The sequence below is a fragment of the Planotetraspora kaengkrachanensis genome, assembly GCF_016862895.1.
In the GTDB taxonomy this organism is placed as follows: Bacteria; Actinomycetota; Actinomycetes; order Streptosporangiales; family Streptosporangiaceae; genus Planotetraspora; species Planotetraspora kaengkrachanensis.
The window spans coordinates 112,269-226,683 of record NZ_BONV01000003.1; the positions used below are offsets into that span (position 1 = coordinate 112,269).

Consider the following 114,415-nt stretch of genomic DNA (forward strand, 5'->3'; position numbering starts at 1 on the left):
CACGCCGATGTGGCCGGTGAAACGCCGTCGGGTCCCGGCGTCGAGTTCCTCGTCGAGATAGGCGGTGACCAGGTCCACGAACTCCTCGCAGTTCATCGTGGTCATCGCGTCGGCTCCTTGCCGGACTGGGCCGTCAGGTAACGGTCCAGCGTGCCGCGCAGCGACGCCCTGGCACGGTGCAGCAGCACCCGCTGGTTCGCCGCGGTGATCTCAAGGATCGCGCAGACCTCGTCGCTGCTGTACCCCTGCATGTCACGCAGTGTTATCACGACCCGCTGCCGGGCGGGCAGCGAACCGAGCGCACGCTCGATGTGCTGGTGGACCTCGAGGGCGAGAATCTCACCCTCGGGGGACGGCCACGCGACCGGGGTCTGCGGCAGCGCGACGGAATCGTCGGCGCCGCGCGAACCCCCGAGGGGACCGCCGGGATCGACGGCGGGATCGAAGTCCTCCTTGGCCGTGGCGAGGCTGGTCATGGGCACCGTGCGGGCGTCGTTGACGCCCCGGGTCTTGGCCCTGTTGATCACGATGCGGTACACCCAGGTGCGCAGGGCGGAGCGGGCCTCGAACTTGTCGATGCCGCGCAACACCCCCACCCACGCGTCCTGGACGACGTCCTCCGCGGCGTACTCGTCCGCGACGTACGCCCGGGCGACCTGCAACATCCCCGGTGACCACGCCGTGAGCAACGCGGCGAACATGTCCTCGTCGCCGCAGCGCAGGGCCTCCACGACGACGTCGTCTGCCGGAAGGACGGGGCCAGGTGACTGCGAGTCGGCCTCGGGCATGCTCCGCACTCTAATCGCCCCTCCTGACATTCCGACCGGCCGCGAATCCTCCCGTCCGATCTAAGGAGTCGTTTCCGAACAACCGATATCCGATGGTGAAACAGTCGGCGATGTCCGTAACGCTTGACCGTCCTCCCGAGACCAAGGGTGCATGCATCGGGGATCAGGGGACGAGGCGCCGCCCTACGCGGCGAGTTGGAGCGCCGACGACGCCATCGAATACATCGCGACGACCTGCCTGACGCCGGGCGTGCCGGGAACGGTCGGGGTCGAGCTGGAGTGGTTCGTCCACGACGCGCGTGATCCGTACGCGCGGGTGGATCCGGCCCGTGTCACGGCAGCGCTGCCCGCCGAGGGCGAACTGGCGGGCGCCCTGTCGCGCGAGCCCGGCGGCCAGGTGGAGCTCAGCTCCGCCCCCGCGCCCTCTCTCCGCGGGGCCGTCGCCACCGCCGCGGCCGACATGGCGGGCCTGCGCGCCCGCCTGGGCGCCGCCGGTCTGCGCCTGTCCGGAGGCGGCGCCGATCCGTACCGCCCGCCGGTGCGGGTGCGGGACGCCCCCCGTTACGTCGCGATGGAGAGCTACTTCGACCGCGCGGGCCCGCACGGCAGGACCATGATGTGCGGAACGGCGTCCGTCCAGGTGTGCCTCGACGCGGGGCTGCCGGGAGCCGGGCCCGCGGGGATGGCACGGCGGTGGCGGCTGGCGCACGCCATCGGGCCGGTTCTGGTCGGGGCCTTCGCCAGTTCACCGTGTCACGCGGGCCGGCCGACCGGATGGAAGTCGACGCGGCAGGCCGTGTGGGCGCGGCTCGACCCGCGCAGGACGTCGCCCCCCGCCGGCTCCGACCCGGCCGAGGCGTGGGCGCGATACGCGCTGGACGCGCCCGTGATGTGCGTCCGCGGACCGGCCCCGTGGCAGGTGCCCCTCGGCCTCACCCTGCGCGACTGGCTGGCGGGCGCGGGGCCCCGCCCGGTCACCCGCGAGGACGTCGACTATCACCTCACCACCCTGTTCCCGCCGGTGCGGCCGCACGGCTGGCTCGAACTGCGGATGGTCGACGCACAGCACGGCGACGACGGCTGGCTCGTCCCCCTCGCCGTGGCCACCGCGCTCGTCGAGGATCCCGCGGCCGCCGACCTGGCCCTGGCCGCGACGGAGTGCTGGGACCCCTTCGAACCCGGTCCCTGGCGGCGCGCGGCCGCGCTGGGGCTGTCCGATCCCACGATCGCCGCGGCCGCGGCGACCTGTTTCGCGGCGGCGCTGGACGCGCTGGACCGGATGAACGCCCCCGCCGCCGTCCGCACGGCTGTCGAGCGCTTCACCGACGCCTACGTCAGCCGGGGCAGATGCCCTGCCGACGACCCCGAACGCCTTTCTCACCACACCCCCCGCTCCGAGATCCGCGAACCGATCCGAACGGAGGCCGGGACATGACCGGCGAAGACATCCGCAGCCGCACCTACGACCTGCTCACCGCCGCCCGCGAGCGCAGCCTCGCACTCACCGACTGCGTCGGCGACGACGACCTGACCAAGCAGCACTCGCGGCTGATGTCCCCCCTCGTGTGGGACCTCGCGCACGTGGGCAGCCAGGAGGAGCTGTGGCTGCTGCGCGCCGTGGGCGGCCAGGAGCCCATGCGCCCCGAGATCGACTCGCTCTATGACGCGTTCGAGCACCCTCGGGCCGAGCGTCCGCGCCTTCCCCTGCTCTCACCCGGGGAGTCGCGCCGGTACATCGCGACCGTCCGGGAGCGGGTGACCGACCTGCTCGAACGCTCCCCGGTCGAGGGGAACCCGCTGGTCGAGCACGGCTTCGCGTTCGGGATGATCGCCCAGCACGAGCAGCAGCACGACGAGACCATGCTGGCCACCCACCAGTTGCGCGAGGGCACGCCGGTGTTGTCGGCCCCGCCGCCCGCGGCGAGTTCGGGACGGTGGCCGAAGGAGGTGCTCGTCCCCGCCGGTCCGTTCACCATGGGCACCTCGACGGAGCCCTGGGCCCTCGACAACGAACGGCCCGCGCACCAGGTGCACGTGCCCGCTTACTGGATCGACACCGTGCCCGTCGGCAACGCCGACTACCTGGCGTTCATGGAGGCGGGCGGATACGAACGGCGGGAGCTCTGGTCGGCGGCGGGCTGGGCGCACAGGCAGGACGCCGGGCTGACCGGGCCCAGGTTCTGGTGGCGTGAGGGCGGCACGTGGCTGCGGCGGCGGTTCGGGCACGTCGAGCCGGTTCCGCCGCACGAGCCGGTCGTGCACGTCTGCTGGTACGAGGCCGAGGCGTACGCCTCCTGGGCCGGCAGGCGGCTGCCCACCGAGGCCGAGTGGGAGAAGGCGGCCAGGCACGACCCGGCGGCCGGCCGCTCCCGCCGCTACCCGTGGGGGGACGAGGAGCCCGGCGCCGAGCACGCCAACCTCGGCCAGCGCCACCTGCAGGCCGCCCCCCTCGGCGCCTACCCCGCCGGGGCCTCCGCGTACGGCGTCCGCCAGCTGATCGGGGACGTCTGGGAGTGGACCTCCAGCGACTTCCGCGGGTACCCGGGATTCGCCGCGTTCCCCTACCGGGAGTACTCCGAGGTGTTCTTCGGCGAGGAGTACAAGGTGTTGCGCGGCGGCTCGTTCGCCACCGACCCGGTCGCCTGCCGGGGCACGTTCCGCAACTGGGACTACCCGATCAGGCGGCAGATCTTCTCGGGATTCCGCACGGCACGCGACGCGGCTCCCGGCGAGGGCGTCTGATGTGCCGTCACCTGGCTTACCTGGGCGAACCCGTCACCCTGCGCGAGGTGCTCATCGACCCGCCGTTCGGCCTGCACCGGCAGGCCTGGGCACCGCGGCGGCAGCGGTACGGCACGGTCAACGCCGACGGGTTCGGCGCGGGCTGGTACGCCGACGGAGACCCGGTGCCCGCCCGGTACCGTCATGCGGGTCCGATGTGGGCGGACGACTCCTTCGCCGACGTGGCGCGGGTCACCCGCACGCGGGCGCTGCTCGCCGCGGTCCGCTCGGCGACCGAGGGGACCGCCCCGGACGTCTCCGCCGCCTGCCCCTTCCGGGACGGCCGCCACCTGTTCAGCCACAACGGCGTCGTGGCCGGCTGGCCGGGCTCGGCCGCCGGGCTGGCCGGGCTGCTGCCCGCCGCGCTGCTCCTCGACCTGCCGGCCCGCTCGGACTCCGCGCTCGTGTGGGCGCTGGTCAGACATCGGCTGGCCGGAGGGTCGACCATGGCCGGCGCGCTCGCCCGCACGGTCCGTGACGTGGCGGCGCACGCGGACGGCCGGCTGAACCTGCTGATCACCGATGGCGAGGCGATCGCCGCGACGGCCTACGGCGACACCCTCGCGTACCGGGTGGGCGAGCGCGGGGTCGTGGTGGCCTCGGAGCCGTCCGACGACGACCCGGGATGGGTCGACGTCCCCGATGCGAGCCTGCTCGTCGCCCGCGGCGGCGAGGTGTCGGTCTCCCCAATCGAAGCCGCGGACACGGAGGAAGCATGACCACGCTGACCATCGACAACCACCTGTCCGCCGGCTACCTCGACGCGGCGCTGCGCGCGGACGCGGTCGACGGCCTGACCTCCGTGCCCAAGCGGCTGCGGCCCGCGTGGTTCTACGACGCCCGCGGCAGCGAGTTGTTCGAGGAGATCACCCGGTTGCCCGAGTACTACCCGACGCGCGCGGAACGGGAGATCCTCGTGGCCCACGCGGGCGACATCGCCGCGTTCGCGGGCGCGCAGACGCTCGTCGAGCTCGGCTCGGGCTCGTCGGAGAAGACCCGGCTGCTGCTCGGGGCGATGCGGTCCGCGGGCACGCTGAGCAGGTACGTGCCGGTGGACGTGAGCGAGAGCGCGCTGATGGGCGCCGCGCACGCGCTGCGGGCCGACTACCCCGAGCTCGCCGTGCACGCCGTCATCGCCGATTTCGGCGAGCACCTCAGCGAGCTTCCCCGCGGGGGCCGCCGGATGGTGGCCTTCCTCGGCAGCACGATCGGCAATCTCGTGCCCGACGAGCGTGCGGCGTTCCTGCTCGACCTGTACGGCACGCTGTCGCCGGGCGACTCGCTCCTGCTCGGCACCGACCTGGTCAAGGATCCGGCCGTCCTCGTGGCGGCGTACGACGACGCGGCAGGCGTTACGGCGGAGTTCAACGCCAACGTCCTGCGGGTGCTCAACCGGGAACTGGGGGCCGACTTCGACCCGTCGGCCTTCGCCCACCGCGCGGTGTGGGACTCCGGCAACGAGTGGATGGAGATGCGGCTGCGCTCGCTGCGGCCCCAGTCGGTACGGCTTCCCGCCGTGGACCTGGTCGCCGAGTTCGCCGAGGGCGAGGAGATCCGTACCGAGATCTCCGCGAAGTTCCGTCCCGAGGGGGTCCGAGCCGAACTGGCCGCGAGCGGGTTCGACCTGCGCCACTGGTGGACGGACCGGGCGGGCAGGTTCGGGCTCTCGCTGTCGTTCAGGCGCTGATCGGGGCGCCGAGGTCGGCTGTGGGGGGCGATGTGGGCTATGTCACACAGGGAACATTCTGAATTGTTCCGAATTCGCCCCTCACCAGCCCGGGCGTGCGACCCCGACCCGTCCGACGCGCTCCGGGCGCGTCACCTCCCCCTGCGAGCGGCGAGTCGCGGTGTCGCGTTCCGACCGAAGGATCGGTCTATTTGTGATAAACCAGGCGCGGTACTGCCTGGCTCCCAGCCGCAGACTCCCCCGGCCCCTCCCGGCGACGGCATGGCGCGGTGAACGGGATCGATCCACCGAATGATCGGAGATTCATGAAGAGGCGCATGATCGTCGCGCTGAGCACGGTCGTACCCGTGGCGGCCGCGGCCGTGGCCTTCGTGGTGGTCGGCGGGCCGTCGTCGAGCGCGTCGCCGGCGGCCCAGCCCCCCACTCCGGGGCAGGTGAACACGCTCGTGCTGCGCGACGTGCCCTCCGGCCAGTCGGGCGGATCCGGCAAGCAGGCGGTTCAGGGCCTGCCGGCCGCGACCACCAAGCCGTTCAGCCTGCTGGGCGTGAGCTGGGACAACGCTCGCGAGGCCATCGACGGCGCGGTGGAGGTGCGCACGCGCGCCACCGCCTCCGGCACCTGGTCGTCGTGGCGTCCGGTCGAGGCCGAGAGCGACGATCTGCCCGACGCGGGCAGCAAGACCGATCGTCAGACCCGCGGCGCCACCGCGCCCCTGTGGGTGGGGCCCTCCAACGGTGTGGAGGTCCGCGTGACGGGCAAGGGCGCCACCCTGCCCCGCGGACTCCGCGTCGAACTCGTCGACCCGGGCAACGGCACGCGGAAGACCGGGGTCCGGGCCGCGGGCGGGCAGTTGGGCGATGTGACCCTCGCGGGAGCCGTCAGCACCACGGAACCCGACGCGCCGTCCGAGCCGGCATCCGAGCCGAGCCCCTCGGCCGGGGACGTCGCGCCCGTCGAGCCGGCCACGACGCCGGTCGCGACCCCGACGCCCACGCCCCCCGCTTCGCCGTCGCCGAGCGCCACCCCGAAGACGACTCCGAGCGCCACCCCGAAGGCGACCCCGACGCCGACTCCGACGGCGAAGGCGCTCGCGGCCACCTCGGCGAGCACCGCGCCCAGCCCGACCATCAAGACCCGCGCGTCGTGGGGCGCCGACGAGAAACTGGTCACGGATCCGCCCGAGTACGCGCCCACGGTCAAGGCGGTCTTCGTCCACCACACCGACGGCGTCAACACCTACAGCTGCGCCGACTCCCCCTCGATCATCCGGGGGATCATGCTGTACCACGTCAGGACGAACGGGTGGAACGACATCGGCTACAACTTCCTGGTCGACAAGTGCGGCACGATCTTCGAGGGTCGCGCGGGCGGAATCGACAAGCCCGTGATCGGCGCGCACACGCTGGGCTTCAACACCTCCAGCACCGGAATCGCCCTGCTCGGCAGCTTCAACGAGACGAGCGACCCCGCCCCGACGAAGGCCGCCCTCGACTCGATCGCCAAGCTCGCCGCGTGGAAGCTCGGCCTGGCCGGCGGTAACCCGACCGGTAAGACCCCCATGACGATCACCGCCGACAACGGGAAGTTCAAGCCGGGTACGTACAGCTTCAACACGATCTCCGGTCACCGGGACGGCTACGCCACGGCGTGCCCCGGCACGAAGCTCTACGCGGCGCTCCCCGGTATCAGGACGGCGGCCAAGGCCTGGACGACCCCGGTCACGTCGCTCAGCCTCACCGGGATCACGGGCGCCACGAAGGTGGGGTCGACCTACTACACCAAGGGAGCGGTCTCGCTCGGCTGGGCCGCCAGGAACGCCGCGTTCTGGAAGTACGAGGTCGTGGTCGACGGAAAGGTCGTCGCCTCGCCTTACCCCTGGGCGACCTCGGCGAGCGTGACCCTCGCGACCGGCTCCCACAAGGTGCAGTTGCGCGCCGTCAACATCAACGGGACGACGGCGACGTCGCCGACCTACACGGTGGTGATGGACAAGACGGCCCCCGTCTTCAGCACCGCGGCCTACCTCAACATCAGGCCGGGCACGGTCAGCACGACGAACGTGGTCCCGGTCGGCCTGCACTGGAAGGCCACGGACAACGCGCTGCTGCGGACCATGAAGATCGCCTCGCCGTCCAAGGTCACGCTGGCGACGACCGCGACGTCATGGGCGTCCTCGGTGAAGACGCAGGCCTCCACGGTGTGGTCGGTGACCGCGGGCGACGCGGTGGGCTACACGAAGACGTCGTCGGTGACCCGGACCGCCGCCGTGGCGTACGAGTCCTACTCCAGTCGCACAGGAACGTGGACCAAGTCGAACTCCACCTCCTACCTCGGCGGCAGCATCCTTTCCAGCACCGCGAAGAACGCGACCGCCAGCTACACCTTCACCGGCCGGTCGGTCGGCCTGATCGTCAGGCGGGCCTCGAACACCGGAGTCTTCTACGTCTACGTGGACGGCGTGAAGACGTCCACGGTCGACAGCAAGGGCGGGACGAGCTACCGCAACATCATCTGGACGAAGAGCTGGACCACGAGCGCCAAGCACACCATCAAGATCGTGGTGGCGGGCACCGCTGGTCGGGCCACCGTCGCCACGGACGGCATCGCCTACATCAAGTAGGCCTGCCGGGCAGGGCGGACCACCCTGCCCGGCCCATGGCGTAGATCATGCGTAGGCCCCGTACGGATGTCCGTACGGGGCCTGCTGCTTTCCGGCGGCCGGGGCCTCACCTCCGCGTGATCATGCAGAGGCGGTGGGGCGGGACGTTTCTCAGGAGACACAAGAGTCACAGATCAGGAAATTTGTAGCTTTGGCCAAGGTTGGGCCAATATGCGTGCATAAACCTGTCTGGCATGACGTTCAGGCGGCCCCGTGACGCCCCCGGAGCCGCGCTGCGGCCTGCGCCCCGGCACCGGGCGATCCTGCGCAGCGCGGTGGCGCTCGTGACGGTCACGGCACTCATCGGAGGCGGCTCGCAGTTCACCGCCTCGCGTTCCGGAGCGGTGCACGCGGCCTCCCCCTCCGCGACGATTCAGGCCGTCGTCCCCGCGACGACGCCGACGCCGAGCCCGACTCCCACACCGAGCCCGGCGCCGACCCCCGCTCCCAAGCCGGTCTTCTCGAAGTCGGCACGCAAGGACCTCACCCGTCGCGTCGGGTCGTACCTGAAAGGCCGGTCCGGCCAGGTCTCGGTGCAGATCCAGGACCTGACCACAGGGCTGTCGTACGGCTACAACGCCGACATGCGGCACGCCACCGCGAGCATCGTCAAGGTCGACATCCTGGTGACGCTCCTCCTGCGCGCCCAGCGGGAGAAGCGGGGCCTCAGCCGCGACGAGCGCGCCCTGGCCACCCGCATGATCACTCAGAGCGACAACAACGCCGCCGACGCGTTGTGGTACAAGGTCGGCGGCTCATACGGCGTCGCGGCCGCCAACAAGAAGCTCAAGTTGCGCCACACGTCGGTTGGCCCGGCGGGCTACTGGGGCGCCACCCTGACCGACGTGGCCGACCAGATCCGCCTGCTGAAGTCCCTGACGTCCAAGAAGAGTCCGCTCACCGCCAAGAACCGTGCGTACGCCCTGGGCCTGATGGGCGACGTCGTCTCGTCCCAGGACTGGGGGGTCAGCGCCGCCGCGGGCCGGAAGGACACGACGGCGCTCAAGAACGGCTGGCTGCCCCGCAAGATCGACGGGGACCTGTGGACCATCAACAGCATCGGCCGGGTCCAAGGCGACGACCATGATTACCTGATCGCCGTGCTGTCGAGCCGCACCCGCTCGATGGGAGACGGCATCGCCACCGTCGAGCACGTCGCCGAGATGGTCGGCAAGGCGCTCACCAAGGCGATCTCCGCCTCCTCCGCGCCGAAGGACGCGTGACCGGCGCGGCGCACACCTGTGCCGCCGCGCCGATCTCACGGCCTTCTACTCAGACCCCTGCTCGGGGGTGCAGGTGGGCTCCCCGGAGTCATCGAACGGCGGGAACACCGGCAGGTCACGCCTCACCGCATCGTCCGGGATGTCCACATGGATGCTGCCCGACGACAGGGGGCAGGCGCCGCCCTTGCTCGCCGACAACGTATAGGAACCGGCGGGGAAGCCGTCGAATCTGTACATGCCGTCAGGACCGGTGACCATGGACAGGCCGCCCGGCTCCATCGTCACCGTGGCGCCTTCCACGGGCATGAACGTGTCGAGGTCCAGCACCGTGCCGGACACGCTCGCCACGCCCACCACCGTGAACGAGGCCAGGACCTCCAGGGACCGATGGCCCGCTGCGTCCACGGCGACGGCGGAGACCACACTCGTGCCCGTCGAGCGGGCGTCGATCGTGACTGTGGCGGAGCCGCCGATCGCCTCGACACTCTGGTTCGAGCCGCCGCCGCTGTAATCGAACCTGACCACGTTCTCGTCGCCGCGCGCGTCGAACCGGACAGTCAGTTTCCCGCCCTTCGACACCGTGTCACCGTCGGGAAACGAGATGACCGGCTGGAGAGGCACGGCGAAGGCGGCCAGGTGGGGGTCGGACTCGGCGTAGTCGTACACGCGGACGTCGTCAACGGCCCCGCCGAGGAAACCGGTCGCGACTCCGGCGGCCTTGGCGCGCCCGATGGCCGTCGGGCCGGTGGCGCGGAAACCGCCCTCGAGGGTGGCGGTGGTCGACTGCCTGACGCCGTTCACGTAGAGCCGCAGCTCATGGGTGAACGAGTCGTAGACGCCCGCGAGGTGCGTCCACTTCCCCGCCGTCGCGGCGGCGTCGGAGGACACGACGGCCGAGACGGGGGCGTCCGTGTCGGAGCCCGCCATCCGGAAGGTCCATCGGTCGCCGGACTGGCCCAGCACGTACGCGGAGGTGACGGCGCCGTCCACGGACACCGCGGCCACTTCGCCGCCCCCGATCGCGGACGGCTTCACGCGCGCGGTGACCGTGAAGGTGTGGTCGGTGCGCACCTTGGTCATCGTGCCGGTGTCCGGGTTCGGAGCGCGCACCGGGCCGTTCGTGGCGGCGAAGGCGGAGACGCCGTCCAGTGAGAGGGCGGCGCCCACGCCGCCCCTTCCGTCGGTGTGGGTGGCGCCGCCGGAGAGGACGACCGTGTTGCCGTGCCCGGTGCGGTCGCCGGCGTCGCCGGCCTCGTCGAACGTCCACTCGGCCGCGGGGCCCGCCGGCGCCCGCACGCTGAAGGAGTAGGTGAACGGCGAGGAGAACCGGCCGGCCCGGTCCTTGGACCACACGGTCAGCCTGTTGGAACCGTCGTGCGGCGGGGCGACCGTGATCGTGGCGCCGTGGTCGTGCGCGCGAGCGGCGACGAATGTGCCACCGAGGGTTCCGGAGTCGAAGCTGTATTCGTAACCCGCGATGTCGCCGCCGCCCTCGGCCGGCGCGGTGACCTCGAAGACGCCGGGAACGCCCGCTCCGCCGTGCGGCCCGCCGGTCGGGTAGTCGCTCGAGGTGACGCCGGCCGGCGCAGGCGGCGGTGTGAGGTCGACCGTGAACTGGCACTTGACCGACCACGGCCCGAAGGCGGTGCCGTCGAAGGTCCGCGCCTGCCACACGTACGACGAGCCGTCGGTGAGCCTGCCCGCGGGGATGGCCTGCGAGACGTTCGACGGGTTGCCGGACGCCTGGGACAACACGTCGGTCTCGTTGCGGGTTCCGCCGAGGGGCCACCAGTAGAAGAACGTGGTCAGCGACTGCTTGCCGGGGGTCGGGTGCTGCTGCCTCGCCGCGAGAACCGGCGTGGCCGTCAGCACGGACGGTCGCGAGTCCCCGGTGACGCACGGCTTGCCGTGCGACATCAGGTTGGTCGGCGCCAGGGGCACGTCCGCGGCGGCCGCGGGGAGCGGAATCGCCAGCAACGACGCCGCCAGGGCGAACGCGGCGGATGCGCTCCACAGTCGAGAGCGCTCACGCCCGCTGTTTCTGCCGGTGGTCCCCGGCCGGAGGATTCTCATGTCACCTCACGAGAAGATCGGTCCAAAGCGCTCTGATCGTAAGAAGATGACCGAAACCGCGAAAGCTGACAGTCGGTAAACCATCCGACACTCCGTAACGCCCCGGTCGCGAGATCCGATAGGGATGGCCGAAATCCGGGATAACCGCTGAACCACCTGCGTGGACGCATGACTGTTCTCACGGCTTGAGACGCACACGTGGACATGTCGGGCGAGAGCGCCGAGGGTGATTGTGATGCTTGTCACACAGGGTTCGACACCGGGGCTCTCCGGGCCTGTTCCGGCGGGAGACTTCATGTCGGCGAGCCGTACCGGGCGGTCTTCGGCGGAAGAGGGCTGACGATGTCGAGAGCGATGAGCGGCCGGGAGCGCGAGGCGTTCCTCGCGGAGGTGCGGGTCTCGGTGGTGAGCGTCGTGGACGGGGACGCGCGTGGCCCCCTGACGGTGCCGATCTGGTACGGCTACGCGCCCGGGGGCGACATCGTCCTGATCACTGCGCGCGACAGCCGCAAGGCACGCCTGATCAGGCAGGCGGGACGGTTCAGCCTCTGCGTCCAGTCCACCGAGCTCCCCTACCGGTACGTGTCGGTGGAGGGCCCGGTGACCGGGATCGACGAGTCGGTCACCCGGGACGAGCGGCGCGACTTCGCCCGGCGCTATCTCGGCGATGAGGGCGCCGACCGGTACGTCGCCTCCACCGAGGAGGCGACGTACCGGATGATCAGAATTCGCATGCGCCCGGAGATCTGGCTGTCGGAGGACCAGGGCTAGCGACCAGGCCTAGCGACCAGGGCTAGAGGCCGATCCGTTCGCGCACGAAGGACGTCTTGCCGCCCTCGTCCGCTCCGTCCGCCGCGCTGAAGAGGAGGTTCCTCGCCGCGGACAGCGCGGTCCCGTCGAAGCCGAGCAACCGGACGGTCACCCGCTCCGCCTCCGGCGCGGTGAAGGAGATGGTGTTCGTCCCGTCCGCGACGGCGACGACCGCGACCGGGCGGTCGTTGGCGTAGGCGTCGACGCCGGTGAGCGCGCGGGTGGTCAGCGTGAGTGTGATCTGGGCGCCGTCGACGGCGACGTCGTCGACCTCCAGAGTCCGCGGCCTGCCCCCGCGCAGCAGCGCGACGGCCCCCTCCATCAGATCGAGGTTGCCTTCGAGCACGTCCCGCCTGGTCAGGCGGTACAGGTGGTCGGGCACGACGCCGAAGTCCTCGATGATCTGGCCCTCATGGGTGCCCACCCGAAGCGTACGCCGGATGGACAGACGGAAGTCGGCGCCACCGGGAAGCGGCCGGAGCGGGCCTTCCGGCCAGTCCCGCAGGATGGCCGAGTGGGTGCGGACCTCCGCGCCGCCGGCGCCCGTCGCCTCGTCCACCCCGAGCACCGGGCCGACCCGGTTGTCCTGGAAACCGGCCGCGAACGTGTCGGTGGCGCTGTAGCAGAGCGCGTCGGTGACGAGCACGACCGGCCCGTGGTAGAGCTGCCCCGCGGTGTTGATGAAGTCGGCGTCGTCCAGCGGCACACCGCTGGAGTACTGCGCGCCCGTCTGCACGGAGTCGGCGATCGACGCCCGCCAGGCGGCCATCTCGTCGAGCGCCTGAGTGAAGGCGGCGGTCGTCGGAGTGCAGACGAACTGGGCCGGTCCGGGGGCGATCCGGTTGGGCGTGAGCATCTGCAGCAGGTATTCGGCCGCGACGACGAACCCGCCGCCGTTGTCGCGCACGTCGACGATGAGCCCGTTCTCCGGCATGAGGGACAGGACCCGCGCCACCTCGTTGAGGAAGCCGATGATGTCGTCGACGAAGTCGCCGTCGGCGTTCAGGTCCTCGAGGTGGAAGGAGAAGATCCTCAGATGGCCGTACTCACGGCCGTCCCCTGCTCGGATGATCCTCGCCTTCAGCTCGGGCCGGGTGGTGGCGATCTCCCGGCCGGTCGCCGCGGCGCCGGAGCCCGGCGTCTCGCCCGACGCGCTGAACAATCGCTTACGCAGCCGCTGCGCGAGGCTCGTGCGCAGGTCGTAGCCCACCGCCGTCGGCACCGCCCCCGCCGCGGTCGGGCGGAGACCGAGGAACTCGCGGAGGTCCTGGATCGAATCGAAGACCCGCCACGGGATGCGGACGTCACGCGTCACGCCTGCCTGCGTCCGGTACCTGATGTCCGCCCAGTCCTCTTCGAGCAGCGCCGCGGTGACGAACGGGCGGATCGCCATGGCCTGCAGGCCGCGGGCGAGCCGGGCGGCGGCGTTGCCCCCGAACTCGCGCTCGGCGTTCCTGGCCACGGCCAGTTCGACGGGCATGCCGTTCCAGTGGGTGACCTCCACTCCCGGAACGAGCTGCGGGTCGCCGGTCAGCTTCTCGTACCGGCTCGTGACGAGGTACCGGGGCGTGTCGCCGTCCCAGCAACGTTCGACCCTGATCCCGAGGAAGGCGACCGGGCCCTGGTACGCCTCCGGAAGGACGTACTCGGTGTGCCCGTCGCGGAGCTGGTTGAAGATCTTGACGAGCTCCACGTGGAAGTCGGCGTCCGACAGTGCCGGCAGCTTGGCCCGCAGCACGCGCAGCCGCTGGCTCGGATCGATCGCGTACATCGCCCGCTTGTGCAGCAGGTGGGCGTAGAGCCCGTCGATGACGACGGCGGCCTGGTCGACGAGCAGCGCCCGGTCGGCCAGGGTGAGCGGGCTGGACTGGACGATCTCCCGCATCCGCGGCATCTCGTGAACCGCGCCGAGTGCGTGATCGTCCGCCAGGCCGAGAACGGGAATCTCTGGCATGGGCCCCCCTTTTGAGGTCTCTCACGAGGAGTCATCCCGGTGGGATCACCACCTCTTGGAGGGAGGCTAAGCCGACGTCGTCGCGAACGTCCTGAGTACGCCCCTACTCACCTTCCGCGTCGTTCCCTTTAATTGCCATGGCCTGATATATCACCTTTTCTTCTGTTTGTACGGAATAAGTGGGGGTATGGGCCGACAACTCGTGTCGATGTCGGGGGGAGAAACGACGATGAGCGGACACGAGCGTGAACAGCGTCCGGCAACGGACCCGACGCTGATCTCCCGGCGGAGGTTCTCCATGCTGGGAGCCGCGGCGATGGGCGGCGCGGCATTGGGCACAGGTGTCCTGCGCGGTGGGAACTCGGGGGCGACGCCCAGCCCGTCGCCGTCGGGTACTGAGCCGGGCACTGGGCGGCGCCAGGCGTCGCCGGTGGGGTTCGTCCTCGGGCACGAGCAGTTCCGGACGCAGGACCTCGTCCGTTTCGCCGAACTGGCCGAGCGCGCCGGGTTCGGGCACGTGTGGACGAGCGACCACTCCCAGCCCTGGCAGGACGACGAGGGCCACAGCATGTTCCCGTGGCTGACGCTGGCCCTCGTCGGCGACCGCACGTCACGGCTCACGTACGGCACGGGCGTCACCTGCCCGCTCTACCGCCACCATCCTTCGCAGGTCGCGCAGGCGTTCGCCTCTCTCGGCATCCTGACGCCCGGCAGGGTGTTCCTCGGCGTCGGCTCGGGAGAGGCGCTGAACGAACTGGCCTCGACGGGGCGGTTCGACCGCTATCCCGAGCGGCACGAGCGGCTGATCGAGGCCATCGGGCTCATCCGCAAGCTCTGGACCGGCCAGCGGGTCACCCACAAGGGCCGCTATTACCAGACCGAGCAGTTCAAGCTGTACGACGTGCCGGCCCGCCCGGTGCCGATCTACGTGGCGGCGAGCGGGCCGAAGAGCGCGTACCTGGCCGGGCGGTACGGCGACGGCTGGGTGGTGCAGACGCACGACATCACGGACAAACGCATGGTCGACGCGTTCAATGAAGGCGCCAGGGCGGCCGGCAGGAATCCCGACGCCATGCCCAAGCTCGTCGAGACCTGGGTCGTGGTGGGCGGCCAGGCGGAGGCCGACCAGGCGGCGCAGAAATGGCGCTTCACCGTGCACGGCTTCGGCGACCTGCTCTACCAGCCCAACCCGGTGACCATCCAGCGCCTGGCCGAGCAGCGCTGGCCGCTGTCGAAGGTGTACGAGTCGTGGCCGCGCGGCACGGACCCGCAGGTGCACATCAAGGCCGTCCAGCGTCTGCTCGACCTCGGTGCCACTCCGTTCATCCACTCCGGCCAGGACGACCAGGAGAAGGTGATCGACTTCTACGGCCGGGAGGTGCTCCCCCACGTCCACGGCTGACCCGGCCCCAGTGTGATCACGCGCCGAGAGGGATCCCGTACAACGCGGCGGCGGAGGTCACGTAGAGCATGTCGCCGACGGGCACCAGCGTCCGATCCCCCGCGTGCGGGCCGTCGAACGGTCGCTCCCGCCCGTCGCTCAACCGCCAGGCACGGATGTCGGCCGGCCCGGAGTCGTCGACCATGTAGACGACCCCTCTCGACATCACGGGAGCCCCCCGCAGACCATGCGCTCCGTGACGGACCGACCAGTTCTTCCTGCCGGTGCGGACGTCGAGGGCGAGGATCCCGTCCTGCGACCCGGCGCACAGGACGTCTCCGTCGACTGCGAGAACCGTCGCGCCGGGAATCAGGATCTTCGCATCGTCGCCGTCAGGTCTGAACGTCCACATCTCCCGCCCGGTGCGGGCGTCCCACCCGTGGATCCGCACGGCGTCGTCAGGCGTCTCGGCGCTCGCGACGTAGATCGCGTCCGCTTCGACGACGGGTTGCGACATCAGCCCGGCCGGGAACGCCCACGTGCTCCTACCGGAGCCGACCTCGACGCCGACCAGTTCCGACGTGCGGGAAAGCGCGGCGTCCGGATCGCCGGTAGGCGAAAGGATCGCCCGTACGACATGGACGAAACCGGCGACCTCGGTGCTGAGCCAATCGATGTTGCCCGCGGTTCCGGGCCGTCCGCCTCCGGCGTGCGGAACTAAGGTCCACTTCGCCGCGGCGACGTCGGCCGTCCACCTCACTGTGCCGTCGACGCCGTCGACGGCACGGAACCACTCGGTGTTCGGGTGCGTGACCGGGTCGTCCATGTCGGCCCGCAGTGTGCCGCCGAAGGTCTCCAGGACGACGGATCCGCTGACCGCCAGCCGATCGACGCTGGAGAGGTGGAACGCGTCAGACGAGAGCGCGCGCCGCCAGAGGACCTCGCCGGTGGCTGCGTCCAGAAGCCGGAGCACACCGTCGTCATCGTGTACCAGGACCGATCCCGGCAGAGGGCCGCCGATGAAACGGAAGGCCCCCACGGTGCCGTGGCGCCAGACGGGCTCGCCCGTCCGACGATCGAGGGCGACCACGGCGCCCTTCGTCAAGTTCGGCGTGGGGATCGCGCCGTCCGCCGGGTAGGGCGTGCCACCGACCACCACCAGGTCACCCGACAGGAGGACACCGATGCCGACCGGCACGCCCGGCTCGGCTCTCCACCGAGTGGCGCCTGTCCCCGCGTCCAGCGCGTGCACGGTTCCGCGCGCGTCGTACAGATAGAGGTGGTCGCCCGACCGCACCATCGTGCACAGGGGGCCGACCACGATCGGAACCTGCCACCCGGCTGAGGTCGGTGTCGGCGTCGGCACCGGCAGCCGGAACTCGCTTTTCGGTGACGATTCGGGCGGCGACGACCTCATCCCCGCGACGTACCAGGCGAGACCGGCCGCCCCCAGACCCACGGTGAGGCCGGACACGATGATCTCCCGGCGCGAGAGCGACCGCCGGTCGCCTGCCCCGTCCTCCGTCACGACTCGGCCAGCCGCCGGTAGTAGTCGATCATCGCGGTCACGCCGGGATGGACGACCAGGGAGGAGCCGGCCGTGAAGTTTTTGAGGCCGCTCAGGACCTGGGCCGCGCAGGCCCGTACCTCGTCGTCGACGGGCTTGGGAGAGTCACCCCGAACATAACGGGCGTAATCGGCGTCAGACAGCTCGTAGTAGTCGGTCCAGACGCCGTCTCCCCAGTACGCCTCCTTGCCTCCCTTGGACACCCCGTATACGGAGAAGCGCCACATCAGCGTCAGGCCCTCCTCCTTCTCGGGGCCCATGGTGATCGACAAAGCGTCGGCGTCGTGCGGCCGCACCGCGAAGACCTGAGGTTCGGTGTGCGCCCACGGCACCTGGAGCGTCTCGGGGAACCGGAAGTCATAGTTGAGGGTCGCCTTCACGCCTTCACCCGCGCCGCCTTCACACGTCGACGGCTCGAAGGTCGAGTGGACGACGAGCTTCACTCCGGTCAGCAACGCCGTGTCCCCGGCGGAGTTGCGAAGGGTGACCACGAGCGCGCGGCGCTCCCTGGAGTCGCCGCCGGGCACCGTTGAGCCCGCCGAGGGGGCGGTGGTCCGGCCGTCGGACTCGTACTGGGACACCGGAACGTCGACCGGTTCGCGCGACGGCGACAGATCGACCAGTTCCAGCCTCTCGTCGGCGGGAACGCCGGGAGCGCTGGGAGCGCCACGGGTGGGCTCCGCCTGCTGTGACGGCGCCGCCACCTGCAACACGCCGAAGACGACGGCGGCCACCAGTCCGGCGATCGCCGTGATGCCTCCGACGGCCTCCCAGGTGAGCCGGGGACGTTTCCGAGCCGGAGCCTTCGCCGCCTGGGCATCCGGTGGCGGGTCCCCGGAAGGCGCGGTCTCCGGGGGCGGGACGGGCTTCCCGGCCGGCCGATCGTCGCCGTCCTCCGGCTCCACGTTCCCGGACGACATCGGCACGGCCTCCAAGAACCTCGCAACCCACAGAAAAGCAAGATTTGCCAAGGGCAGATTAATGCAACGCCAAAGATCCGCAAATAGCGTAAGGAACCCGATTCGGGAACGCAGCCTCAAATGTGTCGCGATATCGCCCCGCACATCGGCCGTCCGGCCTCGCGACCGTCACAATCGGACGGGACTCGACAGTAGATCGTTGCATAATCCACTTTTATGCGGCGTCACGCCGTCCCCCCGAGCGTGGATCGCGCGCGGGCGGCATTCCGGACGCCCGCCGAGGGACCGCCGAACCTCTGTAGACACAGGCAGGCGGAGCACACAGTCTCCTCAACTTGCACGGTCCTACACAATGTTCACATATCCCTACATCTAGGCTAGGTGTAACACAGCCACCCAAACGCCACTTTTTGTTCATACAGTTACGAAATGGACTTCAACGGACCCCGCGAAGGCAACCGCCACACCTTGCTCCCGGCCTCCGGCCTCGCGCGCAAGGGCCGCTCCGCGGCGACCGGCATCGCCCGGTTGTGGAGGACACCCCCCTTCTCCAGATTCGGGCCCGTTCCCAACCCCGGCGGCGACGACTGTTCAGCGGAGGGCGCAGGTGACTCGTAGCCCATCACGACCTCCCCTCCCGAACCGGACACGCGTGCCCCGGGCCGTCGCCCGCTCGCTCGTGCCGGAACGCCGGAGGGTGACATGGTGAGCCGCGCCATCGCCTCCGGCGCGACCGGCGGCCGGAGATTCCGCTGGACCATGTACCGGCCGCAGTCGCTCCGCGCGCGCTACACGATGGCCGCGACGGCGTTGTCGTTCCTGGTCCTGACCGGTGCGGGCGCGAGCCTGGACATGGTCATCCGGCACAAACTCGAGACCGACGCCTGCGCCGAGACCAGACGCGTCGCCGGGTTGTGGAGCACGGCGATGCGCAACGGCGAGGTGCCGCACACCATCCCCGTCTTCAACCAGGTCAAGCTCGTCCAGGTCGTCGACTCCGATGACCGCGTCGTCGAGGCCAGCAAGCAGGCGGCCGCCCTGCCGCCCCTCTCGGCGGTGCGCCCGCCGCCGGACAACCCGATCCAGAAGCTGACCGAGTGCGGCCCGAACGGATGCTCGCTTCTCACGGCCATCAGGACGTCGCGGGAGCCCGACTCCACCTTCGTCTACGCCGCGCTTCCCGCACCGTCCATCCTGATGAAGCACCGTCTGGAGTTGTGGATCGCGGCCGCGGCCCTGCCGCTGCTCGTGGCGATCTCCCGGCTGACCTGGACGCTGCTCGGCAGGTCCCTGTGCCCGGTGACGCTGAGCCGCGCCAGGATGTCGCAGATCACTCCGAACGACCTGAGCCTGCGGCTGCCTCAGCCTCCCGGCCGCAACGAGATCTCGCAGCTCGTCGGCACCGCCAACGAGGTCCTCGACCGGATGGAGACGGCGGTTCAGCACCACCGTCGCTTCGCCTCCGACGCCTCCCACGAACTGCGCACTCCGATGGCCGGAATGCGTCTCCAACTGGAGGGCGCCCTCCTCGATCCGGAAAATGTTAACGCGCACGATGCCATCCGCTCGGCGCTCGTGGGCGTCGACCGCCTTCAGGCGATCGTCGACGACCTGCTGGTCATGGCCCGCATCACCGAGGAGGAACCGGCCCCGCCCGGCCCCGTCGACGTCACCGGCCTGGTCAGGGAGGCCGTCGCACGACGCAACGGCGGCGTGCCCGTGCACGTCCACCCCTCGGGCTGCGCCTACGTCAGCGGCACGATCGTCCAGCTCACGCGGGTCGTCGAGAACCTTCTCAACAACGCCCAGCGTCATGCGGAGACCCGGGTGGACGTCGCCGTCGAGACGGTGAACGGCGACGTCGTCGTCACCGTGTCCGACGACGGCGACGGCATCGCGCCCCGCGACCGTGAGCGCGTCTTCGAGCGTTTCACGCGACTGGACTCCGGCAGGCGCCGCGATCCCAGTGGCAGCGGCCTCGGGCTGGCCATCTCCCGTGAGATCGCCGAAGCCCACGGGGGAACCCTGCGCTGCGAGGACTCGCCTTTGGGCGCCAGGCTCGTCCTTCGGTTGCGGAGCCTCGACCAGAGAAGCGATCCGCTGACCGCCGCCTGATCAGCCGACGCCCTTGGCGGCCCCGAGGACGCGGCTGCCGTCCGGGTCTTCGACCATGGCCGTGCGCTCGCCCCACTCCTGGCCGGCCGGCTCGCGCAACACCGGCACACCGGCGTCGCGCAGTTCTGCCACCGCGGCGTCGCAGCCGGCCGCGTAGAACCACAGCGCCTTGGTCATGTCAGACGTGGTCAGGATCGGAAAGATCTGCGTGAACATGGCCGCCTCCTGCGATCAGGGTGGACGGCTTCGAAGCGGGCCGCACCCCATTGTCGTGGCGCGAATGCCCCGGCTCCCGAACCCGCGAATTCTCGACGACTCATGTCGGATTTCTCCACGGAACCGTGAATGGTCCAGACCAATGGAAATTCCGGCGCCCCCCGCCTGATCGAGCCCGCGGGAAACGACGTCTCATCAGGAAGAACGCTCTCCCGGGCGCACACGGGAAAAGGCACTCAGGTGAACCTCTTGTAACCCATTTGACCGCGTGATGCGATACGTGCCAAGTCAGATGCCATCCCCCACACAAAAAGGCTCATCTATGACGAAAGCCGACATTCTGCACGAGCGTTCTCTGATTGAGGACCAGATTCGCGAATACACCCTCTGCAGCCGGCTTCAGGACATCACCGAGGCGCACCCCGACGCGCCCGCGTACTCGATGCGCGCCGGAGACGCCTGGGAGACGCTGACCTTCGCCGAAGCCCGCGCGCAGGTGCTGGCGATCGCGGCCGGCTACGCGGCGCTCGGCCTCGAGCCGGGCGACACCGTGACGCTCATGATGGTCAACCGCACTGAGCACGTGCTGGCGGACCTGGGAGCCGTGCACGCGGGCGCCACCCCGATCTCCGTCTACGCCACGCTCGCTCCCGAGCAGGTGACGTACATCGCGTCGGACGCTAAGGCGAAGATCGTGGTGCTCGGCGGAGCCGACGAGCTGCGGCGCTGGGAACACGCCCTGGGCGAGCTCCCGCACCTGACCACGGTGATCGTGCTCGACGCCGAGGCGTGCCCCTCCGGCGACCGCTACCTCACGTGGGACGCCTTCGTCGCCCTCGGCGCCGAACGGCACGCGGCCGACCCGGAACTCGTCGAGAGCCGCCTGCGGGCGGTGCTGCCCGGCGACACCGCGACGGTGCTCTACACCTCGGGCACGACCGGAAACCCCAAGGGCGTGCCGCTGAGCCACCGCAACATCAGCTACGAGGTCGCCGCGATCGAGAGGACGTCCTCGCTGCCCAACCTGGGCACGCAGATCTCGTATCTCACCTACGCCCACATCGCCGAGCGGGTACTGAGCCTCTACCTGCCCCTGTTCAAGGGCTCGCACGTCCACTTCTGCCCCGACCTCACGCAGCTCAGCACGGTGCTCCGCGAGGTGCGGCCGGTGCTGTTCTTCGGCGTCCCCCGGGTGTGGGAGAAGATCATGGCGGGGCTGCTGGCCGTCCTGGACACCCAGCCGGAGGAGCAGCAGGAGCAGGCGCGGGCCGCGATGGCCGCCGGAGTGGCCTACATCGAGGCGGGCCAGAACGGCGCGACGCCCCCGCCCGAGATCGTCCAGGCCTACGAGGCGGCCGACGCCGGCCTGCTGTCGCTCGTCCGGTCGCTGATCGGCTTCGACCGGGCGGGCTGGCTGTCGTCGGGCGCCGCCCCCCTCTCCATCGAGGTGCAGCGCTTCTTCGCCGGCCTCGGCCTGAACATCCTCGAGGTCTACGGCATGACCGAGACCACCGGCGCGTGCACGGTCAACACCCCCGCGAGGTACAAGCTCGGCTCGGTCGGCCCGGCGCTCCCCGGCGTCGAGCTCAAGATCGCCGAGGACGGCGAGGTGCTGATGCGCGGCCCCATCGGGACGTCGGGTTATCTCAACCTGGCGGAGGCCACGGCCGACCTCCTCGACGAGGACGGCTGGCTGCACACCGGCGACGTGGGCACCCTCGACGAGGACGGGTTCTGCAAGATCATCGACCGCAAGAAGGAGCTGATCATCACGGCGGGCGGCGAGAACATCTCCCCCGCCAACATCGAGAACCTGCTCAAGGAGCACCCCCTGGTCGGCCAGGCCCTCGCCTTCGGCGACCGCCGTCCCTACCCGGTCGCGCTCATCACCCTGGACGGCGAGGCGGCCCCCGCCTGGGCCCGCACCCAGGGCATCGCCTTCACCGGGCTCGCCGACCTGGCCGAGCACCCGGACGTGCTCTCGGCGGTCGAGGGCATCGTGGCCAGGGCGAACGAGCGCCTGGCACGGGTGCAGCAGATCAAGAAGTGGAAGGTCCTGCCGGTCGAGTGGTCGACCCAGACCGAGGAGCTCACCCCCAAGTTCTCGCTGCGCAGGCGGATCATCCACAGCAAGTACTCCGACGCGATCGACCTGCTCTACGGCGACTGATCCCGAACGACCGGACAGTCGACCGAACAGTCGACCGAACGGGCGCCCGCCGCGGGCACGAAGCTCCCGCGGCGGGCGTCCGGCCGTTCAGACCCGAGAGATCAGGCGGACAGGGCCGCGTCGACGAGGGCCCGGGCCTCCGCCTGCACCTCTCCCAGATGGTCCCGGCCTCGGAACGACTCGGCGTAGATCTTGTAGACGTCCTCCGTGCCGGACGGACGTGCGGCGAACCAGGCGTTCTCCGTGGACACCTTGAGCCCGCCGATCGCGGCGCCGTTGCCGGGGGCCGCCGTGAGCACCTCGGTGATCGGCTCGCCCGCGAGCGTGCCCGCCGTCACCTGCTCCGCCGACAGCCTGCCGAGGACCGCCTTCTGCTCGCGGGTCGCGGGCGCGTCGACCCGGGCGTACGCCGGGTCGCCGAAGCGGGACACCAGGTTCGCGTAGTGCTCGCTCGGCGAGCGGCCGGTGACCGCGATGATCTCCGAGGCGAGCAGGGCCATGACGATGCCGTCCTTGTCGGTGGTCCACACCGAACCGTCGCGGCGCAGGAACGAGGCGCCCGCGCTCTCCTCGCCGCCGAAGCCCAGCGACCCGTCGAGCAGCCCGGACACGAACCACTTGAACCCGACCGGGACCTCGACCAGGCGCCGGCCCAGATCGGCCGCGACCCGGTCGATCATGCCGCTGCTGACCAGGGTCTTGCCGACCCCCGCCTCCGGCCGCCATCCGGGCCTGTTGCCGTACAGGTGGGAGATCGCGACGGCGAGGTAGTGGTTGGGGTTCATCAGCCCGGCGTCGGGGGTCACGATGCCGTGCCTGTCGGCGTCGGCGTCGTTGCCCGTCGAGACGGCGTAGGCGTCCCGCGCGCCGATCAGGGACGCCATCGCGTACGGCGACGAGCAGTCCATTCTGATCTTGCCGTCCCAGTCGAGCGTCATGAAGCGCCAGGTCGGATCGACCAGGGGATTCACCACGGTCAGGTCGAGCCCGTACCGCTCCGCGATCTCCCCCCAGTAGGCGACGCTGGCGCCGCCCAGCGGGTCGGCCCCGATGCGGACGCCCGCGTCCCTGACCGCCTCGAGGTCCACCACCGATCCGAGGTCGCCGACGTACGCCCCGAGGAAGTCGTAGCGGCCGGTCGTGGCCGCCGACAGCGCACGGGCGTAGGGGACGCGCCTGACCTCCTTCAGCCCGCCGGCGATCAGCGCGTTGGCCCGGTCCTGGATCCACGACGTGGCGTCGGTGTCCGCCGGGCCGCCGTTCGGCGGGTTGTACTTGAAGCCTCCGTCCGCCGGCGGGTTGTGCGACGGCGTGACCACGACCCCGTCGGCGAGCCCCGCGCCGCGCCCGCGGTTGAAGGTGAGGATCGCGTGGGACACGGCCGGCGTCGGCGTGTACCCGTCACGGCTGTCGATCAGCACCGACACCCCGTTGGCCGCGAAGACCTCGAGCGCGCTGACCCGGGCGGGCTCGGAGAGGGCATGGGTGTCGACGCCGAGGAAGAGCGGCCCGTCCACGCCCCTGCTCGCCCGGAACTCACAGATGGCCTGGCTGGTCGCGAGGATGTGGTCCTCGTTGAACGCGACGTTGAGCGCCGATCCCCGGTGCCCCGACGTCCCGAAGGCGACCCGCTGGCCGGGCTGCTCGGGATCGGGATGCAGGGCGTAGTAGGCCGTCACCAGACGGGCCACGTCAACGAGGTCGGAGGGGCGGGCGGGTTGTCCGGCGCGTGGGTCGGCCATGGGCTCTCATGCTCCTGCGGTTCGCCGTGAGACGGGGGCATCCGCCAGTCTGCCCCATCTCCTCCGGCCCTCCCCTCCGGGAGGCGCCTGTCGTTCCCGCGCTCGCGCCGTACGGCGGGACCTCGTCATCAAATCGCCCAAACGGGTCGTATCGTAACCGGTGCACGCGAGCGCCAGAAGTGCCCGCGACCTGGCCCGCGAACGCGCGGTCCACCTACGAACAGAGGGATGACGACGGTGACATCGACGCACGACGGAGCCGGCTCCGCACCCGAGGCGGCCGCCCTGCACGAGATCGTCGAAGGCGTCTTCGCCTGGGTGCAGCCCGACGGCACCTGGTGGATCAACAACGCCGGCGCGGTGAGCGGCCCCGACGGCACGATCGTCGTCGACACCTGCGCCACGGAGGTGCGCACCCGCCGGTTCCTGGCCGCCGTCGGCGCGGCCACCGGCGACGCCCCGCTGACCATGGCGGTCAACACGCACCTGCACGGCGATCACACGTACGGCAACAGCCTGCTGCCGAGCTCGACGGTGCTGATCGGGCACGAGGCCATGCGGGAGGGACTGCTGACCGACCCGATCATCGACGGCTGCCCGCCCGTCTGGCAGCCGGTGCCCGACTGGGGCGGTGTGACGAGGCGGGTCCCCTCCGTCGTCCTGCGCTCGGATCTGACGTTGTTCACCGGGTCACGACGGGTCGACCTCCTGCACCCGGGCTACAGCGCCCACACGACCGGCGACGTCGTGGCCTGGCTTCCCGAAGAGCGGGTCCTGTTCACCGGTGACCTGATCTTCCACGGCGTCACACCGCTGGTGTTCATGGGCTCGGTCGAGGGGGCGATCGCGTCGCTGGGCTGGCTGGCCGACTTCGGCGCCGACCACGTCGTCCCCGGCCACGGCCCCCTCATCGACGGCGCCGCGCTGCCCGGAGTGCTGGCCGACGTGGAGCGTTACCTCCAGCTCGTGCTGCGGACGGCGCGGACCGGGCTCGATGAGGGCCTTACGCCGCTCGAGGCGGCGCAGCGCTGCGACCTCGGGGAGTTCGCGGCCTGGCCGGACGCGGAGCGCCTCGTGCTCAACCTGCACCGCGCGTACGCCGACGCCGCCGGACGGCCGTTCGACCTCCTCGAGGCGATCGGCGACGCCGTGCGGTACAACGGCGGTCCCATGGCCAGCTCCGTATGACGGGCGCCGCCGCCCTCAGCGGCGAAGCCCCACCCCGCTGAAGCCGTCGATGCCGGGCAGCTTGGGGATCCTCGGCTCGTCCGGCTCGGGGCGCCACTCCCCGGTGGACACCAGGCCCGGCTCGGCGAGCTCGAACCCGTCGAAGAACCCCAGGATCTGCGTGCGGGTCCTGGGCGTGACGGAGCCGGTGGCGGTCCGGCGGTAGACCTCGCGCCCCTCCTCGAGCTTGCCGTCGTCGATGTCGCCGAAGGAGAGGTGGTTGATCACCAGCCCGCTTCCCGAGGGGAGCCGGTCGCACAACGTGCGCACCGCCCGCTCCGCGACGTCGTCCTCCGGGATGAAGTGCAGGACCGCGAGCAGCAGCAGCGCGACCGGCTTGTCGAAGTCGATGTGCGCGCGGACGCGCGGGTCGCTCAGGATCGCCTCGGGCTCGCGCAGGTCGCCGTCCAGGAGGATCGAACGCGGGTCGTCGGCCAGCAGGCGGCCGCCCTGGGCCAGCACGATCGGGTCGTTGTCGACGTAGACGATCCGGGAGTCCGGCGCGACCCGCAGCGCGACCTGGTGGACGTTCTCCTGCGTGGGCAGGCCTGCGCCGATGTCGAGGAACTGCCGGATCCCGTTCTCGGCGAGGAAGCGCACCGCACGGCTGAGGAAGCGGCGGTTGGCCTGGACGCCCTCCCTGATGTTGGGGGTCAGTTCGGCGAGTTTGTCGGCCGCCGCCCGGTCGGAGGGGAAGTTGTCCGTGCCGCCGAGGAGGTAGTCGTAGATCCGCGCGACGCTCGGAACCGCTGGATCGATCCCCACCGGTGCCTGCTCCATGTTCATCCGCCCCTCACCCGCGTCCGATGTTGATCACAACGTAACCAACAAATCCGGATATTTACGGGAATCCGAGATGATCACTCGGGCGGGCGGAACAGCGAGGGATCACCGGGAACCGGCGGCGGACCCCACCGGCCCCCGCCGCCCCACGGGGGGCGGATAACCCAGCTCTCTGGTGCGGGGGATCCTGGCCGTCAGCACGAACCCGCCCTCCTCGGTCGGAGCCCAGGCGAGCAGGCCTCCCATCAGGGCGACGCGTTCCTTCAGCCCCTCAAGCCCGTAGCCGGGCCCGGCGCTCTCGAAGATGATCCCGGCCGGGCGCGGCTCGTCACCGGTCTCGCCGTTGATCACGGAGACCCTGGTCACCTCGCCCCTGGTCTCGCAGACGACCCGCACCTCAGAGCTCGGCGCGTGCTTGCGTACGTTGTTGAGCCCCTCCTGGACGATCCGGTAACACGCGTGGCCGGCCTCCCGCGAAAGCGTGTCCGCGTCGAGCCGCAGATCGACCCGCAGTCCGGTCGCGACGCAATCGTCGACGAGCTGGGGGATCGCGTCGACGCCCTTGGCCGCGGCGGGGATGTCGCCACGGCGCACGACCGTCAGCAGTTCTCTCAGCTCCGACAGCGCCCGCACGCCCTTGTCCTCGATGATCCTGGCGAGCGACACGACCTCCGTGCGGTCCTCGCTGTCCCTGATGACGCCGGCGTGCAGGACCATCACCGTGACCGCGTGGGTGACGGTGTCGTGCAGCTCCCCCGCCAGGCGACGGCGCTCATCCGACGCGGCGCGCTCCTCCCTGAGCCACAACTCCGCCTGCATCGTGTGGTAGCCCCGTACCCAGGTCCCGATCATCGCGGGAAGGTAGACCAGCGCCACGGCGCGGATCGCGTCGGCCCAGAGCAGGTGCAACGGCGCCCGGGCCAGCACGCTGATCGCCAGGTAGGCGACCGCCGCCGCGGCGGCGACCCGCTCCCACCTCCGCACGGTGGCGTGCGCCGTCATCGAGTACGCCGCGAGGGTCAACGGCAGGAACTCCCCGGTGACCGCGAGGCAGATCACCGCGGCGACGAGGGGCGGCCAGGCCGTGCGGCGCCGTACCAGCATGGACAGGGCGGCGACGACGGCGGTCAGGACGGCGAACCAGCGGGGCGCGCTCACCCACGACGCGGGCGCGCCGATGCCCACGAGCGCCGGCGGGAGGCTGCAGACCAGAACCGCCATCGCCAGCGCGACGTCGACGAGAACATCCCGGTGCCGTGCGGCGAATCCCCGCCATCCGCCTCGCGTATATCTGATTCCGTCCTCCATGGCGCTCCTCCGGGGGTCCGTCGACCTCTACCCCGAGCGCGACTTTTGCGGTGTTTGAATACTTTCGTCCGGTTACCGTTACCCGGGAGAGTGGAGGTCTAACCTGCACCAAGAGGTCTTTAACCAGGCCCGCCGCCGCCTCGTCCGTGACGACCTTTGAGATCCCGTCCCATTTAAGTTGAATTATCAATAAAAGTCCGTTTATTAATGCGGGGTGCGGCAACCACCACCACACGCGACGGAGGCGATCCATGCGGACGCGGCCCGGGGTCGCTGGAGGGGGTCGCACGATGACGGGTCTCCACGCGGTGGTCACGGGCGGCGCCGGCTTCCTCGGCTCCCACCTGTGCGAGCGGCTCGTCCACCTGAACGCCTCGGTGACCTGCATGGACAACTTCCTGACCGGGTCGCCGGGCAACGTCGAGCACCTGATGGGACGGCCGGGCTTCCGTGTCATGGAGTGCGACCTCACCGGATTCGTCCACGTGCCTGGGCCGGTAGACCTGGTGCTCCACTTCGCCTCGTCCGCGTCCCCCGCCGACTACCTGCGGCATCCGATCGAGACGCTGAAGGCCGGCAGCCTCGGCACGCTTCACGCGCTGGGGCTCGCCCGGGAGAAGGACGCCCGCTTCGTCCTCGCCTCCACCAGCGAGGTGTACGGCGATCCACTGGAGCACCCGCAGCGGGAGAGCTACTGGGGCAACGTCAACCCGGTCGGGCCGCGCAGCGTTTACGACGAGGCCAAGCGCTTCGCGGAGTCGCTCACCACGGCCTACCGGGAGTCCCGCGGGGTGGACACGGCCATCGTCCGCATCTTCAACACCTACGGCCCGCGGATGCGGCCCCACGACGGCCGGGCGATCCCTACGTTCATCCGTCAGGCCCTGACCGGCGAGCCCTTCACCGTGGCAGGAGACGGCACCCAGACGCGGTCGATCTGCTACGTGGACGACACGGTGAGCGGGGTGCTCGCGCTGGCCTCGAGCGACTTCGCGGGCCCGGTGAACATCGGGAACCCCGTCGAGATGTCCGTCCTCGAACTGGCGGAGACGATCCGCCGTCTGACCAGGTCCTGCTCGCCCATCCGTTTCGTGGAAAGGCCGGTTGACGACCCCGACGTCCGGCGGCCGGACACCTCGCTGGCGGTACGGCGACTGGGCTGGCGGCCGCAGATCGATCCGGAGACAGGGCTGCTGCGGACCATCGCCTGGTTCGAGCGGGAACTGAGAGGGACCGATGCCGCGGCCGTCTCCTGATCCCTTTCTCCGGGCCGCCGACCGGCGTCACGTTGATCATAATTTGTCCTGATATTACCTCTTAATAAGAGGTATAATGAGTCTCATGTCTCCGATGAGGACTCCCGCCGCGGCGGACGAGGTGATGGCCGTCGTGCTGACGCTGCGGCGCGTCGTGCGGCGGCGCCTGCGCGCCGAACTGCCCGGCCCACTGCTTCGCGGCGCCCAGGTGGAGCTGCTGCAGCTCATCGAGACCGAGCCGGGAATCGGCGTCGCGGCGGCCGCCCGGACCCTCCATCTCGCGGGCAACTCGGTCAGCACGCTCGTCAACCAGCTCGGCGCCGCGGGGCTTCTGCGCCGCGAGATCGACCCCGCCGACCGTCGCGCGGCCAGGCTCTTCCTCACCGACGCCGCGGTCGCCCGGCTCGCCCGATGGCGCGACACCCGCAGCCGGCTCGTCGGCGACGCCTTCGCCCGGCTGAGCGACGACGAGGTGTCCACCGTCGTCGCGGCCCTGCCCGCCCTGCGGCACCTGATCACGGAACTCGCGGAGGACGTCGTATGACCCCAGCGCTGCGCTGCGTCGGGTTGCGTCAGAAGTTCGGCGACACCGTCGCCGTCGACGGGCTCGACCTGGAGGTCGAGCGCGGCGAGGTGTTCGGCCTGCTCGGGCCGAACGGCGCCGGCAAGACCACGACGATCCGGATGATCACGACGCTCCTGCCCGCGCCGCCCGGCGCGATCCAGGTGATGGGCCGCGACGTGGCACGCCAGCGGACGGCCGTGCGCCGGCTGATCGGCTACGTCCCCCAGCAGCTGTCCGCCGACGGGACCCTGACGGGCAGGGAGAACGTGGCCCTGTTCGCCCGGCTGTACGACGTGCCGCGCGCCGCCCGTGCGGCGCAGGTCGCGGCCGTGCTCGACGCGATGGACCTCACCGAGGTGGCCGACCGCCCGAGCAAGACCTACTCCGGCGGAATGGTGCGCCGGCTCGAGCTGGCCCAGGCCCTGGTCAGCGCCCCGCAGCTGCTGATCCTCGACGAGCCGACCGTCGGGCTCGACCCCGTCGCCCGCGACGGCGTGTGGGACAGGATCGCCGCGATCCGCGCGGCCACCGGGATGACCGTCCTCGTCACGACCCACGCCATGCAGGAGGCCGACGAGCACTGCGAGCGCGTCGCCCTCATGCACCGTGGCCGTATCCGCGCGCAGGGCTCCCCCGGCGAGCTGAAGGACGCCCTCGGCCCGGACGCCACCCTCGACGACGTCTTCCGGCACCACACCGGCAACGCCCTGACCGGCGACAACGAGAACGGAGGGATGCGCGATGTCCGCGCTGCCCGTCGCACCGCCCGCCGCGTCGGCTGAGACCGAGCCAGGACCGCTCGCCCTCGCCCGCACCGTCGCCTCGCGGGTCGCCACGACGTGCCTGGTCGAGCTGCAGAAGCTCCGCCACGACCGGACCGAGCTGGTCACCCGGGCCGTCCAGCCCGCGTTGTGGCTGCTCGTGTTCGGCCAGGTGTTCACCCGGATCCGGGCGATCCCGACGGGCTCGACGCCGTACCTGGACTTCCTGGCACCCGGCATCCTCGCCCAGTCCGCGCTGTTCATCGCGATCTTCTACGGCATCCAGATCATCTGGGAGCGTGACGCCGGGGTGCTGGCCAAGCTGCTGGTGACGCCGACGCCGCGGATCGCGCTGGTCGGCGCCAAGGCGTTCGCGGCCGGGGTGCGCGCGGTGGCCCAGGCCGTCGTGGTGCTCGTCCTCGCGCTGATCCTCGGCGTCCACCTCGAGACGAACCCGTTCAAGATCATCTTGCTGGTGGTCGCACTGCTTCTGGGGTCGGCGTTCTTCTGCTGCCTGTCGATCACCATCGCCGGCCTGGTGCTGTCCAGGGACCGGCTCATGGGCATCGGCCAGGCCATCACGATGCCGCTGTTCTTCGCGTCGAACGCGCTCTACCCGGTGGAACTCATGCCGGGATGGCTCCAGGTGATCAACCACATCAACCCGCTGAGCTACGAGGTCGAGGCCCTGCGCGGGCTCCTGGTCGGCACCTCCGCCCGGCTCCCGCTCGACTTCGGCGTGCTGTTCGCCTCGGCCGCCGTCATGATCGCCATCGCCTCGGCCCTGCTCCCCCGCCTAGCCCGCGGCTGACCCCCGCCCGTGATCATGCACACCTTCGGGAAAACACTGTCCCATCTGCGCATACACATGTCGTGATCATGCACAGATTCGGCGACATGGCCCCTCACCTGCTCGAACAAGCTTCGTGATCATGCGCGGGTGAGGCGTCCTCGTCCAGGCACTGCCCCCGCATCGCGTCCGCCACGGCGCACGCGGGTCGTACGCCCAACCCTGCGACCCCCGATATTGCATGATCACGCACGCCATCAATGCTGGTCAGGCCCCATCCTCACGAATCTGTGCATGATCACGCCCAGCATCGGTCCTGGCCAGCGCGCGCTTCCGCGAACCCGTGCATGATCACACCCTGGCAGGGAGCAGGGTGGATGACCCTCTGGCGGGTATTGCACCCTCAGCGGACGGGGAATCCGGGGGGCACATCATGATCGCTGTTCCTCTCGCACTTCTGGCGGCGGTGTGCAACGCCCTCGCGTCCGTACTGCAGCGCAAGGCCGCCCGATCCGCTCCCCCGAGTGAGGCGTTCCGCCTGGCGTTGATGTGGGACCTGGTCCGGCGCCCGGCGTGGCTCCTCGGCATCCTGGCCCTCATCGGCGGCTTCCTCTTCCAGGCGACCGCGCTCGGCTTCGCCGGACTGGCTCTGGTGCAACCCCTGCTCGTCGTGGAGTTGCCGATCACGATGCTCATCGCCGCGTGGCTGTTCAAGATCCAGCTGGGCCGGCAGTCGTGGCTCGCCGTCGGCGCAGTCACCTCCGGCCTCGCCCTCTTCCTCGCCGCGGCCTCCCCCTCGAACGCCGACAAGATGCCCGGGTTCATGGGCTGGGTCATCTCCGCGGCGGTCACGGCCGGGCTCGTGGCGGTGGCGGTCGCGGTCGGCGTGGTCAGCGGCAGGATGCCCGGCGGCCTGGGGCTGCGCGGCGTGGCTCTCGGCATCGCGGCCGGGCTCACCTTCGCCTACACCGCTGTGCTGATGAAGCGGACCATCGACGTCCTCGAGCGGGACCCGCCCGGCGTGCTGACCTCGTGGCCGCTCTACACGATGGTGGCGACCGGCCTGTGCAGCGTCTTCCTGTTGCAGAACGCCCTGCAGTGCTCGCCCCTGGTCGCCGTGCAGCCGGCGCTCACCGTCACCGACCCGGTGGCCAGCACCGGGTACGGCGTGGCCCTGTTCGGCGAGGACATCAGGACCAGTGGGTGGGTGGTGCCCGAACTCCTGGGGATCGGGCTGATCCTTCTGGGCAGTGTGCTGCTGTCGCGCTCGGCGGCGGTCCGGGGAGACGGGGTCATCGATACGGGCGACCAAGAAGCGACTCGGGGGACGCCGCGTTGAACAGCGCGGCCCCTCTGGCGATCAGTCCGGCGCGCTCGGGTGTGCCGTCGAGGCGGTCGAGGGCGCCGATGAGCTCGGCCGCGTCCCGCGCGTAGACGCTGAGCCCCGCCCGCTCCATGGCCAGCGCGCCGTCGCGGCCGTGACCCGCGATGGGCCGATAGGAGACGACCGGCACCCCGGCGGCGAACGCCTCCCTGCAGGTCAGACCGGCCGCGTTGTCCACCATCGCGTAGGCCGCCGCGAACACGTCCGGCATGTCGTCGCACCAGCCCAGGGCCGGCCAGGCTCCGGCGTCCCGCATGCGGCGCAGGAGGCGGTCGCTGCGCCCACAGAGGACGACCGGCAGATAGCGGCCGGACGCGGCCAGGACGCGGGCCGTCTCCTCCACCTCCCCGACTCCCCAGGCTCCGGCGGAGACGAGCACCGGCCGGTCGCCCTCCCGGACGCCGAGCCGCGCGCGTGCCCGCCCCACGTCGGCGTCCCGTTCGAGGAACTCGGGCCGGACGAGCGGGGCGTGGCACAGGGCGGGGCGGCCGGTCGCCTCGGCGACAGTGCGCGCCGTCACGGGGTCGCCGCACAGGTACGTGTCGTTCCCTGGATGCAGCCACAGCCGGTGCGCGGCGAAGTCGGTCACGACGACCACGCTCGGGACGGCGAGCCGGTCGCGTTCGCGCAGGTGACCGGTGACCTGCGCGGCCAGATGGAAGGTCGAGACGACCGCCTCGGGCGCGCGGAGCCGTACGAGCTCACGAAGCGGCTCCGCGGCCAGGAGGGTGAGCGGGGAGGTCGAGGGAGCACGCTCGGACACGAAGAAGACCTGGTAGATCGCGGCGTACAGCCACGGCGCCGAGCGGATCATCCAGCCGTACCCCCGGCGCAACGACGTCCCCACGCCCAGCGGCAGCAGATCGAGGATGTCGACCACCTCGGCCTCGACGTCCTGGGCGGCCAGCCGGCGGCCGAGCTCGGTGGCGACGCCGTCGTGCCCGGCTCCCATGGCCGCGCTCAGGATGAGGATCTTTCGCCCCTTTGGCATCACGAGCACCTTCCCTGAGAACACTTGAGGGGATGACTCGCGCTCTTCTCGCACTCGGGGGGCTCGGCGGTGCGGCCCTGCTGCACGCCGGCCCCGGGGCGACCTGGCTGCCCGCCGTCCGCCGCCTGACGCCCGGACTCGCCGGTGAGGGGGCGCCCGGCCATGTCGCGCTGACCTTCGACGACGGGCCCGATCCCCGGTCCACGCCACGCTTCCTCGACGAACTGGACCGGCTGGGGTGCCGGGCGACCTTCTTCGTCCTCGGTGAGATGCTCGAACGCCACCCCGGCGTCGCCCGCCGTGCCGCCGAGGCCGGCCACGAGATCGGCGTGCACGGCTGGCACCACCGCAACTCCCTCACGACGCCTCCTGGCCGGGTCGCCGTCGAGATGGGCCGCGCCGCGGACCTCGTGCGCGCGGTGACGGGCGTCCGCCCGGTCCGGTACCGGCCGCCGTACGGCGTGCTCAGCGCGGAGGCCCTCCTCGCGGCGCGGTGGTGGGGGTTGCGCCCCGTGTTGTGGACGGCCTGGGGACGGGACTGGACCGCGCACGCCACCCCGGAGTCGGTGCTGGAGACCATGACGCCCGGCCTGCGGGGCGGGGCGACGCTCCTGCTGCACGACTCCGACTGCACCTCGGCACCCGGCGCGTGGCGCTCGGCGCTCGGCGCGCTCGGGCATCTGGTCGATCACTGCCGCTCCGCGGGACTGCGCGTCGGCCCCCTGGCCGAGCACGGCGTCGGCTGACGGTCGGCTCGCGTCCGGCCGGCTTCCGCCGGGCTCCTACCCCGCCGCGCCCGGCGGTACGAGCGGGGGCCGCCCAGGCACGCGAAGCTTTTACCTCACGCCATTACGGCAAAAGCGCGGGAAAGCGATTCCATTTACTGATCAGTCCTGACAATGAGGATTTTGAATTCCCTCGACTTCGCCGGTCGTGATCAAAACATTTCGTCTGCCCGACCGGCCACGTACGTAAAGTCCGGCGAGCTCATGCCATGTTTTGTGGCGAATCGCCAGGGAGATCCTGTTGTCATGTTGTCGGGGGGAGGCGTTCTCCGCCACATTCGCAACGTCCGCAATGTCAGCAGTTTCGGCGCTGTGGGAAACGTTGGGAGTGCTGGCGATGTCAGCGACGCCTGTGATGCGGCGCCGGTGCGCAGGGAGAACTTTCCTGTCGCGTCCCGGCTGCTGCCGCGTCGCCACCGGCGCCACCTCATCGCGGTGTACGGCTTCGCCCGCCGCGTCGACGACATCGGCGACGCGGGCTCGGAAGCCGACCCGGGTGACCCACGCGAGCGCCTCCGCCTGCTCGACGCCGTCGACGCCGACCTGACCCGTCTCTACGACGGCGGCGAACCGCGGCTGCCAGTCATCCGGGCGCTCGCCCCGACGATCGAGGCCTGCGCGATCCCCGCCGAACCGTTCCACCGGCTCGTCGAGGCGAACCGGCGGGAACAGACCGTCACGCGCTACGGCACGTTCGAGGACCTGCTGGCTTCGTGCGCACTGTCGGCCAACCCGGTCGGGCACATCGTGCTGCACGTCTTCGGCCTCGCCGTGCCCGAACGGCTCGGCCTGTCGGACCGGATCTGCTCGGCCCTGCAGATCATCGAGCACTGCCAGGACGTCGGCGAGGACTTCACGCGGGGGCACATCTACCTGCCGGGCGAGGACCTGCGGCGTTTCGGGTGCGTCGAGGCCGACCTGGCCGCGCCCTCGACCTCACCGTGCCTGCGCCGGGTCGTCGCGTTCGAGACGCGGCGCGCGGCGGCCCTGCTCGACGAGGGCGCGCCGCTCGTCCGCACGCTCGGCGGGTTCGCCCGCCTGGCCGTGGCCGGCTACGTCGCCGGAGGGCGCGCCACCGTCGCGGCACTGGAGCGCGGCCGTCACGACGTCCTCGGAACCGCCGTCCGGCCGCGGCGGGACCGGCTGCTGACCGAGTGGTTGCGCGTCCTCACGAGAGGGAGGTGAGCCGGTGGACCCGTCCGACGCCTATCGGCAGTGCGAGCAGATCGTCCGGGCCAGGGCGCAGAACTTCGCCTACGGCATCCTGCTGCTGCCGCCGCAGAAACGGCGTGCGCTCAGCGCCGTCTACGCGTTCGCGCGTCGGATCGACGACATCGGCGACAGCACGGGGCCGGCGGACGAGCGGCTGGCGGCGCTGACCGACGCCCGGGCGGCCCTCCGGCTGGCCCCCGGCGACGACCCCGTCCTGGTGGCCCTGCACGACGCGGCCGGCCGGTACCCCATACCGCTCCCCGCCTTCCACGAACTCATCGACGGTTGCGCCGCGGACGTGCGGGGCGTCACCTACGAACGCTTCGACGACCTGCTGACGTACTGCAGGCACGTCGCCGGGTCGATCGGCCGCCTGTCCCTCGGGATCTTCGGGTCCGAGGAGCCCGCCGCGCCGAAGCTCGCGGATGCGCTCGGGGTGGCGCTCCAGCTGACGAACATCCTGCGCGATCTTTCCGAGGACCGGGTCGCCGGACGCGTCTACCTGCCCGCCGAGGATCTCGACCGGTTCGGGTGCACGCTCGACCTCGACGGCTCGGGCAGGTTCGCCGATCCACCGGAAAGGCTGGCGAACCTGGTGCGCTTCGAAGCACATCGCGCGCTCGGCTGGTACGAGGACGGGATGCGCCTGGTGCCCCTTCTCGACCGGCGCAGCGCGGCCTGCACCGCGGCGATGGCGGGCATCTACCGGCGGCTGCTCGGCCGCATCGCGGCGGACCCGGCCGGAGCGCTGTCCCGGCGGCTGTCCCTCGCCCCCTGGATGAAGGCGATGGTCGCCGCGCGCGCCGTCGCCGGAGCCGGCCGGTGACCGCGCCGCCCGCGCGGGTCGCGATCGTCGGAGGCGGGCTCGCGGGCATCGCCGCTGCCGTCGCCCTGTCAGAGGCCGGGATCCCGGTGATCCTCTTCGAGGCACGCCCCCGGCTCGGCGGGGCGACGCACTCGTTCGAGCGGGGCGGGCTCCTCGCCGACAACGGCCAGCATGTCTTCCTCCGCTGCTGCACGGCCTACCGCGGGCTGCTCGACCGGCTGGGACAGACCGGCAACGTGTCCGTTCAGGACCGGTTCGACATGCACGTGCTCGCCCCCGGGGGCCGCACGGGGCGGCTGCGCCGCTCCGCGCTGCCCGGACCCCTCCACATGTTGCCCGCTCTGGCGACGTACTCGCTGCTCACCCCGGCGGACCGGCTGCGCGCGATGCGCGGCTCGCTCGCCCTGCGCAGGCTCGACCCCGCCGACCTCCGCCTCGACCGGGCCGGCCTCGGCGGCTGGCTGACCGCGCACGGGCAGAGCGAGGCCGCCAGGCGCGACCTGTGGGACCTGTTCACCGTGGCCGCGCTCAACGTGCGCACGGAGGAGGCCGCGCTGGGCCCCGCGGCGATGGTCTTCAAGACCGCACTGCTCGGCCGGGCCGACGCCGCCGACATCGGCGTCCCCGCCGTCTCCCTCAGGGAGCTCCACGGTACGGCCGCGAGGTCGGCGATCGAGCGCGGAGGCGGGGAGGTACGGCTGTCGGCGAAGGTCGAGGCGATCGAGCCTGGACCCACCATCGTGGTGAACGGCGCCCGGATCGAGGCCGCCGCCGTCATCGTCGCGACGCCGCACGAGCAGGCGGCGAAACTCGTCCCCGTCGACGCGGCGCCAGATCGAGACCGGTGGAGCGCGCTCGACGCCAGCCCGATCGTCAACGTCCACATCGTCTACGACAGGCGCGTCATCGACCTGCCGTTCGCCGCGGTGACGGGTTCGCCCGTGCAGTGGATCTTCGACAAGACCCGTGCCGGAGGGGTCCGCGGGGGGCAGTACCTGGCGATCTCCGTCTCGGCCGCGCGCCGGTGGATCGACGCCGCGACCGCCGAGGTGCGCGGGGCGTTCGTCCCCGAGATCGAGCGGCTGCTGCCCCGATCCCGCGAGGCCAGGATCAGGGATTTCTTCGTCACCAGGGAACGGCGGGCCACGTTCCGTCAGAGCCCGGGCAGCGGCGCGCTCCGGCCGGAGGCGGCCACCCTGATGCCCGGCCTCTATCTCGCCGGCGCGTGGACCGCCACGGGCTGGCCCGACACGATGGAGGGCGCCGTGCGGAGCGGGCTCACGGCGGCGGGCCTCGCCAGACGCCACCTGAAAGAGGCGAGGCCATGACCGGAGTGACCCCGCCGTCGGTGTCGGCGGCGCGGGAGCTCGTCGAGCCCGTGCTGCGCGACGCCGTCTCCCGGCTCGACCCGCTGTCGGCCCGCGTCGCCTCCTATCACCTGGGATGGACGGACGCCTCGGGACGGCGTACCGGAGGCGGAGGAAAGGCGTTGCGCCCGGCCCTCGCCGTGCTGTCCGCGCGTGCTGCCGGAGGCGACGAGGAGCGCTGCCTGCCGGTGGCCGCGGCGGTCGAGCTCGTGCACGCGTTCTCCCTGCTCCACGACGACGTCATGGACCGCGATCCGACCCGGAGGCACCGCCCCGCCGCGTGGACCGTGTTCGGCGAATCAGCGGCGATCCTCACGGGCGACGCCCTGCTCGTCCTGGCCCAGGAGCTCGTCCTGGACGAGGCGGACCCGGCGCGTACGCGAGCCGCCCGCAGCCTGCTCACGGCCACCCGGCGGCTGATCGCCGGCCAGGGGCTCGACCTGGACTTCGAACGGCGGGACGACGTCGGCCTTGAGGAGTGCCGCCGGATGTCCGCGGACAAGACGGCCGCTCTGCTGGCCTGCGCCTGCTCGATCGGCGCGATCGCGGCGGGCGCGCCGGAGCGGCTCGTGTCCGCCCTCGCGTCCTTCGGGGCGGAGACGGGGCTGGCGTTCCAGCTCGTGGACGACCTGCTCGGCATCTGGGGCAGCCCGGAGACGACGGGAAAGCCGGTGCTGTCCGATCTGCGCAGCCGCAAGAAGACCCTCCCGGTCGTGGCCGCCCTGACCGGCGGGACCCCGGCGGGCGACGCGCTCGCCGCCCTCCTCGCCACTCCCGGACCGCTCGCGGAGTCCGACCTGCGCGAGGCCGCGCGGCTCGTCGACGAGGCGGGCGGGCGGGACTGGGCGGAGACCGAGGCCAAGCACCGGCTCGACACCGCCGAGCGCCACCTCGTGCGGGCGGACATGCCCGCGGGCGTCCGCGCGGAGTTCCTCGACATCGCCCACTTCATCACCTCCAGGGATCACTGACATGACCACGGCTCCCGCCGCACCGCCGGCGTCCCGCGCGGAACGCGCCCTCGACGCGGCCCGCGACCACCTGCTTGGCCTCCAGTCGCCGGAGGGATGGTGGAAGGGCGAGCTGCAGACCAACGTGACCATGGACGCCGAGGACCTGCTGTTGCGCCACTTCCTCGGCATCCGCACGGAGGAGGAGACGGCGGAGGCCGCCCGCTGGATCCGCTCCCAGCAGCGGGACGACGGCACGTGGGCCAACTTCCACGGCGGCCCCGGCGACCTGTCCACCACCATCGAGGCCTACGCCGCCCTGCGCCTCGCGGGCGACCCCGCCGACGCGCGGCACATGAAGGCGGCCGCCGAGTTCGTACGGCAGGCGGGCGGGATCGAGAACAGCCGGGTCTTCACCCGCATCTGGCTGGCGACGGCCGGACAGTGGTCGTGGGACGACCTGCCGGTCCTTCCTCCGGAGCTGATGTTCCTGCCCTCGTGGTTCCCCCTGAACGTCTACGACTGGGCGTGCTGGGCCCGGCAGACGATCGTGCCGCTGACCATCGTGAGCGCCCGCCGGCCGGTACGGCCGCTCCCGGTCGACCTCGCCGAACTGCGCACCGGCCGTCCCGCGCCGCGGCGGCCCCGCGGCGGCTGGGACGCCGTGTTCACCGCGCTCGACGGGGTCCTCCACCGCTACCAGCGGCGCCCGATCCCGGGCCTCAGGCAGGCGGCGATCCGGCGCGCCGCCGACTGGATCGTGGCGCGGCAGGAGCTCGACGGTTCGTGGGGCGGGATCCAGCCGCCCTGGGTCTACTCGCTGATGGCCCTCGACCTGTGCGGCTACGGGCTCGACCATCCGGTGATGGACAAGGGCCTCAGGGGACTCGACCGCTTCACGATCCGCGACGAGACCGGCCGCAGGCTCGAGGCCTGCCAGTCGCCGGTGTGGGACACCGCGCTCGCGATGAACGCCCTGCTCGACGCCGGGCTGCCCGGCGACCATCCCGCCGTGTCCTGCGGCGCCGACTGGCTGCTCGCCGAGGAGGTCAGGGGACCCGGTGACTGGGCGGTGCGCCGGCCGTCGCTCGCGCCGGGCGGCTGGGCGTTCGAGTTCGACAACGACGGTTACCCGGACACCGACGACACGGCCGAGGTCATCCTCGCGCTGGGCCGTACGTCCCACCCGGACGCCCGCCCGGCCATCGACCGGGGCATGCGCTGGATGGCGGGCATGGCGTCCAGAGACGGCGGGTTCGCCGCCTTCGACGCCGACAACACCCGTGAGCTGTGCAAGCGGCTGCCCTTCTGCGACTTCGGCGCCGTCATCGACCCTCCGTCGGCCGACGTCACCGCCCACGTCGTCGAGGCGCTGGCCGCCGAGGGCCGCGCCGGTTCGGCCGTCGTCCGCCGGGCCGTCCTGTGGTTGCTGAAGGCGCAGGAGCCGGACGGTTCGTGGTTCGGCCGCTGGGGCGCCAACCATGTCTACGGGACCGGCGCCGTGCTGCCCGCCCTCGTCGCAGGCGGCGTACGACAGGACGCGGCCTGCGTGCGACGGGCGGTCTCGTGGCTGGAACGCCACCAGAACGGCGACGGCGGATGGGGCGAGGACCTGCGCTCCTACGACGACCCCGCCTGGATCGGGCGCGGCGCGTCGACGCCCTCCCAGACGGCGTGGGCCCTGATCGGCCTGCTGGCCGCGGGCGAGTCCGGTCCCGTCGTGGACCGGGGGGTGGGCTGGCTGGTGGACAACCAGCGCTCCGACGGCACCTGGGACGAGGACTTCTTCACCGGGACCGGCTTCCCCGGCGACTTCTACATCAACTACCACCTCTACCGGCTCGTCTTCCCGGTCAGCGCGCTCGGCCGATACCTGCGCCGCGGACACCACGAGGTCCGGCACGGGGAAGGACACGGCGGAGGACACGGGGAAGGACACGCAGAAAGGGACGGCGGGCTCGTGCGGGTGAGACCGTCATGACCGGGCCGCTCGTCTGCGTGGCGCTCGGGATCGAGGCCCGGGCGGTCCGCGGCGGCCTTCCCGGCGGCCGCGGCGAGGTGGTCAGGCTCGGGATGGGGCCCCGCCGCGCGGAACGGGCCGCGGCGGGACTGCCGCCCGGCGTGCCCGTGGCCGTCACCGGCTTCGCGGGCGCCCTCGACGACGGGCTCCGCCCGGGCGAGGTGTTCGTGGCGACCGAGGTCCGATACGACGGGCAGGCGTGGCCCTGTCCGTCGGCTCCGCTCATCGCCGGGGACCTGGCCCGCGCGGGCCTTGCCGTACAGACCGGCCCCCTCGTCACGACGCCGCACGTCGTCACGGGGAGGGCGCGGGCGGAGGCACACGCGGGCCCCGGTGAGGATCGGGCGCGCGCGGCCGACATGGAGAGCGGCCCGGTGGCCGCCGCCCGCGCCGGCCTGCCGTTCGCGGTGGTGCGGGTGATCGTCGACACGCCGTCGAGGCCCCTGCTCCGCCCTTCGACCCTCGCCGGCGGCCTGGCCGCCCGCCGGGTCCTGACGAAGCTCGGTCCCGTCCTGGCGCTCTGGGCCGCGGCCGCCGGAGCCCGGCACGTGCTCCTGGGCTCTCCCGCGGGTCAGGTGAACGGCGGCGCCCGTCCGGTGCCCGACCTCACCCTCCTGGTCAGACCGGACGCCGGCCCGCCGCATCCCCTGCGGTCCGAGGCGCCCGAGCCCGGAGGCCTGCGGGCCGTCGGCGCGCCGGAGGAGGTCGCGCTCGGCTGGCTCGCGGGCGCCCGGACGATCCGGCTGACGGGCGGACCGCCCGCGCTCGTGGCCGCCGTACTCACGGCGTTGGAAGGACTCGGCCCGCTCACGGTCGAGAGGCGGCGGGCGGAGACGACCGCCCTACCCGAGGAGGCCTGGCCCTGATGCCGATGCCGATCCGTCAGAGCCTGCGCGTCAGCGGCTACATCCTGAGCCAGAAGCTGCGCGGGCGCCGGAAGTTCCCGCTGCTGGTCGAGCTCGAGCCGCTGTTCGCCTGCAACCTCTCCTGCGCGGGCTGCGGCAAGATCCAGCATCCTGCCGACGTGCTGAAGCAGCGCATGCCGGTCGAGCAGGCGGTCGCCGCGATCGAGGAGTGCGGCGCGCCCATGGTGTCGATCGCGGGCGGCGAGCCGCTCATGCATCCCCAGATCGGGGAGCTCGTGGACGAACTGGTCGACCGCAAGAAGTACGTGTACCTCTGCACCAACGCGCTGCTGATCCCCAAGAAGATCGACCAGTTCACGCCGTCGGAGTACTTCGCGTGGACGGTGCACATCGACGGGCTGCGCGAACGGCACGACGCGTCCGTCTGCAAGGAGGGCGTGTTCGACGAGGCCGTCGCGGCCGTGCGCGAATGCCAGCGCCGCGGGTTCCGCGTCACCACCAACACGACGTTCTTCAACACCGACAGCCCGCGGACCATCGTCGACGTGCTCGACTACCTCAACGACGACCTGCACGTCGACCAGATGATGATCTCACCGGGCTACGCGTACGAGAAGGCTCCCGACCAGGACTGCTTCCTCGGCGTGCGCGAGACCAGGGAGCTGTTCCGCAAGGCGTTCGCCGACGGCAACCGCCGCAGGTGGCGGTTCAACCACACGCCGTTGTTCCTCGACTTCCTCGAGGGGAAGACCGACTTCCCGTGCACGGCGTGGGCCATCCCGTCGTACTCGCTGTTCGGCTGGCAGCGGCCCTGTTACCTCATGTCGGACGGCTACGCCCAGACCTACCGTGAGCTGGTCGAGGAGACGGACTGGGAGTCCTACGGCCGGGGCCGCGACGACCGGTGCGCGAACTGCATGGCGCACTGCGGCTACGAACCCACGGCGGTCTTCGCCACGCTCGGCTCGCTCAAGGAGTCGATTCGGGCGCTTCGCGGCGACTGACCGGCCGTCCCCGCATCGCCGTCCGTCCCGCGAGCATCCGGAAGGGCCCGGGCGAGGCTCCCCGCAGCCGGGCGGGCAGGCGGAGCCAGCCGGGGACGTAGCATTCGGCCCGCCCGCGCTCCACCGCCGCGACGACCGCGCGCGCGACCCGCTCCGGCGGGATCGGCGCGGGGCGGCGCCGTCCGTACGGCACGCCCCGCCGGGCGAAGAACGGCGTGTCCACCACCCCGGGCACCACGACGGTCACCCCGATGCGCGGCGCTGCGGAACCGTCCCCGGAGCGGGAGTCCCCGAGACCGCGCAGTTCGTACCTGAGCGCCTCGGCGAAGGCCATGAGCCCGGCCTTCGTCGCTGAGTACACCGCCTCCTCGGCCACGCCCACCGCTCCGGCGATCGAGGCGACGAAGACGAGATGCCCACGGCCGCGCTCGATCATGGCGGGCAGCAACAGGCGGGTCAGGTGGACCGGAGCCGCCAGGTTGACGCCGACGAGGCGCTCGACCGCCTCTTCCGGCATCTGCGTGAACGGCCCGCACCACCCCTCCCCCGCGTTGCTGACCAGCACGTCGACCGGCCCGGCCGCCGCGGCGAGGCCGGCCGCGCCGCCAGGCAGATCGGCCACCACGACCTCCCCGCCCGTGCGTGCCGCGACCTCGGCCAGCCTGTCCCCGTCGCGGCCGGCCAGGACGAGGTGGGCGCGCCGTCGGGCCAGGGCCAGGGCGGTCGCCGCGCCGATGCCCGACGACGCGCCCGTGACGAGCACGCGTGCTCCCGCGAGTCCCATGTGCGCTCCCCGCTGCTCCTCGGCGGATCCTGCACATGGTCTACCCCGCTCACACCGCCGGTCAGCCCTTGAGCGCCCCCACCAGGCCGTTGACGAAGTAGCGCTGGAGGAAGAGGAACAGCACGATGACCGGGATCACGATGATCAGCGAGGCGGCCATCACCTCGTTGTACCTGGGCACCTCGCTGGAGATCAGGGACTCCAGGCCCAGCGGCAGGGTGTAGCGCGACGGATCGGAGATCGACACCCGGGTCAGGACGTACTCGTTCCAGGTCGGCACCGCCGTCAGGACGGCGACCGTCACGTGGGCGGGCCTGGACAGCGGCAGGTACACCGACCAGAAGATGCGAGCCTCGCTCGCGCCGTCCGAGCGGGCGGCCTCGCGCATCTCCCTGGGGATGGAGCCGTACGCGTTGGTGAGCAGGAGCACCGTCAGCGGCGCGGTGCCGTTCACGAAGGGCAGCACGAGGCCGATGTGCGTGCCGAGCACCCCGAGCTGCTTCTCCAGGATCACCACCGGCAGCAGCATCGTGATGCCCGGCACGAACAGCAGCGCCACGAAGAACCAGTAGAGGATCCGCCTGCCGGGGAAGTCGAGCACGGCGAACGCGTAGGACGCGAGGCTGTAGACCACCAGGACGCCGAGCACGGTCAGCCCGGTGACCTTGAGGCTGTTGAGGAAGTAGTCGAAGAAGTGCAGCCGTCCCCAGGTCTGCGTGAGCGTGTCGAGGGTGAAGTCGCGGGGCAGGAAACGCCCCTCGAGGATCTCGCTCCTGCTCTTGAAGGCACCCGAGACCATCCACAGGAAGGGATACAGGCTGATCAGCGCGTACACGAACAGGGCGGCGAAGACGACCGCCCTGACCACGCGCCGCCCGGTCACCGGACCCTCCGCAACATGCGGGCGTTCGCCAGGGTCAGCAGGACGGCCGCGGCGAACAGCAGCCAGCCGAGGGCGCTGGCCAGGCCGAGGGTCTGGGCCAGCCCCTTGAAGAACGACAGCCGGTAGGCCATCAGCGCCAGCACGTCGGTGTGCCCGCCAGGGCCGCCCCGCGTCATGACCAGGAAGATCTGGAAACCGTGCAGCGTGTCGCGCACGCCGAGCAGGACGATGGCGGCGGTGATGGGCCGCAGCAGGGGCCAGATGATCCGGCGCAGGACGTGGCGGGGCGCGGCCCCGTCGATCTGCGCGGCCTCGAACAGGTTGGGGTCGACGGCCTGGAGCCCGCTCAGGTAGAGCAGCGTCGCCACCGGGACGCTCGACCAGACCAGGATCAGGATCAGCGTGGGCAGCGCGGTGTCGGGGTTGCCGAGGAAACCCTGCGGCTGGGCGAGCGTGCCGAGGCCGAGGGAGCGCAGGAGCGTGTTGATCGCGCCGTCGGGCTCGAGGACGTACCGCCACGCGAAGTAGATCGCGACCCCGGTGGTGACATAGGGCAGGAAGTAGACCGAGCGCAGCACGGCGCGCAGCCGCCGGATCGAGTTGAGCGCGACGGCGAGCGGCAGCGAGATGGCCACGGTGAGCAGCGGCGCCAAGATCATGACCTGCAGGGTGTTCCACCCGGCCCGGCGCAGCTCCGGCGCCAGCACCGGGTCGGCGTAGAGCAGATCGAGGTAGTTCTGGATCCCGACCCAGTTCCACGTCGGCGTGAAGCCGTTCCACTTGGCGAAGCTGAGGGCCAGGCCGCTGCCGATCGTGTAGACCCCCATGACCGCGAACAGCGCGATCGCGGGGAGCACGAAGGCCCATCCGGTCAGCCAGCCCGGCCAGCGGCGGGGGGACCGCCCCCCGGACGGCTCGTCCATGAGCCGTCCGGGGTGGTCCCGCACAGCGAGCGAGCTCACTCGGTCGCCTTCCACATGGATCCCATGATCTTGTCGAGCTCGGTTCCCGCCTGCTGCGGTGACACCTCCTGAAGCGGCGTCAGCCTGACCATCAGGTCACCCGGCTTGACCTGGTCGTAGTCCGAGGGGAAGAAGGCGACGTCCGCGGCGTCGTAGGCGCTCTCCGGCGAGCCGGTGAAGTACTTCTGCAGCGCGGCGAGGTCGGCGCCCAGCAGCGCCTCGGCGTCGGCGCCGAGATCGGTCGCCGGCAGGTCGAGGGACTCCTTGGCGACGGCGCCCGCGCCCTTGGGCGAGGTGAGCCAGTCGATCCACTTGACCGCGGCCGCTCGGTTCTGCGTGGTGGCCGTTACCCCGAGCCCCGTCAAAGCCAGCGGGGACATCGAGATCTCCTTGTTCACGCCCTCGGACGACGGCGGGATGGGGAAGGTGAGCACCTTGTCGGGCGACATGCCGTTCTGCGCGAGGAACGCCAGCGTGAAGGTCCCGCCGACGTCGAACGCCGACTTGCCCTGGGCGAAGGCGATGTCCGCCTCGTCGATGCCGAGCGTGGTGCTCCCCGGCATCCAGTACGGCGTGAGCTTGCTGTAGACGTCGAGGGTCTTGACCCCGTCGGGGGAGGCGAAGCCCTGCGCGGCTCCCTTGGCGAACAACGCCTGGAAGCGGTCCTTGCCCAGGTAGGAGTGCGCGAGCGGCTGATAGATCCAGTTGTAACCGGTCTGACTCACCTTGAGCCCGAGGGACAGGCCGCCCTGCTGGGCGTCCTTGCCGGTGGTCGCCTTCAGCGCGTCGAGGAACTCCTCCCAGGTCTTCGGCGGCGTGTTCGGATCGAGGCCGGCCGCCTGCAGTTTGTCCTTGTTGGCGTAGACGATGCCGAACGCCCCCGCGGTGAAGCCCACGCTGAAGCGCTGGCCCGCCTTGGCGCTCTTGAACGGCGAGTCGCTCGCGGCGTCGTCGATCCGCTGCTGGGTCATCACCCCGCTCTCCCGGGTGGTGGGCAGCAGCCGCTGCTTCCACGCGTCGCCGACGTCGCCCTGCAGGTCCTGCAGCAGGCCCGAGGCGCCCATCTCGAGGTCCTCGCCGCCCGCGTGCACCTCAAGGACGTCGGGCAGGCCGTTGGTCTGCGCCGCGCTCTGCACCTTGCTGACGAACACGTCGTCCGGTGTTACCGCCTCCACGCTCACGGTGATGCCGGTCTCGCTCTTGAACTGGGCGGCGACCTTGTTGAGCGCGTCGGCGTGCGACTTCTTGAACGTCCACATCTTCAGCGTCTGCTCGCCGCTCTGCTGCTGCTCTCCCGCCCCGCCCCCGCAGCCCGCCACGACCACGCCGACGACGAGCGCCACGGCCGCGCCGAGCGCCCGCTTCCGCACTGAACTCATCACGTCTCTCCTTCTGCTCGCGTACGGCTAGCGCCGCTTCTCGAACGCCTTGACCCAGTACTTCGTCCGATCGAGGTAGGCCGTCTCGGCCGCCTTGCCCCGCTTGCCGTACGCGCCGGCGAAGGTCTGGTAGCCGAAGCCCGCCGGCGGATTGCTGGCGGCGGGCTCGATGGAGCTGCCCTCGTGCCACTCGTTGAACGAGGTGACCGACACCCACGTGGGGTCGCCGCCGATCACGGGGTCGAGGGCGTTGGACCACTCCTTGTCGTAGGTGGCTCCGCCGTCCCGGCCGAGCGTGGGAGTGGTGTTGCCGGGCACCGCGCGGTCGTCGACGTAGCCGGGGGCCACCGAGGGCGCCCAGATCAGGCCGTGCTCCTTGGCGTAGGCGCCCGCCTCCTTCCAGCCGGGTGCCGTGGCGCCGGCGATGCCGTCGTAGGTGTACATCCCGGAGAAGTGCGCGATCTTGGAGGTGTCCGTCGTCTGCGCCAGGATGACGTTGTCCCCGTTGACCTGGTCGAGAGCCGTCCAGTCTGCGATCTGCAGGCTCCAGAAGATGTAGAAGACCGGGCGTCTGCCCTGGTCGGGTGCGCGGAAGTAGGCCGGGTGGCCGCCGTAGGTCTCGTTGAGGTAGGCGATGTCGGCGACGACCGACTCAGCGGTTCGGCCTTCGTACGGCTCGATGTGCCAGGCCACCTTGACGCCCCTCTTGGCGGCGGCGTCGAGCACTCCCCTGGCCATGCGGTCCTCGTAGCTGCCCCGGCCCCACCAGCTGTAGACGATGACGCCCGCGCCGCTGCGCTGGATCCACTTCATGTGCTGGGCGACCGCTCCCCTGACGTCGCCGGAGTCGTAGGCGCCGAGCTTGGGGTAGAGGTCGGCGCCGATGTCCGCGGGCGGGGTGTGGCCGCCCTGCTGCCAGTGCCGCCACTCGCCGATCTCGGTGTTGCCGTACCACGGGTAGTAGAAGAGCTGGACCTTGGTCGAGAGCTTCGCGGCCTCGGCCGCGGGCACGGGCTGCGCCCACAGAGCGCACAGGATCGTCACGAGCATCGCGGCGATCACGGAGTTTCGACGTTTTGCACGGGCTGACATCGGCGTCCTCTCGTCACTGGCCTGGGGGGTCGATCACGCGTGCCGGCGGGACGCGGAAGGCACCGGCCTGGCCCTTCTACCGGGCTGGTTCTTCGCGCAAATCGTTAAGATTGATCCCGAAATCTACACGCAACACAGGGCCTGTCAAGAGTGTGTGCGCGCCCCGGGCAGGACGCCGCGGGCGGGTCAGGCGGACTGACGCCGGACGAGCCTGGCGGGGATGACCACTTCGCGATATCCGCCTGCCTGCCCCGACAGCCGGTCGAGGAGCAGCCGCGCGCACGCCTGGCCGATCTCGCGCGCGGGGTTGGCCATCGTGGTGAGACCGGGCGAGATGAGACCCGCGGCCTCGATGTCGTCGAACCCCATGACGGCCAGGTCGCCGGGCACATGCAGGCCGCGACGGGCCGCCGTCTCCAGGGCGCCGATCGCCATGATGTCGTTGGCGCACAACACCGCGTCGGGAGGCTCGGGCAGGTCGAGCAGCGCGGCGGCGCCGTCCCTTCCCCCCACCCTGCTGAAGTGCGTGTGCACCACGAGACGGGGGTCGGCGGGCGCCCCCGCCTCCGTCAGCGCGGCGCGGTAGCCGGCGACCCTCTCTGCCGCGGGCCCCTCGGCCTCCGGCCCGCAGACGAACCCGATCCTGCGGTAGCCGCGTTCCAGCAGGTAGCGGGCGGCCTCGGCGGCCCCGCCCTCGTCGTCGCTGTGCACCACGTCGACGCCCTCCTGGACGAGGCGGCCGCCGAGCCGTACCACCGGGATGCCCGCCTCGATGGCGGGCAGCAGATCCTCGGCGTGCGTGTGGAACACCGCGAAGGCCAGTCCGTCGACCTGCCTGGCGATCATCTGCTCGATCGCCGCCCGCTCCATGCCGCGGTCGCCGTCGGTGTTGCTGATGATCTCGTCGTAGCCCGCCGGCCCCAGGACGTCCTGCAGGCCGCGGGCGAGCGCCGGATAGAACGGGTTGGTGATGTCGGGGATGACCAGCCCGATCGTCTGGCTCCTGCTGGTCCGCAGGCCACGGGCGAGGACGTTGGGGCGGTAGCCGAGCCGTTCGATCGCGTCGAGCACGCGCCGCCTGGTCGAGTCGGCGACGGGCCTGCGCCCGTTCAGCGTGTGGGACACGGTGGTCGCGCTCACCCCGGCCAGCTCGGCCACGCGGGTGATGCTGGGCCGTTCCCCACGGGGCGCCCGGGGCGCGGGAGCGAGCCCGGGAGCGGCCCCGAATGCGGACCCGGATGCGGCCTCGGATGCGGCGGATCCCTGCGCGGGTACCGCGGGCGCCTCGCCGGAGACGGCCGGGCCGGGCCTGGAATCCGGCTGCCCGGGAACGACGGCCTTCCCGCCGGGCATGACCGGCGCGAGGGTGACCAGGGCCGCGGCGAGGCGCCCTCTCCCCTCCGCGACCGCCTCGCCGTCCGGGACGCCTCCGGCGACGGCCGCCAGGGTCGACTCCCAGACCTCGCGGACGGCGGCGAGGACGACCGCCGCCACGACCGCGGGGGAAGGCGCGCCCGGGCGTGCGCCGAACTCGGCCTCGATCGCCCCGGCCAGCCCGGCCTCCCATCCGGAGAACAAGGTCCGGGCGTATGCGCGCAGGGCGGGGCTGTCCGCGTAGACGCGCGCCCAGCTCGCGTGGTCACGGGTGACGGGGACACGGTCGAGGGAGGCGGTGTCAGTGTCGGTGTCCGTGTCGGCGGGGCCGTGCAGCAGGCCCTCGATCGCCTCCGTGACGGTCGCGCCGGGCACGCGGCCCGCGACCAGCGCGCCCGGCTCTCCGCGCAGCAGCGGCTCGTCCTCGAAGAACAACTGCTCCTTGGCCGCGAAATGGTTGAAGACCGTCTTCGCCGAGACGTCCGCCGCGTCGGCGATCTCGGCCACGGTCACCGCGTCGAATCCACGTTCGGCGAACAGCCCGAAGGCCGCCGCGACGATCGCGTCGCGGGTCTGCGCCTTCTTCCGTTCGCGACGCGCGACGGATCGGCCTTCGGGGGACATGTCCCGGATCTTACAGTCGATGACTCCTTATGCTCACTGAAAAAGTCCTCAGGAAGCCTCAGCCTCCCGTTCGTCCGGGACGGCGACGGGATAGGGGTGCCGGGCGGAGAAGCCCAGCAGGCGCTCGGCCACCCCGAGGTCGACGGGCGCGGAGCGGCCGGGCATGGGCGCACGCCGCTCGGATCCGGGGTGGAACCGTTCGACGAGTTCCTCCGTCGGGTGAGACGCCAGGGTGGTGGGCGCGGTGACGAAGACCGCGTGGTATCCGTCGAAGGGACGGGTCACGCCCAGCCAGCAGGCCGAGGCGGCGTCACGGGTGTCGAGGTAGGTCCACAACTCCTTGGCGCCCGAGCCCGGATCCTCGGCGTACCGGGCGACCGCCTTGTCGAACTTGTCGCCGGGACCGCCGAGCAAAGGAAAGCGGAGGGCCGCCACGGACATCCCGTACCGGCGGGCCATCATCTCCGCCGTCGCCTCGTCGACCTGCTTGGACAGCCCGTACGGATCCTCGTTCTGCAGGGGAAGGGACTCGTCGACCGGCACGTATGCGGGGTGCCGCAGCGTCGAGGCCCAGGGCAGGCCGAGCACAGAGAAACTGCTCGCGATCACCGCCCTGCGCACCCCCGACGCGCCCGCCTCCTCGAGGACGACGAAGGTCGCCCTCGTGTTGCCGCAGAAAACCTCCTCCGGGGTGCCGAGGCTGGGTGCGGGGATCGCCGCGAGGTGCACCACCGCGTCCACCCCGTCGAGCGCCTCGCGCACGGCCGCGGTGTCGCCCGCGTCGGCGGTCACCACGCGGTCGGCGGGCAAGCCTCCCGGGTCCCGCAGGTCGAGCGCGGTGGCGGGCACGCCCCGCGCGGCGAGCAGGTCGAGCACCGCCCGCCCCAGCCTGCCGGCCGCGCCGGTCACCAGAACGCGACGCGGTTGGTCGGTCATGCGTTCCCCTTTCCCGTGGTTGTCAGTGGCTTTCGCAAAACGATTTGCCCGGCCCGAGCAGAATGACCCCCACCGGATTGCCTGTCAATGCCACCCCACCCCCTTCCGCGTGATCATGCACAGGCTCGCGCGGACCACCCCTGACCTGCCCCCACCCCCCGCGTGATCATGCACACCTTCGCGGAAACCCGCCCCCACCTGCCCCGTACAGCAGGCGTGATCATGCACACCTTCGCGGAAACCCGCCCCCACCTGCACGTACGGCAGGCGTGATCATGCACGCGTGACCGTACGGCAGGCCCGGGCACGACGCCCCGATCGGCCCGGGAGCTGGAAACTCAGCCGCGCTGGAGGTAGGTCCACGTCTCGACGACGCGGAAACCGAGCAGTTCGTAGAGGGGCAGGCCATCGGAGCTGGCCTGGAGGAACGCCACGCGCGCGCCGGCGGCGTACCCGTCCCGCAGCACCGCCTCGGTGGCGGTCCTGCCGTACCCACGGCGCCGATGGCCCGGCGGGGTCGAGATGTTGAACACCCCGATGTGGTCCCCCACGAGGATGCCGAATCCCGTTGAGACCGGTTCTCCGTCCGCTTCGACGAGGTACGCCGTCGCGCCCGGCATGTCCAGGATCTCCGGCTGGGCCAGCGCCGCCATGATGTCCACGGGAGCCTCGAAGCCGGCGGCGAGAACGTCGCGGTAGAGCTCGTGCTCCTTCCCGTCTACGGTCCGGACCGCGTGGCCGTCCGAGGTGAACGTCACCGGCGCCGCCGGCATCGCCATGAGCGGAAGCCGCATGCGATGGGTGAGCCCGAAACGCGTGGCCACCTCGACGAGCTCCGGTGTGGGCTCGCCGCGCACCTGGATGCTCCACGGGACGGCACTCTCCGTCATCCGGTGGGCGAACTCGGCCACCTCGTCGACGTCGGGCTCGCGACTGTCAGTGAACACGCCGTTCAGATGGGGCAGGGGAATGCCGGACGTGATCAGAAGGGTGCCGTGTTCCCCTCGCGGGCTGTCCACCCCCAGGCCGACCGTAAGCAAACGCTCGAAGGCCAGCAGGAGCGCCTTCGCCGCGCCGTCGGCCAGGCCGTCCACGCCGATGTCACTCATGAGGGGACCACACCGCTTTCACGTCGCGAGATACCCAAGGCGGATATCGGGCGGACAAAAGTAGCAGATCCATAAAAACGCCATGTTTCATCGCATTAGCGTCACCGCACGAAGGACGGTCAGCTTCGCGCGGCGAAGAACGCTCTCCGCCTGCATGATCACGAAGCAAGGATCCGCAGGTCGGACGCCCTCCTCGCGAATCTGCGCATGATCACGCACGGCATACGACCAGCTCAGCCGTGACGCGCCCGAACCCGTGCATGATCACGCGCGAGGGGGGCGCAGGTCAGAGCACCTGCGCCCGAACTTGTGCATGATCACGAGGAAGGGCGGGCGGAAGGGGGGGCGGTGGAGTCGCGGACCACCAATGTCACGGGGAGGAGCAGCGACCTCGGACGCCGGTCGGGTTCCTCAATGCAGTCGAGCAGCATCCGGGCGGCCTCGGCGCCGATGTCGTGGTGCGGCACCCCCACCGTCGTCAGCGGCGGGCGCAGCTTGTCGATGAAGGGCATGTCGTTGAAGCCGACCACGCTCATCTCGTCCGGGCAGGAGATCCCCCGCTCGGCGAACACGTCGTAGCAGCCGAGCGCGATCAGGTCGTTTCCGGCGACGACGGCGGTGAACCGGTTGTCGCGGTCGAGCAGTTCGCGCATCGCTGTGGCCCCGTCGGCCTCGTTCCAGTGGGCGCACTCGACGGTGAGGGAGGGGTCGTCCTCCAGTCCGTGGTCGCGGATGGCGTGCCGGAACGCCCTGGACCTGACCACCCCCGTCGAGGTGCTGTGCGGGCCGGCGAGGTGGGCGATCCGCCGGTGTCCCAGCTCGGCCAGGTGCCGGACGGCGAGGGCGATGCCCGTGGCGTCGTCGGCCGTCACGCACGGGACCTCGAGGTTCTCGACCCGCCGGTTGACGAGCACCATCTTGACGCCCTGCTCGTGCAGCGCCTCGAGGAACGGGTGGTCGACCCGCGCGGTCGCGATGATGAGGCCCTCGACCTGGCGGGAACGCAGGGAGTCGATGCGCGCCCGCTCCCGCTCGGGGTCGTTGTCGGTGTTGACGATCCAGGCGCTGAAGCCCTCCGCCTCGAGGACGTCCTCGATCCCCCGGACGATCGGCGGGAACAGCGGGTTGGTCAGGTCGGGGATGACCAACCCGACCGTGCTCGACTTGGCGGTCTTCAGGCTCCGCGCGATGGGATTGGGCTGGTAGCCGAGCGTCTTGGCCGCCTTGATCACACGTCTGGCCGTCTCGGCGCTGACGAGGCGGCGCGTGCTCGGGTTCAGGGCGCGTGAGGCGGTGGCGGCGTGCACCCCCGCCGCCTCGGCGACGTCCCTGAGCGTGGGGGGCTGAGCCCGCTTGACCTCCCCGGCAGGGGTTAACGAAGGCTGGTTGGGTCTCATCGACCGGGTTCTCCTTCAGGTCGGATCCATCGCTTGCGTCCCAGCGTGGCGAACAGGCCCAGCGGTACGGCGAGAGCCGCCGCCAGGCCGAAGATCTCCGTGTACCTGTGGCTCTCCGCGAGGCCCCCGACGAGCACCGCCGCGACGGCGCTGCCGAGGAACAACGCCCCGGCGAAGGCCGACACGACCGTCGCACGAGCGTCCGGCAACACCTCCGTCGCCCAGGTCTGCAACGACGAGTGCATCGAGGCCCAGGCGAGGCCGAGCAGGCCGGCGGCGACCAGTGCCATGCCCGGCGAGCGGGACAGGGCGGTCAGCCCGCATGCGGCCGCGGCGGCGAGCGCTCCGAGTGCGATGAGCCGGGACGCGTGCGTGCGGCGCGACAACGCCCCCACCACACGGGCGAACCCCAGTACGGCAACACCGTACACGGCGGTGACGGCACCGGCGACGGAAGCACTCACGCCGGCGGCCTCGACGGCCGGTGGGAGCAGTGTCAGCGAACCGAGAAGGACGGCTCCCTCGACGAACGCCAGGGTCAGCACCAGCCGGGCCGGGCCCGAACGGGCGACGGCCACCAGAGGGGCGAGCACACCGGTGTGCGAGCGGACGAGCTCCGGGCGTGGAAGCCGTCCGAGCGCGATGACGAGCAGCAGCGAGGCCGCCCCGGTGAGGACGAACGTGAGCCGCCAGGTCGAGAACTGGGCCAGCGCCCCCGCACCCGTCGAGGCGACGGCCGTGCCCAGCGCCACGCCCGTCATGAGGGCGGTGACCGCCCGCTGCCGCCGCTGGGCGGGGACCGTGTCGCCGACGTAGATCAGGCTCGCGGGGACCGCGGCGCTGAAGCACGCGCCCGCCAGTCCCCTGGCCACGCCGAGGCTGAGCGCCGACTGGGTGAACGCCGCCGCGGTCGAGCAGACCGCCGCGAGCAGCAGCGCGAGCCGCATGGTCCTGACCAGGCCGAGCCGATCGGAGATCATCCCCCACACGGGCTGCATGAGCCCGTACAGCAGGAAGTAGACACCGGCGGCGTTGACCACCTCGGCCAGCGGCGCCCCGAGGCCGCGGGCCATCGCGATCAGCATCGGCGGCATGGAGAACCGGTCGAGTGTGCTGACGAAGGAGACGGACTGCAGCAGCCGCGGCGACCGTTCCCGGGTGGCGAGCTCGGTCATCGCCCCGTCGCAGCAGGCGGGTCGATCAGGCCCCCCGAGGGGTCGAGGGCGGCGGCGAGCACGTCGGTCCCGTCCACGAGCGCCGGCATGTACCTGCGGCGCAGCCCGACGATCGTCTCCATCGACTCGAGGTCGGCGACGCCGTCGGCGACCAGGCCCTCTTCGGGGTCCTTGAGCCGTTCGAGGTAGCGCACCGCCAGGGCCTCGGGCAGCCGCAGGGCCTCCACGGCCTCGTCCACGGTCACCTGGTCGGCGTGGCCGGCCCGGATCTCGCGGGCGGTCTCGAGGAGGACGGCGGCGAGCGCATCGGCGAGCGGCCGCTTGCGGTCGCCCGCGACGCTGACCACCGTGCCGAGGTACGGCCGGCAGACGTCGACGAGCCGTCCGAGCCGGACCGACCCGGCCGCCTCCGCCCGCAACTCGTTGCCCGCGTTGAGCATGGTCGCGTCGCAGCCGCCCGCCAGCATGGCCTCCAGGCGGCGAGGCGTGGAGCCGAGGGTGGCGATCTCGTAGTCGCCGCGGTCGAGGCCGAGGGACTCGAGCAGCGCGTACAGGCCGAAGGCGAAGCCGGAGCCCGGCACGTCGACGCCGACGATCGCGCCCTTCAGATCGGCCGCGGACTCGATGCCGGGCCGGGCGTAGACGCCGAGGCCGAGGCCGCGGTCGATGGCCGAGACGATGCGGACGTCGGCGGTCTCGCGGAGCGGGTTGCCGGGGTCGAAGCGATAGGCGACCACGTTGTCGGGGCTGGTGAGGGCCACGTCGAGTTCGCCGTCGATCAGCGCGCGGAACTGCGCGGGCGACGAGGGGACGGGCCTTTCCTCCACGTCCAGGTCGTGCTCGGCGAGCAGGCCGGTACGCCGGCTGACGCGCAGCAGGACGGACGGGCTGAAGGCCCCGACCACGAGGTGCCGTGTCACGATTTGGTAGCTCCCGTTCGGCTCGATTCAGCTGGACGGACCCGCCCATGATAGCCCGCACTCGTTTGCAGTCCATGCGCCGAGTCCAGTCCGACCTCTTGACACTGACAGGATGAAACCGCATGCTGCTGGCCATCGCAATCGTTTGCGGTTAAATCTATGCGGCAAAAAGCTCACAGAGGAGGGCTCATGACCGCTTCATCCCCCAGCGGTAACGAGACCCATGCTAAATCCGGCCGGCCAGTTCCACACCGGCGAGGCCGAGGCTTGAAGGCGGTGGCGCTGGGCGTCGTGGCGGCTCTGGCGCTCGCGGCCTGCGGAACGCGCCCGTCGGAGTCGGCCGCGGCCGGCGACACGAGCAAGCCGATCGTGGTGGGCATCTCCCTCCCCCTGACCGGCGACTTCGCCCAGCCCGGCAGCGAGGCCAAGCGTGGCTACGAGGTCTGGCGCGACATGGTCAACGCCAAGGGCGGCGTCCTCGGGCGCAAGGTCGAATTGAAGATCACCGACGACGCGAGCAACCAGGACACCGTCGTCGCCGACTACACCAAACTGATCACGCAGGACAAGGTCGACCTGCTCCTGGGCACGTTCTCCTCCCTGCTCAACTACGCCGCCTCGGCCGTGGCCGAGAAGAACGGCATGGTCTTCGTGGAGCCCGCGGGCGGCGCCCCCAACATGTTCGAGCGCAACTTCAAGTACCTCTTCTTCGCCCAGCAGGCGACCGCGCCCCACCAGGCCGACGTGTTCGTGAACTGGATCAAGTCGCTCCCCGAGGCCGACCGTCCGAAGACGGCGGCCTACCCGACCCAGGACGACCCCTTCGCCAAGCCGGTGATCGAGTCGATGCAGAAGCAGCTCGAGGCCCTCGGCGTGCAGACGGTGTACAGCGAGGTCTACCCCGCGGACGCCACGAACTTCCAGACGATCGCCAGCAACCTGGCCGCCAAGAAGCCCGACCTGGTCGCGCAGGGCGCGGTGTTCGAGGACGGCGTGGGGCTGGTCCGCAGCCTCAAGCAGCTGAACTTCTCGCCGAAGGTCCTGTTCCAGACCTCCGCTCCGAGCAACGCCGGCCAGTACAGCGACGCCGTCGGCCTGGACAACACCGAGGGCGTCTTCTACACGGTCAGCTGGAACGAGAAGGCCACCACGCCGCTGAACGCCGACTTCGTCGCCGCGTACAAGAAGGCCTACAACGCCGATCCCGCCGAGGACGCGGCCGACGCGTTCGCCGCCGCCCAGGTCCTGCAGACCGCGGCAGAGAAGGTCGGCTCGATCGACCAGGACAAGATCCGGGACTGGCTGCACGCCAACACCGTCGACACCATCCTCGGTCCCCTGTCGTGGGAGGCGACGGGCGAGCCGAAGGGCCAGTTCCTGCTCGCCCAGTGGCAGTCAGGAAAGGTCGAGGTCGTGGCGCCGTCCGACGTGGCGACGTCCACCACCGTCGTCAACCCCAAGCCCGCCTGGAAGTGACGGCGGCCCCAGATGACACATCTAGTCCAGGCGATCGCACTGGGCCTGTTGATCGGGGGGGTCTACGCGCTCATGGCGTCCGGACTCACCCTGATCTTCGGGGTCATGCGGATCATCAACATCGCGCAAGGCGCCTTCCTCATCCTGGTGGCGATGCTCACGTGGTGGCTGTGGCACGAGACCGGGATCGACCCGATCCTCGCGTCGGTGGTCACCACCCCACTCATGTTCGGCTTCGGCTGGGTGGCCTACCGTCTCCTGCTGTCGCGTATCCGGGGCTCCTCGGCCTCCATGTCGGTCCTGCTGACCTTCGGCTTCGCGCTGGTCATCGAGGGCGTCCTGAACATCACAGCGGGCAACAAGTTCAAGTCGGCCACGCCGTCGTACTTCGAGGAGTCGTTCCGCGTGGGGGCGATCTCCCTGCCCAAGGCGCAGGTCTTCGGCTTCCTCGCGGCCATGGCCGTCCTCGGCGTCCTGTACTTCGTGCTGACCAGGACGTGGACCGGGCGGGCGATCCGGGCCGCGACGCAGAATCCCTCGGGCGCGGCGCTCGTCGGGGTGGGCGCCACCGGCACGGCCGCCCTGGCGTTCGCCATCGGCAGCGCCACGACGGGCGTGGGCGGATCCATCCTGTCCGTGCTGTATCCCTTCTTCCCCGCGTCGCACTATGACTGGATCTCCCGGCTGCTCGGCATCGTGGTCCTCGGCGGGATGGGGAGCCTGCCTGGCGCCCTCATCGGCGCGGGCATCCTGGGGCTGGCCGAGACCCTGACCGCCACCTACGGGTCGCTGAACTGGTCCACGCTGGTCTTCTACATCGTGATCATGGTCGTCCTGCTGTTCCGCCCACAGGGGCTGTTCGGCGCCAAGCTGCGCGAGGACACGGTATGAGACACGGTATGAGCAGGCTGCGAGCCCTTCCCCGCGCACACCTCATCGCCGGGATCTGCCTGGTGTTGCTGCTGCTGTACCCGGTCGTCAACCCGTGGCAGCCGTACCCCCAGGGGGTCATGCTGCTGGCGTTCCTGCTGGCCATCCAGGCGTCGAGCTGGAACATCATCTCGGGTTACGCCGGTTACATCTCGCTCGGCCACAGCATGTTCCTCGGCCTCGGTTCCTACACGGTCGGCGTCCTCGCCGTGCACTTCGGCGTGAACCCGCTCTGGGTGGCGCCGCTCGGCGGGATCACCGCGGTGATCATCGCGATTCTGATCGGCTCGGTCGTGCTGCGCACGCGGGGCCACGCGTTCGTCATCATCACGATCGCGATGCTGCTGGCAGCGCAGATCTTCGCGGTCAACCTGAAGGGCATCACCCAGGGGTCGGACGGGATCACCCTCGAACTGCCCTTCTGGGACAGGGACTTCCAGAACATCCCGTTCTACTACGTCTTTCTGATCCTGATGGTGCTGACGGTCCTGTTCAGCGCCTGGATCAGGCGCACGAAGTTCGGCACGGGCCTGGTGGCGATCCGGGAGGACGAGGGCAAGGCCGCCTCGATCGGCGTCAACACCACCCGCTTCAAGATCGTGGCCTATGCCGCGAGCTCGTTCTTCATCGGCATGGCGGGCGGGGTCTACGCCTACTACCTGACCTTCATCAACCCGGTCGGGTCGTTCGCGATCCTCGGCAGCGTGACCATCGTGCTCGCCACCCTCACGGGCGGCAGGGGCACCCTCTACGGGCCCGTGCTCGGCGCCTTCATCGTCCAGCTCGTCAGCGAGGGAGCCACCGTGTACGGCGGGGGCAGCAACGCCCGCGTGCTGGTCTTCGGCCTGGCCCTCATGCTGGTGGTGCTGTTCCTCCCCAAGGGCATCCTGCCGACGATCGAGGAGTGGTGGCGTCGGCGGCACCCCGAGAACGTGGAGTACACCGACCAGGCCGGCGCCCTCAGCCGGGCGCCCGTCACGGCGACCGTCACGGTGACCGAGCGCGTCCGCGCCGAGATCGCCGCCGTGAACGAGAAGGACGAGGTCGCCCCCGGCGAGATCCTGCTCGACGTGCGCGGGGTGTCGAAGCGGTTCGGCGGCCTGACCGCGGTGGACGACGCGGGCCTGACCGTCCGCAAGGGCAGCATCACCGCCCTGATCGGGCCGAACGGGTCGGGCAAGACGACGCTGTTCAACCTCATCAGCGGTGGGATGGCGGCGGACTCGGGTGAGATCTGGTTCGACGGCAGGCGGATCGACGGCATGCGCCCCTGGCGGCGCGGCCACCTGGGCCTGGGCCGCACCTACCAGGTGACCCGGCTGTTCAAGGAGATGACGGTCCAGGAGAACGTCGTCGCCCCGCTGCCGGATTCGCGCTGGCGCACGATGTTCTCCGACGCGGTCCGCGGTCACGAGGCCGCGCGGGCGAGGGAGCTGCTCGACATCGTCGGACTCGGCCGGTTCGCGAACCAGCCCGCCGGCGCGCTGTCGTACGGCCAGCAGAAGCTCGTCGAGCTCGCGCAGGTGCTGATGCTCGAGCCGAAGCTGATCCTGCTCGACGAGCCGGCCGGCGGCGTGAACCCCAGCCTGCTCGGGCAGCTCACCGAGGTCATCCGCGAGCTGAATCGCAGCGGGGTGACGTTCCTGATCGTCGAGCACAACATCCCCCTCGTGCTCGACCTGTGTGATCCGGTCGTGGTGTTCTCGCACGGCGCGCCGATCGCGGAGGGTCCGCCCGACCGGATCCGGACCGACCCGCTCGTCCTCGACGCCTATCTCGGCGACGACTGGAGGCCCACAGAGGACGGCGACGAGGACGGCGCGGGCGACCGGGCCGACGAGACGACGCGAGAGGCGGTGCAGTGACGTGCTGTCCCTGAAGGGAGTCGTCGCGGGATACGGCGGAGGCAGCGTGCTCCAGGGCGTCGACCTGGAGTGCGCGCCGCAGACGATCACGTGCATCGTCGGGCCCAACGGCGCGGGGAAGTCGACCGTGCTCCGCGTCATCAGCGGGCTGCTCAAGCCGAGCAGCGGCGAGATCTCCATGAACGGCGAGGCGATCGCCGACCGCTCGCCCGACGAGATCCTCCGCAGGGGGATCACCCAGGTGCCGCAGTCGCACGCGCTGTTCCCCACCATGTCGGTCAGGGAGAACGTCCTGATGGGCGGCTACCTGATCCGCAAGCAGCGGGCGCTGCTGCGCGAGCGGCTCGACATGGTCCTGGAGCGCGTCCCCATCGTGGCCGCCCGGGGAGGAGACAACGCCGGGAACCTCAGCGGCGGCCAGCGCCGCATGGTGGAGATCGCGCGCTGCCTCATGCTGGACCCCAAGCTGATCCTGCTCGACGAGCCGTCGCTGGGGCTCGACCCGCGCAGCCTGGCGGGGGTGGCCGGCCTGATCAACGAGCTCAACCAGGCGGGCACGACGGTGTTGCTGGTCGAGCAGAACGTACGGCTCGGGCTCGGCCTGGCCACCCACGGCGTGGTCATGGAGGGCGGCAAGGTACGGCTCACCGGCACGGCCACCGCGATCAAGGACGACCCGGAGATCGCGTCGCTGTACCTCGGCGGCGCGAGCGGGTCGTCCGCGGACGGCCGGTCGTCCGGAGGCCCGAAGACGGAGACGACCAGCGTCTGACCGGGCGGTGGGCCCGGTCGGACGCCGGTCGGCTCAGATCGGGCCCATCACCTTCGCGGGATCCATCCCGAGGTCGGTCAGCACGGTGCGGGCGGCGTTGCGCCCGGGCCTGCCGGAGACCGATCCCCCGGGGTGGGTCGTGGCGCCGGTGAGGAACAGGCGGGGAATGGAAGATCGGTACGAGAGCCAGCCGGGGATCACCTCCCCGGACGGCGTCAGGAACTCACCACCGTGGCAGGAGCCACCGAGGTTGTGCACGTTGTGCGCGGCGACGTCGACCGGCGACTCCGCGCGCATCGCGAGGATGTTCTCCGGTTCGAGCCCTGTGGTCCTGGAGCGGACCAGGGCGATCAGCGCCTCGGCGTGCTCGTCCTTGCTCTCCGCCCACGAGCGGCCGTCCGCCCGTTCGTACGGCGCGATCGTGAGGATCTTGAACGTGGCGCCCCCGTCCGGCGCGCGGCCGGGATCGACCACGGTCTGGTCGACCACGAGCAGCCAGGGGTCGGCGGCGTCGGGCACTCCGCGCTCGAAGGCCTCCATCTGGCGGGCGATGCCCTCCGCGGTGCCGAACCCCGCCGCGGCGCTCGCGACCGGCCCGCCCTTCGTGGTGACGGCGATGTCGCGGCGCAGCGCGGCGTGGACGGCGAAGACGCTGAGCCCCGGCCGCCAGGTGTCCCTGGCCTGTGCGAGGTCGGCGGGGACGTCGGCGCCGGCGAGCATTCCGGCGAGGCGGGCCAGATGGGCGCTGGAGACCACCGCCTCCCGGGCACGGACCTCGCGGCCGTCGGCCGTGCGGACCGCGACGGCGCGGCCCGCCTCGACCTCGACGGAGGAGACCGGCGCCGAGCAGACGACCCGGCCGCCGTGCGCCTCTATCTGGCGGATCAGCGCCCGGGGCAGCGCGCTCGACCCCCCGATCGGGGTGGTCCAGCCGAAGTTGAGACGGCCCGCCGTGATCGAGGCGGGCAGGACGCCGGTGCCCGGCCTGCGCGGGTCCTGGATGGTCGCCAGCGACAGCCACAACATGAAGGAGCGGATGACCGGGTTCCCGAACCGCTCGTGCACGACGTCCCACGCGGACCGGCGGCGCAGAGCCCGGTATCGCCCGGCCGCGCCGCCGTCACCAGGGGGCAGGTCAGAGCTCCATCTGGCGTGCTCGGCGGCCAGGCCGTCCGACCACTCCCCCATCAGCCGCCGGAAGGCGTCCGCGTCGGCGCGGGACCAGCGGGCGATCTCGTCGGCGGTGGCGCCGAGGTCGCGGCGCATCACCAGAGCGTCGCCGTCGGCCTGGGGCAGCACGACGGCGGGGTCGGTCATCGTGTACTCGAGCCCGTACGCGCCGAGCAGGCCGAGCTCGTCGTCTCTGATCAGCGGGTTGGACTGGATCAGCACGTGCGCGCTCGAGCACGAGTCGTGCGCGAAGCCCGGCAGCGTGAGCTCCTCGGTGACGGTGTCGCCGCCGGGGACGTCCCTCGCCTCGAGGACGAGCACCTCCAGCCCGGCCGCCGCCAGGTATCCCGCGCAGACCAGCCCGTTGTGGCCCGCACCGACGACGACCACGTCGGCCGAGCCGGGCAGGTCGTTTCCGTTCACCACATCCATCGACGCCTCACCAGTTTTCCCATCGGGATTAAACGGTTGATTCCTTGACAGTTCACCCACAATGAGCGAGATTGCACTCGTTTGCAAGACGCCAGAAAGCAGGATGACATGGACGATCGAGTCGCCTCAGCCATCGCCAACTGGGGCCCCCGATTCACCACGAACGGTGTGACGGTCCACGACTTCCAACGGGTCACGCGAGGCCTGGAGAACTGGGCCGACTGGTGTTCGGCCTGGTCGAAGGTCGCCACCGAGCACGAGAACCTCGGCCGTGACGCCCTCGCGGCCGAGCGGTTCCTGTCCGCGGGCCAGCACCTCTCACGCGCCGCCGTCTACTACCACTTCGCGAAGTTCGTCTTCGTCGAGGACCTCGACCAGATGCGGGAGGCGCACGGCCGTGCCGTCGCCTGCCTGAACGACGCCCTGCCGTACCTCAGCCCCGCCGGCCGGCGGATCGAGATCGACTTCGAGGGGACCACGCTGCCCGGCGTGCTCCGGCTCCCCGCCGGAACCGGACCGCACCCCGTGGTGCTCATGTTGTCGGGCCTGGACTCGACCAAGGAGGAGCTGCGCTCGACCGAGGACACCTTCCTCGAGCGCGGGCTCGCCACCTTCAGCGTGGACGGCCCGGGCCAGGGTGAGGCCGAGTACGACCTGCCCATCAGGGGCGACTGGTCCCTTCCCGGCAAGGCGATCCTGGACGCCCTGGCCGCCGAGCCGGACATCGACGAGAACCGGATCGCGGTCTGGGGGGTCAGCCTGGGCGGCTACTACGCGCCCCGGGTCGCCGCCGCGGCCGGCGACCGGGTCAAGGCCTGCGTCGCGCTGGCCGGGCCGTACAACTTCGGGGACTGCTGGGACGGGCTCCCGCTGCTCACGCGGCAGACGTTCCAGGTCAGGTCGGGCGCAGGCTCACAGGAGGAGGCCCACGCCATCGCCTCGACCCTGAACCTGGACGGATCGGCGGAGAACATCAGCGCACCGCTGCTCATCGTCTTCGGGCGCAAGGACCGCCTCATCCCCTGGCCGCACGCGGAGCGCCTCGCGTCCACGGCCGGCGGCGACACCGAGCTGCTCATGCTCGAAGAGGGCAACCACGGCTGCGCGGACCTCGCTCCGTGGCACCGTCCCTACACCGCGGACTGGGTGGCCGACCGGCTTCGCTGACCGCCTGGCGCGTCGGGGCCGAAGGGCGTCTGACCATCGGCCCCGACCGTGAGCGGCCTCATATTGACAGCGATATGATCAGCTCCTACTTTGAACAGCAAACGATTGCAGAGGCGGACCAGATGACTGATTCGACTACGGACGCTTCCGGCCCCAGGGTCGGCTGGATCGGAACCGGCCGCATGGGTGTCGCGATGGCGGAGCGGCTCGCCAAGGCCGGCGTAGACCTCACCGCCTGGAACCGCACCCTCGCGAAGGCGGAACCGCTCAGGGAGCACGGCGCCGCCGTGTGCGAGGCCGTCGCCGACCTCAGGGACAGGGACGTCGTGTTCACGATGGTCTCCACGTCGGCCGATCTCGAGACGGTGCTGTTCGGCGAGGGCGGCCTGCTCGTGGGCGACCAGCTGCCCGGCGCGGTCGTCGACTGCTCCACGATCTCCACCGAGGCGTCGGCCGCGGTCCGCGCCGCCTGCGACGAGCGGGGCGTCGACTACCTCGCCGCCCCGGTCAGCGGGAACGGCAAGGTCGTCAAGTCCGGGAACCTGAGCCTGGTCGTCTCCGGACCCGAGGCGACCTACGACAAGGTGGCGCACCTGCTGGGGCACATCGGCAGGTCGGTCACCTACGTGGGAGAGGGCGACCTCGCCCGCCTGGTGAAGATCGCGCACAACCTGATGCTCGGCGTGGTCACCCAGTCGCTGGCCGAGATCACCGTCCTGGTCGAGAAGGGCGGAGTCTCGCGGCACGCCTTCCTCGAGTTCCTCAACAACAGCGTCATGGGCTCGACGTTCACCCGCTACAAGTCCCCGGCGTTCGTGAACCTCGACTACACCCCGACGTTCACGCCGATCCTGTTGCGCAAGGACTTCGACCTCGGCCTGGCCGCCGCGCGCGCCCTCGACGTGCCGATGCCGGTCACGGCGATCACGGCCCAGATGGTGCAGGCCAGCGTCGGCAGCGGCCGGGTGGACGAGGACTTCTCGATCCTGCTCGACCTCCAGGCCGCCGCCTCCGGCATCGAGCTCAAGCCCGAGAGCGTCCACGTCGACGACGGCCTCGGCACCCCGCGTGAGGACGGCCGGTCATGACATCAGCGATTCCGATGCCCGCCCCCGGGCACATGGGCGTCGACTACGAGCAGCGGGTCGACTTCGGCAGGCTCAGGGACTACCGGCTGAGCCGGGCCAGGGCGTCGCTCGAGGCCAGCGAGTGCGGCGCCTTCCTGCTCTTCGACTTCTACAACATCCGCTACGTCACCCAGACCTGGATCGGCGGCGCCCTCGGCGACAAGATGACCAGGTACGCGCTGCTCACGCGGGGCGGCGAGCCCATGTTGTGGGATTTCGGGTCGGCGGCACGCCACCACCGGCTCTACAGCCCATGGCTCGACCCGGCCAACTGCCACGCGGGCATGCTCGGGCTCCGCGGCGCGATCGCGCCGACGGCGGGGCTGATGGAGGACGCGGTCCGCCAGATCAAGGGACTCCTCGAGGACGCGGGCCTCGCGGACGCCCCGGTCGGGGTGGACATCGTCGAGCCGGCGTTCCTGTTCGAGATGCAGCGCCAGGGCCTGAAGGTGGTCGACGCGCAGCAGCTGATGCTCGACGCCCGGCAGATCAAGTCGTCCGACGAGATCATGCTGCTCACCCAGGCCGCCGCCATGGTCGACGGCGTCTACCAGGACATCGTCGAGGCCCTCAAGCCCGGCATCCGCGAGAACGAGATCGTGGCCCTGGCCAACAAGCGCCTCTACGAGATGGGCTCCGACCAGGTCGAAGCGATCAACGCGGTGAGCGGCGAGCGGTGCAACCCGCACCCGCACAACTTCTCCGACCGGCTGATCCGCCCGGGCGACCAGGCGTTCTTCGACATCATCCATTCCTTCAACGGCTACCGCACCTGCTACTACCGGACGTTCAGCGTCGGCAGCGCGACCCCGAGCCAGCGGGACGCCTACACCAAGGCGCGAGAATGGATGGACGCCTCGATCCGCATGATCAAGCCAGGCGTGGGCACCGACCAGGTGGCCGCCGTGTGGCCCGAGGCGACCGAGTTCGGCTTCGAGAACGAGATGGCCGCCTTCGGCCTCCAGTTCGGCCACGGCCTGGGGCTGGGTCTGCACGAACGGCCGATCATCTCGAGGCTCAACAGCATGCGGGAGCCGGTCGAACTCCAGGTCGGCATGGTGTTCGCCCTGGAGACCTACTGCCCCGCCAGCGACGGCTTCTCGGCTGCGAGGATCGAGGAGGAGGTCGTCGTCACACCCGATGGTGGGCGCATCCTCACCCTGTTCCCGGCCCAGGACCTGGTCGTCGCCAACCCGTACTGAGTCCTGCCACGCGAAAGGCGTTTCCGATGGGAGACAACAACCAGGCACTCGTGGGCGACCTGCTCACCGAGCTCTACATCGGGGGTGAGGCCGTCCCCGCCGGCGACGGCGGCCGTTTCGACGTGCTCGACCCCGCCACGGGACAGGTCGTCGCCTCCGTGGCCGACGGCACCGTGGACGACGCGATCGCCGCGGTCGACGCGGCGGACAAGGCGTCGGCCGCGTGGGCCGCGACACCTCCGCGCGCCCGTGCCGAGATCCTGCGCAAGGCCTTCGAGCTGATGTCGGCGCAGAGCGAGGACCTCGCCCGGCTGATCTCGCTCGAGAACGGCAAGGCGCTGCCGGACGCCCGGGGCGAGGTCGCCTACGCCGCGGAGTTCTTCCGGTGGTACGCCGAGGAGGCCGTCAGGGACATCGGCGCGGTCACCACGGCGCCCTCGGGGGCGAACCGCATCCTCGTGGTGCACCAGCCGGTCGGCATCTGCGTGCTCGTCACCCCGTGGAACTTCCCCGCGGCGATGGCCACCCGGAAGATCGGCCCGGCCCTGGCGGCCGGGTGCACGGTGATCCTCAAGCCCGCCAGCGACACCCCCCTGACCGCGCTGGCCATGGCGCGGATCCTGGAGGCGGCCGGCGTTCCCTCGGGCGTGGTCAACGTGCTCCCCGCGCGCAGGTCGGGAGCCGTCGTGTCGGCCATGCTGCACGACCCCCGGGTACGCAAGCTCTCCTTCACCGGCTCGACCGAGGTGGGGCGCGTCCTGCTCAAGGAGGCGGCCGACCAGGTGATCAACACGTCAATGGAGCTCGGCGGCAACGCGCCGTTCGTCGTCTTCGCCGACGCCGACCTCGACGCGGCGATCGAGGGCGCGATGATCGCCAAGATGCGCAACGCCGGCGAGGCCTGCACCGCGGCCAACCGGTTCTACGTCGAGTCGTCGATCGCCGACGAGTTCGGCCGGCGTCTGGCGGAGCGCATGTCCGCCCTGACCGTCGGCCCCGGCACCGACGAGGGAACCCAGGTCGGCCCCCTCGTCAACCAGGACGCGGTGGACAAGGTCGACAGCCTGGTACGCGGCGCGGTCGACGGCGGCGCGAAGGCGGTCGTCGGCGGCGCCCGGCCGGACCGTCCAGGCTTCTACTACGACCCGACCGTGCTGGTGAACGTGCACCCGGACGCGCCGATCCTGAAGGAGGAGATCTTCGGCCCGGTGGCCCCGATCGTCACCTTCGACGACGAGGACGAGGCGATCCGGCTGGCCAACGACACGGAGTACGGGCTGGTCGCCTATGTCTACACCGGCGACCTGGCCCGCGGGCTGCGGGTGACGGAGCGGATCGAGTCGGGCATGGTCGGGCTCAACCGCGGACTGGTCAGCGACCCGGCCGCGCCGTTCGGCGGTGTGAAGCAGAGCGGCATCGGCAGGGAGGGCGGCCACGAGGGCATGCTCGACTACGTGGAGGCCAAGTACATCGCCGTCCAGTGGTGACCTGGCGCAGGTGACGGCCCGGCCGGGATGTTCCCGGCCGGGCCGTCCCACTGTCAGGCCGTCGGATTCGATCATCCCGAAGATGTGTTCGGCACGTACGAACGTCCGGCCGTCGCGTGCGCGGGACGGTGCTGGTGAGCATTCCGGCCGAACCTGCATCTGTTCTGACGGGCCAGGCTTTCCTACGATGTTGCCGTGCTCGCCCTTCTTCGCTCGGTCTGGGACGAGCCGCGCCCCTCCCCCGTACCGGCCCGCGTCTGGCGAGACTGGGTGCTCGTGGGACTGCTCATGCCGGCGGCGGCGCTCGAAGGGGTCCTGCGGCCGGATCTTCCGTGGCGGGCCTACTCGGTGACCGTCACCGTCGTGCTGGTGCCCACCTTGTTGTGGCGCAGGACCAGACCGCTGTCGATGCTCACGATCTGCTTCGTCGCCACGAGTCTGGTCCCCGCGTTGCTGGGCGCGCCTTCCTCCGACGCGTACACGGCGGTGTACCTGCTGATCCTTCCGTACGCGTTGTTCCGGTGGGGATCGGGCCGCGACGCCGTGATCGGGTTCGCCGTCATGCTCGTCTCGGTCGGCGTCTCGACGATCTCCGCGCCCGGCGAACTGTTCGGCGCGCTGGCCGCCATGTTCGCGACCATCGCCCTGGGCGGCGCGTTCCGGTACCGGGCCAGGGCGCGGATGCGTGAGCTGGATCAGGTGAAGCTGCTCGAACGCGAACAACTGGCCCGCGACCTGCACGACACCGTCGCGCATCACGTCTCGGCGATGGCGATTCGGGCTCAGGCGGGCCTCGCCACGTCGGCGTCGGGACCTGACGCCGCCACCGAGGCGCTCCGCGTGATCGAGGCCGAGGCGTCACGCGCGCTCGCCGAGATGCGCGCCATGGTCCGCGTCCTGCGTCGCGGCCGGCCCGCGGACCTGACACCCGGCCGGGGCATCGGCGACCTCGAGGAACTCACGCGGCGGGGCGGCTCCGGCCCGTCCGTCGACGTGGAGATCTCGGGCGACCTCGGCGACCTCTCCCCAGCGGTGGGGTCCGCGGTCTACCGGCTCGCCCAGGAGTCCGTCACCAACGCCCTGCGGCACGCGCGTCACGCCACCCGCGTCGAGATACGCGTCGCCGCCGACGAGACCTCGGTGCACCTGCGCGTGAACGACGACGGCGAAAGCAGCCACATCCGCCCGAACGCGTCGGCCGGATACGGGATCCTCGGCATGATCGAGCGCGCCGACCTGCTCGGCGGCACCTGCACGGCCGGTCCGGATCCCGGCGGAGGCTGGACCGTGACCGCCGTGCTGCCCCGGATGGGGCCGGCGACATGAGCATCCGGGTGCTCGTCGCCGACGACCAGGAGATCGTGCGCACCGGGCTCACCATGATCCTCAACGCCCAGCCGGACATCGACGTCGTCGGCGAGGCCGCCGACGGACGGCGGGCCGTCGAACTCGCCCGGCGCCTGCGCCCCGACGTGTGCCTGTTCGACATCCGCATGCCGGGCGTCGACGGCATCCAGGCCACCCGATCCCTCGCCGGTCCGGGCGTGGCCGACCCTCTCGCCGTCGTCGTCATCACCACGTTCGACCTCGACGAGTACGTCTACGCCGCGCTGAGAGCCGGCGCCCGGGGCTTCCTGCTCAAGGACGCGGGCACGGAACTGCTCTCGCAGGCCGTCCACGCCGCCGCCGACGGCGACGCGCTCATCGCCCCGAGCGTCACCGCGCGGCTGCTCAGGACCTTCGCCCGGCCCGTGACCGGCTCGGCCCCGGTGCGGCCCGTCGAGGCGCTCACGGAGCGGGAGGAGCAGATCCTCGCCACCGTGGCGCGCGGGCGGACCAACAGCGAGATCTCCGAGGAGCTCCACATCTCCCTCAGCACGGTCAAGTCGCACATCGCCAGCCTGATGGCCAAGCTCGGCGCCAGAAACCGCGTCGAGATCGCCATGTGGGCCTACGAGACCAACCGCGTCTAGAAGGACGCGGGCCGGCTGCGGACGACCCATTCGGCCACGGCGAGATTGATCAGCCAGCCGGTGGCCAGGAGCAGCGCTCTGGACGTCCCGCTGGGCGTGCCGAAGATCAGGATCCACGGCACGTGGACCAGCGCCTGCGTGCCCGCGCCGACCCCGATCGCATAACCCCGGGTCATCCATGCGCGGTGCCGGGCGACGTCCCGCCGCCGGATGGCGGCCAGGCCCAGGACGATGGACACGACCATCGCGGTGCCGAACAGGAGCCGGAAACCCGCGAGGAGATCGCCGTCGCCTTCGGGGCGGGGATAGAACAGGGTCATCCACAGGCCCGTGAGCCCCGCGGCGATTCCGCAGGGAACGAGCAGCCGTCCGGCGGCGCGATGCAGGCGGGGGTGTCGGCGGCGGAGGCCGCGCGCGAACTGGAAGGCGCCAAGCACGCTGTAGAGACTGGCGCCGATTATGTGCAGCACCACGGGAACGGGCGCGGCGAAGAACCGCGCGTCCTCGGGCGTGGTCGCCGCGCCCCCGCTCAGCTCGGTCAGACGGGCGGCGCCGGCGACCACCGGAACGGCGCTGAGCATGATCAACGCCGCGGGGACGATCCAGGAGGTCGTGGCGGACGTCCCCGCCTTGTCGGAGGCGTCCGCCGGAGGGCCGCCTCGAGGCGGTGTCGGGCGTTCCACCGTGTTCTCGTCGGTCATGCCCCGATCGTGATCGGCGGGCGACGGCGGTTCATCGGGCGATGGGCCTGATCCGGGTCGGCCGATCGTCCGCCAAACGGGCGTACTTTCGGCCGATGAGCCCTTTCTCCTGGACTTTTACAGTGAATTTCCGGCTCGAGACCCGCTCGTCGCCGTCCCCGCCCGCAGTGGATGAGGAGAAGTGATGAAGGCGTTCGTTCTGCGCTCGTACGGTTCCCCCGACGTCCTGGACCTGACCGAGATCGACCGGCCCGTGCCCGGCGAGGACGAGGTGCTCGTCCGGGTGCGCGCCACCTCCGTCCAGCCCTACGACTGGCACCACATGAGAGGCGAGCCGTACATCGCGCGCCTGATGGGCGGCAGCCTCGGGCCGCGCAGGCCGAAGTTGGACATATTGGGCGCGGACGTGGCGGGCACGGTGGAGGCCGTCGGCGGGCGCGTGACGGGGTTCCGCCGAGGCGACGAGGTGTTCGCGCAGCTCAAGCAGGGAGGCTTCGCCGAGTACGTCTGCGTCCAGGCCGGCGAACTGGCGCCGAAGCCGAGGAACCTGTCGTTCGAGCAGGCGGCGGCGGTGCCGCTCGCGGCCAACACCGCCCTGATCGGCCTGCGTGACGTGGGGCGCATCCAGGCGGGCCAGAAGGTGCTCGTCAACGGCGCCTCCGGCGGTGTCGGCACGTTCGCCGTGCAGATCGCCAAGGCGTTCGGCGCGGAGGTCACCGGTGTCTGCGGTCCGCGGAACGTCGGCATGGTCCGGTCGTTGGGCGCGGACGAGGTCATCGACTACACCAAGGAGGACTTCACGCGGGACAGGCGGGGTTACGACCTGCTGCTCGACAACGCGGGAAGCCGTCCGGGGTCCGCATGCCGGCGGGTGCTGAAGCCGAAGGGGACCTACGTCGCCGTCGGCGGACCAGCGAGCCGATGGTTCCAGCCGGCCGTCCGCGTGTTCTCGGCGGTCGCGATGTCCCCGTTCGTGTCACAGCGGATGGCCGTGGCGGACGTGGTCGCCTGCACGGAGAACAGGCGGAACCTGATGACGCTGACCGAGCTCATCGAGGACGGCAAGGTCACCCCGGTCATCGACAGCTGTTATCCGTTCGAGCAGATCCCGGCGGCCGTCGAGTACCAGGAACGGGGGCACGCCTCGGGAAAGGTCGTCGTCACCGTCTGACCGGTGTTTCGCGCCAGCCGGTCCTCGCACCCCTCCCAATGGGCGACACAGCTAGTTAGGTTGTATACCTAACTAGCTTGCTCTACCTTCTAGGTAAGCACAGCACCTAGGAGTCCCCCGATGTCCTTCACGCCCGTGGCGCTCGTCCTGTCGGCCGCCCTCGTCTGCCATCTGACCGTCGTCAGCCCCCTGCTCGGCAAGCGCTCCTACGACCGGCTGGCCCGCACCCGCGCCCAGGACCCGACGGTCTATCGCCGGATGACCACGCTCTGGTCCGCCGAGCTGTGGGCGCTGGCCGGCGCGGCGCTGCTCATCGTCGCGGTGGAGCCGAGCCTCGACGCCGCGGACATCGGCCTGGTCGTCAAGGAGCCGCCGGCCGACACCCTGGGAGCGGTCGTCGGCTTCCTCGGCGCGGCGGCGGTCGGTGCGCTCGCGTTCCGGGGACTTGCGGCCAGGGGGAAGCCGGTCCCCACCCGGCAGGCCTTCGCGCATCTCCTGCCGCGCACCGTGGCCGAGCACTGGTATGCGGCGGGCCTGTCGGTGACCGCGGGCGTCGCCGAGGAGATCGTCTATCGGGGACTGCTCATCGCGGCCGGCACGGGCGCGCTCGGTCTGAGCACGGAGACGGCCGCGTTCTTGGCGCTGGCGGTGTTCGTCGCCGGCCACCTCTATCAGGGCCGGCGCGGCATGCTCATGGTCGCCCTGGTCGGGCTCGGCCTGACCGTGCTCTATCTCCGGACCGGCAGCCTGCTCCTGCCGATCCTGCTGCACGCCCTGATCGACCTTCGCGGTCTGCTGCTGTCCCCGCGGCCGCGGGAGCTAGTCGGCCAGGCAGGCTAGATAGGATCGCCACCGTGACGAGCGACCGACGCGCGAGCTGGCTGAAGGGCGTGCTCGATCTGATGGTCCTCGCCAGCCTGACGGCGGGCGAGAACTACGGATACGAGATCGTCAAGGACCTCGCGGAATCGGGCCTCGGCCAGATCAAGGGCGGCACCCTCTACCCCGTGCTCAACCGGCTGGAGGAGGCGGGCCTCGTCGCCGCGGAGTTCCGGGTGACCGAACGGGGCCCCGGCCGTCGTTACTACCAGCTCACCGACCTCGGCAGGCGGACGCTCGCCGAGCAGGGCGGGCTCTGGCTGAGCTTCGGGGAGTCTGTGCGCACCGCGCTGATCAAGGGCGGCGTCGAGCACGTCCCACGCGAAGGAGAACCCGGTGAGCGGTGAAACGGCACACCCGGCCGGTGCCTACTTCGAGGAGCTCGCCGTCCTCCTGGCCGAGGCGGGCATGCCCGCCGACCGGGTCGGCGCCACGCTGGACGAGTTCGCCGGCTACCTCGCCGAGAGCGGCGGCGACCCCGAGGACGAGTTCGGTCCGGCGGCCGAGTTCGCCGCGGAACTGACCGCCGCGTCGGCTCCCGCCGCGGAGCCCGCCGAGCCGGCCGCCGACGCCGACACCTGGCGCTGGACCGCCGACCTGTTCCACGACGTCAAACTGCTCGACGAGTACGGCGCACAGGGCTGGGAGGTCGACACGGTCGACGCGAGGGGCCTGTTCGTCTGCACCCGCGATCCCGAGCACCCGCAGCAGTGGGAGTACCGCCGGGAGCTGATCGCACCCGGCCGCCGGGCACGAGTGCACGACCGGCTCGCCCGCGACGGCTGGGAACCCTGCGGCACGTGGCTGCGCTTCGAGTACTTCAAGCGGCCCAGGGCCGCCAGCCTCGGCCCCGCCGCGGAGCTGGCCGCCCCGCCGCGGGCTCCCCGGCGCACCCTCTTCCTCAGCCCCGGGTTCTACGCCCTCGTCGCCGTCGTGCTCGCGCTGGCGGCGACGACCCTGCTGACGCGGCTCGACGACCTGGACGGCGGCCTCGACACCGTCGCGGGCCTGCTGTGCGGGGCGGCCGCGGGGGCGCTGGCCGCGACGGCCGTGTTGTGGTTGGCCGCCCGGCGGCGCGACAGGCGCTGACCTCGGCGGCTCAGCCGAGAAGGCGTCAGGCGGGCACGTCGAGTACGGATTGGACAGCCACGCACGGATCCGTCTCCGGCGACGCCTCGTGGATCCTCGTGGCCGCGAGCGAGGCGATCCGGTGGAAGGCCGCCCGCTCGGCTGGCGAGACTCCGCCCAGGACGCGTTCTTCCGCGGCGGCGACCCGGCTGTCCGCCTCGGCCAGCACCCGCCGTCCGCGCTCGGTGGCGACGATCCGGCGGGCGCGACGGTCCTGGGGGTCGAGCTGCCGCTCGACGAGGCCGGCCTCGACGAGGTCGTCGAGGAGATAGACGAGGACGGTGCGGTCGATCGCGACGAGCTCGGCCAGCTCCTTCTGCCTCTTGGGCTCGCCGTCGGCGACGGCGGACAGAACGTGGTAGCCCCTGCTGGTTCCCGGCATGCCCCGAAGGACCTCGTCGACCTCCTCCTGCCACGCGCGCAGGACCATGCCGAGGGACCAGCCCAGGTTGGCGACTGCGGGCCGATCTCCCGCCGGGAGTGCGTTCGCCTCTTCCACCATCCCTCAAGGCTACCAGGAATGTGCTGTGCCACAGATATGTTGGCGACCATCTCAATTGGCGGCCATCTGGGCTCCCACACCCCCGGGTGTATTCCCGGTTAATCAAGGCGTACGAAATGGCGCTCGACTCGATATCCCGCATTAGCGGACATATTCTGAAAAAGAATTCGTGCGATAAAATGCGCCTACCTTGGGGAGACCATTCGTGCGACCGGACGCCGGTGACATCCACAGCGTCGCCCTGAAGGGCGAGCCCCCACGCGGCCGCTTCGGCATCCGCATCGCACGCACGCAGCCCGCGATGCGCGTCTCCTACATTTCGGTCACCGGCGACGACGGGCACGACTGGATCTGCGTCCTTCCGCTCGACAAGGACGTGCTCGGCACCCGGCTCAACCACAACGACCTGGTCTGGATCCCTGTGGGCAACGTCGGCGCCCGCCTGTCCACCGTCGACCCGGCGTCCTACGACGTGATCTACAAGGTCCTCCAGGGCGAGGATCCGCGGTATCCGTGGATCGCGGCGGAGTTGTCGGACCACGCCGAGCCTCCGCCCAGGACCGGACCGGAAGGCCCGGAAAGATATCCCTCCATGCGCGAGGCGCTGGGCGACCTCATAGAGGAATGATTCAGCGGCGGACCAGGGACGAATAATCCTTGAGCGTGATGTCGGTGGCGAACTTGTCCGTCATCCTCATCATGAGCTTGAACAGGAAACCGGCCTTGAAGACCCAGTTGCGCATCCGGATCCGGGCGCGCGTGGACGGAGCGAGGAACCCGCCCGCGTTTCCGCTCTTGGCGATCTTGGCGTAGCCGCGGAACTCCTCCTCGTAACGCCGGAACGCGACCCGGTGGTCTCCCCCGGCCGCCGCGAGCTCGCCGGCCAGCACGTACGCGCCCACCATGGCCAGCCCGGTGCCGAAGCCGCCCAGCGTGTTGCCGTACGCCGAGTCGCCGAGCAGCACCACGCGGCCCCTGGCGTAGTGGTCCATCCGGACCTGGCTGATCGAGTCGAGGTAGAGGTCGTCCGCCTCCCGCACCGCCTCGATGACGGCGGGGGTCCGCCAGCCCATGCCGGCGTAGGCGTCGGCGACGATCCGCTTCATCTCCTCGACGTCGTACCGGTCGTAGTCGAGCCGCGGTGAGGCGAAGGCGAAGAACGCCGGGGCCGCGGGCCCTCCGACGGCGACCAGCCTGCCGGGTTCGTTGTACATCTTCGCGGTCTGCCCGAAGTCCCGCCTGATGTCGGCCAGCGCGTAGTAGTAGCCGAGGAATCGGACATGGTCGGACTCGGGGCCGAACGCCAGGCGGCGCACGTTGGAATGGATGCCGTCCGCGCCCACCACCAGGTCGAAGGTACGCGGTGCGCCGCGCTCGAACGTGACGTGCACACCACCCGCGGTCTCGGTGAGCGAGGTGATGGAGTCTCCGAAGACGTACTCGCATCCGGCGGCGCGCGTCTTCTCGTACAGCAGCCGCGACAGTTCGCCGCGCGGTATCTCCAGCTCGCCGCCGCTGAACTCGCCGGGCATCACCGCCAGCGTGCGGTCGTCCGCGTCGACGATCTCCTGGTCGGTCCCGCCGGTCTGCAGGCGCCGTACGTCGTCCAGGATTCCCATGCGCTCAAGCACCGTGAGGTGGGTCTCGCCCTTGAAGTCCACGGCCTGGCCGCCGAGGCGCGGGGCGGCGGCCTTCTCGACCACGGTCACGTTGAAGCCGTAGCGGTCGAGCCAGAGGGCCAGTGCGGGGCCGCCGACGCCGGCGCCGGAGATCAGAATGTTGGTGTTCATGTCTCCGAGGCTCGCGGCGGGCGCTGACAGTCCGGAGACAACCCGCTGACGGTCACGACAGGGCTGTCAGCGCGGCGTCCCTGTCCAGCGCCGCGCCTGTGGCGAAGGCCGACGCGAACGAAGCGGATCCGATCACCTCCGTGGCGCCCGCGGCGATCCCGGCCACGTCGCGGTCGCCCGTGACGGCCATGCCGCGCAGCGCCACCGCCACTCCGAGCAGGAACGCCGCCCGCTCGGCAGAGCCTTCGAGCAGGGCCAGCCCGGCCTGCCCCTCGGCGACGTCGGCGAGATCCATCGCCGGCAGGCCGTGGGCCCGCGCGCGCACCTCGGCATGACGGAGCCTCGCCTCCTCGAGGTCGCCCTCGGCCTGCGCCAGCCGTCCCAGTCCTGACAGCGCGGCCAGCCTGATGCTGTCGCCGACGTACGTGCCGGGACCGACGCCGGCCATCGACTCCGTGTAACAGGTGCGGGCCTGCGCGTACTCGCCCCGGGTGCGGGCGAGGTCGCCCCGGCCGAGCGCGATCAGGGACAGGCGATGCGACCTGCCCGTTCTGCGCTCGAACTCGGCCGCGCGCCGCAGGTCGGCGTCGGCCGCGGCGAAGTCACCCTCACGCAGCAGCCCGCCCGCCCTCTGGCAGAGCACGTCGACGACCTCGTCCAGCGCGCCGAGCTGTTCATGCAGGTCGAGGGCCTGCCCCCACAACCGTCTGGCCCTCGTCCAGTCCCCCCGCCAGCTGGAGATCGTCCCCAGCCACTCCAGCCCCTGCGCCGTGCCCCATCGCTCGCCCATCGGGCGGAAACCCTCCAGGGCCTCTTCCAGTTCCCGCTCGGCTTCGGCGACCCTGCCGTCGAGCAGGTGCATCGTCCCCTGCCCCAGCGACGCCATGGCCCGGCTCCACGGGTCGGCGCCGAACTGCCGCATCCGGGCCGAGCCCGGCTCCGGCGGCCCTGCGATCATCCCCCACATGACCGCCGCGAACGGGTGGCGCAGCTCCCGGTCCAGCGAGCGCATGATCTCCTCGGCCCGGGCCCACTGCGCGGGAGAGGCGTCCGGCACGGCCTGCAGCACGCACAGGACGTACTCCTCCTCCAGGCCCGGGGGCGGTGCGCCCTCGCCGAGCCGCCCGAGCAGGCCGAGTGCCGACGAGGCGGCCTGCCCGCGCCGCCCGCTCAGCCACCAGTACGCCGACAGGGCGGCGACGAGTCGCAGCCCCGTCTCCGGGTCGGCCTGTACGGCATGGCGTAGCGCGGCCTCGAGGTTGCTGTGCTCCGCCGACAGCCGCGCCAGCCAGTCGAGCTGCTCGGCCCGCCGCAACCACGGGTCGGCGCGCCGGGCCAGGTCCAGGAAGCAGGCGGCGTGCGCGGCGCGCAGCCGCTCCTCCTCCCCTGCCTCCGACAGCCGCTCCGCGCAGAACAGACGGATCGTGTCGGACATCCGGTAGCGTCCGCCGCTCACCTCGACGAGGGACTTGTCCACCAGGTCGGCCAGCACCTCGGCGGGGCCGCAGACCCGTTCGACCGCCTCGATCGAGGCTCCTCCCGAGAAGACGGAGAACCGCCTGGCCATCGCCTGCTCGTCCGCGCTGAGCAGGCTCCAGCTCCACTCCACCACCGCGTGCAGGGTCCGGTGGCGCGCCGCCGCGGTGCGGTCGCCGCGTGAAAGCAGCGCGAACCGGCCGTGCTCCTTCAGGCGGGAGGCGATCTCCTCCACCGTGAACGACCGCACCCTCGCCGCGGCCAGTTCGATGGCCAGTGGCGACCCTTCGAGGGCCGCGCAGATCTCCACCGCCTCCGGGTGCATCGTGAAGCCCGGTCGCACGGCGCCCGCCCGATCCGCGAACAGCCGTACGGCGCCGTAGCCGAGCGCCGCACCGAGCTCCGTGCCCGGCGGCGGCACGGCCAGCGGCGGCAGGGGGACGAGCATCTCGCCGGTGAGCCCGAGCGGCTCGCGGCTGGTGGCCAGGACGGCCAGGCCCGGACAGTCGTCGAGCAACCGGCGCACGAGGACCGCCGCCGGTGCGATCACGTGCTCGCAGTTGTCGACGACGAGCAGGAGCTCACGATCCGCCAGAGCGGCGGTGACCCGCTCGGCGGCGTCGCCGTGGCCGAGGTCCGGCGACCGCAGCCCGGTCTCCCGCAGTCCGAGCGCGCTCAGCACGGCCTGCGGGATCTGCGCGCCGTCGTCGAGCGGGGACAGGTCAACGAAACAGACGTCCTGCCCGCGGCGCCGGGCGGCCTCGACCGCCAGCCTGGTCTTGCCGGAGCCGCCGGGGCCGGTCACGGTGATCAGCCGGGCGTCCCGGAGGGCGTCGATCCGGTCCAGCTCCTCGTCCCTGCCGACGAAGCTGGTCAGCCGCGCGGGGAGCCCACGGCCCGTGGCCCGGCCGCGTGACGGTTCGCCGCGCAGGATCGCCACATGCAGGGCCGCCAGCTCGGGCGAGGGATCGGCGCCGAGCTCCTCCGCGAGCAGCCGTCTCCCCTCGTCGAACACGGTCAGCGCCGCCGCCTGCCTGCCCTCGGCGTGCAGCGCCCGCATGAGCTGGCCGCGCAGCCGTTCGCGCAGCGGGTTGGCCGCCACCAGGTGCCGCAACTCGGCCGTCGAGGTGCCCTCTGGTAGGGCGAGCTCGGCCTCGACGAGGTCTTCCCGCGCCGCCAGCCGTACCTCCTCCAGGCGCGTCACCTGCGACGGAGCGAAAGGCGCGTCGGCCACGTCCGCCAGCGCGGGTCCTCGCCACAACGTCAGCGCGTCCCTCAGTGATCTCGCGGCATGCTCGTGGTGACCGGCGGTCAGGAGCCTGCGCCCGTCCCGGGCGAGCCGCTCGAAGCGATGGACGTCCACGTCGTCGGGGTCGACCGCGAGCCGGTAACCCGCGCCGTGGAACTCGATCAGGTCCGCGGGCAGCCTGCGGCGCAGGCGGGACACGTGGGCCTGGATCGCGTTGGCTGCTCCCGCCGGCGGGTCGTCGCCGTACTGGCCGTCGACCAGGCGCTCCACGCTGACGAGCCGCCCGGCGTCGAGCAGGAGCAGTGCGAGGAGGGCGCGCGGCCGCGGCCCGCCGACGGAGATCGGTTCCCCCTCGGACGTCCGGACCTCCAGCGGCCCCAGGATGCCGAACTGCACGAGACCGATTCTGACCCATGCGCGGCGGATCGCGGTGATCAGGCATGAGAGATACACAAGAGTTATTGCACAATGATTGTTGTGCATTTAGGGTGACCGCATGCCTGATCGCCCCATGCGTGAAATCCACGACTCGAAGGTGCTCGCCGCCATGTCGCATCCGCTGCGCCGGCGTCTGCTCGACGTCCTGCGCGTGGACGGCCCGTCGACGGCCTCGATGCTCGCCGACAGCACCGGGCAGGCCGTCGGGAACATCAGCCATCACCTGAAGGTGCTCGCGGCGAGCGAACTCGTCGAGGAGGCTCCCGAACTCGCGCGCGACCGCCGGGAACGCTGGTGGCGCGTGGTGCCGGTCAGGACCGACTGGTCGCCGTCGGACTTCCCCGACGACCCCGTCGCCGAGGCGGCCGAGTCGCTGGTCCTCGAACGGCAGACCGCCATGGCGAGACAGTGGTTCGCCGAGCGTGACGGCTATCCGGAGCCGTGGCGGCGGGCGGCCTTCACCTCCGACCACTGGGCGCGGCTCTCGGTCGCGGAACTCGCCGAACTGGAGGAGACGATCCTCGGCCTGCTGACGTCGCTCGCCGACCGGGAGATCCCCGACGACGGGCAGGAGCGCACGACCGTCTTCCTGACCGTGCGGGCCGTCCCGGGCAGGCCGTGACCGCGCCGACGCCGTCGGCTTCGGCGTCGGCTTCGCGGGGTGAACTGCTGCGCATGCGGGACTTCCGGCTGCTGTGGGCCGGCGAGACCACCAGCATGCTCGGCAGTTCGGTGGCGGGCGTGGCCCTGCCCCTGGTCGCGGTGGTGACGCTGCACGCGAGCACGTTCGCCGTCGGGCTGCTCACCGCTGCCGCCTGGCTCCCCTGGCTGCTGGTCGGGCTGCCCGCCGGAGCGTGGGTGGACCGCCTGCGGAAACGGCCGGTGATGCAGGCGTGCAACTCCGTCTCCATGGTGGTGTTCGCGAGCGTGCCGATCGCGGCCTGGCTGGGCGTGCTCACGATGACGCACCTTCTCGTGGCGGCCACCGTGGGCGGCGTCGCGAAGGTGTTCTTCACCCTCGCCTACCGGGCCTACCTGCCTGCCCTGGTCGGAGGCGAACGCCTGCTGGAGGCCAACACGAGGCTCCAGGGCAGCGAGTCGGCCGCGCAGATCGCCGGTCCCGGACTGGCCGGCCTGCTCGCTCAGGCCTTCGGCGCGGTCAGCGGCGTGCTCGCGGACGTGGTCGGCTTCGGCGTCGCCGTCCTCTGCCTGCGCTCCGTACGCACCAGGGAGGCGCTGCAGGACAGGACGGAGAAACGGCGACTGGTCGCGGAGATCCGCGACGGGCTGCTGTTCGTGACGCACGACCCCTACCTGCGCACGCTCACCACGTTCAGCGCGATGTCGAACATCGCGCTGATGGGCTTCAAGTCCATCCAGGTCGTGTACCTCTCCCGGCATCTCGGCGCGGAGCCGGGGCAGATCGGCGTCGTGCTGGCGCTGGCAGGGGCGGGCGGCCTGTTCGGCGCGGCGCTGGCCGGACGCGTCGCCGGACGGTTCGGGACGGCACGGGGATTCCTGCTCTGCGAGATGTTCGCCGCGCCGATGATGCTGCTCGGGCCGATCGCCGGCGGCGACCTCGGCCTGGTCCTGTTCGCCGCCGCGGGCGTGGGCTCCGACGCGGGCTTCGTCGCCTCGAACATCCTGACCGGCACGTTCCGCCAGCAGTACTGCCCCGCCGAGCTGTTCGGGCGGATCACCGCGAGCACGTCCGCGCTGAACTACGGGGCCGTCCCCCTCGGCGGGCTGCTCGGCGGGGTGCTCGGCGAGGCGATCGGCGTCCGGGAGACCCTGTGGCTGATGGCGTGCGCCCAGCTTCTCTCCGTCACCATCCTGCTGTTCGGCCCGATCCGCCGCCGCCGCGACTTCCCGCCTCCCCGCGGGTCAGGCGTCCCGGCGTAGCCGGCGAAGCCGACGGGCCAGGTCGGGGATGTCGTCCAGTTCGCCCTTGGCCAGGGACATGACGACGCTCTCCGCCTCGTCCACATCCTCGTAGTCGAGAATCTCGCCGTTGTCTTCAAGAAACGCGACAGCAGCGGCCCACCCGAGTCGTTTGTTGCCGTCCACCAGGGGATGGCCGAGAACGATGCTGTGCATGAGAGCGGCCGCCTTCTCCCATAGGTCCGGGTACGCGTCCTCACCGAACACCGATGTTTGCGGGCGCAACACCGCCGCATGCAGCTGACCACCGTCGCGCAGGGCGACGGTCGGCAGAACGGCACCGGCCAGAGCGAGGATGTCGTCCGTCGTGGGAAAAGACGTCATCGGGCGAGACGATCCAGCAGTTCCCGATCGCGTTGCGCGATCTTCCTGCCCATCGACTCGTAGCGTTCACGTCGGCGCCGGGCGATGTACTCCTCGATCGCGACGACCATCGCGGAATTGACGCTCTGTGCATCACCACCGGCGATCTGCTTGATCTGCTCGTAGGTCTCGTCCGGGAGCCGCAGTCGGGTCTCAGCCATAATTCAGACGGTACCACTTTCCGGTACCACTTCTTGACCCCATCCCTGTGGACTACCGAAATAGACCGTCGCGAGCGTTGATCCTGGCGGCCGGAGGGGAGCCTGCGGCGACGACAAAGCGATGTACCGCGGAGGCCAGCAGGACTTGATCTGTCCGACGCGGCCTAGTCTTCCGCGGCCTCGATGGCGGCGACGACCGCGTCCGCTGTGAGCGGGAGGTCGCGGACGCGCACCCCGATGGCCGCGGCGACCGCGTTGGCGATGGCCGCGGCGGTCGGGCCCTGGGCCGCCTCTCCCGCTCCGAGCGAGGGGGTGCCCGGCGTCTCCACGATCTCCACGGAGACCTCGGGCGCCTCGCTGAACCGCAGGATCGGATAGCTCTCCCAGTCGTCGCTGGTGATCCGGCGCCGGTCGAAGCGCACCCGCTCCTTCAGCGTCCAGCTCGCCGCCTGGGTGGCGCCGCCCTCGATCTGGTTGCGCACGCCGTCCGGATTGACGACCCTGCCGACGTCGACGGCGATGGTCAGGCGGCGGAGCCGGATGTCGCTCTCCGCCTCCACCTCGGCGACCACCGCGCAGTAGGCGCCCTTGTCCTTGTAGCGGGCGAAGCCGAGGCCGAGGCCCACCCCCTCCTCCGCCGGGTTCCCCCAGCCGGCCGACCGGGCGGCGGCCTCGAGGACGCTCCGCCCCCGGGCGTCGCCGAGATGCCTGAGCCGGTACTCGAGCGGGTCGGCTCCAGTGGCCAGGGCGAGCTCGTCCATGAACGACTCGATCGCGAACACGTTCATGTACGCGCCCAGTGCGCGCATCGCCGAGGTGCGGATGGGCGTCTCGAGCAGCCGGTGGCCGGTGACGCCGCGGTCGGGGAAGTCGTAGATCGGCACTCCGTTGCGCACCGTGCCCGCGCCGACGACCGCCGGAGGGTCGCCCGGCGCCGGATAACTCCAGGGCCGTTCGAGGTGGGCGCCCGCGAGCAGGCCGGGCACCCCGAGATAACCGGGCCGGCTGGTGTGTCCCTGGCTCCACACGTCGTACCGCCAGGACGACACCGATCCCGACTCGCCGACGACCGCCCGCACGTCGGCGGTCATGGCTGACGCGAGCGGCGACCAGGCGAGCTCGTCCTGCCTGCTCCACTGGACCTGCACGGGCAGCCCGGGCACGTCGCGGGCCAGCAGGACGGCGTCGAACGCCGCGTCGTCGGCGCCGTTGTGGCCGTAGCAGCCGGCGTTCTCCGCGTGCTCGACCTCGATGCGTTCCGCGTCCATGTCCAGCGCCTGGGCGATCGCGGCGCGCAGACCGTGGATGCCCTGGCTGTGGCTCCAGACGGACAGGGTCCCGTCGTCGTTCCAGCGGGCGATCCCGCAGCTCGGCGCCATCGACCCGTGAGCGAGAAAGGGCCTGCTGTACGTCGCCCTGATCGTGCGGCCTTCGGGCTCGGGTCCCTCGGGGGTCAGCACCTCGATGGTCTCGTGCGGCCCGGAGCGCAGGAACGCGGACAGGTCGTCCTCGTCGGGCAGCGAATCGGACTCCTCCCACGTCGTGGCGTCGCGGAGAACCTGCACGGCTCTCATCGCCTCGGCCTCGTCCGCGCCCACCACTCCGATGAACGAGCCGTCCCTGACCAGTCGCACGTCCAGGTCCGCGAGCCGGCTCTCGTCGACGCGCAGCAGCCTCGCCCCAGGCGACGGCGGGCGCAGAACCCGCCCGGACAGCTGACCCGGCAGAGCGAGGTCGTGGATGTAACGGGGGCGACCGGCGATCTTGTCGGGCAGGTCCAGTCGGGCGGCGCTCATGCCGACGAGGACCGAGCGGTCGCCGCTGGTGAGCGGCCCGCCGGGATCGGCGGCGACGTCGAGGTCGACCACGCCGGCCAGCTCGCCGTACGACACGGCACGCTCGCCGCAGCTGAACAAACCCTGCCGTACGGTCACCAGGTCGGGGTCGACGTCCCAGCGCCTGGCCGCCTCGGCGGTGAACCTCGCCCGCACCTGCGCGCACGCCGCCCGTACGGCGGGCCCCGAGTGGATGATCGACATGCTTCCGGAGGTCTGGCCCTCGTTCGGGCCGTGCGCGGTGTTGGCCGGCGGCATCCGGACCTGCTCAAGATCGACGCCGAGCTCCTCGGCGGCGATCTGCGCGAGGGCGGTGAGGATGCCCTGGCCGAGCTCGACCTTCCCGACGCGCACGTCGATCGTCCCACCGGAGTGGACCGTCACCCAGCGCGAAAGGACGGGGTTGGCCGCAAGGTCCTTAGGGAGCGCGGGCGCCGCGACGATCTCTCGCTGGACGGTCATGAGGCGTCCTCAGGTGTCACGTGGCAGGGACCTTCGCAACGCGCCTTCATCACGGCGCGCACCACGCGCCGCTGCACGCCGCAGCGGCACAGGTTCCGGTCGAGCGCCTCCACGATGGCCTCCTCGTCCGCGTCGGGGTTCGTGTCGAGGAGGGTCGCCGCGTTCACGATGATCCCGGAGACGCAGAAGCCGCACTGGGCCGCCTGTTCGTCGAGCAGCGCCTGCTGCACACGGTGGAGGCCCTCCCCCGGCTCCAGCCCCTCGACCGTCACCACGGTCCGGCCCTCCGCCGACCACATGGGGGTGTCACAGGACGCAACGACCTTGCCGTCCATCTGCACGAAGCACGCGCCGCACAGGCCGAGCCCGCAACCGAAGCGGGGGCCCTTGAGGCCCAGTTCGTTGCGCAGGGCGTGGAGCAGCGACGTGTCCGGATGTGTCTCTATCCGGACCCGCCTGCCGTTGACGGTGAGCTCGAACGCCTGCGTCATACGATCGGTCCTTCGAAAGCCTCGGGATGCCGGGACAGCTCGATGCGGGTGCGCCGGATGTGGCCGGCGAGATGCCGCTCGGCGTCGACGACGTCGCGTCGCTCGATGGCGTCGAGCAGCAGCCGGTGCTCCGCGTTGATCACCCATCGCCTGCTCGCCCCGCTCACGTTCATGAACGCCCTGCGATAGTGCTGCGTTGAGTTCCACAGCCGCACGACCATCATCGAGAGCTGGTCGACCTGGCAGCCGGTGTAGGTCATCAGGTGGAATTCACGGTCGAGGGTGAGGAACTCGCTGATCCCGGTGTCGGCCTCGATCCGCCCCTGCAGCCGGTCGAGTTCGCGGAGCTCCGTCCCCGACAGGTTGGGGATGCTCTCGGTGAGGGCGAGAGGCTCCAGCCGCTCACGGATCTTGTAGATGACGTTCAGGTCCTGCATGGACAGCCACGGCACCCTGGCGCCCTTGTTCGGCAGGTGCTCGGTGAGGCCCTCCGCCTCGAGGATCCGCAACGCCTCCCGCACCGGCAGCCGGCTGGCGCCGAGCCGCTCGGCCACGTCCTCCTGGCGGATTCGCTCACCGGGCCCGATCTCCCCGCTGAGGATCGCCGTGCGCAGATAGTCGGCGACGCGGTGACTCGCCGCGTTGGTCTGAACGCCGTTCCCCGTTCGCTGGGCCTGTACTGTCACCACTGATCCTCTTACCTGTCGGTTCCGTATGACCGGCCCTATCCGGCCGGGCGGCTCGGGGCCGCGGCGTCCTTCGCCTGCCTGTCGAAGGCCTTGCCACCGGGGTACGAGACGAGCTCGAACTGCATCCCCCAGGGGCTCAGGAAGTACACCCACCGCTGGCCCTCGCTCGGTCCTCTGCTCGCCGTCGGGCCGCCGAGCATCGTGACCCCCTTGCCTTCGAGGTACGCGACCGCCGCGTCCAGGTCGTCGACGTACAGCGCCACGTGGTGGCCGCCGATGTCGCTGTTCCTGGGCAGCGCCGCGTTCTGGTCCGGCGCGGAGTACTCGAACACCTCGAAGATCGCCTGCCCGCCGCAGCGGAAGAAGTGCAGTTGCCGCATCACCGCTCGGGGGTGGACGTTGAGGTGCTCGGACATCCAGTCGCTGTCGTCATGGCGGTAGGGGCCCAGCGTGTACATGTACTCGCACCCGAGCACATCGACGAGGAACCTGCTCGCCTCTTCGAGGTCGGGCACCGTGAAACCGATGTGGTCCACGCCGCTCAGCCCCGGAAGTCCCACGTTCATGCTGAAACTCTCCACGAGGGAACATTGGATCCAAATTAGCATAGAACGATCGAGAAACCCGTGTCCACAGCCGAAGCGTGGCTAGATATTGGATCCACTTTGTGCAACGCTTGACCTTCTGCGAACGATTGCATGGGAGAGTCATGACCGAGCACAACCGGCTCGAACCCGCCGCGCCGTGGATCGAGATCGTCGCCACCGAAGCCGACTGGGACGCGGCAGAGCCGGCTCTCCTCACGTCGATGCTCAGCCAGCTCGTGCTCATCAGGACCTTCGAGGAGTACGTCCTCGAACTCGCCAAGGAGGGCCTGGTCCACGGCCCCGCTCACTCGAGCATCGGGCAGGAGGCCGGCGCCGTCGGCTCGGTCCTTCCCCTCACCAGCGCGGACACCGTCAACGGCTCGCACCGGGGTCATCACCAGTTCCTCGCCAAGGTGCTCGCCCATGTCGAGCCGAAGGGGATCGACCCCGTCAAGGAGTTCTCCGCCGACGTGCGCGCGGTGCTGCTCAAGAGCCTCGCCGAGATCTGCGGCCTCGACCGCGGCTTCAGCCACGGCCGCGGCGGCTCCATGCACCTGCAGTGGAAGGAGGCGGGCGCGATCGGGACCAACGCCATCGTCGGCGGCGGCGTCCCGCTCGCGGCCGGCTCCGCCTGGGCGCACCGGCAGGCCGGCACCGACGCGGTGGCGGTGACCTACTTCGGCGACGGCGCCGCCAACATCGGCTCCACGCTCGAGACGTTCAACCTGGCCTCGGCGTGGCGCCTGCCGCTGTGCTTCTTCATCGAGAACAACCGCTACGCGGTCTCGACCAACGTCGAGGAGGCCACCGGCGAGCCCCGACTGTCGGCGCGCGGGCCCGGATTCGGGATCGCCAGCTGGAAGGTCGACGGAATGGATCCACTCGCGGTCCACCTCGCCATGCGGGAGGCACTCGCCCACATGCGGGACGGCAGGGGCCCGACCGTGATCGAGGCCGACGTCTACCGCTACTTCCACCAAAACGGCCCCTTCCCCGGCAGCGCGTTCGGCTACCGGACCAAGGAGGAGGAGAGGTCGTGGCGCGACCGGGATCCGATCAGGCAGCTCACCGGTCATCTCGTACGGCGCGGCATCCTCGGCGAGGCCGAGATCGACGCCCTGACCGGGCGCGCCGGGGCGCTGATGGCGGACATCGGCGGGGTGCTCCTCGAACCCCTGCCCGAAGGCAAGGCCGGTCAGCGGCGGATCAGGCCGGACGAGTGGCCCGACCCCGCCTTCGCCGACGTGGGGGTCCGCGGTGACCTGAGCGAGTTCGCCGGCGCCAGGACGGCCGACCGCGAGTCGTTCGCCGGCGAGATCGCCGAGCAGAAGTTCATCGACGCCGTCGCCGCCGTGATGGGGCGGCGGATGGAGACCGACGAGACCGTCGTCGTGATGGGCGAGGACGTGCACCGGCTCGGCGGCGGCACCAACGGCGCCACCCGCGGGCTCAAGCAGGCCTATCCCGACCGGGTCCTCGGCACTCCCATCAGTGAGAACGCCTTCACCGGCCTCGGCGGCGGAGTCGCGCTCGACGGCCGCTTCAAGCCGGTGGTCGAGTTCATGTACGCGGACTTCATGTGGGTCGCGGCCGACCAGCTCTTCAACCAGATCGGCAAGGCCAGGCACATGTTCGGCGGCGACGGCGAGGTCCCCTTCGTGCTCCGCAGCAAGGTCGCGATGGGCACCGGATACGGCTCGCAGCACTCCATGGACCCCGCGGGGATCTTCGCGACCGCGCCGGGCTGGCGCATCGTCGCCCCCACGACGCCCTTCGACTACGTGGGCCTGATGAACAGCGCGCTGCGCTGCAAGGACCCCGTGGTCGTCCTAGAGCACGTCGACCTCTACGCGTCGACGGGCGAGGGCCCGGTGGACGACCTCGACTACTGCATCCCGGTCGGCAAGGCCGCGGTACGGCGGGCCGGATCGCAGGTCACCGTCGTCTCCTACCTCGCGATGACCAACTACGTCCTGGAGGCGGTCGAGTCGCTGGACGGCGTCGACGCCGAAGTGATCGACCTGCGCTGGCTCGACCGCGCGAGCATCGACTGGGACACCATCGGCGAGAGCATCAGGAAGACCAACAACGTGGTCATCGCCGAGCAGGGAGCGGTCGGCACGTCGTACGGCGGCTGGCTGGCGGACGAGATACAACGCCGCTTCTTCGACTGGCTCGACCAGCCTGTCCAGCGGGTGACGGGCGGCGAGGCGTCGCCCAGCATCAGCAAGGTCCTCGAGCGCGCGGCCATCGCGAGGACCGAAGAAGTGGCCGCCAAGCTCACCGAGATCACGCGGTACTGAGAGGTCCTGACATGGCCAAGCTCCTGCGCATGCCAGAACTGGCCGCGAACGCGGTCGAGGCCGTCCTCCAGGGATGGCCGCTCCCGGAGGGCGCTCCGTACGCCAAGGGCGACGTGATCGCCACCGTGGAGACCGAGAAGGCCGTGGCGGACGTCGAGGCCGACGACGACGGCGTCATCCTGAAGACCCTCGTGGCCGAGGGGGCGGGGGTCGAGGTCGGCGCCCCCATCGCCGTCATCGGCGGGCCCGGGGAGAAGGTGCCCGACATCGACGCCCTGCTCGCCGAATTCGGCGTCGCCTCCCCCGCCGACCCCGCCACGAACGGCCCCGCCACGAACGACCCCGCGCCGGCGCCCTCCTCCCTCGCCGGCGCGGTCCCCTCTCAGCCGCCGTCCTCCCCCGCCGTCCCCGCGCAGGCGCCGCCGCCGGGTACGGCGGGCCCCGCGGAGACGGGGGCGACCAGGCGGATCTTCTCCAGCCCGCTCGCCCGCCGGATGGCCAAGGAGGCCGGCCTGCCGTACGAGCAGATCACCGGCACCGGGCCGAACGGCCGCATCATCCGCAGGGACGTGGAAGCGGCGCTCGCGAGCCGGGACCGGGCCGGGACCGTCCTCGTGGCGCCCGCGCCAACGCTCTCGGCACCGGCACTGGCGGCGACGGCGACGGCACAAGCGGGCGCGGGGGCCTTCACCGAGATCCCCCACTCGCGCATCCGCAGGGCGGTCGCCTCGCGGCTGACCGAGAGCAAGCAGACGACCCCCCACTTCTACCTGCGCGGCACCGCGCGGGTCGACAGGCTGCTGAGACTGCGGGAGGAGCTGAACGACGGCGCCCCCGTCCGCGTCTCACTCAACGACCTGGTGATCAAGGCGGTCGCGGGCGCTCACCTGCTGGTCCCCGCCATGAACGTCGTCTGGGCACCGGACGCCGTCCGGTCGTTCTCCTCCGTCGACGTGTCGGTGGCGATCGCGACCGAGCGCGGTCTCGTCACGCCGGTGCTCAGGTCGGTGGAGCGGATGACCGTCTCGTCCGTGGCCTCGGCCGTGAAGGACTTCGCCGAGCGGGCCAGGGCCGGGCGGCTCCGGCAGGACGAACTCGAGGGCGGGACGATCAGTGTGACGAACCTCGGCATGTACGGCACCGAGGACTTCGCCGCCATCATCAACCCGCCCCAGGCCGCGATCCTCGCCGTCGGAGCGGCCCGTCAGGAGCCGGTCGTCCGGGACGGCGGACTCGAGGTCGGCACGGTCATGCGGGTGACGCTCTCGGTGGACCACCGGCCCGTCGACGGCGTGGTCGCCGCCGAGTGGATGCGCGCCTTCCTGTCTCTCGTGGAGAACCCCGTGCGGATCCTCGCCTGACACGGACGCCCGACATGCGATGGCGGCCCCGAGGGCGATGCTCCGGATTTCAATCACTAGAGTCGAACCACAATCAGCTTCCGCGGGACGGACCCCCGCCCCGCGGAAGGACAGATGTCGTTCTTGGGGGATTCACATGCAGACCCGCCACATCGGCGATGTTCAGGTCAGCGCGATCGGCCTCGGCGGAATGCCCATGTCCATCGAGGGACGGCCGGACGAGTCACGCTCGATCGCGGCCATCCACGCCGCTCTCGACGAGGGCGTGACCCTGATCGACACCGCGGACGCCTACCACATCCACGCCGACGAGGTCGGACACAACGAGTCCCTCATCGCGCGTGCGCTGGCGAGCTACGGCGGTGACACCTCTGACGTGCTCGTCGCCACCAAGGGCGGCCACGTACGGCCCGGCGACGGCTCCTGGACGGTGAACGGCTCGCCCGAGCACATCAAGCAGGCGGCCGACGCGTCGCTGAAGCGGCTGGGCGTGGACGTGATCGGGCTCTACCAGTTCCACCGTCCCGACCCCACGGTCCCCTACGAGGAGTCTGTCGGCGCGGTCCGCGACCTGCTCGACGCGGGCAAGATCCGCATGGCCGGCATCTCGAACGCGAACCCGGAGCAGATCCGGTCGGCGAACGAGGTCCTCGGCGGCAGGCTGGTGAGCGTGCAGAACCAGTTCTCCCCTCTCTTCCGGTCGAGCGAGCCCGAACTGGACCTGTGCGCGGAGCTGGGCATCGCCTTCCTGCCGTGGGCGCCCTTCGGCGGCAGTTCGCGCGCCGGCGAACTGGGCTCCCGCTTCTCCGCGTTCGGCGAGGTCGCCCAGGCGCACGGCGTGAGCCCGCAGCAGGTCTGCCTCGCGTGGATGCTGGCCAAGGCCCCCGTCGTGATCCCGATCCCCGGCTCCTCGCGTCCGGAGTCCGCCCGCGACTCCGCCAAGGCCGTCGACCTCCAGCTGTCCGCTGACGAGCTCTCCCGGCTCGACGCCGCCAAGTGAGCGTATGACCCGAAGGGGCCGGCGATCGCATCCGTCGATCGCCGGCCCCTTGCGCGTGCCGGGCGGGCCGGCCGTCGCGGTCCGCGGTCAGCCCCTGATCAGCTCATCGCCTCCGAGGGGGTCAGGCCGCGCAGCCGTACGGCGTTGGCCGCCGCGTCGTCCGGCTCCCGCCGGGCCGCGGTGTCGGCCTGGACGTACTGCCGGTACTCGTCGATCTCCTGCTTGACCCGGTCGTCGTCCCAGCCGAGGACCGGCGCCAGGAGCACCGCGACCTCCTGCGAGGCCTCAAGCCCGTGGTCGCGTTCCTCGATGAAGATGCGGGTGCGCCGGACCAGGACGTCCTCCAGGCGCAGTGCGCCCTCGTGCGAGGCCGCGTAGACCGCCTCGACCCTCAGGTAGCCCTCCGCTCCGGGAATCGGTTCGCCCAGGCCGGGCGCCATCGCGACGATCTCGAGAAGCTCCTCCGTGCGGGAGCCGTACCGGTGCAGGAGGTGTTCCACGCGACCGGCGGAGAGCCCGGCGCGCTCCGCGAGCCGCCTCTTGTTGTTCCTGACGGCCTCGAACCCGGTCGCGCCGATGATCGGGACGCGCTCGGTGATGGACGGAGGCACGGCCTCGCCGAGGTTCCCGACCGCAGCGTCGACGGCGTCCTTCGCCATGATCCGGTAGGTGGTGTACTTGCCGCCCGCGACGACCGTCAGGCCGGGGAGCGGCCTGGTCACGGCGTGCTCGCGCGAGAGCTTCACGGTGCTCGCGCCCGACCGCCCGATCAGCGGGCGCAGGCCCACGTAGACGCCCTCGATGTCGTCGGTGGTCAGCGGCGTGTTCAGCACGGCGTTGACGTGGTCGAGGATGTACTCGATGTCCGTGTTCGTCGCGGAGGGCTCGGCCTTGTCCAGGTCCCACGCGGTGTCGGTGGTCCCGACGATCCAGTGCGGCCCCCACGGGATGACGAAGAGCACGCTCTTCTCCGTGCGCAGGATCAGACCGGTGTCGAGCCTGATCCGCTCCCTGGGCACCACGATGTGGACGCCCTTGGACGCCTGCACGGATACGCCCTCGGTCGGCCGCGCCGTCGCGGTGCCCTCGACCCCGGCCATCCGCTGGAGTTCGTCGGTCCAGACGCCGGTGGCGTTGATCACCTCCCGCGCCCTGACCTCGATCTCCGCGCCGCTCTCCAGGTCGCGTACGCGCGCCCCGGTCACCCGTGCCCCCTCGCGCAGGAAGCCGATCACCGGCGTCCTGGTGGTCACGCAGGCGCCGTACTGGGCGGCGGTCCTGGCGACCATCATGGTGAACCGGGCGTCGTCGACCTGCGCGTCGTAGTACTGGATGGCGCCGACGAGCGCGTCCTTGCGCAGCCCCGGGGCCTTCTCCAGCGTCCGCCGCAGGCTGAGCTGGCGGTGCCTGCGCAGGCCCCACCGCCCGGCGAGGGTGTCGTACAACGTGATCCCGGCACCGACGTAGAACCGTTCCCAGACCCGATGGTGCAGCGGGTAGAGGAACGAGACCGGCCGGACGAGGTGCGGAGCCAGCCGGGTGGTCAGCAGACCGCGCTCCTTGAGCGCCTCGCGCACCAGCCGGAAGTCGAACTGCTCCAGATAGCGCAGGCCGCCGTGGATGAGCTTGCTCGACCGGCTGGACGTGCCCGCCGCCAGGTCGCGAGCCTCCACGAGGGCGACGGACAGGCCGCGTGAGACCGCGTCGAGCGCTGCTCCCGCCCCCACCACGCCGCCGCCCACGACGAGCACGTCGAACTCGTGCTCACCGAGGCTGCGCAGCGCCGCGGCCCGATGCCGGGGTCCAAGCACCGACCCCGGCGATGATTCCCGAGTCGGCTCCAGGGGTGGCGCGGAGGCCGGCCCCGTATATTCAGACATCGTGTTTCGTGCTCCTCATCGATCGAGGGGAGGTGCCGGGCCGCCGCCCTGCCGGACAGGCGACCCGGCGACGTTTCACTGGACGTCGACCCAGTCGAGCGTGCGGGTGACGGCCTTCTTCCAGCCGGCGTAGCCGCGCTCGCGCTGCTCGTCGTCCCACTGGCTCTCCCAGCGGCGAGCCTCGTTCCAGTTCTGCTTGAGGTCGTCGGTGGACTGCCAGAAGCCGACGGCGAGCCCGGCGGCGTAGGCGGCGCCCAGCGCGGTGGTCTCGGCCACGACCGGCCTCGACACCGGCACGCCGAGGATGTCGGCCTGCATCTGCATGCACAGCTCGTTGGCGGTCACGCCGCCGTCGACGCGCAGCACGTCGAGGACGACCCCCGAGTCCTGCTGCATGGCCTCGACGACGTCGCGGGTCTGGTAGCAGATCGACTCCAGGGTCGCCCGAGCCAGGTGGGCGTTGGTGTTGAACCGGGACAGCCCGACGATCGCGCCGCGGGCGTCCGACCGCCAGTACGGCGCGAACAGGCCGGAGAAGGCGGGCACGAAGTACACGCCGCCGTTGTCCTCGACCTGCCGCGCCAGCGCCTCGCTCTGCGCGGCGCCGGAGATGATCCCGAGCTGGTCGCGCAGCCACTGGACGGCCGAGCCCGTCACCGCGATCGACCCCTCGAGCGCGTACACCGGCTTGGCGTCGCCGAACTGGTAACAGACCGTGGTGAGCAGGCCGTTCTGCGAGCGCACCGGCTCGGTGCCGGTGTTGAGCAGCAGGAAGTTGCCGGTGCCGTAGGTGTTCTTGGCGGTGCCGGGCTCGAAGCAGACCTGACCGACGGTCGCCGCCTGCTGGTCGCCGAGGTCGCCGGCCAGCGCCAGCTCTCCGCCCAGCAGGCGGGTGGTGCCGTACAGGTCGGGGTTGGAGGAGGGCTTGATCTCGGGGAGCATCTGGCGGGGGATGCCGAAGAAGGACAGCAGTTCGTCGTCCCAGTCGAGCGTCTCCAGGTTCATCAGCATGGTGCGGCTGGCGTTGGTGGGGTCGGTCACGTGCACGCCGCCGTCGACGCCGCCGGTGAGGTTCCACAGCAGCCACGTGTCGGTGTTGCCGAAGATCGCGTCACCGCGCTCGGCCGCCTCGCGGACGCCGTCGACGTTCTCGAGGATCCACTGGACCTTTCCGGCCGAGAAGTACGTGGCCGGGGGCAGGCCCGCCTTGCGCCGGATGACGTCTCCCTTGCCCTCGCGCTCCAGCGCCGCGGCGATGCGGTCGGTCCGGGTGTCCTGCCACACGATCGCGTTGTAGTACGGCCGGCCGGTGCGGCGGTTCCACACGACCGCCGTCTCCCGCTGGTTGGTGATGCCGAGCGCGGCGAGGTCGGAGGAGTGCAGGTTCGCCACGCGCATCGCGGTGTCCGCGACCGCGCGGGTCCGCTCCCAGATCTCGGTGGGGTTGTGCTCGACCCAGCCCGCCTGGGGGAGGATCTGCTCGTGTTCAAGCTGGTGGCGGGCCACCTCGTTGCCGCCATGATCGAAGATCATGAAACGGGTGCTCGTCGTGCCCTGGTCGATCGCTCCGACGAAGTCGGCCATCGGTCGTCTGCCTCTCGTGTCGTGGGGTCACACCGATCTAATACCGGGTCGGGATTCTTCAGCGGGAGGCGGCGGCCGCCTCGTAGTCGGCGGGGGGAGGAGTGCGGCCGGGCTCGGGCGCGCCCGCACGCGGGAGGAAGCGGTCGACCAGGAGCTGGTACAGGCCGGCGCCGATGATCCCGCCGATGACGGGTGCGACGATCGGCACCCAGAAATAGAGGTCTCCGTACTGGTCGCGCCACGCGCCGCCGTACCCGGTGAGGAAGGACGCGAGGCGGGGGGCGAAGTCGCGCGCGGGGTTGATGGCGTATCCGGCGTTCGTGCCCCACGCCATGCCGATCGCCACCACGATCAGGCCGACGATGAAGGGCGCGAGGTTCGCGAGCGGCGCGGAGTTGCGGACGTCGGTGACGGCGAGGATCAGGAACAGGAGGATCGCCGTGCCGATGATCTGGTCGCGGAAGCCGCCCCACATGTGGACCGGCAGCGTGCCGTTGCCCGGCAGGGTCGAGAAGACCCCCTGCGTCTTGATGGTGTGCCCCGGGTCGACCTTGGCGAGGACCTCGCTGTAGTTCCAGCGGACGATCAGCGCCGCGAGGAAGGCGCCGAGGGTCTGCGCCAGCGTGTACGGCAGGACCTTGCGCCAGGAGAATCCCTTGAACACGGCCAGGGCCACGGTCACGGCGGGGTTGAGATGGGCCCCGCTGACGCGGGACGCCGTGTAGACGCCGAGGACGACCGCGAGTCCCCAGGCCCATGCGATGCTGTCGTGGTCGCCGATCCCGCCGCCCACGACCTGGGCGACGACGCCCAGGCCGAACAAAATCAGTATCAGCGTCCCCGCGAACTCGGCCGCCAGCTCGCCCAGCAGTCCTCGGTTTGCGAACCGTTCCGCCATGTCTCCTCCTAAGACCATGTCCACTCTCCAAGAGCGCGGACGGGCGGTGGTATTGGGACCCCCACAGGGGATGCAACGGGACGTTAAGCTTCGCTGTGGAGTACGTCAACGAATGGGTGTCGGCATTGTCGAACACTGGTCAGGCTCAGTAGTCCGTATTAGGCTCGTGGCGTGACGCAGGCCACTCCATTTCCGTCTATAACGCCCCGGCTGGCCGTTCATCGAAGGAAACCCGGTGAGGTAAGGCCTCGCGTCACGATCCAGCGTCGGCATTGTCGAATACTTTTCGCCGGAGATACGATCCGCCCCATGCCCGGTCCAGTTCAGTCCATCGAGCGAGCGGCCGCCATCCTGCGCCTGCTCGCGCAGGGGTCGGGACGGCTCGGCCTCAGCGAGATCGCCAACTCACTCGGTCTCGCCCGGGGCACGGCGCACGGCATCCTGCGCACGCTGCAGATGGTCGGCTTCGTCGAGCAGGACGAGGCGACCGGCAAGTACCAGCTCGGCGCCGCGCTGCTGCACCTCGGCACCAGTTACCTCGACGTCAACGAGCTGCGCTCCCGTGCCATCAACTGGGCCGACGCGCTCGCGGCCCGCAGCGGCGAGGCCGTGCGGATCGGCACCCACCTGCAGGGCAAGCTCCTGGTGGTCCACCACGTCTTCCGGCCCGACGACACCCTCCAGACGCTGGACGTCGGCATGCTGCTGCCCATGCACGCGACGGCCATGGGCAAGGTGCTGCTCGCCTACGACGCCAACGCCGCCGCGGCCGTTCCCGAGGGCGACCTCGAGGCGTTCAGCCGCCGCACGATCCGTACGACCAAGGAGCTCACGCGCGCCCTGTCCGGCATCCGCGAGGTCGGCTGGGCCGCCGACGTCGAGGAGACCACCGTGGGAGAGGCGAGCGTGGCCGCCCCGATCCGCGGCTACGGCGGACTGGTCGTCGGCGCCATGGGGATCTCCGGGCCCGTCGAGCGGGTCTGCGACCCGCACAACCGTCCTCGGGCCGATCTGGTGACCTTCGTGCGTGACGCCGCGCGGGCGGTTTCACGCGATCTCGGAGCCCCTCGCTGGTGATCTCACTCGGAGACCCCGGTGAAATCCGCTGCCCGCCTGACACGGAGGGAGGACGCCGTGGCTGAGCGTTATGTGATGTCCATCGACCAGGGGACGACCTCGACCCGCTGCATCCTCTTCGACCACGGCGGCCGCCTGGTGTCGGTGGCGCAGCGCGAGCACAAGCAGCACTTCCCGCGCCCGGGCTGGGTGGAGCACGACGCCACCGAGATCTGGCGCAACCTGGAGCAGATCGGCCCGAAGGCGCTCGCCCAGGCCGGGGCCGACCCCGGGCAGGTGGCCGCCGTCGGCATCGCCAACCAGCGGGAGACGACGGTGTTATGGGACCGCCACACCGGGGTCCCCGTCACCCGGGCCGTCGTCTGGCAGGACACCCGCACCGACATGCTGGTGGAGGAGCTGGCCCGCCGCCCCGACGCGTACATCGTCGAGGAGCTCTGCGGCCTCCACCTCGCGACCTACTTCTCGGCCCCGACCATCCGCTGGCTGCTCGACCACACTCCCGGCCTGCGGGAACGCGCCGAACGCGGCGACGTCCTGTTCGGCACGATGGAGAGCTGGCTCATCTGGAAGCTCACCGGCGGCCCCGAGGGGGGCGCGCACGTCACCGACGTGACCAACGCGAGCCGCACGCTCCTGATGAACATCTACAGCCTGAGCTGGGACGACACGCTCCTGGACTTCTTCGGCGTGCCCCGCGCCATGTTGCCCGAGATCCGGCCGTCGGCCGAGACGTACGGCGTGGCCACGCGGGTGATGCCCGGCGTGCGCATCGCCGCCGCCCTCGGCGACCAGCAGGCGGCGCTGTTCGGGCAGACCTGCTTCGCCGTCGGCGAGGCCAAGTGCACGTACGGCACGGGCAGCTTCCTGCTGCTCAACACCGGCCACGAGCCCGTCCGCTCCACGCACGGCCTGCTGACCACCGTCGGCTACCAGATCGGCGCCGAACCCGCCGTGTACGCGCTGGAGGGGTCCATCGCGATCACCGGCGCGCTCGTCCAGTGGTTCCGCGACGGCCTCGGACTCATCGGCACCGCGCCCGAGATCGAGACGGTGGCGAGGACCGTCGACGACAACGGCGGCTGCTACATCGTGCCCGCCTTCTCCGGGCTGTTCGCCCCCCACTGGCGCAGTGAGGCCCGCGGCATCATCGTCGGCCTCACCTCCTACATCACCAGGGGGCATCTGGCCCGGGCCGTCCTCGAGGCGACGGGCTGGCAGACCCGCGAGGTCGTCGACGCGATGAACGCCGACTCCGGCCTGAACCTGCGGACCCTGAACGTCGACGGCGGCATGACCGCGAACAACCTGCTCATGCAGTTCATCGCCGACGTGCTGAACGTGCCCGTGGTCCGGCCCATGGTCGCCGAGACGGTGTCCCTCGGCGCCGCCTACGCCGCCGGGCTCGCCGTCGGCTACTGGCCCGACCTCGAAGGTCTGCGCCGCAACTGGCACCGCGCCGCCCAATGGCTGCCGGCCATGGATCCCGAGCTCCGCGCCCGGGAGTACGACAACTGGCAGCGCGCGGTCGAGCGCACCTTCGACTGGATCAAACCGCACGACGAGGAATGACCATGCTCGCTGAACGCACGCTGGGCCGGACGAAACTGGCGGTCACGTCCGTCGGCCTCGGCCTGGCCGCGGTCGGGCGCCCGGCCTACATCACGCTCGGCCGCGACGAGGACCTGGGCGGGGACCGCAGCGTGGCCACGATGCGCGCGCGCAGCTGGGCCGTCCTCGACGCCGCGTGGGCGGCGGGCGTGCGCTACTTCGACGCCGCCCGTTCGTACGGCAGGGCGGAGGAGTTCCTCGCTGGGTGGCTGAACGACAGGGGGATAGCCCCGGGCGCCGCGACGATCGGGTCGAAGTGGGGATACGAGTACGTCGGCGGCTGGCGGATGGACGCCGAGCGTCACGAGGTCAAGGACCTGTCCCCCGCGCAGTTGCACCGCCAGCTCGACGAGACGCTCGGCCTGCTCGGCCCGCACCTGTCGCTGTACCAGATCCACTCGGCGACCGTGGAGAGCGGGGTGCTCGACGACGACGACGTCCTCGGCGCGCTGAGCACCCTGCGCGCGGAGGGCGTCGCGGTCGGGCTGTCGACCACCGGGCCGCGTCAGGCGGACACGATCGACCTGGCCGTGGACACCGGGGTGTTTGACACGGTGCAGTCGACCTGGAACCTGCTGGAGCGCTCGGCGGGCCCCGCCCTCGCCCGGGCCCACGCGGCCGGCCTCGGCGTGATCGTCAAGGAGGGCGTGGCGAACGGCCGGTTGACTCCGCGCGCGGCTCCCGCGCCGCTCGAGGCGGCCGCGCGCGAACGGGGCGTCCCGGCGGACGCGCTCGCGCTCGGCGCGGTGCTCGCGCGGCCGTGGGTCACCACCGTGCTGAGCGGCGCCGCGTCGACGGCCCAGTTGCGCGACAACCTGGAGGCCGTCACGGTCGCGTGGGACGACGGGCTGGCGGAGCGGCTGGACGCGATGACCGAGGATCCGGACCTCTACTGGGCCACACGCGGGTCGCTGGCCTGGGCCTGAACCCCCGTCAGAGCGGCCGACGCGCCTCAGGGCGTGTAGCCCGTGCCGGAGCCCGTCCCCGCGTCGCCGGCGCCGTCGGAATCGGTGAACCCGTCGAAGTCGCCCGACTCGCCGGACTCGTCGAACCGGTCCGGCGCGGCACCGTGGCCGGACTGTTCCGACGACCACGACGACGCATGCTGGTGACCCTCGAAGGGCAAGATGATCTTCTGACTTCCCGGCACCGTGCCGTCGGCGGGAGGCCACACGATCACGACGTCCTGGGGCGTCGGCGCGTGGAGCGCCACCGCGTCGGGCGCGCTCGAAATGGGATCGTCGATCCAGGCGAGCTGTGACAACACGCCTGGGTGAGCGGGACCGTAAACGGAGACCGGCGCGGACGCGGGCCCCTGGGCGTTCACGGCCGGGGCCGGGTCGGCTGACGTTCCAGAGCCCGTGGCGAGCAGGACGCCGGCCACGAACGCGGTGCACACTGGCATGATCTTCCCCCAACAGTAATAACGGTACGAGATCGACAGTAAGCACCACAGACCACATGATCTACGACCAAATGATCAAGGTCCGGTCAAACATTCCGGGCGTGATCCGCAGGGCCGCGGCGGCGCAGGGAGAAGACAACATCAACTACACCTGTGCCGGGAGTAGGATGCGCGGAAATGAAGCGTCGGCGGCGGCGTCCGGTCAACGGGCGAAGCCGGATCGGAGGTCGCCGGGTGTATCCGAGTCCGTCCCCACAGGGCTGGGCCGCCGGACGTTTCGGCGACCGGGCCGAAGCGGTCCGCCGCCAGATCGTCGCGTCACTGACCGAGGCCGTCGCCAACGCCCAGGACGCGCAGCGCTGGTCGCGCAGCGACAAGAACTTCCCCTACGGCCACACCCTGATGACCAGGCGGTACGAGGCGCTTGTCGAGGGTTTCCGGGATGAGCCCGGCTTCCAGACGGTCAGGCCGTACACCTCGCCGCACCGCCTGGTGCTGCTCGACGGCAACCTGCTGCTGCCCTTCCGGTACGCCGAGGACGACACCACACCCGTCTCCACGGCCCGGATCAGCGACGGCCGCATCTCGGCGCTCGTGCGCGAACTGTTCGACCGGTTCGGCCCGGCGGCCGTCTACCGCCAGGAGGAGCTCGACCTGTCGATCGGCTGGGAGGGCGACTGGGAGGGCGAGCCGTCGCCGGAGGCGTGGCCGGCCGGGGACGAGGGCGGGACCCGACAGGCGGACGGGGCGATGCGCCCGGCCCTGCCCCACCTCCCCGAGGACACCCGGCTGGTCCCCATCGCCTACGCCGGCAACGCCCACGCCGGGCTGCTGCGGCTCTACTGGGGTGAGGCCGAACTCCTCGACGATCTCGGGCACCTCCGGTGGCTCCACTACGAGCCGATCCCGCTCACGATCGCGTCCCCGTCCGCAGGGCTCACCGAGGCCGCCGGCGCGGCGCGCTTCGACCAGGGCGCGCTGCCCGATCTCGTCCTGCGGGCCAGGCCGCCGGTCGAACGGGCGAATGAGGCGATGTTCCCCGTCCACAACGAGGCACAGCAGGAAACCGCGGTCACCGCCGACGATGAGCACCCGTAACCAGAGCCACCCGAGCCCGCAGGCAGTCGCCGACGCGTTCGACCCGAGCCGGCTCACCCAGGCACGGCACCTCGCGGGCCTGACGAAGAAGGACCTGGCGGAACGGATCGGGGTCACGCCCGCCGCCGTCGGGCAGTACGAGACGGGCATGACCCGGCCGCGCCCGGCGCTGGTCCCCCAGCTCGCCGACGCGCTCGCCGTACCGCCGGCGTTCTTCCTTACCGGCCGTCCGCACGGCAAGCTCGACGGCTCGATGGCGCACTTCCGCAGCCTGCGCTCCACCCGCGCGCACCAGCGGGCCAAGGCCGTCGCGTTCGTCGAGCAGGTGTGGGAGCTCGCGCACGCGCTGGAGAAGCGGGTGCGGCTCCCCGACGTCGACCTGCCCGGTTTCTCCGGCGGCGAGGTGCACGCGGGCGCGGACCTCCCCCACGACCCCGCGCAGGCGGCCCGCGCGCTGCGCAGGCTCTGGGGGCTGGGCGCCGGCCCGCTGTCGCACATCGTCAGGCACATGGAGGCGCACGGCGTCATCGTGGTGTTCCCGCCGCCCGACGAGGACTCCTCGACGGTCGACGCGTTCTCCACCTCGCAGTTGCCGCGGCCGATCGTGGTCCTGACGGCCAACCGGTTCGACGACATCCACCGCTACCGCTTCACCGCGGCGCACGAACTCGGCCATCTGGTCCTCCACGGCGACACGGCGTCGGGGGACGGCCGGCAGGAGCGGGAGGCGGACGTGTTCGCCGCCGAGTTCCTCACCCCCCGCGACAGCATCCTGCCCGACCTGCCCAGACGCCTCGACCTGCGCCGTCTGGGGGAGCTCAGGCACACCTGGGGCGTCTCCGTCGACTCGCTCCTCTACCGCTGCCGGGAGGTGGGCCTGCTGTCCGACTCCGCGGCGAGCCGCGCCTACCAGCGGCTCAGGGAGCTCCGCGACCAGCCCGGCTTCGCCGCCGAACCGATCAGCGGCTATCCCGGCGAGCAGCCGACGCTGCTGCGCCAGGCCTTCGAGCTGGCCGTGGCCGAGACGGGGCTCACCATGGCCCGACTCGCGAGCACCCTGGCCTGGCCCGCCGGCCGCGTGCGGGAACTGCTCGGCATGCCCGACCAGCGCCCGGCCCTGCGCATCGTCCCCTGAAGACCACGGTCGCCGTACGGGCCTTCCACGCGGACGCACGGCGAACGACCATGGGGACGCGGATCCTACGAAGGGAGTCAAACCATGGAGGTCATGAAACTGATCTCGCGAATCCACGACGACGTGACGGTCCGGCGGGTCTTCGGGGAGCCGATCACGGTGGACGGCGTGACGGTCGTGCCGGTCGCCAGGGTCGCCGCCGGCGGCGGGGGCGGCGAGGGTTCGGGCCCCGGAGTGCGCGGCGACGGAGAGTCCGGCGCGGGCGGCGACCGCACGGGTGACGCGCAGGCCGAGGGGTCGGGGGCGGGTTTCGGCATGGCGGCCACCCCGGCGGGGGTCTACGTCATCAAGGAGGGCAAGGTCCGCTGGGAGCCGGCCCTCGACATCAACCGCATCGTGCTCGGCGGTCAGATCGTCGCCGTCGTCGCCCTGCTCACGCTGCGCGCGATCGCCCGCAGCAGAGCCAGGGCGCACGCACACGGTGCGCCACGCCGCGGGCGCTGACCTCCGCGACGGACGCCGCCTGGTCGATCGGCCGCAAGACGGAATGGCTGAAGAGCAAGGGCCTGCTCGGCGCGATGATCTGGGAGATGTCCGGCGACACCGGATCCCTGACCAGCGCTCTCGACGCCGGCCGGAGATGACGGACCCGGGGCCGTCTCCGCGATCGGAGGCGGCCCCGGCTCAGCGGAAGCCCGCGAACGCCACGCCCGCCGCGGTGGCGATCACCGTCGAGAAGATGACGAGAACCATGATCGTGCCGAGCGGGTTGCGATGCTTGCGCGCGGGAGCCGCCATCGGCGTGCGAACGGGATAGGCGGAGGCGACCGTCGACGGCTTCGGCCGGGGGGACGACGGCGTGGGCGTGGGCGTGGGCGTGCGCTGCCGGGCGACGGGCGCCACCGGCGGCGGAGCCGGCCTGGCGGGCGCGGGGGGCGTCACCCGCCGCGTGGGCGAGGGGGACGGCCGCGGCGGCGGAGGCTCCGGCGACGGCCGGGGAACGGCGCGGGCGCACCGAGGCGGGGCGAGGACGCCGAGCTCGACCTTCAACCGCACCAGCGTGCGGAGGTCGACGCAGACGGCGACGCCGAGGCCGTCGTCGTCGGGAGGGGGCGGGACCACCTTCACCGCGACGTCGGCTCTCACCAGGGGGTCCGGCGGAGGCTCGGCCGCGGCCGGCAGGGCGACCCCGGCGGCCGCGAGCGTGCAGCCGGCGAGGACGCCGCCCACCACCGTGAGCGTCCGTGTGAAACCCATGGGTCACCGACTCTCGGGGATTCGCTGGAATTCCTGCAGCGCGGTCGCGAAGGCGTCCGGCGTGACCGCCAGCCCGCCGGTGAACACGCGGGAGATGTCCCAGGCCAGGTAGACGCCGACGCCGAGCATCACCGCCATGGCCAGCATCGGAACCAGGGCGAAACCGCGGGGCCGGGCGCCCGCCATGAACGGGAAGACCAGGACCACGACGCCCGTCACGACCGTCAGCACCATCACCGCGGCAGGAGGGGTGGCCTTGGCGTCGGCCGCCCGCTGGCGCCGGGCGGCGGACAGGTCCGCCAGCCGGTCGAGGGCCGCCCCCTTGGCCACGCGCGCGTCATCGTCCGTCACGTTGAGCGCGGCCACCTGGGTGCGCAGGGAGTCGAGACGCCAGGAGCCCTCGGGGCTGAGCCGGCCCGACGCCATGAGCGGCCACTCGCGGTCGAGCACGAAGCCGACGTAGTCGCGCAGCCCCGCCTGCACCTCGGCGCCCCCCGGGGCCGGCAGCGAGGCGGCGGACCAGTAGGTCTCCACCGCCGCCTGGGACTCGGTGTAGGTGTTCTGCCTCGCCGAGTCGACGGTCGTCCACGGCACGACGATCGCGATGGCGAACACGAGCAGGAACAGCGAGGAGACCATCGCCCCCGCGTGCCCCGAGGAGGTCTCGTCTCCCGTCTTCCCCCGGGCCAGTTTCCTGAACAGGAACGCGGATGCGGCCACGAGGCCGACCGCCGCCACCACGGCGAACACGCAGACGAGCATTGACCATCCCCATAGACGACTACTGCCGGACGGGCCGGAGGCTTTCCCGATCACTTTGTGTTACATGACTACCACATGAAGTCACCTTAGGGCTCGCCTTACCGCAAGACCGAACGCGCAGTTCGGGCCCGTTTGAGGCGTTATTGACGAGATGGTCGCTAGCCTCGGATGAGAAGAGACCAGGTGACGGGCAGTGTCGGCCCGATCATCGGCTCCAGCCGTTCTGCGGCCACGGGCGCGGCCGGCGACCGCAGGCGGACCGAGCGGAGGCACGGCGATGCGGCTCACCAGACGGGAATTCGCGCGCCTCGCTGCGGGAGCGGGAATCGCGGCCTCGTGGCCGGCGACGCCGGGCCGGAAGTTGCGGAGGTTCACCGACCCGCTGCCCGTTCCGCCCGTGGCCGTGCCGGACAGGTCGGCCCATCGGGGCGCCGACTACTACGACGTGACCATGCGGCAGGCCCCCTGGCGCTTTCACCGCGATCTCGACATCACCATGGCGTGGGGATACTGGGCCGCCGATCCCGGTGACCCGGCGCGCCCCCTGGGAATGGGCTGCCTCGGGCCGACCCTGGTGGCCCGGCGCGACAGGCCGGTGATCGTCAGGTACCGCAATCGGCTGCCCACCGCCCACCTGCTCCGCGGCTCCGTCGACCCCAGCCTCTGGCGGAGCGTCCCCGGTGTACCACCGGACCCGCCGGGAGGCCGGCGGATGACCGACCTGCCCGACGACGTCACCGTGTGGAACGTCGTCCACCTGCACGGAGGGCGGAACCCTCCGCAGTCCGACGGCGACCCGCAGAGCTGGTTCACGCCCCACGGGCTCCACGGCCCGATGTACGGCTCGCTGCCGGGCGCGACGGCCAACGAGGCGATCTACGCGTACGGCAACGCGCAGCGGGCGGCGATGTTGTGGTACCACGACCACGCCATGGAGCTCACGCGGCTCAACAACTACGCGGGGCTGTCAGGCGTCTACCTCGTCCGCGACCGTCTCGAGGACGCGCTCGGCCTGCCTCGCGGCAGGTTCGAGGTGCCCCTCGTCATCCAGGACCGCACGTTCCGCGAGGACGGCTCGCTGTTCTATCCCACGAAGGGGGCCGGCCGCCACCATCCCGTCTGGGTCCCGGAGTTCTTCGGCGACACCCCCGTGGTGAACGGCAAGGCGTACCCCTTCATGGCGGTGGAGCCGCGGCGGTACCGGTTCCGCGTGCTCAACGCGTCGAACGCGCGCTTCTATCACCTGTGGTTCGCACGCCACGGGTCACAGCTCCCCTTCTGGGTGATCGGCTCCTCGGGCGGCCTGCGGAGCTTCCCCCTGCGCGCCCACCACATCCTGCTGGCGCCGTCGGAACGGGCCGACCTCGTCGTCGACTTCGGCAGGCTGCCGATGGGCGCCGCCGTCACGCTCATGAACGACGCCGCCGTGCCGTACCCGGGCGGGGGCGGCGGACCGGCCATCCCCGAGATCATGCGTTTCCACGTCTCCGACCCGCTGACCGGCAGGGACGACAGCACGCCGCCCGGCGCGCTCGCGCTGCCGCCGGTCGAGCCGCTCCGGCCGGGGCCGGAGACCCCGGTGCGCCCGCACGTCCTCACCGAGACTCTCGACCAGCAGGGCGTCCCGATCCACATGCTGATCGACGGCCGCTACTTCTTCGAGCCGGTGGACGACTTCGTGGCGTCGGGCGCGACCGAGATCTGGGAGTACGTCAACACCACGGGGGACGCCCACCCCATGCACGTCCACCTCGTGCAGTTCCTCATCCACAACCGGCAGCGGCTGCAGGCGGACGAGTACGCGAGGGACCACGCCCGCTGGGTCGCGGCGGGCCGCCCTTCCGGCGGCGGGCCCGACCTGGCCCGTTACCTGCTGGGGCCGCCGGAGCCGCCGGAGCCGGACCAGCAGGGCTGGCGGGACACCTTCGTGGCCTATCCGCGGATGGTCAACAGGATCGTCGCCCGGTTCGACCCGGCGCCTCCCGTCCCCGGCGTCGGCGGAACCGCGACCGCGTTCCCCGCCGGGTACATCCATCATTGCCACATCCTCGAGCACGAGGACAACGACATGATGCGGCCATGGCGGCTGGTGACCACCCGGCCCGCGCCTCCGGGGACGCCACACGCGGGCGCTCCCGGGGCGCCTCCGCGCACCGGCTGATCGTCGACGGAGGTGATCCACATGCGCGTGGTGATCGCGGGCGGGCACGGCAAGATCGCGCTGCGGCTCGAACGGATGCTCGCGGAGCGCGACGACGCCCCGGTCGGCCTGATCCGCGACCCGGCCCAGGCCGGCGACCTCAGGTCCGCCGGCGCCGAGCCCGTGCTCTGCGACCTGGAACGGGCCGGAGTCGACGAGGTCGCCGAGATCGTCCTGGGCGCCGGCGCCGTGGTGTTCGCGGCCGGCGCGGGTCCCGGCAGCGGGGCCGCGCGCAAGAACACCGTCGACCGGGGGGCCTCCGTCCTCCTGGCCGACGCCGCCGAACACGCCGGGGTGCCGCGGTTCATCCAGATCTCCACGATGGGCGGCGGCTCCCCGCGCCGGCCCGGGACGGGAGAGTCGTGGAGCGCCTACATCACGGCGAAGGCCGCGGCCGAGGAGGATCTCCGGGCCCGCGAGCTGAGCTGGACCATCCTGCGTCCGGGACGCCTGACCGACGAGCCGGGATCCGGGCTCGTCACACTGGCGGACCCGCCGCTCCCCTATGGCGAGGTGTCGCGGGACGACGTGGCGGCGGTGATCGCGGCGCTGATCGACCGCCCGGAGACCCGGCACCGCACGCTGGAGCTCATCGGCGGAGGCGTTCCCATCGACCAGGCCGTGCGCCTGCTCGTCTTCCGCTGACCCGGGTCGCCGGCCCCTCGCCCGGCCTGCCGGGCGAAAAGCGGCCGGGTCAGCGCGGGCGCTGGCGGCGGTCGGAGGGGGGCTGCACCCCGGCGTCGGCCTCCTCCGGCGCGAGCTCGGCGGCGAGCCTGGCCAGCTCGACCCTGGAGCCGATGCCGAGCTTGCGGAAGACCTGACGCAGGTGGAACGAGACGGTGTGCGGCGACAGGAACATGCGTGTGGCGACCTGGCGGTTGGTCAGCCCGTGGGCCACGAGGGAGGCGACCGTGCTCTCGGTCTCGGTGAGGCTGCCCCATCCGGTCGACGGCCGTTCGGTGTAGGTCCAGTGCCTGCGGCGGACCCCGAGCTGGCGCAGCCGCGCGCGCACGCGGGCGACGTCGCGAAGGGCGCCGACCTGGTCGTAGCCCTCCAGTGCCTGCTCCAGGCAGAGGACGGCCGCGTCGGTGTCGGACGCGCCGGCCGTGCTCCCCAGCAGGGCGCCGAGATCCTCCGACGCGGAGGCCCGGCTCCACGGGTCCCTGAAGGACGCCGCCGCCCGGGAGAGCTTGGCGGAGTCCCCGTCGACGAGCCCGCGGGCGTGGTCCGCCGCCGCGGCGAGCACCGGGAAACCCGGGTTGTCGAGTTTGAGACGCTCGGCGGCCAGCACGATCTCCTCGGCCCACTCGGGGTCGCCCGTCATCAGCGCGATCCTGGTCATCCACGCCGCTGAGGGGGGCTCGACGACGAGCAGCCACCTGCGCCTTTGCGCGTCGGCGCTCTTGAGCGTCTCCTTCGCCGCCTGTGGGCCTCCCGTGGCCTCGGCGAACAGGCCCACCGCCCACAACCCCCACACCGATCCGAACCGCAGGCCGAGCGTGACCTGCTCGGAGCGGTAGCGCTCGATGTGGCGGGTCGCCGACGCGATGTCGCCTGTCCGCACGGCGACGATGGCGAGAACGCCGTGGCCGAACAACTCGAACGCGTGCGGGCCGAACTCGTCGGCCAGGGACAGACCGGTCTGCGCCTCGGCGGCGGCGTCCTCCATCCGGCCGGCGACCAGGCGGAGGCGGGCACGGAAGAACGCCGGGTTCGCGGCGTAGGGAGTGTGGCCGGCGGCCCGGACCTCCTCCTCCGCGGCCTGGATGTTCGTCTCGGCCTCCTCGAGGCGCCGCATGCAGGTGAGGATCCGGGCCAGCAGCAGCCGGGGATGCGCCAGGCGGGCCGCGACCGATCCGTCGCTCGCGGCTGCGACGGCCTCCCTGAACTGGTCGAGCCCGGCCTCGACGCGTCCGTCGAGGAAGTCGAGGTGCGCGAGCAGGAGGAGCGCGCCGACCCTGGCGTCGAGCGTCCTGCCCGGATCGGCCAGGACGGCCTCGGCCCGCTCCTGGCCGCGCTTGAAGTCGTTCAGGGCGATCAGGGCCTTGAACCAGGCGAGCTCCACCATGCCCTGTAGTTGCGGGGAGAGGTCCGGCTGGGCGAGGACGATCTCCGCCTCGGCGATGGCCTCGCCCGGCTGGCCGCTGAGCAACATGATGATCGCGAGCTTGCACCGCAGCTCGACGGACTTCGCGTCGGGCAGCGTGGCCAGGGACTCGCGGACGAGTTCGGCCGCCTCGATGAGCCGTCCGGTGACGGTGAGGGCGTCGACGGCCGCGGCCGTGCGCTCCAACCGGTGGGAATCGTCGTCGGCGGTGAGCTCCAGCGCCCGGAGGGCGAGATCGGCGGCGGTCTGCGGCGAGGAGCACAGCACCTCGCGGGCGGCCCGGTCGAGACCGTCGAGCGCCCGGGTGTCGCCCGGCCTGGCGCTGTGCACGAGATGCGCGGCGGCGGGGACGGTGCTGCCGCCCCTGTTCAGCAACATCTCGCCCGCCTGCCGGCGCAGGGCCAGGCGCACCGGAGGAGGCACGGCGTCCGTCACGGCCTGCCGGAGGAGATCGTGGCGGAACGCGAGCAGGTCGCCCGACGTCACCAGAACGCCCGCGCCCGTCGCCTCCTCCAGCCCCGGCAGCAGGCGGCTCGCCGGTTCGCCGAGCATCTCGGCCAGATCGTGGACGGCGAACGAGCGGCCGAGGATCGCCGCGACCTGGAGCATGTGGCGCGTGCCCGCCGTCAGCCCGTCGAGGCGCTTGCGGGTGATCGCGCGGACCCAGGGCAGCTCCGCCCACGCCAGCCGCGCGTGCCCGCCGTCGATCTGGACCGCGCCCTCTTCGTTGATCTTTCCGAGCAGTTCGACGAGCAGGAAGGGGTTGCCGCCCGTCGCGCCGGAGAGCGCGAGGACGTCCGGTCCCGGGGACGCCTGCAGGACGTCCGCGACGATCGCCGCCACCGCGTCGTCCGGGAGGGGACCCAGCTGCACCGGCGTGGCGCCGTCGCGCTGCAGCGCCTCGAACAGCCGATCCAGGCGAGGGGGGTCGTCACCCGCACCCCGGGCGAGAGCGAGCATCCACACCAGTGGATAGCTCGCGAGATCCGACGCCAGCGTCCGGAGGGCCAGCATGGTCGTGGAGTCCGCCCAGTGCAGGTCGTCCAGGGTGACCAGCACGGGTCCCTGCGCCGCCCGGCTCTCCAGCCGCGTACGGAGCTGCTCGGTCATCAGCAGGCGAAGGTCGAGGACGTCCGAGACGGACATCCCGGTGAGCAGCGCGTGTGGCGACTCCCCGAGCGCCGCTATCAGCGGCATCAGGGGCATCATCTGGCTCAGCTCGTCGGCCGTGCCCCGCAGCACGGTGAAGCCGACGCGTTCCGCCACCTCGGCGGTCTCGTGCAGCAGCCGGCTCTTACCCATGCCCATCTGACCTTCGACGAGCACGACGCCGCCCCGGCCCTCCGTCGCGGCCCGCAGAATCCCGGCCACGGCGGCCCATTCCCGCTCCCGGCCACGCCAGCCTGGCCTCGACGACGACTGGAAGCCGGCCGCGGACCCCGGATCATGCGAGGGCGAGCCTCCCATGAAGTCATGACACCATTTCCGCCTTCAGGGGTCGCAGGTGGGGGCTGGCCGACGCCTCCCCGGGGGCGAATCGGCGGACCCGGGACGACAAGCCGGCGACAAGCTACGCGGACGTGCGATGTGGAGGAGGAGGTGACGGGGCGAGCATGAGTAGGACTCGCCGGACGTCCCCGGTGAGGCAGGGAGCACCGACGAGCAGAGGGGGACAACGGGGTCATGCCGCTATCCGCGCGTCTCCCCCGGCCACGGACGATTCGTGGCCGCGTCACCCTGCTCGTCACCGTTCTGGCCGCGGTCCTGCTCGTGCCCGCGGCCCTGGTGGGCGCCACGGTGGCCCGTCAGGCCTTCGCCAGGGCCGCCTGGCTGGACGCGCGGAGCCAGGCGACCCTCGTCGCGGCGGAGATCCGCGCGGGACGGCCCGCAGGCGCGATCACGCCGCAGGTCCCCGGCATCGATCTCATCCAGGTCGTGGCACCCGCCGGCCAGGTAATCGCGTCCTCGGACGCGGCCAGGGGCATGGGCCCGCTGGCGACGGTCCGGCCCGCCGGCGACTCGCTCAGGGAAATCGAGACCTGCGGTCACCCTGATCTGGGCTGCGTGCGTCTCGCCGCCGCCAGAGTCGGGCCGGCCGCCGACTCCCCCGTCGTGTACGCGGGCCGGGCGACGCCGCACGGGCTGTCGACGGGGATGCTGGACCTGCTCTTCGTAGCGCAGGCCCTGGCCCTGCTGCTGCTCGCGGCCCTGACGACGTGGAAGATCACCGGCAGGACGCTGCGCCCGGTCGAGGTCATCAGGACGCAGCTCGCCGGGATCAACGCCAACGACCTGAGCAGCCGCGTGCCCGAGCCCTCCGGCGGCGACGAGATCACCCGGCTCGCGCAGACCGTCAACAACACACTGCGGCGCCTGGAACACTCGCAGGAGCGTACGGAACGGGCGCTCGAACAGCAGCGGCTTTTCGCCTCCGACGCCTCACACGAGTTGTGCACCCCCATCGCGGCCGTGCGCGCGCAACTGGAGGAGGCCCGGCTCCATCCCGACGCGGACGGCGTTCCCGAGATGTTGCGCGGCACGCTGCGGGACGTGGACCGGCTCGAACTGATCATGACCGACCTGCTCCTGCTTGCCCGGGTCGGCGCCAACGAGCCGGTCGAGCGGCGGGAGATCGATCTGGACGGCCTCGTGCGGTCGGGGGTCTCCCCGCGCGGCGGCGGCCCGGCCGTCGATCTGCGGCTCACCCCCGGGATCACGGTCGAGGGCGTCCCCGCCCAGCTCGACCGGGTTCTGGTCGACCTCCTCGAGAACGCCCGCCGCCACGCCGTGCGCAAGGTACGGGTCGAGGTGCGGCGCGACCGCGACATGGCCGAGCTGACCGTCAGCGACGACGGCACCGGCGTCCCCGAGGAGGACCGCGGCCGGATCTTCGACCGGTTCACCCGTCTGGACACCGCTCGGTGCCGCGAGAGCGGCGGCTCGGGCCTCGGCCTCGCGATCGCGCACGACATCGTGGCGGCCCACCGCGGCACCCTGCACGTCGAGACGTCCGATCTCGGCGGGGCGCGCTTCGTCCTCAGGCTCCCCCTCGCGCCGCGGCGCCGCGAGGAGGCCGCCCCCGCCGACGTCAGGCCGGCCGCCGGCGCCCGGAGCCGCAAGCCGGAGCGGGCCTTCGCACCGATCACCCCCATGACCCCGATGACGCTCACCGGCACGACCGACCCCGCGGTCTGAATCTCCTGGCATGGGCGCCGGGCCCGGCCTCACCGTCGGCGACTACGTATGGTGAGGCAATCCTGACGAATTGGAACATTGACCGGTCGGTCAATCAGGAACATGGTCGGGTCAAAGGGTCATCTCTCCCATGTTCGGAGGCACGGATGGATCTCACGAGATCGTTGTCCGACGTCGTCGCCCTGCTGGCCGGCCTGGTCGCGGCGCTCGCGCCGTTCTTCTGGGCAGACGACGCCGCTGCGGCGGGTCAGCCACTGCTCATCCTCGGAACGCTCCTCATCGTGTCCGCCCTGTGGGCGATCCTGGGCGCGGGTGGAGCGAGTTCCTGGGTCACCGCCGCGTTCGGGGGGCTGTTGTTCGTGTCCCCCTGGGCGTTCGGCTTCGACGGCCAGTCGGCCTCGGCGTGGACGGCGTGGCTCGCTGGAGCCGTGACCGTCGTCGTCGGCCTGCTGACCTCCCTCCAGGCCCGTAGCGGGGCGACGGCCCGCGCCTGACCGAAGCCCGTCCGCGCCCGGAGCCCCTGTTCCCGACCCGAACCCGCCCGATCGGGCTCCGCCGTCCCGGCCGCCCGTGAATCACCCGCGGCCCCGCCCGTCCTCGCTCCCCGCGAGGGCCGGGCGGGGCCGTCCAGTAGTGGTCGACAGGTGGTCGACGGGGGTCACCCGGAGGTCATCGGGTGATGCGCTCGACGCCGAGCTGGCTGAGCATCTCGAGCTGGTCGTAGTAGACGCGCTGGCTGGCGATCAGCCCGTCGTCGTCCATGGTGCGGAAATCACAGCCCCGGACGACGACGTGCCGGCCGGTGGGCCCGGCCACCTCTCCGTCGGGCAGCAGGAACGGTCCCCCGTGGGTGCTCGTGACCGTCCACTCCATCACCGTGAGATCCCCGCACACCCCCTTGCTTGTGGGCGTCAGCGTGATGTCCGGGAACCCCTCGAGGTAGAGCGCGAAATAGGACGCGATCTGCTCCCGCCCCTCGGCGATTCCGCCCGGGCACACATAGACACCGCACGGGCTGAAGAAACCGGCCGCCTTCTCGAAGTCGTGCGCGTTGAACGCGTCGATCATGCCGTCCGTGACTTCGTGGTCAAGCATCAGGAGAACTCCTCGACGGGGACGTCCGGCGTGCTTGCCTGCATCGCCGGAGTGAGGGGGAGCCGCAGAACGAATCGTGCGCCTCGCGGCGAGTCCTCGATCCGCAGCGTTCCGTTGTGGGCGTGGGCGATGTCCCGGGAGATGGCCAGTCCGAGCCCGCTGCCCCCGGGTTCGCGGCGCAGCCCGTCGTCCAGGCGGACGAAGCGTTCGAAGACACGCTCGCGATCCTGCGGCGCGATGCCGTCGCCGTCGTCGCACACCGTGACGACGGCCTGGCCGTCCACGAGTTCGGCGACGACCTCGACTCGGGTCCCGGCGTGCCGCCTGGCGTTGGTCAGGAGGTTGTCGACGACCCGGATCAACTGGATCCGGCTGCCCATGACGATCAGATCGCGGCGGGCGCGGACGTGCACCGGCACGCCGCCCACCTCCGCCGCCGCCTCCTCGATCACCAGGGCGCCGACGTCGACCGGCTCGCGGGCGGCCGGATCGCCGGCGCGGAGGCGGGCCAGCACGAGCAGGTCGTCGACGATCGTCTCCAGCCGATCGGTGACCGTCAGCGCATCCCGGATGGTCTCGTGGGGGTCGACCTCGTCGGGGTAGAGCATCGCCTCCTCGAGCCGGGCACGCAGAGCGGTGAGCGGCGTCCTGAGCTCATGAGAGGTGGTGGAGGCGAACCGGCGTTGCTGTTTCACCGACTCCTCCAGCCGGGCCAGGGTCCGGTTGGCGGTGCGGGCGAGCAGCGCGTACTCGGAGCGGCCCGGCGGCTCGGGCACCCGCAGGCTCAGGTCGCTCGCGGTGATCTCGGCCATGGTCGCGCGGATCGCGGTCACCCGGCCCAGGGTGCGCCCCGCCAGCCACCAGTTGCCCCAGGCGATGAGGGCGGCGATCAGCACGATCCCCCCCGCGGTGAGGAACGCCAGGCGGTGCGACGCGAGGATGGCCGGTTCCGCCGTCCCCGCGTAGAGATAGTGCGGCTCACCGTTCCAGATCTCGCGGGTCTCCAGTGGCGCGACCCGCACGGCGGCGAGCATGACGCACTCCCCCCGCGCCGAGCACACGGTGTGGCTCTGCATCCGGTCGTCGATGGGGGGACGCGCCGTGCTCAGGGCCGGCCTGCCCGCCGCCGCGGGGCTGGCCGTCACGACCCGGCCGCGGGAGTCGACGAGCTGGATCAGGTCGATGCGCGTCTTCGGAACCGGCCTCGGCGTGTAGCCGGGCCGTACGGTGCCGAGATAGTTCCCGGCGGCCCTCTGCGCCTCCTGGAAGATCTGGGCCTGGATTCCGTCGACCACCAGGCGGTCGATGCTCGCGCCGATCGCGGTCAGGAAGATCAGGGCCAGTCCTGCCACTGCCATGGTGGTGCGGGTGCGGAGCGAGTCCGGCAGAAACAGTGCGCGGAGCGAGTCCGGCAGAAGCAATCGTCCGCCTCCCAATGCGGCTCACTCTCTTGGGGCAAATGTCCACGTAAGTCCCAAATAGAAGGTATCTGCGCGGCATTGATGGGCGGCCGAAACAAGGACAAAAGCAGACCGTCTCATTACCTGTGGGAATGGCCACACCTCCGGCCACACCGCCGGAATGCGTGCGGTCCGGCCCCGGCCGCACGAGCGCCACGGCCGGTCTCCGAACAGGTCGCGAGCGGGAGCGCCGGTCCGCCACAGGCGGCGCGTTGCGCCACGCATCTACCACGATTTAGCCCGATATGTCGCCTCTTGACATGAGTCCTACGCCGGGTCACTCTGTTGCGCATAGCGCTGCTTGTTCCGTCAGACGAAACTTGGGGTTTGCCGCATGATCCCTGCGTGTCCCCTCGCGGCCCTTCCCCGGGGCGAGGCATTCCGGCTCGACACCGTCGAACCGCCGATCGCGGTCTTCCACACCGACGACGGCGAGCTGTACGCCGTCGACGACACGTGCACCCACCAGGACGCCTCACTCGCCGACGGCTGGCTGGAGGGATGCGAGGTGGAATGCCCGCTGCACGCCTCCCGCTTCGACCTCCGGACCGGCGAGGTGGACGCGCCCCCGGCCAAGCTGCCGGTCAGGACGCACGGCGTCGTGGTCGAGGACGGCACCGTCTACGTGGTGCCGTCGGACCTGCCGCCCAACCTGCCGCCAGGGGCCCGCGCGAGGACCGCGTGAGGCCGGCATGAGGTCCGTCGCGGTCATCGGGGCCTCTCTCGCGGGCCTTTACGCCGCCCGTGCCCTGCGTGACCAGGGGTTCGACGGCACGCTCACGATCGTGGGATCCGAGCGCCACCGCCCCTACGACCGGCCTCCGCTGTCCAAGGAGTTCCTCGCGGGCCGGATGACCGAGGCCGACCTCGCACTAGAGACCGACGACGAGGATCTCGCCGCCGAGTGGCGCCTGGGCGTCCGCGCCTCCGGGCTCGACCCGCGCGACCGCCGCGTCCTGCTCGCCGACGGAACCTCGATCGCCGCCGACGGCGTCGTCGTGGCGACCGGCGCCACCGCCCGCACCCTGCCCGGCGACTCCCCCACACTGGAGGGGGTCCACACCCTCCGCACGCTCGACGACGCGTCGGCGCTGCGCGCCGACCTCGTGCCCGGCCGCCGGCTGGTCGTCATCGGCGCCGGATTCATCGGGGCCGAGGTCGCGTCCACGGCTTGTGAGCTCGGCCTCGGCGTGACCATCGTGGAGACGGCTCCTGCGCCGCTCGCCCGCGCGCTCGGCGGGGAGATGGGCACCGCGCTCGGCGCGCTCCACGAAGAACGCGGAGTCGGGCTGATCTGCGGCGTGGCCGTACAGGCCCTGACCGGAGGTGACCGCGTCGACGGAGTGCTGCTCGCCGACGGACAGCGGCTCGACGCGGACGTCGTGCTCGTCGGCATCGGCGCGCGGCCCGAGATCGGATGGCTGGAGGGCAGCGGGGTCGAACTCGGCGACGGCGTGCTGTGCGACTCCGGAGGAGGCACGAGCCTGCCCGGCGTCGTGGCGGTCGGCGACTGCGCCGCCTGGTTCGACCCGGGGCTCGGGCGCCACCACCGGGTCGAGCACTGGACCGGCGCGGTGCAGCGGCCCGCGGCGGCCACCGCGACGCTCCTTTCCGGCGGGTCCGCCCCCGCCCCTCCGCAGGCGCCGCCGTACCTCTGGTCCGACCAGTACGGCATGCGGATCCAGTTCGCCGGTCACACCCTCCCCGGTGACACGGTCACCGTCGAGGAGGGCGACGTGGCGGCGCGCAGCTTCCTCGCCGTCTACCGGCGCGAGGACCGGCCCGTCGCGGTGCTCGGGGTGGACCAGGTCCGCCAGTTCACCCGGTGGCGCCGCAGGCTAGCCACCGTCAACACGGGTTGAGGGATAGGGAGTGCATGTGAACCAGCCATCGGCCGCCGCATCCACAGGTACACGGCCCGTTGAGGAGGCGGCGTGACCACGAGCAGCCTTCCCCAGAGCCTGATCACCACCCTGCCGGGCGGCCACTACACCGACGAGAACGTCTTCGCCCTCGAGCAGGCGCGGGTCTTCGAGTCCATGTGGACGTGCGTCGTGCGCGCGGCCGACCTCGCCAAGCCGGGCGCGTTCAAGACCGTGCAGGTGGGCCGGGAGAGCGTGCTCGTGACGCGGGCGCGCGACAACTCGATCCGCGCGTTCCTCAACGTGTGCCGCCACCGCGGCGCGCGGATCAGGACCGAGGAGTGCGGCGAGGTCAAGCGGGCATTCCAGTGCCCCTACCACGCGTGGACGTACGACCTCGAGGGCAAGCTGATCGCCGCGCCCAACCTCACCAAGATGCCCGACATCGACCGGGTCGAGTACGGCCTGATCAACGTGCACGTCCGTGAGTGGCTCGGGTACGTCTGGGTGAATCTGTCCGACGAGCCCGTGCCCTTCGAGGAGGAGGTGCAGGGCCAGATCGTGGAGCGGCTCGGCGACCTCGGCTCCATCGAGAACTACGACATCCCGAACCTCGGGCTGGCCCGGCGGACCGTCTACGACGTGAAGTCGAACTGGAAGCTCATCGTCGAGAACTTCATGGAGTGCTACCACTGCGCGACGATCCACCCGGAGCTCACCGAGGTGATCCCGGAGTTCGCCGACGGGCTCGCCACGCAGCTGTCCGTGGGTCACGGGGCCGAGTTCGGCGAAGACATCGAGGGCTTCACGGTGGACGGATCGGCCGGCGCCGACCGGATCGACG

Annotated in this window: 100 protein-coding genes (2 of these 100 only partly in view); 58 read left to right on the top strand and 42 right to left on the bottom strand. The window is 71.2% G+C overall.

Going from position 1 to position 114,415, the window contains the following annotated elements:
* A protein-coding gene (locus Pka01_RS05180; protein WP_203881428.1) for an anti-sigma factor family protein crosses the window boundary here: on the bottom strand, positions 1-105 show its start. Its footprint begins 135 nt before the window's first position; only the first 105 of its 240 coding nucleotides appear in the window; the start codon lies at positions 103-105; its stop codon lies off the left edge, out of view.
* On the bottom strand, positions 102-788 hold the full coding sequence (locus Pka01_RS05185) for an RNA polymerase sigma factor (protein WP_203881429.1): 687 nt from the start codon (positions 786-788) through the stop codon (positions 102-104). Before Pka01_RS05185 ends, Pka01_RS05180 begins: the two co-directional genes overlap by 4 nt.
* A gap of 151 nt (positions 789-939) precedes the next feature.
* Here Pka01_RS05185 and egtA point away from each other — a divergent pair, with 151 nt between their 5' ends.
* From egtA to Pka01_RS05215, 6 genes are all read left to right on the top strand, one after another.
* Entirely contained in the window at positions 940-2,223 is a 1,284-nt protein-coding gene (gene egtA, locus Pka01_RS05190) for an ergothioneine biosynthesis glutamate--cysteine ligase EgtA (RefSeq protein WP_203881430.1), read from the top strand.
* Positions 2,220-3,530, top strand: coding sequence for an ergothioneine biosynthesis protein EgtB (gene egtB / locus Pka01_RS05195; RefSeq protein ID WP_203881431.1), 1,311 nt, complete (start codon positions 2,220-2,222; stop codon positions 3,528-3,530). Before egtA ends, egtB begins: the two co-directional genes overlap by 4 nt.
* On the top strand, positions 3,530-4,288 hold the full coding sequence (gene egtC, locus Pka01_RS05200) for an ergothioneine biosynthesis protein EgtC (protein WP_203881432.1): 759 nt from the start codon (positions 3,530-3,532) through the stop codon (positions 4,286-4,288). Before egtB ends, egtC begins: the two co-directional genes overlap by 1 nt.
* A complete protein-coding gene (gene egtD, locus Pka01_RS05205; RefSeq protein WP_203881433.1) occupies positions 4,285-5,256 on the top strand; it encodes an L-histidine N(alpha)-methyltransferase in 972 nt (323 codons plus the stop codon). Before egtC ends, egtD begins: the two co-directional genes overlap by 4 nt.
* A 305-nt stretch (positions 5,257-5,561) precedes the next feature.
* Positions 5,562-7,877 (top strand): peptidoglycan recognition protein family protein, encoded by a 2,316-nt coding sequence (locus Pka01_RS05210; protein ID WP_203881434.1) that lies wholly within the window; start codon positions 5,562-5,564, stop codon positions 7,875-7,877.
* Between the two features lie 233 nt (positions 7,878-8,110).
* Positions 8,111-9,139 (top strand): serine hydrolase, encoded by a 1,029-nt coding sequence (locus Pka01_RS05215; protein WP_203881435.1) that lies wholly within the window; start codon positions 8,111-8,113, stop codon positions 9,137-9,139.
* 45 nt (positions 9,140-9,184) lie between these two features.
* Here the strand turns inward: Pka01_RS05215 and Pka01_RS05220 are convergent, their stop codons facing one another.
* Positions 9,185-11,212 carry a LamG-like jellyroll fold domain-containing protein gene (locus Pka01_RS05220; RefSeq protein WP_203881436.1) on the bottom strand — a complete coding sequence of 676 codons (2,028 nt, stop codon included), beginning with the start codon at positions 11,210-11,212 and terminating at the stop codon, positions 9,185-9,187.
* A 342-nt stretch (positions 11,213-11,554) separates the two neighbouring features.
* Here Pka01_RS05220 and Pka01_RS05225 point away from each other — a divergent pair, with 342 nt between their 5' ends.
* Entirely contained in the window at positions 11,555-11,983 is a 429-nt protein-coding gene (locus Pka01_RS05225) for a pyridoxamine 5'-phosphate oxidase family protein (RefSeq protein WP_203881437.1), read from the top strand.
* 22 nt (positions 11,984-12,005) lie between these two features.
* Here the strand turns inward: Pka01_RS05225 and Pka01_RS05230 are convergent, their stop codons facing one another.
* Complete coding sequence (locus Pka01_RS05230; protein ID WP_203881438.1) at positions 12,006-13,976, bottom strand: S41 family peptidase; 1,971 nt, start codon at positions 13,974-13,976, stop codon at positions 12,006-12,008.
* A 229-nt stretch (positions 13,977-14,205) separates the two neighbouring features.
* On the opposite strand from Pka01_RS05230, the gene Pka01_RS05235 reads away from it, so the two are divergent.
* Positions 14,206-15,378, top strand: a complete 1,173-nt coding sequence (locus tag Pka01_RS05235) for a F420-dependent hydroxymycolic acid dehydrogenase (protein WP_203881439.1) — start codon at positions 14,206-14,208, stop codon at positions 15,376-15,378.
* A gap of 16 nt (positions 15,379-15,394) precedes the next feature.
* Here Pka01_RS05235 and Pka01_RS05240 read toward each other — a convergent pair whose 3' ends face one another.
* Both Pka01_RS05240 and Pka01_RS05245 read right to left on the bottom strand, forming a co-directional pair.
* Complete coding sequence (locus tag Pka01_RS05240; protein ID WP_203881440.1) at positions 15,395-16,885, bottom strand: outer membrane protein assembly factor BamB family protein; 1,491 nt, start codon at positions 16,883-16,885, stop codon at positions 15,395-15,397.
* Positions 16,882-17,844, bottom strand: a complete 963-nt coding sequence (locus Pka01_RS05245) for a hypothetical protein (protein WP_203881441.1) — start codon at positions 17,842-17,844, stop codon at positions 16,882-16,884. Before Pka01_RS05245 ends, Pka01_RS05240 begins: the two co-directional genes overlap by 4 nt.
* A gap of 429 nt (positions 17,845-18,273) precedes the next feature.
* Between Pka01_RS05245 and Pka01_RS05250 the strand changes: the two genes are divergently transcribed.
* Together Pka01_RS05250 and Pka01_RS05255 are read left to right on the top strand one after the other, a co-directional pair.
* Positions 18,274-18,462, top strand: coding sequence for a hypothetical protein (locus Pka01_RS05250; RefSeq protein WP_203881442.1), 189 nt, complete (start codon positions 18,274-18,276; stop codon positions 18,460-18,462).
* A gap of 87 nt (positions 18,463-18,549) precedes the next feature.
* Entirely contained in the window at positions 18,550-19,959 is a 1,410-nt protein-coding gene (locus Pka01_RS05255) for a sensor histidine kinase (RefSeq protein WP_203881443.1), read from the top strand.
* Here the strand turns inward: Pka01_RS05255 and Pka01_RS05260 are convergent, their stop codons facing one another.
* Positions 19,960-20,175, bottom strand: coding sequence for a VOC family protein (locus tag Pka01_RS05260; protein ID WP_203881444.1), 216 nt, complete (start codon positions 20,173-20,175; stop codon positions 19,960-19,962).
* A gap of 322 nt (positions 20,176-20,497) precedes the next feature.
* Here Pka01_RS05260 and Pka01_RS05265 point away from each other — a divergent pair, with 322 nt between their 5' ends.
* Positions 20,498-22,345, top strand: coding sequence for an AMP-dependent synthetase/ligase (locus Pka01_RS05265; RefSeq protein WP_203881445.1), 1,848 nt, complete (start codon positions 20,498-20,500; stop codon positions 22,343-22,345).
* A 101-nt stretch (positions 22,346-22,446) separates the two neighbouring features.
* On the opposite strand, the gene pgm is transcribed toward Pka01_RS05265, so the two are convergent.
* On the bottom strand, positions 22,447-24,087 hold the full coding sequence (gene pgm, locus Pka01_RS05270) for a phosphoglucomutase (alpha-D-glucose-1,6-bisphosphate-dependent) (RefSeq protein WP_203881446.1): 1,641 nt from the start codon (positions 24,085-24,087) through the stop codon (positions 22,447-22,449).
* Positions 24,088-24,315: 228 nt separating this feature from the next.
* Between pgm and Pka01_RS05275 the strand changes: the two genes are divergently transcribed.
* Positions 24,316-25,275, top strand: coding sequence for an MBL fold metallo-hydrolase (locus tag Pka01_RS05275; RefSeq protein WP_203881447.1), 960 nt, complete (start codon positions 24,316-24,318; stop codon positions 25,273-25,275).
* A gap of 15 nt (positions 25,276-25,290) precedes the next feature.
* On the opposite strand, the gene Pka01_RS05280 is transcribed toward Pka01_RS05275, so the two are convergent.
* Together Pka01_RS05280 and Pka01_RS05285 are read right to left on the bottom strand one after the other, a co-directional pair.
* The gene (locus Pka01_RS05280; protein ID WP_275414430.1) at positions 25,291-26,079 is read right to left on the bottom strand and encodes an SAM-dependent methyltransferase; all 789 of its coding nucleotides are present in this window, start codon (positions 26,077-26,079) and stop codon (positions 25,291-25,293) included.
* A gap of 123 nt (positions 26,080-26,202) precedes the next feature.
* On the bottom strand, positions 26,203-27,405 hold the full coding sequence (locus Pka01_RS05285) for a sensor histidine kinase (protein WP_203881449.1): 1,203 nt from the start codon (positions 27,403-27,405) through the stop codon (positions 26,203-26,205).
* 290 nt (positions 27,406-27,695) lie between these two features.
* Here Pka01_RS05285 and Pka01_RS05290 point away from each other — a divergent pair, with 290 nt between their 5' ends.
* From Pka01_RS05290 to Pka01_RS05310, 5 genes are all read left to right on the top strand, one after another.
* On the top strand, positions 27,696-28,661 hold the full coding sequence (locus tag Pka01_RS05290; RefSeq protein WP_203881450.1) for a UDP-glucuronic acid decarboxylase family protein: 966 nt from the start codon (positions 27,696-27,698) through the stop codon (positions 28,659-28,661).
* Positions 28,662-28,746: 85 nt separating this feature from the next.
* Positions 28,747-29,205, top strand: a complete 459-nt coding sequence (locus Pka01_RS05295; protein ID WP_239114752.1) for a MarR family winged helix-turn-helix transcriptional regulator — start codon at positions 28,747-28,749, stop codon at positions 29,203-29,205.
* The gene (locus Pka01_RS05300) at positions 29,202-30,008 is read left to right on the top strand and encodes an ABC transporter ATP-binding protein (RefSeq protein WP_203881451.1); all 807 of its coding nucleotides are present in this window, start codon (positions 29,202-29,204) and stop codon (positions 30,006-30,008) included. Before Pka01_RS05295 ends, Pka01_RS05300 begins: the two co-directional genes overlap by 4 nt.
* Entirely contained in the window at positions 29,968-30,798 is an 831-nt protein-coding gene (locus tag Pka01_RS05305) for an ABC transporter permease (protein WP_203881452.1), read from the top strand. The genes Pka01_RS05300 and Pka01_RS05305 overlap by 41 nt, the downstream gene beginning before the upstream one ends.
* A 412-nt stretch (positions 30,799-31,210) precedes the next feature.
* On the top strand, positions 31,211-32,116 hold the full coding sequence (locus Pka01_RS05310; protein WP_203881453.1) for a DMT family transporter: 906 nt from the start codon (positions 31,211-31,213) through the stop codon (positions 32,114-32,116).
* On the opposite strand, the gene Pka01_RS05315 is transcribed toward Pka01_RS05310, so the two are convergent.
* Positions 32,070-33,152 carry an MGDG synthase family glycosyltransferase gene (locus Pka01_RS05315; RefSeq protein WP_239114753.1) on the bottom strand — a complete coding sequence of 361 codons (1,083 nt, stop codon included), beginning with the start codon at positions 33,150-33,152 and terminating at the stop codon, positions 32,070-32,072. The genes Pka01_RS05310 and Pka01_RS05315 overlap by 47 nt on opposite strands.
* 32 nt (positions 33,153-33,184) lie before the next feature.
* On the opposite strand from Pka01_RS05315, the gene Pka01_RS05320 reads away from it, so the two are divergent.
* From Pka01_RS05320 to hpnH, 8 genes are all read left to right on the top strand, one after another.
* Complete coding sequence (locus tag Pka01_RS05320) at positions 33,185-33,898, top strand: polysaccharide deacetylase family protein (RefSeq protein WP_203881454.1); 714 nt, start codon at positions 33,185-33,187, stop codon at positions 33,896-33,898.
* Positions 33,899-34,303: 405 nt separating this feature from the next.
* Positions 34,304-35,122, top strand: a complete 819-nt coding sequence (gene hpnC, locus Pka01_RS05325; RefSeq protein WP_239114754.1) for a squalene synthase HpnC — start codon at positions 34,304-34,306, stop codon at positions 35,120-35,122.
* Between the two features lie 4 nt (positions 35,123-35,126).
* Positions 35,127-35,975: a phytoene/squalene synthase family protein gene (locus Pka01_RS05330; protein ID WP_203881456.1), complete on the top strand. Its 849-nt coding sequence runs from the start codon at positions 35,127-35,129 to the stop codon at positions 35,973-35,975.
* On the top strand, positions 35,972-37,303 hold the full coding sequence (hpnE, locus tag Pka01_RS05335; RefSeq protein ID WP_203881457.1) for a hydroxysqualene dehydroxylase HpnE: 1,332 nt from the start codon (positions 35,972-35,974) through the stop codon (positions 37,301-37,303). Before Pka01_RS05330 ends, hpnE begins: the two co-directional genes overlap by 4 nt.
* Positions 37,300-38,313: a polyprenyl synthetase family protein gene (locus Pka01_RS05340; protein ID WP_203881458.1), complete on the top strand. Its 1,014-nt coding sequence runs from the start codon at positions 37,300-37,302 to the stop codon at positions 38,311-38,313. The genes hpnE and Pka01_RS05340 overlap by 4 nt, the downstream gene beginning before the upstream one ends.
* 1 nt (position 38,314) lies before the next feature.
* Positions 38,315-40,273, top strand: coding sequence for a squalene--hopene cyclase (gene shc / locus Pka01_RS05345; RefSeq protein WP_203881459.1), 1,959 nt, complete (start codon positions 38,315-38,317; stop codon positions 40,271-40,273).
* Positions 40,270-41,178: a phosphorylase family protein gene (locus Pka01_RS05350; protein ID WP_203881460.1), complete on the top strand. Its 909-nt coding sequence runs from the start codon at positions 40,270-40,272 to the stop codon at positions 41,176-41,178. The genes shc and Pka01_RS05350 overlap by 4 nt, the downstream gene beginning before the upstream one ends.
* The gene (hpnH, locus tag Pka01_RS05355) at positions 41,178-42,182 is read left to right on the top strand and encodes an adenosyl-hopene transferase HpnH (RefSeq protein ID WP_203881461.1); all 1,005 of its coding nucleotides are present in this window, start codon (positions 41,178-41,180) and stop codon (positions 42,180-42,182) included. The genes Pka01_RS05350 and hpnH overlap by 1 nt, the downstream gene beginning before the upstream one ends.
* On the opposite strand, the gene Pka01_RS05360 is transcribed toward hpnH, so the two are convergent.
* From Pka01_RS05360 to Pka01_RS05410, 11 genes are all read right to left on the bottom strand, one after another.
* Positions 42,148-42,966, bottom strand: a complete 819-nt coding sequence (locus tag Pka01_RS05360; RefSeq protein WP_203881462.1) for an SDR family NAD(P)-dependent oxidoreductase — start codon at positions 42,964-42,966, stop codon at positions 42,148-42,150. The two genes, hpnH and Pka01_RS05360, sit on opposite strands and share 35 nt — an antisense overlap.
* Before the next feature lie 61 nt (positions 42,967-43,027).
* Positions 43,028-43,849 carry a carbohydrate ABC transporter permease gene (locus Pka01_RS05365; RefSeq protein ID WP_203881463.1) on the bottom strand — a complete coding sequence of 274 codons (822 nt, stop codon included), beginning with the start codon at positions 43,847-43,849 and terminating at the stop codon, positions 43,028-43,030.
* On the bottom strand, positions 43,846-44,811 hold the full coding sequence (locus Pka01_RS05370; protein ID WP_203881464.1) for a carbohydrate ABC transporter permease: 966 nt from the start codon (positions 44,809-44,811) through the stop codon (positions 43,846-43,848). The genes Pka01_RS05365 and Pka01_RS05370 overlap by 4 nt, the downstream gene beginning before the upstream one ends.
* Positions 44,808-46,190, bottom strand: a complete 1,383-nt coding sequence (locus Pka01_RS05375; RefSeq protein ID WP_203881465.1) for an ABC transporter substrate-binding protein — start codon at positions 46,188-46,190, stop codon at positions 44,808-44,810. Before Pka01_RS05375 ends, Pka01_RS05370 begins: the two co-directional genes overlap by 4 nt.
* 27 nt (positions 46,191-46,217) lie before the next feature.
* Positions 46,218-47,240, bottom strand: coding sequence for a glycoside hydrolase family 99 protein (locus Pka01_RS05380; protein WP_203881466.1), 1,023 nt, complete (start codon positions 47,238-47,240; stop codon positions 46,218-46,220).
* Positions 47,241-47,468: 228 nt separating this feature from the next.
* Positions 47,469-49,280, bottom strand: coding sequence for a substrate-binding domain-containing protein (locus Pka01_RS05385; protein ID WP_203881467.1), 1,812 nt, complete (start codon positions 49,278-49,280; stop codon positions 47,469-47,471).
* 48 nt (positions 49,281-49,328) lie between these two features.
* Complete coding sequence (locus Pka01_RS05390) at positions 49,329-50,216, bottom strand: NAD-dependent epimerase/dehydratase family protein (protein ID WP_203881468.1); 888 nt, start codon at positions 50,214-50,216, stop codon at positions 49,329-49,331.
* Positions 50,217-50,554: 338 nt separating this feature from the next.
* Positions 50,555-51,325, bottom strand: coding sequence for a GNAT family N-acetyltransferase (locus Pka01_RS05395; protein ID WP_203881469.1), 771 nt, complete (start codon positions 51,323-51,325; stop codon positions 50,555-50,557).
* Between the two features lie 317 nt (positions 51,326-51,642).
* Positions 51,643-52,722, bottom strand: coding sequence for a LacI family DNA-binding transcriptional regulator (locus tag Pka01_RS05400; protein WP_203881470.1), 1,080 nt, complete (start codon positions 52,720-52,722; stop codon positions 51,643-51,645).
* A complete protein-coding gene (locus Pka01_RS05405) occupies positions 52,719-53,897 on the bottom strand; it encodes an MFS transporter (RefSeq protein WP_203881471.1) in 1,179 nt (392 codons plus the stop codon). Before Pka01_RS05405 ends, Pka01_RS05400 begins: the two co-directional genes overlap by 4 nt.
* Entirely contained in the window at positions 53,894-54,817 is a 924-nt protein-coding gene (locus tag Pka01_RS05410; RefSeq protein WP_203881472.1) for an ABC transporter substrate-binding protein, read from the bottom strand. Before Pka01_RS05410 ends, Pka01_RS05405 begins: the two co-directional genes overlap by 4 nt.
* Before the next feature lie 276 nt (positions 54,818-55,093).
* Between Pka01_RS05410 and Pka01_RS05415 the strand changes: the two genes are divergently transcribed.
* The 4 genes from Pka01_RS05415 to Pka01_RS05430 are packed head-to-tail and all read left to right on the top strand — an operon-like array spanning position 55,094 to position 59,860.
* Positions 55,094-56,293, top strand: coding sequence for an amino acid ABC transporter substrate-binding protein (locus Pka01_RS05415; protein ID WP_239114776.1), 1,200 nt, complete (start codon positions 55,094-55,096; stop codon positions 56,291-56,293).
* 12 nt (positions 56,294-56,305) lie between these two features.
* Positions 56,306-57,184 carry a branched-chain amino acid ABC transporter permease gene (locus Pka01_RS05420; protein WP_203881474.1) on the top strand — a complete coding sequence of 293 codons (879 nt, stop codon included), beginning with the start codon at positions 56,306-56,308 and terminating at the stop codon, positions 57,182-57,184.
* 8 nt (positions 57,185-57,192) lie between these two features.
* Entirely contained in the window at positions 57,193-59,088 is a 1,896-nt protein-coding gene (locus tag Pka01_RS05425; protein ID WP_203881475.1) for a branched-chain amino acid ABC transporter ATP-binding protein/permease, read from the top strand.
* 1 nt (position 59,089) lies between these two features.
* Positions 59,090-59,860: an ABC transporter ATP-binding protein gene (locus tag Pka01_RS05430; RefSeq protein WP_203881476.1), complete on the top strand. Its 771-nt coding sequence runs from the start codon at positions 59,090-59,092 to the stop codon at positions 59,858-59,860.
* 33 nt (positions 59,861-59,893) lie between these two features.
* On the opposite strand, the gene Pka01_RS05435 is transcribed toward Pka01_RS05430, so the two are convergent.
* On the bottom strand, positions 59,894-61,462 hold the full coding sequence (locus tag Pka01_RS05435) for a phytoene desaturase family protein (protein WP_203881477.1): 1,569 nt from the start codon (positions 61,460-61,462) through the stop codon (positions 59,894-59,896).
* Between the two features lie 108 nt (positions 61,463-61,570).
* Between Pka01_RS05435 and Pka01_RS05440 the strand changes: the two genes are divergently transcribed.
* The 6 genes from Pka01_RS05440 (at position 61,571) to Pka01_RS05465 (ending at position 68,418) form a co-directional block, all read left to right on the top strand.
* Positions 61,571-62,629, top strand: a complete 1,059-nt coding sequence (locus Pka01_RS05440; RefSeq protein ID WP_203881478.1) for an alpha/beta hydrolase family protein — start codon at positions 61,571-61,573, stop codon at positions 62,627-62,629.
* A 122-nt stretch (positions 62,630-62,751) separates the two neighbouring features.
* Entirely contained in the window at positions 62,752-63,717 is a 966-nt protein-coding gene (locus Pka01_RS05445) for an NAD(P)-dependent oxidoreductase (protein WP_203881479.1), read from the top strand.
* Positions 63,714-64,958 carry a M24 family metallopeptidase gene (locus Pka01_RS05450; protein WP_203881480.1) on the top strand — a complete coding sequence of 415 codons (1,245 nt, stop codon included), beginning with the start codon at positions 63,714-63,716 and terminating at the stop codon, positions 64,956-64,958. The genes Pka01_RS05445 and Pka01_RS05450 overlap by 4 nt, the downstream gene beginning before the upstream one ends.
* A gap of 26 nt (positions 64,959-64,984) precedes the next feature.
* The gene (locus Pka01_RS05455) at positions 64,985-66,445 is read left to right on the top strand and encodes an NAD-dependent succinate-semialdehyde dehydrogenase (RefSeq protein WP_203881481.1); all 1,461 of its coding nucleotides are present in this window, start codon (positions 64,985-64,987) and stop codon (positions 66,443-66,445) included.
* Positions 66,446-66,640: 195 nt separating this feature from the next.
* Complete coding sequence (locus Pka01_RS05460) at positions 66,641-67,771, top strand: sensor histidine kinase (RefSeq protein ID WP_203881482.1); 1,131 nt, start codon at positions 66,641-66,643, stop codon at positions 67,769-67,771.
* Complete coding sequence (locus tag Pka01_RS05465; protein ID WP_203881483.1) at positions 67,768-68,418, top strand: response regulator; 651 nt, start codon at positions 67,768-67,770, stop codon at positions 68,416-68,418. Before Pka01_RS05460 ends, Pka01_RS05465 begins: the two co-directional genes overlap by 4 nt.
* On the opposite strand, the gene Pka01_RS05470 is transcribed toward Pka01_RS05465, so the two are convergent.
* Complete coding sequence (locus tag Pka01_RS05470) at positions 68,415-69,119, bottom strand: DUF2306 domain-containing protein (protein ID WP_203881484.1); 705 nt, start codon at positions 69,117-69,119, stop codon at positions 68,415-68,417. The genes Pka01_RS05465 and Pka01_RS05470 overlap by 4 nt on opposite strands.
* Before the next feature lie 184 nt (positions 69,120-69,303).
* Between Pka01_RS05470 and Pka01_RS05475 the strand changes: the two genes are divergently transcribed.
* The 4 genes from Pka01_RS05475 (at position 69,304) to Pka01_RS05490 (ending at position 72,258) form a co-directional block, all read left to right on the top strand.
* The gene (locus Pka01_RS05475) at positions 69,304-70,290 is read left to right on the top strand and encodes an NAD(P)-dependent alcohol dehydrogenase (protein WP_203881485.1); all 987 of its coding nucleotides are present in this window, start codon (positions 69,304-69,306) and stop codon (positions 70,288-70,290) included.
* Between the two features lie 120 nt (positions 70,291-70,410).
* Positions 70,411-71,130 carry a CPBP family intramembrane glutamic endopeptidase gene (locus tag Pka01_RS05480; protein WP_203881486.1) on the top strand — a complete coding sequence of 240 codons (720 nt, stop codon included), beginning with the start codon at positions 70,411-70,413 and terminating at the stop codon, positions 71,128-71,130.
* A gap of 62 nt (positions 71,131-71,192) precedes the next feature.
* The gene (locus tag Pka01_RS05485; protein WP_203881664.1) at positions 71,193-71,516 is read left to right on the top strand and encodes a PadR family transcriptional regulator; all 324 of its coding nucleotides are present in this window, start codon (positions 71,193-71,195) and stop codon (positions 71,514-71,516) included.
* The gene (locus Pka01_RS05490; RefSeq protein WP_239114755.1) at positions 71,506-72,258 is read left to right on the top strand and encodes a hypothetical protein; all 753 of its coding nucleotides are present in this window, start codon (positions 71,506-71,508) and stop codon (positions 72,256-72,258) included. The genes Pka01_RS05485 and Pka01_RS05490 overlap by 11 nt, the downstream gene beginning before the upstream one ends.
* Before the next feature lie 25 nt (positions 72,259-72,283).
* On the opposite strand, the gene Pka01_RS05495 is transcribed toward Pka01_RS05490, so the two are convergent.
* Positions 72,284-72,799 carry a MarR family winged helix-turn-helix transcriptional regulator gene (locus Pka01_RS05495; protein ID WP_203881487.1) on the bottom strand — a complete coding sequence of 172 codons (516 nt, stop codon included), beginning with the start codon at positions 72,797-72,799 and terminating at the stop codon, positions 72,284-72,286.
* Positions 72,800-73,004: 205 nt separating this feature from the next.
* On the opposite strand from Pka01_RS05495, the gene Pka01_RS05500 reads away from it, so the two are divergent.
* Positions 73,005-73,427, top strand: coding sequence for a hypothetical protein (locus Pka01_RS05500; protein ID WP_203881488.1), 423 nt, complete (start codon positions 73,005-73,007; stop codon positions 73,425-73,427).
* 1 nt (position 73,428) lies between these two features.
* Here Pka01_RS05500 and Pka01_RS05505 read toward each other — a convergent pair whose 3' ends face one another.
* Positions 73,429-74,589 (bottom strand): FAD-dependent monooxygenase, encoded by a 1,161-nt coding sequence (locus tag Pka01_RS05505; RefSeq protein ID WP_203881489.1) that lies wholly within the window; start codon positions 74,587-74,589, stop codon positions 73,429-73,431.
* Positions 74,590-74,641: 52 nt separating this feature from the next.
* Positions 74,642-77,710: an AfsR/SARP family transcriptional regulator gene (locus tag Pka01_RS05510; RefSeq protein ID WP_203881490.1), complete on the bottom strand. Its 3,069-nt coding sequence runs from the start codon at positions 77,708-77,710 to the stop codon at positions 74,642-74,644.
* A gap of 100 nt (positions 77,711-77,810) precedes the next feature.
* Between Pka01_RS05510 and Pka01_RS05515 the strand changes: the two genes are divergently transcribed.
* Together Pka01_RS05515 and Pka01_RS05520 are read left to right on the top strand one after the other, a co-directional pair.
* Positions 77,811-78,374, top strand: coding sequence for a winged helix-turn-helix domain-containing protein (locus Pka01_RS05515; protein ID WP_203881491.1), 564 nt, complete (start codon positions 77,811-77,813; stop codon positions 78,372-78,374).
* 53 nt (positions 78,375-78,427) lie between these two features.
* Entirely contained in the window at positions 78,428-79,654 is a 1,227-nt protein-coding gene (locus Pka01_RS05520) for an MFS transporter (protein WP_203881492.1), read from the top strand.
* On the opposite strand, the gene Pka01_RS05525 is transcribed toward Pka01_RS05520, so the two are convergent.
* The 6 genes from Pka01_RS05525 to Pka01_RS05550 form a co-directional block, all read right to left on the bottom strand.
* The gene (locus tag Pka01_RS05525; protein WP_203881493.1) at positions 79,637-80,017 is read right to left on the bottom strand and encodes a type II toxin-antitoxin system death-on-curing family toxin; all 381 of its coding nucleotides are present in this window, start codon (positions 80,015-80,017) and stop codon (positions 79,637-79,639) included. The genes Pka01_RS05520 and Pka01_RS05525 overlap by 18 nt on opposite strands.
* On the bottom strand, positions 80,014-80,217 hold the full coding sequence (locus Pka01_RS05530) for a CopG family transcriptional regulator (protein ID WP_203881494.1): 204 nt from the start codon (positions 80,215-80,217) through the stop codon (positions 80,014-80,016). Before Pka01_RS05530 ends, Pka01_RS05525 begins: the two co-directional genes overlap by 4 nt.
* Positions 80,218-80,381: 164 nt before the next feature.
* Positions 80,382-82,514, bottom strand: coding sequence for a xanthine dehydrogenase family protein molybdopterin-binding subunit (locus tag Pka01_RS05535; protein WP_203881495.1), 2,133 nt, complete (start codon positions 82,512-82,514; stop codon positions 80,382-80,384).
* A complete protein-coding gene (locus tag Pka01_RS05540) occupies positions 82,511-83,005 on the bottom strand; it encodes a (2Fe-2S)-binding protein (protein ID WP_203881496.1) in 495 nt (164 codons plus the stop codon). The genes Pka01_RS05535 and Pka01_RS05540 overlap by 4 nt, the downstream gene beginning before the upstream one ends.
* Positions 83,002-83,691 (bottom strand): GntR family transcriptional regulator, encoded by a 690-nt coding sequence (locus Pka01_RS05545; RefSeq protein ID WP_203881497.1) that lies wholly within the window; start codon positions 83,689-83,691, stop codon positions 83,002-83,004. Before Pka01_RS05545 ends, Pka01_RS05540 begins: the two co-directional genes overlap by 4 nt.
* 38 nt (positions 83,692-83,729) lie before the next feature.
* Positions 83,730-84,260 (bottom strand): VOC family protein, encoded by a 531-nt coding sequence (locus Pka01_RS05550; RefSeq protein WP_203881498.1) that lies wholly within the window; start codon positions 84,258-84,260, stop codon positions 83,730-83,732.
* 143 nt (positions 84,261-84,403) lie between these two features.
* Between Pka01_RS05550 and Pka01_RS05555 the strand changes: the two genes are divergently transcribed.
* The 3 genes from Pka01_RS05555 to Pka01_RS05565 all read left to right on the top strand — a co-directional run bounded on the left by Pka01_RS05555 (position 84,404) and on the right by Pka01_RS05565 (position 88,945).
* Complete coding sequence (locus tag Pka01_RS05555; protein WP_203881499.1) at positions 84,404-86,584, top strand: alpha-ketoacid dehydrogenase subunit alpha/beta; 2,181 nt, start codon at positions 84,404-84,406, stop codon at positions 86,582-86,584.
* Positions 86,585-86,595: 11 nt separating this feature from the next.
* Positions 86,596-87,945, top strand: a complete 1,350-nt coding sequence (locus tag Pka01_RS05560; protein ID WP_203881500.1) for a 2-oxo acid dehydrogenase subunit E2 — start codon at positions 86,596-86,598, stop codon at positions 87,943-87,945.
* 136 nt (positions 87,946-88,081) lie between these two features.
* The gene (locus Pka01_RS05565) at positions 88,082-88,945 is read left to right on the top strand and encodes an aldo/keto reductase (RefSeq protein WP_203881501.1); all 864 of its coding nucleotides are present in this window, start codon (positions 88,082-88,084) and stop codon (positions 88,943-88,945) included.
* 98 nt (positions 88,946-89,043) lie between these two features.
* On the opposite strand, the gene Pka01_RS05570 is transcribed toward Pka01_RS05565, so the two are convergent.
* From Pka01_RS05570 to Pka01_RS05580, 3 genes are all read right to left on the bottom strand, one after another.
* Complete coding sequence (locus Pka01_RS05570; RefSeq protein ID WP_239114756.1) at positions 89,044-90,756, bottom strand: glycerol-3-phosphate dehydrogenase/oxidase; 1,713 nt, start codon at positions 90,754-90,756, stop codon at positions 89,044-89,046.
* A gap of 144 nt (positions 90,757-90,900) precedes the next feature.
* Positions 90,901-92,409, bottom strand: coding sequence for a glycerol kinase GlpK (gene glpK / locus Pka01_RS05575; RefSeq protein ID WP_203881503.1), 1,509 nt, complete (start codon positions 92,407-92,409; stop codon positions 90,901-90,903).
* Between the two features lie 58 nt (positions 92,410-92,467).
* A complete protein-coding gene (locus Pka01_RS05580) occupies positions 92,468-93,307 on the bottom strand; it encodes an MIP/aquaporin family protein (protein WP_203881504.1) in 840 nt (279 codons plus the stop codon).
* 309 nt (positions 93,308-93,616) lie between these two features.
* Between Pka01_RS05580 and Pka01_RS05585 the strand changes: the two genes are divergently transcribed.
* The 3 genes from Pka01_RS05585 to Pka01_RS05595 are packed head-to-tail and all read left to right on the top strand — an operon-like array spanning position 93,617 to position 96,921.
* Positions 93,617-94,384, top strand: coding sequence for an IclR family transcriptional regulator (locus Pka01_RS05585; RefSeq protein ID WP_203881505.1), 768 nt, complete (start codon positions 93,617-93,619; stop codon positions 94,382-94,384).
* Between the two features lie 57 nt (positions 94,385-94,441).
* On the top strand, positions 94,442-95,956 hold the full coding sequence (gene glpK, locus Pka01_RS05590) for a glycerol kinase GlpK (protein ID WP_203881506.1): 1,515 nt from the start codon (positions 94,442-94,444) through the stop codon (positions 95,954-95,956).
* Between the two features lie 2 nt (positions 95,957-95,958).
* Positions 95,959-96,921: an aldo/keto reductase gene (locus Pka01_RS05595; protein ID WP_239114757.1), complete on the top strand. Its 963-nt coding sequence runs from the start codon at positions 95,959-95,961 to the stop codon at positions 96,919-96,921.
* Positions 96,922-96,947: 26 nt separating this feature from the next.
* On the opposite strand, the gene Pka01_RS05600 is transcribed toward Pka01_RS05595, so the two are convergent.
* Positions 96,948-97,400, bottom strand: coding sequence for a hypothetical protein (locus Pka01_RS05600; RefSeq protein ID WP_203881508.1), 453 nt, complete (start codon positions 97,398-97,400; stop codon positions 96,948-96,950).
* A gap of 177 nt (positions 97,401-97,577) precedes the next feature.
* Here Pka01_RS05600 and Pka01_RS05605 point away from each other — a divergent pair, with 177 nt between their 5' ends.
* The 3 genes from Pka01_RS05605 (at position 97,578) to Pka01_RS05615 (ending at position 100,137) form a co-directional block, all read left to right on the top strand.
* Entirely contained in the window at positions 97,578-98,498 is a 921-nt protein-coding gene (locus Pka01_RS05605; protein WP_203881509.1) for a hypothetical protein, read from the top strand.
* Positions 98,485-99,633, top strand: coding sequence for a helix-turn-helix domain-containing protein (locus tag Pka01_RS05610; RefSeq protein WP_203881510.1), 1,149 nt, complete (start codon positions 98,485-98,487; stop codon positions 99,631-99,633). Before Pka01_RS05605 ends, Pka01_RS05610 begins: the two co-directional genes overlap by 14 nt.
* 84 nt (positions 99,634-99,717) lie before the next feature.
* Positions 99,718-100,137 carry a GerW family sporulation protein gene (locus Pka01_RS05615; RefSeq protein WP_203881511.1) on the top strand — a complete coding sequence of 140 codons (420 nt, stop codon included), beginning with the start codon at positions 99,718-99,720 and terminating at the stop codon, positions 100,135-100,137.
* 180 nt (positions 100,138-100,317) lie between these two features.
* On the opposite strand, the gene Pka01_RS05620 is transcribed toward Pka01_RS05615, so the two are convergent.
* Both Pka01_RS05620 and Pka01_RS05625 read right to left on the bottom strand, forming a co-directional pair.
* Positions 100,318-100,890, bottom strand: a complete 573-nt coding sequence (locus Pka01_RS05620) for a hypothetical protein (protein ID WP_203881512.1) — start codon at positions 100,888-100,890, stop codon at positions 100,318-100,320.
* Between the two features lie 3 nt (positions 100,891-100,893).
* Positions 100,894-101,652, bottom strand: coding sequence for a bestrophin-like domain (locus Pka01_RS05625; RefSeq protein ID WP_203881513.1), 759 nt, complete (start codon positions 101,650-101,652; stop codon positions 100,894-100,896).
* A gap of 277 nt (positions 101,653-101,929) precedes the next feature.
* Between Pka01_RS05625 and Pka01_RS05630 the strand changes: the two genes are divergently transcribed.
* Together Pka01_RS05630 and Pka01_RS05635 are read left to right on the top strand one after the other, a co-directional pair.
* Positions 101,930-103,813: a multicopper oxidase family protein gene (locus Pka01_RS05630; RefSeq protein WP_203881514.1), complete on the top strand. Its 1,884-nt coding sequence runs from the start codon at positions 101,930-101,932 to the stop codon at positions 103,811-103,813.
* Positions 103,814-103,834: 21 nt separating this feature from the next.
* The gene (locus Pka01_RS05635; protein WP_203881515.1) at positions 103,835-104,497 is read left to right on the top strand and encodes an SDR family oxidoreductase; all 663 of its coding nucleotides are present in this window, start codon (positions 103,835-103,837) and stop codon (positions 104,495-104,497) included.
* Between the two features lie 49 nt (positions 104,498-104,546).
* Here Pka01_RS05635 and Pka01_RS05640 read toward each other — a convergent pair whose 3' ends face one another.
* Positions 104,547-107,426, bottom strand: coding sequence for a helix-turn-helix transcriptional regulator (locus Pka01_RS05640; protein ID WP_203881516.1), 2,880 nt, complete (start codon positions 107,424-107,426; stop codon positions 104,547-104,549).
* Positions 107,427-107,642: 216 nt separating this feature from the next.
* Here Pka01_RS05640 and Pka01_RS05645 point away from each other — a divergent pair, with 216 nt between their 5' ends.
* Together Pka01_RS05645 and Pka01_RS05650 are read left to right on the top strand one after the other, a co-directional pair.
* Entirely contained in the window at positions 107,643-109,154 is a 1,512-nt protein-coding gene (locus Pka01_RS05645; protein WP_203881517.1) for a sensor histidine kinase, read from the top strand.
* Between the two features lie 146 nt (positions 109,155-109,300).
* On the top strand, positions 109,301-109,648 hold the full coding sequence (locus Pka01_RS05650; RefSeq protein ID WP_203881518.1) for an SPW repeat protein: 348 nt from the start codon (positions 109,301-109,303) through the stop codon (positions 109,646-109,648).
* 175 nt (positions 109,649-109,823) lie between these two features.
* On the opposite strand, the gene Pka01_RS05655 is transcribed toward Pka01_RS05650, so the two are convergent.
* Together Pka01_RS05655 and Pka01_RS05660 are read right to left on the bottom strand one after the other, a co-directional pair.
* The gene (locus tag Pka01_RS05655; protein WP_203881519.1) at positions 109,824-110,249 is read right to left on the bottom strand and encodes an ester cyclase; all 426 of its coding nucleotides are present in this window, start codon (positions 110,247-110,249) and stop codon (positions 109,824-109,826) included.
* Positions 110,249-111,607, bottom strand: a complete 1,359-nt coding sequence (locus Pka01_RS05660) for a sensor histidine kinase (RefSeq protein WP_203881520.1) — start codon at positions 111,605-111,607, stop codon at positions 110,249-110,251. The genes Pka01_RS05655 and Pka01_RS05660 overlap by 1 nt, the downstream gene beginning before the upstream one ends.
* 436 nt (positions 111,608-112,043) lie before the next feature.
* On the opposite strand from Pka01_RS05660, the gene Pka01_RS05665 reads away from it, so the two are divergent.
* The 3 genes from Pka01_RS05665 to Pka01_RS05675 form a co-directional block, all read left to right on the top strand.
* Positions 112,044-112,394 carry a bifunctional 3-phenylpropionate/cinnamic acid dioxygenase ferredoxin subunit gene (locus Pka01_RS05665; RefSeq protein WP_203881521.1) on the top strand — a complete coding sequence of 117 codons (351 nt, stop codon included), beginning with the start codon at positions 112,044-112,046 and terminating at the stop codon, positions 112,392-112,394.
* 7 nt (positions 112,395-112,401) lie between these two features.
* Positions 112,402-113,571 (top strand): NAD(P)/FAD-dependent oxidoreductase, encoded by a 1,170-nt coding sequence (locus Pka01_RS05670; protein WP_203881522.1) that lies wholly within the window; start codon positions 112,402-112,404, stop codon positions 113,569-113,571.
* Between the two features lie 72 nt (positions 113,572-113,643).
* A protein-coding gene (locus Pka01_RS05675) for an aromatic ring-hydroxylating oxygenase subunit alpha (RefSeq protein WP_203881523.1) crosses the window boundary here: on the top strand, positions 113,644-114,415 show its 5' portion. 359 nt of this gene lie beyond the right edge of the window; only the first 772 of its 1,131 coding nucleotides appear in the window; its start codon is at positions 113,644-113,646; the stop codon falls past the right edge of the window.

Bases quoted from the DNA above. Each gene is read 5' to 3' on its own strand.
- Pka01_RS05185 (WP_203881429.1), bottom strand. From the start codon at position 788: ATGCCCGAGGCCGACTCGCAGTCACCTGGCCCCGTCCTTCCGGCAGAC.
- egtA (WP_203881430.1), top strand. From the start codon at position 940: ATGCATCGGGGATCAGGGGACGAGGCGCCGCCCTACGCGGCGAGTTGG.
- egtB (WP_203881431.1), top strand. From the start codon at position 2,220: ATGACCGGCGAAGACATCCGCAGCCGCACCTACGACCTGCTCACCGCC.
- egtC (WP_203881432.1), top strand. From the start codon at position 3,530: ATGTGCCGTCACCTGGCTTACCTGGGCGAACCCGTCACCCTGCGCGAG.
- egtD (WP_203881433.1), top strand. From the start codon at position 4,285: ATGACCACGCTGACCATCGACAACCACCTGTCCGCCGGCTACCTCGAC.
- Pka01_RS05210 (WP_203881434.1), top strand. From the start codon at position 5,562: ATGAAGAGGCGCATGATCGTCGCGCTGAGCACGGTCGTACCCGTGGCG.
- Pka01_RS05215 (WP_203881435.1), top strand. From the start codon at position 8,111: ATGACGTTCAGGCGGCCCCGTGACGCCCCCGGAGCCGCGCTGCGGCCT.
- Pka01_RS05220 (WP_203881436.1), bottom strand. From the start codon at position 11,212: ATGAGAATCCTCCGGCCGGGGACCACCGGCAGAAACAGCGGGCGTGAG.
- Pka01_RS05225 (WP_203881437.1), top strand. From the start codon at position 11,555: ATGTCGAGAGCGATGAGCGGCCGGGAGCGCGAGGCGTTCCTCGCGGAG.
- Pka01_RS05230 (WP_203881438.1), bottom strand. From the start codon at position 13,976: ATGCCAGAGATTCCCGTTCTCGGCCTGGCGGACGATCACGCACTCGGC.
- Pka01_RS05235 (WP_203881439.1), top strand. From the start codon at position 14,206: ATGAGCGGACACGAGCGTGAACAGCGTCCGGCAACGGACCCGACGCTG.
- Pka01_RS05245 (WP_203881441.1), bottom strand. From the start codon at position 17,844: ATGTCGTCCGGGAACGTGGAGCCGGAGGACGGCGACGATCGGCCGGCC.
- Pka01_RS05250 (WP_203881442.1), top strand. From the start codon at position 18,274: ATGGACTTCAACGGACCCCGCGAAGGCAACCGCCACACCTTGCTCCCG.
- Pka01_RS05260 (WP_203881444.1), bottom strand. From the start codon at position 20,175: ATGTTCACGCAGATCTTTCCGATCCTGACCACGTCTGACATGACCAAG.
- Pka01_RS05265 (WP_203881445.1), top strand. From the start codon at position 20,498: ATGACGAAAGCCGACATTCTGCACGAGCGTTCTCTGATTGAGGACCAG.
- pgm (WP_203881446.1), bottom strand. From the start codon at position 24,087: ATGGCCGACCCACGCGCCGGACAACCCGCCCGCCCCTCCGACCTCGTT.
- Pka01_RS05275 (WP_203881447.1), top strand. From the start codon at position 24,316: ATGACGACGGTGACATCGACGCACGACGGAGCCGGCTCCGCACCCGAG.
- Pka01_RS05285 (WP_203881449.1), bottom strand. From the start codon at position 27,405: ATGGAGGACGGAATCAGATATACGCGAGGCGGATGGCGGGGATTCGCC.
- Pka01_RS05290 (WP_203881450.1), top strand. From the start codon at position 27,696: ATGACGGGTCTCCACGCGGTGGTCACGGGCGGCGCCGGCTTCCTCGGC.
- Pka01_RS05295 (WP_239114752.1), top strand. From the start codon at position 28,747: ATGTCTCCGATGAGGACTCCCGCCGCGGCGGACGAGGTGATGGCCGTC.
- Pka01_RS05300 (WP_203881451.1), top strand. From the start codon at position 29,202: ATGACCCCAGCGCTGCGCTGCGTCGGGTTGCGTCAGAAGTTCGGCGAC.
- Pka01_RS05305 (WP_203881452.1), top strand. From the start codon at position 29,968: ATGTCCGCGCTGCCCGTCGCACCGCCCGCCGCGTCGGCTGAGACCGAG.
- Pka01_RS05310 (WP_203881453.1), top strand. From the start codon at position 31,211: ATGATCGCTGTTCCTCTCGCACTTCTGGCGGCGGTGTGCAACGCCCTC.
- Pka01_RS05315 (WP_239114753.1), bottom strand. From the start codon at position 33,152: ATGCCAAAGGGGCGAAAGATCCTCATCCTGAGCGCGGCCATGGGAGCC.
- Pka01_RS05320 (WP_203881454.1), top strand. From the start codon at position 33,185: ATGACTCGCGCTCTTCTCGCACTCGGGGGGCTCGGCGGTGCGGCCCTG.
- Pka01_RS05340 (WP_203881458.1), top strand. From the start codon at position 37,300: ATGACCGGAGTGACCCCGCCGTCGGTGTCGGCGGCGCGGGAGCTCGTC.
- shc (WP_203881459.1), top strand. From the start codon at position 38,315: ATGACCACGGCTCCCGCCGCACCGCCGGCGTCCCGCGCGGAACGCGCC.
- Pka01_RS05350 (WP_203881460.1), top strand. From the start codon at position 40,270: ATGACCGGGCCGCTCGTCTGCGTGGCGCTCGGGATCGAGGCCCGGGCG.
- hpnH (WP_203881461.1), top strand. From the start codon at position 41,178: ATGCCGATGCCGATCCGTCAGAGCCTGCGCGTCAGCGGCTACATCCTG.
- Pka01_RS05360 (WP_203881462.1), bottom strand. From the start codon at position 42,966: ATGGGACTCGCGGGAGCACGCGTGCTCGTCACGGGCGCGTCGTCGGGC.
- Pka01_RS05375 (WP_203881465.1), bottom strand. From the start codon at position 46,190: ATGAGTTCAGTGCGGAAGCGGGCGCTCGGCGCGGCCGTGGCGCTCGTC.
- Pka01_RS05380 (WP_203881466.1), bottom strand. From the start codon at position 47,240: ATGCTCGTGACGATCCTGTGCGCTCTGTGGGCGCAGCCCGTGCCCGCG.
- Pka01_RS05385 (WP_203881467.1), bottom strand. From the start codon at position 49,280: ATGTCCCCCGAAGGCCGATCCGTCGCGCGTCGCGAACGGAAGAAGGCG.
- Pka01_RS05390 (WP_203881468.1), bottom strand. From the start codon at position 50,216: ATGACCGACCAACCGCGTCGCGTTCTGGTGACCGGCGCGGCCGGCAGG.
- Pka01_RS05395 (WP_203881469.1), bottom strand. From the start codon at position 51,325: ATGAGTGACATCGGCGTGGACGGCCTGGCCGACGGCGCGGCGAAGGCG.
- Pka01_RS05400 (WP_203881470.1), bottom strand. From the start codon at position 52,722: ATGAGACCCAACCAGCCTTCGTTAACCCCTGCCGGGGAGGTCAAGCGG.
- Pka01_RS05405 (WP_203881471.1), bottom strand. From the start codon at position 53,897: ATGACCGAGCTCGCCACCCGGGAACGGTCGCCGCGGCTGCTGCAGTCC.
- Pka01_RS05420 (WP_203881474.1), top strand. From the start codon at position 56,306: ATGACACATCTAGTCCAGGCGATCGCACTGGGCCTGTTGATCGGGGGG.
- Pka01_RS05425 (WP_203881475.1), top strand. From the start codon at position 57,193: ATGAGCAGGCTGCGAGCCCTTCCCCGCGCACACCTCATCGCCGGGATC.
- Pka01_RS05435 (WP_203881477.1), bottom strand. From the start codon at position 61,462: ATGGATGTGGTGAACGGAAACGACCTGCCCGGCTCGGCCGACGTGGTC.
- Pka01_RS05440 (WP_203881478.1), top strand. From the start codon at position 61,571: ATGGACGATCGAGTCGCCTCAGCCATCGCCAACTGGGGCCCCCGATTC.
- Pka01_RS05445 (WP_203881479.1), top strand. From the start codon at position 62,752: ATGACTGATTCGACTACGGACGCTTCCGGCCCCAGGGTCGGCTGGATC.
- Pka01_RS05450 (WP_203881480.1), top strand. From the start codon at position 63,714: ATGACATCAGCGATTCCGATGCCCGCCCCCGGGCACATGGGCGTCGAC.
- Pka01_RS05455 (WP_203881481.1), top strand. From the start codon at position 64,985: ATGGGAGACAACAACCAGGCACTCGTGGGCGACCTGCTCACCGAGCTC.
- Pka01_RS05465 (WP_203881483.1), top strand. From the start codon at position 67,768: ATGAGCATCCGGGTGCTCGTCGCCGACGACCAGGAGATCGTGCGCACC.
- Pka01_RS05470 (WP_203881484.1), bottom strand. From the start codon at position 69,119: ATGACCGACGAGAACACGGTGGAACGCCCGACACCGCCTCGAGGCGGC.
- Pka01_RS05475 (WP_203881485.1), top strand. From the start codon at position 69,304: ATGAAGGCGTTCGTTCTGCGCTCGTACGGTTCCCCCGACGTCCTGGAC.
- Pka01_RS05480 (WP_203881486.1), top strand. From the start codon at position 70,411: ATGTCCTTCACGCCCGTGGCGCTCGTCCTGTCGGCCGCCCTCGTCTGC.
- Pka01_RS05485 (WP_203881664.1), top strand. From the start codon at position 71,193: ATGGTCCTCGCCAGCCTGACGGCGGGCGAGAACTACGGATACGAGATC.
- Pka01_RS05495 (WP_203881487.1), bottom strand. From the start codon at position 72,799: ATGGTGGAAGAGGCGAACGCACTCCCGGCGGGAGATCGGCCCGCAGTC.
- Pka01_RS05505 (WP_203881489.1), bottom strand. From the start codon at position 74,589: ATGAACACCAACATTCTGATCTCCGGCGCCGGCGTCGGCGGCCCCGCA.
- Pka01_RS05515 (WP_203881491.1), top strand. From the start codon at position 77,811: ATGCCTGATCGCCCCATGCGTGAAATCCACGACTCGAAGGTGCTCGCC.
- Pka01_RS05520 (WP_203881492.1), top strand. From the start codon at position 78,428: ATGCGGGACTTCCGGCTGCTGTGGGCCGGCGAGACCACCAGCATGCTC.
- Pka01_RS05525 (WP_203881493.1), bottom strand. From the start codon at position 80,017: ATGACGTCTTTTCCCACGACGGACGACATCCTCGCTCTGGCCGGTGCC.
- Pka01_RS05530 (WP_203881494.1), bottom strand. From the start codon at position 80,217: ATGGCTGAGACCCGACTGCGGCTCCCGGACGAGACCTACGAGCAGATC.
- Pka01_RS05535 (WP_203881495.1), bottom strand. From the start codon at position 82,514: ATGACCGTCCAGCGAGAGATCGTCGCGGCGCCCGCGCTCCCTAAGGAC.
- Pka01_RS05540 (WP_203881496.1), bottom strand. From the start codon at position 83,005: ATGACGCAGGCGTTCGAGCTCACCGTCAACGGCAGGCGGGTCCGGATA.
- Pka01_RS05550 (WP_203881498.1), bottom strand. From the start codon at position 84,260: ATGAACGTGGGACTTCCGGGGCTGAGCGGCGTGGACCACATCGGTTTC.
- Pka01_RS05555 (WP_203881499.1), top strand. From the start codon at position 84,404: ATGACCGAGCACAACCGGCTCGAACCCGCCGCGCCGTGGATCGAGATC.
- Pka01_RS05560 (WP_203881500.1), top strand. From the start codon at position 86,596: ATGGCCAAGCTCCTGCGCATGCCAGAACTGGCCGCGAACGCGGTCGAG.
- Pka01_RS05565 (WP_203881501.1), top strand. From the start codon at position 88,082: ATGCAGACCCGCCACATCGGCGATGTTCAGGTCAGCGCGATCGGCCTC.
- glpK (WP_203881503.1), bottom strand. From the start codon at position 92,409: ATGGCCGACTTCGTCGGAGCGATCGACCAGGGCACGACGAGCACCCGT.
- Pka01_RS05580 (WP_203881504.1), bottom strand. From the start codon at position 93,307: ATGGCGGAACGGTTCGCAAACCGAGGACTGCTGGGCGAGCTGGCGGCC.
- Pka01_RS05585 (WP_203881505.1), top strand. From the start codon at position 93,617: ATGCCCGGTCCAGTTCAGTCCATCGAGCGAGCGGCCGCCATCCTGCGC.
- Pka01_RS05595 (WP_239114757.1), top strand. From the start codon at position 95,959: ATGCTCGCTGAACGCACGCTGGGCCGGACGAAACTGGCGGTCACGTCC.
- Pka01_RS05600 (WP_203881508.1), bottom strand. From the start codon at position 97,400: ATGCCAGTGTGCACCGCGTTCGTGGCCGGCGTCCTGCTCGCCACGGGC.
- Pka01_RS05605 (WP_203881509.1), top strand. From the start codon at position 97,578: ATGAAGCGTCGGCGGCGGCGTCCGGTCAACGGGCGAAGCCGGATCGGA.
- Pka01_RS05610 (WP_203881510.1), top strand. From the start codon at position 98,485: ATGAGCACCCGTAACCAGAGCCACCCGAGCCCGCAGGCAGTCGCCGAC.
- Pka01_RS05615 (WP_203881511.1), top strand. From the start codon at position 99,718: ATGGAGGTCATGAAACTGATCTCGCGAATCCACGACGACGTGACGGTC.
- Pka01_RS05620 (WP_203881512.1), bottom strand. From the start codon at position 100,890: ATGGGTTTCACACGGACGCTCACGGTGGTGGGCGGCGTCCTCGCCGGC.
- Pka01_RS05625 (WP_203881513.1), bottom strand. From the start codon at position 101,652: ATGCTCGTCTGCGTGTTCGCCGTGGTGGCGGCGGTCGGCCTCGTGGCC.
- Pka01_RS05630 (WP_203881514.1), top strand. From the start codon at position 101,930: ATGCGGCTCACCAGACGGGAATTCGCGCGCCTCGCTGCGGGAGCGGGA.
- Pka01_RS05635 (WP_203881515.1), top strand. From the start codon at position 103,835: ATGCGCGTGGTGATCGCGGGCGGGCACGGCAAGATCGCGCTGCGGCTC.
- Pka01_RS05640 (WP_203881516.1), bottom strand. From the start codon at position 107,426: ATGGGAGGCTCGCCCTCGCATGATCCGGGGTCCGCGGCCGGCTTCCAG.
- Pka01_RS05645 (WP_203881517.1), top strand. From the start codon at position 107,643: ATGCCGCTATCCGCGCGTCTCCCCCGGCCACGGACGATTCGTGGCCGC.
- Pka01_RS05650 (WP_203881518.1), top strand. From the start codon at position 109,301: ATGGATCTCACGAGATCGTTGTCCGACGTCGTCGCCCTGCTGGCCGGC.
- Pka01_RS05655 (WP_203881519.1), bottom strand. From the start codon at position 110,249: ATGCTTGACCACGAAGTCACGGACGGCATGATCGACGCGTTCAACGCG.
- Pka01_RS05660 (WP_203881520.1), bottom strand. From the start codon at position 111,607: ATGGCAGTGGCAGGACTGGCCCTGATCTTCCTGACCGCGATCGGCGCG.
- Pka01_RS05665 (WP_203881521.1), top strand. From the start codon at position 112,044: ATGATCCCTGCGTGTCCCCTCGCGGCCCTTCCCCGGGGCGAGGCATTC.
- Pka01_RS05670 (WP_203881522.1), top strand. From the start codon at position 112,402: ATGAGGTCCGTCGCGGTCATCGGGGCCTCTCTCGCGGGCCTTTACGCC.